General features: G+C 70.7%; 98 protein-coding genes, 2 tRNA genes and 2 pseudogenes (1 of these 102 running past the window's edge). 57 read left to right on the forward strand and 45 right to left on the reverse strand.

All coding sequences use genetic code 11. The features are described 5' to 3' along the window. Positions 1–498, forward strand: a 498-nt coding sequence (locus AB0B50_RS13735) for an Lrp/AsnC family transcriptional regulator (RefSeq protein ID WP_362329863.1), incomplete at its 5' end; no start/stop codon positions are given. Here AB0B50_RS13735 and AB0B50_RS13740 read toward each other — a convergent pair. Continuing rightward, positions 443–1534, reverse strand: a complete 1092-nt coding sequence (locus tag AB0B50_RS13740) for a methyltransferase (RefSeq protein ID WP_362330420.1) — start codon at positions 1532–1534, stop codon at positions 443–445. The two genes, AB0B50_RS13735 and AB0B50_RS13740, sit on opposite strands and share 56 nt — an antisense overlap. Before the next feature lie 207 nt (positions 1535–1741). On the opposite strand from AB0B50_RS13740, the gene AB0B50_RS13745 reads away from it, so the two are divergent. From AB0B50_RS13745 to AB0B50_RS13765, 5 genes are all read left to right on the forward strand, one after another. Next, the gene (locus AB0B50_RS13745; protein ID WP_362329866.1) at positions 1742–2338 is read left to right on the forward strand and encodes a chemotaxis protein CheB; all 597 of its coding nucleotides are present in this window, start codon (positions 1742–1744) and stop codon (positions 2336–2338) included. Continuing rightward, positions 2335–4197 carry a CheR family methyltransferase gene (locus tag AB0B50_RS13750; protein ID WP_362329869.1) on the forward strand — a complete coding sequence of 621 codons (1863 nt, stop codon included), beginning with the start codon at positions 2335–2337 and terminating at the stop codon, positions 4195–4197. Before AB0B50_RS13745 ends, AB0B50_RS13750 begins: the two co-directional genes overlap by 4 nt. 28 nt (positions 4198–4225) lie before the next feature. Then, positions 4226–5074, forward strand: a complete 849-nt coding sequence (locus tag AB0B50_RS13755) for a GAF domain-containing protein (RefSeq protein WP_362329872.1) — start codon at positions 4226–4228, stop codon at positions 5072–5074. 37 nt (positions 5075–5111) lie between these two features. Continuing rightward, a complete protein-coding gene (locus tag AB0B50_RS13760) occupies positions 5112–5864 on the forward strand; it encodes an ANTAR domain-containing protein (protein ID WP_362329874.1) in 753 nt (250 codons plus the stop codon). Positions 5865–5946: 82 nt separating this feature from the next. Next, positions 5947–8208, forward strand: a complete 2262-nt coding sequence (locus AB0B50_RS13765; RefSeq protein WP_362329876.1) for a hypothetical protein — start codon at positions 5947–5949, stop codon at positions 8206–8208. A gap of 19 nt (positions 8209–8227) precedes the next feature. On the opposite strand, the gene AB0B50_RS13770 is transcribed toward AB0B50_RS13765, so the two are convergent. Together AB0B50_RS13770 and AB0B50_RS13775 are read right to left on the reverse strand one after the other, a co-directional pair. Continuing rightward, the gene (locus AB0B50_RS13770) at positions 8228–8764 is read right to left on the reverse strand and encodes a hypothetical protein (protein ID WP_362329878.1); all 537 of its coding nucleotides are present in this window, start codon (positions 8762–8764) and stop codon (positions 8228–8230) included. Positions 8765–8911: 147 nt separating this feature from the next. Next, on the reverse strand, positions 8912–9358 hold the full coding sequence (locus AB0B50_RS13775; protein ID WP_362329881.1) for a DoxX family protein: 447 nt from the start codon (positions 9356–9358) through the stop codon (positions 8912–8914). Positions 9359–9558: 200 nt separating this feature from the next. On the opposite strand from AB0B50_RS13775, the gene AB0B50_RS13780 reads away from it, so the two are divergent. After that, entirely contained in the window at positions 9559–10776 is a 1218-nt protein-coding gene (locus AB0B50_RS13780; RefSeq protein ID WP_362329883.1) for an amidohydrolase family protein, read from the forward strand. Positions 10777–10845: 69 nt separating this feature from the next. Further along, positions 10846–11769: an FkbM family methyltransferase gene (locus tag AB0B50_RS13785; protein ID WP_362329886.1), complete on the forward strand. Its 924-nt coding sequence runs from the start codon at positions 10846–10848 to the stop codon at positions 11767–11769. 7 nt (positions 11770–11776) lie between these two features. Here AB0B50_RS13785 and AB0B50_RS13790 read toward each other — a convergent pair whose 3' ends face one another. Together AB0B50_RS13790 and AB0B50_RS13795 are read right to left on the reverse strand one after the other, a co-directional pair. Next, positions 11777–12541 (reverse strand): glycosyltransferase, encoded by a 765-nt coding sequence (locus AB0B50_RS13790; RefSeq protein ID WP_362329889.1) that lies wholly within the window; start codon positions 12539–12541, stop codon positions 11777–11779. Between the two features lie 351 nt (positions 12542–12892). Then, positions 12893–16975 carry an AAA family ATPase gene (locus AB0B50_RS13795; protein WP_362329892.1) on the reverse strand — a complete coding sequence of 1361 codons (4083 nt, stop codon included), beginning with the start codon at positions 16973–16975 and terminating at the stop codon, positions 12893–12895. A gap of 816 nt (positions 16976–17791) precedes the next feature. Here AB0B50_RS13795 and AB0B50_RS13800 point away from each other — a divergent pair. From AB0B50_RS13800 to AB0B50_RS13810, 3 genes are all read left to right on the forward strand, one after another. Continuing rightward, positions 17792–18400 carry a hypothetical protein gene (locus AB0B50_RS13800; protein ID WP_362329894.1) on the forward strand — a complete coding sequence of 203 codons (609 nt, stop codon included), beginning with the start codon at positions 17792–17794 and terminating at the stop codon, positions 18398–18400. A 335-nt stretch (positions 18401–18735) separates the two neighbouring features. Further along, the gene (locus AB0B50_RS13805; RefSeq protein ID WP_362329897.1) at positions 18736–19785 is read left to right on the forward strand and encodes a ferredoxin reductase; all 1050 of its coding nucleotides are present in this window, start codon (positions 18736–18738) and stop codon (positions 19783–19785) included. Positions 19786–19961: 176 nt separating this feature from the next. Beyond that, positions 19962–21125 carry an acyl-CoA desaturase gene (locus tag AB0B50_RS13810; protein ID WP_362329900.1) on the forward strand — a complete coding sequence of 388 codons (1164 nt, stop codon included), beginning with the start codon at positions 19962–19964 and terminating at the stop codon, positions 21123–21125. Here AB0B50_RS13810 and AB0B50_RS13815 read toward each other — a convergent pair. The 11 genes from AB0B50_RS13815 to AB0B50_RS13865 form a co-directional block, all read right to left on the reverse strand. After that, on the reverse strand, positions 21067–21441 hold the full coding sequence (locus AB0B50_RS13815; protein ID WP_362329903.1) for an STAS domain-containing protein: 375 nt from the start codon (positions 21439–21441) through the stop codon (positions 21067–21069). The two genes, AB0B50_RS13810 and AB0B50_RS13815, sit on opposite strands and share 59 nt — an antisense overlap. Next, complete coding sequence (locus tag AB0B50_RS13820) at positions 21438–21965, reverse strand: DUF5994 family protein (RefSeq protein ID WP_362329906.1); 528 nt, start codon at positions 21963–21965, stop codon at positions 21438–21440. The genes AB0B50_RS13815 and AB0B50_RS13820 overlap by 4 nt, the downstream gene beginning before the upstream one ends. A 44-nt stretch (positions 21966–22009) precedes the next feature. After that, positions 22010–22987: an acyl-CoA desaturase gene (locus AB0B50_RS13825; protein ID WP_362330423.1), complete on the reverse strand. Its 978-nt coding sequence runs from the start codon at positions 22985–22987 to the stop codon at positions 22010–22012. Between the two features lie 204 nt (positions 22988–23191). Further along, a complete protein-coding gene (locus tag AB0B50_RS13830) occupies positions 23192–23473 on the reverse strand; it encodes a DUF5994 family protein (protein WP_362329909.1) in 282 nt (93 codons plus the stop codon). Between the two features lie 326 nt (positions 23474–23799). Further along, on the reverse strand, positions 23800–24585 hold the full coding sequence (locus tag AB0B50_RS13835; protein ID WP_362329912.1) for an ANTAR domain-containing protein: 786 nt from the start codon (positions 24583–24585) through the stop codon (positions 23800–23802). A 76-nt stretch (positions 24586–24661) separates the two neighbouring features. Further along, positions 24662–25405 (reverse strand): GAF and ANTAR domain-containing protein, encoded by a 744-nt coding sequence (locus AB0B50_RS13840; RefSeq protein ID WP_362329915.1) that lies wholly within the window; start codon positions 25403–25405, stop codon positions 24662–24664. 212 nt (positions 25406–25617) lie between these two features. Beyond that, positions 25618–26259 (reverse strand): hypothetical protein, encoded by a 642-nt coding sequence (locus AB0B50_RS13845; RefSeq protein ID WP_362329918.1) that lies wholly within the window; start codon positions 26257–26259, stop codon positions 25618–25620. Continuing rightward, the gene (locus AB0B50_RS13850; protein ID WP_362329920.1) at positions 26256–26435 is read right to left on the reverse strand and encodes a hypothetical protein; all 180 of its coding nucleotides are present in this window, start codon (positions 26433–26435) and stop codon (positions 26256–26258) included. The genes AB0B50_RS13845 and AB0B50_RS13850 overlap by 4 nt, the downstream gene beginning before the upstream one ends. 29 nt (positions 26436–26464) lie before the next feature. After that, positions 26465–26776 (reverse strand): hypothetical protein, encoded by a 312-nt coding sequence (locus tag AB0B50_RS13855; protein ID WP_362329923.1) that lies wholly within the window; start codon positions 26774–26776, stop codon positions 26465–26467. Then, entirely contained in the window at positions 26773–27051 is a 279-nt protein-coding gene (locus tag AB0B50_RS13860) for a hypothetical protein (protein WP_362329926.1), read from the reverse strand. The genes AB0B50_RS13855 and AB0B50_RS13860 overlap by 4 nt, the downstream gene beginning before the upstream one ends. A gap of 6 nt (positions 27052–27057) precedes the next feature. After that, positions 27058–27636 carry a DUF5994 family protein gene (locus AB0B50_RS13865; RefSeq protein ID WP_362329929.1) on the reverse strand — a complete coding sequence of 193 codons (579 nt, stop codon included), beginning with the start codon at positions 27634–27636 and terminating at the stop codon, positions 27058–27060. A gap of 1008 nt (positions 27637–28644) precedes the next feature. Here AB0B50_RS13865 and AB0B50_RS13870 point away from each other — a divergent pair. After that, the gene (locus AB0B50_RS13870; protein ID WP_362329932.1) at positions 28645–31236 is read left to right on the forward strand and encodes an ATP/GTP-binding protein; all 2592 of its coding nucleotides are present in this window, start codon (positions 28645–28647) and stop codon (positions 31234–31236) included. A 632-nt stretch (positions 31237–31868) separates the two neighbouring features. Here the strand turns inward: AB0B50_RS13870 and AB0B50_RS13875 are convergent. Beyond that, complete coding sequence (locus tag AB0B50_RS13875) at positions 31869–32861, reverse strand: hypothetical protein (RefSeq protein WP_362329935.1); 993 nt, start codon at positions 32859–32861, stop codon at positions 31869–31871. Positions 32862–33205: 344 nt separating this feature from the next. Further along, the gene (locus AB0B50_RS13880) at positions 33206–33598 is read right to left on the reverse strand and encodes a hypothetical protein (RefSeq protein ID WP_362329939.1); all 393 of its coding nucleotides are present in this window, start codon (positions 33596–33598) and stop codon (positions 33206–33208) included. 111 nt (positions 33599–33709) lie between these two features. Here AB0B50_RS13880 and AB0B50_RS13885 point away from each other — a divergent pair. Further along, a pseudogene (locus AB0B50_RS13885) lies at positions 33710–33952 on the forward strand (LacI family transcriptional regulator); the annotation flags it as partial. Positions 33953–34050: 98 nt separating this feature from the next. Then, positions 34051–35184, forward strand: coding sequence for a hypothetical protein (locus AB0B50_RS13890; RefSeq protein ID WP_362329941.1), 1134 nt, complete (start codon positions 34051–34053; stop codon positions 35182–35184). An 83-nt stretch (positions 35185–35267) separates the two neighbouring features. On the opposite strand, the gene AB0B50_RS13895 is transcribed toward AB0B50_RS13890, so the two are convergent. From AB0B50_RS13895 to AB0B50_RS13910, 4 genes are all read right to left on the reverse strand, one after another. Further along, positions 35268–38450, reverse strand: a complete 3183-nt coding sequence (locus tag AB0B50_RS13895) for a type ISP restriction/modification enzyme (RefSeq protein ID WP_362329944.1) — start codon at positions 38448–38450, stop codon at positions 35268–35270. Positions 38451–39098: 648 nt separating this feature from the next. Beyond that, positions 39099–39172, reverse strand: a tRNA-Pro gene (locus AB0B50_RS13900). Positions 39173–39221: 49 nt separating this feature from the next. Next, the gene (locus tag AB0B50_RS13905) at positions 39222–39956 is read right to left on the reverse strand and encodes a Pr6Pr family membrane protein (RefSeq protein ID WP_362329947.1); all 735 of its coding nucleotides are present in this window, start codon (positions 39954–39956) and stop codon (positions 39222–39224) included. 93 nt (positions 39957–40049) lie between these two features. Continuing rightward, complete coding sequence (locus AB0B50_RS13910; RefSeq protein ID WP_362329950.1) at positions 40050–40976, reverse strand: metallophosphoesterase; 927 nt, start codon at positions 40974–40976, stop codon at positions 40050–40052. Positions 40977–41092: 116 nt separating this feature from the next. Here AB0B50_RS13910 and AB0B50_RS13915 point away from each other — a divergent pair, with 116 nt between their 5' ends. Beyond that, positions 41093–41557, forward strand: coding sequence for a GatB/YqeY domain-containing protein (locus AB0B50_RS13915; protein WP_362329953.1), 465 nt, complete (start codon positions 41093–41095; stop codon positions 41555–41557). Positions 41558–41720: 163 nt separating this feature from the next. On the opposite strand, the gene AB0B50_RS13920 is transcribed toward AB0B50_RS13915, so the two are convergent. Further along, on the reverse strand, positions 41721–44012 hold the full coding sequence (locus AB0B50_RS13920) for a transglycosylase domain-containing protein (protein ID WP_362329956.1): 2292 nt from the start codon (positions 44010–44012) through the stop codon (positions 41721–41723). Positions 44013–44396: 384 nt separating this feature from the next. Here AB0B50_RS13920 and AB0B50_RS13925 point away from each other — a divergent pair, with 384 nt between their 5' ends. Then, the gene (locus AB0B50_RS13925) at positions 44397–44741 is read left to right on the forward strand and encodes a WhiB family transcriptional regulator (RefSeq protein ID WP_030782081.1); all 345 of its coding nucleotides are present in this window, start codon (positions 44397–44399) and stop codon (positions 44739–44741) included. Between the two features lie 36 nt (positions 44742–44777). Here AB0B50_RS13925 and AB0B50_RS13930 read toward each other — a convergent pair whose 3' ends face one another. Beyond that, complete coding sequence (locus AB0B50_RS13930) at positions 44778–46118, reverse strand: ArsA family ATPase (RefSeq protein ID WP_362329959.1); 1341 nt, start codon at positions 46116–46118, stop codon at positions 44778–44780. Further along, the gene (locus AB0B50_RS13935; RefSeq protein WP_362329962.1) at positions 46115–47095 is read right to left on the reverse strand and encodes an ArsA-related P-loop ATPase; all 981 of its coding nucleotides are present in this window, start codon (positions 47093–47095) and stop codon (positions 46115–46117) included. The genes AB0B50_RS13930 and AB0B50_RS13935 overlap by 4 nt, the downstream gene beginning before the upstream one ends. A 105-nt stretch (positions 47096–47200) precedes the next feature. On the opposite strand from AB0B50_RS13935, the gene AB0B50_RS13940 reads away from it, so the two are divergent. From AB0B50_RS13940 to AB0B50_RS13960, 5 genes are all read left to right on the forward strand, one after another. After that, positions 47201–47362, forward strand: coding sequence for a DUF4177 domain-containing protein (locus tag AB0B50_RS13940; protein WP_003975360.1), 162 nt, complete (start codon positions 47201–47203; stop codon positions 47360–47362). After that, the gene (locus AB0B50_RS13945; protein ID WP_362329965.1) at positions 47359–47826 is read left to right on the forward strand and encodes a RidA family protein; all 468 of its coding nucleotides are present in this window, start codon (positions 47359–47361) and stop codon (positions 47824–47826) included. The genes AB0B50_RS13940 and AB0B50_RS13945 overlap by 4 nt, the downstream gene beginning before the upstream one ends. An 84-nt stretch (positions 47827–47910) precedes the next feature. Further along, entirely contained in the window at positions 47911–48786 is an 876-nt protein-coding gene (locus AB0B50_RS13950; protein WP_362329968.1) for an NUDIX hydrolase, read from the forward strand. Continuing rightward, positions 48783–49043 carry a hypothetical protein gene (locus tag AB0B50_RS13955; RefSeq protein WP_362329971.1) on the forward strand — a complete coding sequence of 87 codons (261 nt, stop codon included), beginning with the start codon at positions 48783–48785 and terminating at the stop codon, positions 49041–49043. Before AB0B50_RS13950 ends, AB0B50_RS13955 begins: the two co-directional genes overlap by 4 nt. Beyond that, complete coding sequence (locus AB0B50_RS13960) at positions 49040–49870, forward strand: MBL fold metallo-hydrolase (RefSeq protein ID WP_362329974.1); 831 nt, start codon at positions 49040–49042, stop codon at positions 49868–49870. Before AB0B50_RS13955 ends, AB0B50_RS13960 begins: the two co-directional genes overlap by 4 nt. Here AB0B50_RS13960 and AB0B50_RS13965 read toward each other — a convergent pair. Both AB0B50_RS13965 and AB0B50_RS13970 read right to left on the reverse strand, forming a co-directional pair. Continuing rightward, on the reverse strand, positions 49827–50699 hold the full coding sequence (locus AB0B50_RS13965; RefSeq protein WP_362329977.1) for a nucleotidyltransferase domain-containing protein: 873 nt from the start codon (positions 50697–50699) through the stop codon (positions 49827–49829). The genes AB0B50_RS13960 and AB0B50_RS13965 overlap by 44 nt on opposite strands. 119 nt (positions 50700–50818) lie before the next feature. Beyond that, positions 50819–51493 (reverse strand): Crp/Fnr family transcriptional regulator, encoded by a 675-nt coding sequence (locus AB0B50_RS13970; protein ID WP_016642758.1) that lies wholly within the window; start codon positions 51491–51493, stop codon positions 50819–50821. 405 nt (positions 51494–51898) lie between these two features. On the opposite strand from AB0B50_RS13970, the gene nth reads away from it, so the two are divergent. From nth to AB0B50_RS13985, 3 genes are all read left to right on the forward strand, one after another. Continuing rightward, entirely contained in the window at positions 51899–52888 is a 990-nt protein-coding gene (nth, locus tag AB0B50_RS13975) for an endonuclease III (RefSeq protein WP_362329980.1), read from the forward strand. A gap of 289 nt (positions 52889–53177) precedes the next feature. Continuing rightward, positions 53178–53834 carry a CoA pyrophosphatase gene (locus AB0B50_RS13980; RefSeq protein ID WP_362330426.1) on the forward strand — a complete coding sequence of 219 codons (657 nt, stop codon included), beginning with the start codon at positions 53178–53180 and terminating at the stop codon, positions 53832–53834. A gap of 49 nt (positions 53835–53883) precedes the next feature. Next, entirely contained in the window at positions 53884–55089 is a 1206-nt protein-coding gene (locus AB0B50_RS13985) for a MarP family serine protease (RefSeq protein WP_362329982.1), read from the forward strand. Between the two features lie 30 nt (positions 55090–55119). Here the strand turns inward: AB0B50_RS13985 and AB0B50_RS13990 are convergent, their stop codons facing one another. The 6 genes from AB0B50_RS13990 to AB0B50_RS14015 all read right to left on the reverse strand — a co-directional run bounded on the left by AB0B50_RS13990 (position 55120) and on the right by AB0B50_RS14015 (position 62985). Beyond that, entirely contained in the window at positions 55120–55308 is a 189-nt protein-coding gene (locus AB0B50_RS13990) for a hypothetical protein (protein WP_362329985.1), read from the reverse strand. Positions 55309–55459: 151 nt separating this feature from the next. Next, positions 55460–56419: an alpha/beta hydrolase gene (locus AB0B50_RS13995; RefSeq protein ID WP_362329989.1), complete on the reverse strand. Its 960-nt coding sequence runs from the start codon at positions 56417–56419 to the stop codon at positions 55460–55462. Next, complete coding sequence (locus AB0B50_RS14000; protein WP_362329992.1) at positions 56416–56913, reverse strand: phage holin family protein; 498 nt, start codon at positions 56911–56913, stop codon at positions 56416–56418. The genes AB0B50_RS13995 and AB0B50_RS14000 overlap by 4 nt, the downstream gene beginning before the upstream one ends. A gap of 52 nt (positions 56914–56965) precedes the next feature. Beyond that, positions 56966–58366: a Na+/H+ antiporter NhaA gene (gene nhaA / locus AB0B50_RS14005; RefSeq protein ID WP_362329995.1), complete on the reverse strand. Its 1401-nt coding sequence runs from the start codon at positions 58364–58366 to the stop codon at positions 56966–56968. Between the two features lie 219 nt (positions 58367–58585). After that, positions 58586–60586, reverse strand: coding sequence for an acetate--CoA ligase (acs, locus tag AB0B50_RS14010; protein WP_362329997.1), 2001 nt, complete (start codon positions 60584–60586; stop codon positions 58586–58588). Positions 60587–60660: 74 nt separating this feature from the next. After that, positions 60661–62985, reverse strand: a complete 2325-nt coding sequence (locus AB0B50_RS14015; protein WP_362330000.1) for a SulP family inorganic anion transporter — start codon at positions 62983–62985, stop codon at positions 60661–60663. A gap of 298 nt (positions 62986–63283) precedes the next feature. Here AB0B50_RS14015 and AB0B50_RS14020 point away from each other — a divergent pair, with 298 nt between their 5' ends. Then, complete coding sequence (locus tag AB0B50_RS14020; protein ID WP_362330003.1) at positions 63284–64555, forward strand: hypothetical protein; 1272 nt, start codon at positions 63284–63286, stop codon at positions 64553–64555. A gap of 67 nt (positions 64556–64622) precedes the next feature. Here the strand turns inward: AB0B50_RS14020 and AB0B50_RS14025 are convergent, their stop codons facing one another. Continuing rightward, the gene (locus tag AB0B50_RS14025) at positions 64623–65603 is read right to left on the reverse strand and encodes an ATP-binding protein (RefSeq protein WP_362330005.1); all 981 of its coding nucleotides are present in this window, start codon (positions 65601–65603) and stop codon (positions 64623–64625) included. Positions 65604–65704: 101 nt separating this feature from the next. On the opposite strand from AB0B50_RS14025, the gene AB0B50_RS14030 reads away from it, so the two are divergent. Then, entirely contained in the window at positions 65705–66520 is an 816-nt protein-coding gene (locus tag AB0B50_RS14030; protein WP_362330008.1) for an oxidoreductase, read from the forward strand. Between the two features lie 425 nt (positions 66521–66945). Here AB0B50_RS14030 and AB0B50_RS14035 read toward each other — a convergent pair whose 3' ends face one another. Next, the gene (locus AB0B50_RS14035) at positions 66946–67779 is read right to left on the reverse strand and encodes an HAD-IB family hydrolase (protein WP_362330011.1); all 834 of its coding nucleotides are present in this window, start codon (positions 67777–67779) and stop codon (positions 66946–66948) included. Positions 67780–68310: 531 nt separating this feature from the next. Here AB0B50_RS14035 and ssd point away from each other — a divergent pair. The 8 genes from ssd to AB0B50_RS14075 all read left to right on the forward strand — a co-directional run bounded on the left by ssd (position 68311) and on the right by AB0B50_RS14075 (position 73455). Beyond that, complete coding sequence (ssd, locus tag AB0B50_RS14040; protein ID WP_362330014.1) at positions 68311–69432, forward strand: septum site-determining protein Ssd; 1122 nt, start codon at positions 68311–68313, stop codon at positions 69430–69432. After that, positions 69429–70601, forward strand: a complete 1173-nt coding sequence (locus AB0B50_RS14045) for a TadA family conjugal transfer-associated ATPase (protein ID WP_362330017.1) — start codon at positions 69429–69431, stop codon at positions 70599–70601. Before ssd ends, AB0B50_RS14045 begins: the two co-directional genes overlap by 4 nt. Further along, on the forward strand, positions 70598–71455 hold the full coding sequence (locus tag AB0B50_RS14050) for a type II secretion system F family protein (protein ID WP_362330019.1): 858 nt from the start codon (positions 70598–70600) through the stop codon (positions 71453–71455). The genes AB0B50_RS14045 and AB0B50_RS14050 overlap by 4 nt, the downstream gene beginning before the upstream one ends. Continuing rightward, positions 71452–72252 carry a type II secretion system F family protein gene (locus tag AB0B50_RS14055; protein ID WP_362330022.1) on the forward strand — a complete coding sequence of 267 codons (801 nt, stop codon included), beginning with the start codon at positions 71452–71454 and terminating at the stop codon, positions 72250–72252. Before AB0B50_RS14050 ends, AB0B50_RS14055 begins: the two co-directional genes overlap by 4 nt. 70 nt (positions 72253–72322) lie before the next feature. After that, positions 72323–72493 carry a DUF4244 domain-containing protein gene (locus AB0B50_RS14060; RefSeq protein ID WP_362330025.1) on the forward strand — a complete coding sequence of 57 codons (171 nt, stop codon included), beginning with the start codon at positions 72323–72325 and terminating at the stop codon, positions 72491–72493. Continuing rightward, positions 72480–72890, forward strand: coding sequence for a TadE family type IV pilus minor pilin (locus AB0B50_RS14065; protein WP_362330027.1), 411 nt, complete (start codon positions 72480–72482; stop codon positions 72888–72890). The genes AB0B50_RS14060 and AB0B50_RS14065 overlap by 14 nt, the downstream gene beginning before the upstream one ends. Then, the gene (locus AB0B50_RS14070; protein WP_362330030.1) at positions 72887–73255 is read left to right on the forward strand and encodes an Rv3654c family TadE-like protein; all 369 of its coding nucleotides are present in this window, start codon (positions 72887–72889) and stop codon (positions 73253–73255) included. The genes AB0B50_RS14065 and AB0B50_RS14070 overlap by 4 nt, the downstream gene beginning before the upstream one ends. 38 nt (positions 73256–73293) lie before the next feature. Continuing rightward, positions 73294–73455 carry a hypothetical protein gene (locus AB0B50_RS14075; protein ID WP_362330033.1) on the forward strand — a complete coding sequence of 54 codons (162 nt, stop codon included), beginning with the start codon at positions 73294–73296 and terminating at the stop codon, positions 73453–73455. Here the strand turns inward: AB0B50_RS14075 and AB0B50_RS14080 are convergent. Continuing rightward, a complete protein-coding gene (locus AB0B50_RS14080) occupies positions 73452–75902 on the reverse strand; it encodes a DEAD/DEAH box helicase (RefSeq protein ID WP_362330036.1) in 2451 nt (816 codons plus the stop codon). The genes AB0B50_RS14075 and AB0B50_RS14080 overlap by 4 nt on opposite strands. An 80-nt stretch (positions 75903–75982) precedes the next feature. On the opposite strand from AB0B50_RS14080, the gene bldG reads away from it, so the two are divergent. The 11 genes from bldG (at position 75983) to AB0B50_RS14135 (ending at position 92444) form a co-directional block, all read left to right on the forward strand. Next, on the forward strand, positions 75983–76324 hold the full coding sequence (gene bldG, locus AB0B50_RS14085; protein ID WP_003975386.1) for an anti-sigma factor antagonist BldG: 342 nt from the start codon (positions 75983–75985) through the stop codon (positions 76322–76324). A 130-nt stretch (positions 76325–76454) separates the two neighbouring features. Continuing rightward, positions 76455–76895 (forward strand): ATP-binding protein, encoded by a 441-nt coding sequence (locus tag AB0B50_RS14090; protein WP_362330039.1) that lies wholly within the window; start codon positions 76455–76457, stop codon positions 76893–76895. Positions 76896–77165: 270 nt separating this feature from the next. Beyond that, a complete protein-coding gene (locus AB0B50_RS14095) occupies positions 77166–79568 on the forward strand; it encodes a sodium-translocating pyrophosphatase (RefSeq protein WP_362330042.1) in 2403 nt (800 codons plus the stop codon). A gap of 248 nt (positions 79569–79816) precedes the next feature. Beyond that, a complete protein-coding gene (locus tag AB0B50_RS14100) occupies positions 79817–80401 on the forward strand; it encodes a small secreted protein (RefSeq protein ID WP_362330044.1) in 585 nt (194 codons plus the stop codon). A 210-nt stretch (positions 80402–80611) separates the two neighbouring features. After that, complete coding sequence (locus tag AB0B50_RS14105) at positions 80612–82129, forward strand: class I SAM-dependent methyltransferase (protein ID WP_362330046.1); 1518 nt, start codon at positions 80612–80614, stop codon at positions 82127–82129. 227 nt (positions 82130–82356) lie between these two features. Continuing rightward, positions 82357–82554: a hypothetical protein gene (locus AB0B50_RS14110; protein ID WP_362330049.1), complete on the forward strand. Its 198-nt coding sequence runs from the start codon at positions 82357–82359 to the stop codon at positions 82552–82554. Between the two features lie 401 nt (positions 82555–82955). After that, positions 82956–85799 carry a type I DNA topoisomerase gene (gene topA, locus AB0B50_RS14115; protein ID WP_362330052.1) on the forward strand — a complete coding sequence of 948 codons (2844 nt, stop codon included), beginning with the start codon at positions 82956–82958 and terminating at the stop codon, positions 85797–85799. A gap of 181 nt (positions 85800–85980) precedes the next feature. After that, positions 85981–89166, forward strand: a complete 3186-nt coding sequence (gene tmk / locus AB0B50_RS14120; protein WP_362330055.1) for a dTMP kinase — start codon at positions 85981–85983, stop codon at positions 89164–89166. A gap of 197 nt (positions 89167–89363) precedes the next feature. Next, positions 89364–90569: a DNA polymerase III subunit delta' gene (locus AB0B50_RS14125; protein WP_362330058.1), complete on the forward strand. Its 1206-nt coding sequence runs from the start codon at positions 89364–89366 to the stop codon at positions 90567–90569. Positions 90570–90680: 111 nt separating this feature from the next. Next, positions 90681–92252 (forward strand): alpha/beta hydrolase, encoded by a 1572-nt coding sequence (locus tag AB0B50_RS14130; protein ID WP_362330061.1) that lies wholly within the window; start codon positions 90681–90683, stop codon positions 92250–92252. A gap of 118 nt (positions 92253–92370) precedes the next feature. Further along, positions 92371–92444, forward strand: a tRNA-Thr gene (locus AB0B50_RS14135). Positions 92445–93008: 564 nt separating this feature from the next. Here the strand turns inward: AB0B50_RS14135 and AB0B50_RS14140 are convergent. After that, positions 93009–93476, reverse strand: a complete 468-nt coding sequence (locus tag AB0B50_RS14140; protein WP_362330063.1) for a hypothetical protein — start codon at positions 93474–93476, stop codon at positions 93009–93011. A 46-nt stretch (positions 93477–93522) separates the two neighbouring features. Here AB0B50_RS14140 and AB0B50_RS14145 point away from each other — a divergent pair, with 46 nt between their 5' ends. Next, entirely contained in the window at positions 93523–93819 is a 297-nt protein-coding gene (locus tag AB0B50_RS14145) for a hypothetical protein (protein ID WP_362330066.1), read from the forward strand. A gap of 21 nt (positions 93820–93840) precedes the next feature. On the opposite strand, the gene AB0B50_RS14150 is transcribed toward AB0B50_RS14145, so the two are convergent. Together AB0B50_RS14150 and AB0B50_RS14155 are read right to left on the reverse strand one after the other, a co-directional pair. After that, a complete protein-coding gene (locus tag AB0B50_RS14150) occupies positions 93841–95727 on the reverse strand; it encodes a protein kinase (protein WP_362330068.1) in 1887 nt (628 codons plus the stop codon). 219 nt (positions 95728–95946) lie between these two features. Next, positions 95947–96507, reverse strand: a complete 561-nt coding sequence (locus AB0B50_RS14155; RefSeq protein WP_362330071.1) for a hypothetical protein — start codon at positions 96505–96507, stop codon at positions 95947–95949. 89 nt (positions 96508–96596) lie between these two features. Between AB0B50_RS14155 and AB0B50_RS14160 the strand changes: the two genes are divergently transcribed. The 3 genes from AB0B50_RS14160 (at position 96597) to AB0B50_RS14170 (ending at position 99085) form a co-directional block, all read left to right on the forward strand. Next, positions 96597–97190: a TetR/AcrR family transcriptional regulator gene (locus tag AB0B50_RS14160; RefSeq protein WP_362330074.1), complete on the forward strand. Its 594-nt coding sequence runs from the start codon at positions 96597–96599 to the stop codon at positions 97188–97190. 30 nt (positions 97191–97220) lie between these two features. Beyond that, positions 97221–98216: a response regulator transcription factor gene (locus tag AB0B50_RS14165; protein ID WP_362330077.1), complete on the forward strand. Its 996-nt coding sequence runs from the start codon at positions 97221–97223 to the stop codon at positions 98214–98216. Between the two features lie 110 nt (positions 98217–98326). Continuing rightward, on the forward strand, positions 98327–99085 hold the full coding sequence (locus tag AB0B50_RS14170) for a sigma-70 family RNA polymerase sigma factor (RefSeq protein WP_362330080.1): 759 nt from the start codon (positions 98327–98329) through the stop codon (positions 99083–99085). A gap of 145 nt (positions 99086–99230) precedes the next feature. Here AB0B50_RS14170 and AB0B50_RS14175 read toward each other — a convergent pair whose 3' ends face one another. Beyond that, the gene (locus AB0B50_RS14175) at positions 99231–100535 is read right to left on the reverse strand and encodes a peptidoglycan-binding protein (RefSeq protein ID WP_362330429.1); all 1305 of its coding nucleotides are present in this window, start codon (positions 100533–100535) and stop codon (positions 99231–99233) included. Between the two features lie 168 nt (positions 100536–100703). Here AB0B50_RS14175 and AB0B50_RS14180 point away from each other — a divergent pair, with 168 nt between their 5' ends. Beyond that, on the forward strand, positions 100704–101303 hold the full coding sequence (locus AB0B50_RS14180; protein ID WP_362330083.1) for a cupin domain-containing protein: 600 nt from the start codon (positions 100704–100706) through the stop codon (positions 101301–101303). Beyond that, positions 101296–102072 (forward strand): glucose 1-dehydrogenase, encoded by a 777-nt coding sequence (locus AB0B50_RS14185; protein ID WP_362330086.1) that lies wholly within the window; start codon positions 101296–101298, stop codon positions 102070–102072. Before AB0B50_RS14180 ends, AB0B50_RS14185 begins: the two co-directional genes overlap by 8 nt. Positions 102073–102103: 31 nt before the next feature. Here the strand turns inward: AB0B50_RS14185 and AB0B50_RS14190 are convergent, their stop codons facing one another. The 3 genes from AB0B50_RS14190 to AB0B50_RS14200 form a co-directional block, all read right to left on the reverse strand. Continuing rightward, positions 102104–102748 carry a response regulator transcription factor gene (locus AB0B50_RS14190; RefSeq protein ID WP_362330089.1) on the reverse strand — a complete coding sequence of 215 codons (645 nt, stop codon included), beginning with the start codon at positions 102746–102748 and terminating at the stop codon, positions 102104–102106. Then, positions 102712–104043: a histidine kinase gene (locus tag AB0B50_RS14195; protein ID WP_362330092.1), complete on the reverse strand. Its 1332-nt coding sequence runs from the start codon at positions 104041–104043 to the stop codon at positions 102712–102714. The genes AB0B50_RS14190 and AB0B50_RS14195 overlap by 37 nt, the downstream gene beginning before the upstream one ends. Positions 104044–104196: 153 nt before the next feature. Continuing rightward, positions 104197–104985 carry an alpha/beta fold hydrolase gene (locus AB0B50_RS14200; protein ID WP_362330095.1) on the reverse strand — a complete coding sequence of 263 codons (789 nt, stop codon included), beginning with the start codon at positions 104983–104985 and terminating at the stop codon, positions 104197–104199. 118 nt (positions 104986–105103) lie between these two features. Here AB0B50_RS14200 and AB0B50_RS14205 point away from each other — a divergent pair, with 118 nt between their 5' ends. Beyond that, on the forward strand, positions 105104–106465 hold the full coding sequence (locus AB0B50_RS14205; protein ID WP_362330098.1) for a PLP-dependent aminotransferase family protein: 1362 nt from the start codon (positions 105104–105106) through the stop codon (positions 106463–106465). 59 nt (positions 106466–106524) lie between these two features. On the opposite strand, the gene AB0B50_RS14210 is transcribed toward AB0B50_RS14205, so the two are convergent. Both AB0B50_RS14210 and AB0B50_RS14215 read right to left on the reverse strand, forming a co-directional pair. Then, positions 106525–107235: a response regulator transcription factor gene (locus AB0B50_RS14210; RefSeq protein WP_362330101.1), complete on the reverse strand. Its 711-nt coding sequence runs from the start codon at positions 107233–107235 to the stop codon at positions 106525–106527. 26 nt (positions 107236–107261) lie between these two features. Next, entirely contained in the window at positions 107262–108953 is a 1692-nt protein-coding gene (locus AB0B50_RS14215; protein ID WP_362330103.1) for a histidine kinase, read from the reverse strand. A 142-nt stretch (positions 108954–109095) separates the two neighbouring features. Here AB0B50_RS14215 and AB0B50_RS14220 point away from each other — a divergent pair, with 142 nt between their 5' ends. From AB0B50_RS14220 to AB0B50_RS14240, 5 genes and pseudogenes are all read left to right on the forward strand, one after another. Further along, positions 109096–109605, forward strand: coding sequence for a hypothetical protein (locus AB0B50_RS14220; protein WP_362330105.1), 510 nt, complete (start codon positions 109096–109098; stop codon positions 109603–109605). A gap of 111 nt (positions 109606–109716) precedes the next feature. Continuing rightward, positions 109717–110430: pseudogene (locus AB0B50_RS14225) on the forward strand (response regulator transcription factor); the annotation flags it as partial. 262 nt (positions 110431–110692) lie between these two features. Next, entirely contained in the window at positions 110693–112588 is a 1896-nt protein-coding gene (locus AB0B50_RS14230; RefSeq protein ID WP_362330431.1) for an ATP-binding protein, read from the forward strand. A gap of 192 nt (positions 112589–112780) precedes the next feature. Then, positions 112781–113725, forward strand: a complete 945-nt coding sequence (locus tag AB0B50_RS14235) for an alpha/beta fold hydrolase (RefSeq protein ID WP_362330108.1) — start codon at positions 112781–112783, stop codon at positions 113723–113725. Positions 113726–114048: 323 nt separating this feature from the next. Beyond that, on the forward strand, positions 114049–115343 hold the start of the coding sequence (locus tag AB0B50_RS14240; RefSeq protein WP_362330111.1) for a BTAD domain-containing putative transcriptional regulator. Its footprint extends 2005 nt past the window's final position; only the first 1295 of its 3300 coding nucleotides appear in the window; its start codon is at positions 114049–114051; its stop codon lies beyond the right edge, outside the window.

Genomic DNA, 115343 nt, shown 5'->3' on the forward strand with positions numbered 1-115343 from the left:
GGCCCGCTCTCCCCCGACGCCCCGCTCGCCCTGGACGCCACCGACCGCACCCTCTTCGCCGAACTGGCCCGCGACGGCCGCGCGACCCTGCCCGAACTCGCCGCGGCCGCCGACCGTTCACCCTCCAGCGTCCAGCGCCACCTGGACCGCCTGCGCGGCGAAGGCGCCCTGAGCCTCGCGGTCGACTTCGACCCCCAGCTCCTCGGCTACCACATGGCCACCCGGATCTGGCTGAACGTGACCCCGGCTCATCTGCGTACCGTCGGAGAGACCCTCGCCACCCACCCGCAGATCGCCTTCGCCGCCGCCGTCACCGGCGACGCGAACCTCGTCGCCAGCGGCATCTTCCGCGACGCCGCCGACCTGTACGACTACATCGACGGGCGCATCGGCAGGCTCCCCGGCATCCAGAGCATCCAGACCTCGCCCACCCTGCGCGAGGTCAAGCGCGTGGCTCCCGCGCTCCCTCCCGCCGTGCCTGCCCCCGCGCCTCGATGAGGGAGAAGGGCGCGGCGTCCGCCAGCGGCGTCACCGAGGTGACGGTCAGGCCCGCGCGGCGGCACACGTCCTCGAAGTCCCCGCGGGTGCGCTCCCTGCCGCCCACGTTCACCAGCATGTTGAGGTCGCTCAGGTAGGTGATCCCGCCGTCGGTGACGGCGGAGTCGGCGCCGGTGTCGACGACTTCGGGCAGCACCGGCTCCACGATCAGGACCGCACCGTCCGGCGGCAGCACCTCACGGCAGCGCGTCAGGACCGTCACCACCTGGTCGTCCGTCCAGTCGTGCAGGACGCTCTTCACGAGGTAGAGGTCGGAGCCGCCGGGGACCGAGTGGAAGAAGTCCCCGGGGTTCAGGGAACAGCGCTCCGCGAGCCCGTGCCGCGCCAGCGTGATCGGCGTTTCGGCCAGCCCTTCCGCCGTGTCGAAGACCACGCCCGTCAGGTGAGGATGCGCGTCGAGCACCGCGGCCAGGAGCGTCCCGTCGCCCCCGCCGACATCCGTGACCCGGGTGAACCGCCCGAAGTCGAAGGCGTGCGGCAGCGCGGCGGCGGTCTCCGCGGTGGCCTGGCTCATCGCCGCGTTGAACTCGGCCGACAGCTGCGGGTGTTGGGCGAGGTGGCTGAAGAAGTCCGTGCCGAAGACGGCGTCGAACGCGATCTCGCCGGTGCGGACACTGCCGTCCAGCTGCTCCCAGGCGCGCACCACCACCGGCTCGGTGAACAGCCGCACGAACGACGCGAGCGAGTCGGGACGCCCCGGGTCGAGGAGCGCGCCCGCGGGCGTCACCGAGAAGGAGCCGGGGGCGTCCTCGCGCACCAGGCCGAGGGCGGTCAGGGCGCGCAGCAGCCGGAGCATGGGCTGGGGTGCGGCCCCGGCGTCGGCGGCCACGTCGGCGGCCGGGCGCGGCGCGTCGCCGAGCAGCTCCACCACCCCCAACCGCACGGCGGCGCGCAGCGTCTGCGCGGCCATGCCTCCGAACGCGAGCCGTGCGATCAGCTCACGGCCGTCGCCCTCCGCCGAGGCGGGTGTGTCCATCGAGGCGGGTGCGTCGGCGGACGTCGAGGTGTTGGCTGACGTAGATGTCTTCGTCACGGGCGTTTCCTTCGTTCCGGCGTCGTACGGGCCGCACGGGAACCCCACTGCGTGCCCCGCGCGCCCCCACCGTCGCCGCCCCGGGACCCCCTGTCTTGAACGAATGTTCCGCGGGCCCGCCCCGCGAGCCTCCTCGGATACGCTCCCCTCGTGACGGCAGACACGCCCTCGGCCGACCGCTATGCCATCGTGGCGCTCGCGTCCTCCGCCGGCGGCATCAGAGCGCTGGTGGAGATCATCAGCGGCTTCGACGCCCTCCTGGTGCCGGTAGTGATGGTCCAGCACCTCGACCCGCGCCACCGGACCGTGATCGCCGAGATCCTCGACCGCCGCACCGCCCTGCGCGTCAAGCTCGCCGAGAACGACGAGGTCGCGGTGCCCGGCACCGTCTACATCGCGCCGCCCGACCGGCACCTGCTGGTCGGCCCCGGTGGCGTACTGACCCTCACCAGCACCGAACTCGTCCATTTCCTGCGCCCCTCCGCGGACCTCCTGTTCGAGTCGGTCGCGGGAGCATACGGTCCGCAGGCCATCGCGTGCGTGCTGACCGGCACCGGGAGCGACGGAGCCATGGGAGTGGAGGCGGTGAAGTCACGCGGCGGCACGGTGATCGCCCAGGATCCGGAGACGGCAGAATTCAATGGCATGCCTACCGCGGCGGTGGGTACGGGAGCAGTGGACTACGTTCTTCCTCTCGACGAGATCGCCGCAGTGATCCGTGGACTGGTCGAGACCAAGAGGCGATGATGAACGAAGCCCCGGACGCCGAACCGGACGAGGAGCTGGAAGAACTGCTCGGTTTCCTGCGGGATGCGCGCGGCTTCGACTTCACCGGTTACAAGCGCTCCTCGCTGGGGCGGCGCATCCACAAGCGGATGGCCGACATCGATGCCCTGTCGTACGCGGACTACCGCGACCGCCTGGAGACGAACTCGGACGAGTTCAGCTTCCTGTTCAACACCATCCTGATCAATGTCACCTCCATGTTCAGGGACGCCGACGCGTGGACCTTCATGGAGCGCGAGGTGGTGCCCGAGGTGCTTGCCCAGTCGGGCCCCGACGAGGAGATCCGGGTCTGGAGCGCCGGCTGCTCCAGCGGCGAGGAGGCGTACTCCCTCGCCATCATGTTCGCCGAGGCGCTCGGTGCGGACGAGGCGCTCAACCGCGTCAAGATCTACGGCACGGACGTCGACGAGGAGGCCCTGCGCGCCGCCCGCTCCGGGCTGTATCCGGCCAAGGTCCTCGAACGCCTCGCGCCGGAGCTGCGGGACCGCTACTTCGAGCAGAACGGGGCCCAGTACAGCTTCCGCCCCGACCTGCGCCGCCGGGTGATCTTCGGGCGGCACGACATCACCCGGGACGCCCCGATCTCCCGCCTGGACCTGCTGCTGTGCCGCAACACGCTGATGTACTTCAACGTGGAGGCGCAGACCCAGATCATCGACCGCTTCCACTTCGCGCTCCGCGAGGGCGGGTTCCTCTTCCTCGGCAAGGCCGAGATGCTGCTCAACGACGGCGACCGGTTCGACGTCCTCAGCATGCGCCAGCGCATCTTCCGCAGACGCCCCGGCGAGGCCGGGCCGCCCTACCAGCCGGCGCCGCTGAAGGCCCGGCCCCTCGGTCCTGAGATCGGCACGGCGGCCCGGCACCGCCAGCTGCGCGACCTGATCGCCGACAGCATTCCGGCGCCGACCGTGTCCGTGGACGCGGACGGCCAGGTCCTGCTGGTCAACAGCAGCGCGCGTACGCAGTTCGGGATCAGTCCGACCGATGTCGGACGCCCCTTCCAGGACCTGGAGATCTCCTACCGTCCCGTGGAGCTTCGGTCGCTCATCGAGCAGGCCACGCACGAGCGCCGCACCCTGCGGGTCAACGGCGTGCAGCGGCGGATCGGTGCGGACATGCAGTTCTTCGACATCCTCATCCACCCCCTCACGGGGGCCAACGGCCTGCCGGTCGCCACGAACATCACCTTCACCGACGTGACCGTGGCCACGCAGCTCAAGGCCGAGAACAAAAGGGTGCGTGAGGACCTGGAGACGGCGTACGAGGAGCTCCAGTCCACCAACGAGGAGCTGGAGACCACCAACGAAGAACTCCAGTCCAGCATCGAGGAGTTGGAGACCACCAACGAGGAGCTCCAGTCCACCAACGAGGAGTTGGAGACCACCAACGAAGAACTCCAGTCGGGCAACGAGGAACTGGAGACGATGAACGAGGAGATGCGGGTCCGCTCCGAGGAGCTGGACGAGGCCCGCGCCTTCCTGGAAGGTGTGGTCGGCAGCATCGCGGCCGGCGTCGTGGTCCTCGACGTGAGCAAAGAGGTCAAGTGCTGGAACCGGGGCGCGGTCGACCTGTGGGGGCTCCGCTCGGACGAGACCGTCGGCGAGGCCTTCTTCGACCTCGACTTCGGGCTGCCCGTGGACGCCCTGCACCCCGTCATCCAGGAGTGCCTGGACACCGGCAAACGCGCGGGTCCCGTCAGCATCCGGGCCACCAACCGCCTTGGCAGGTCCATCACTTGCGCCGTCGTGTGTACGCCTTTCGACGGCCACAAGGGCGGGGTCGTGCTGCTGATGGAAGAACAGCCGGTACTGGACGGCTGACATCCGATGACCGGCGTACGCTGATGTCATGAACCGGGGCGAGAACCCTGTGGGCGTCGCGGCCGTCGCATGGCGACGTGCCGCCGGTGCCCGCGAGCGGGCGCGTCGCGCCGAAGAAGCCGCCGAGAACCAGGAGTTGATCGCCGCCCGGTCCGGCCGCGAGATCCATCTGGCCATGGCCGACTCCCACCGTCGGGTCGCGGCCCGGCACCTCTCCTCGGCGCGGCTCCAGGAGGCGTATGCCCGCCGCCTGACGGAGTGGTCGCGGCGGCAGGATCCGCGCCCGCTCTTCATGGCCGGGGTCGCCGAGGCGTGCCGCGCGCGCAGCGCGGCGCTCACCCTGGTGGGCCAGGACCGGTCCCAGCTGGCCGTCGCGGCGTCCGACGACATGTCGCGTGCCGCCCAGGAACTGGAGTTCATCCTGGAGGAGGGCCCGGTCAGGGACGCCACGGACCGCCGCGGTCCTGTCCGCGCCGTCGGCCCTTCGGCGATCGAGGAACGGTGGCCGGGGTACGGCCCGGAGCTGGTCGGGCTCGGGCTCACGTGTGTGCTCGCGGTGCCGCTGGAGGCCATGAGCCTGTGCCTCGGCGCCCTCACGCTGTACGAACCCCGGCAATCGATGGGGTACGCACTCTGCGCCGAGGTCGCCGAGGCGCTGACCCACACGGTCCTCCTCGGCCCCGACCCTGATCCGGAGCTGTACGGGGACACGGACCACCGGGACGTCGTGCACCAGGCCGCGGGCGCCCACTCCGTACGCACGGGCGTCTCCGTCCAGGACGCCCTGTCCCTCATCAAGGCCAGAGCCTTCGCCGAAGGGCTGTCCACGGACGTCATCGCCCGGCGGGTCCTCGCGGGCTCCGGCGAACTCATCTGAAGCATCCGACGAAGAATCCGACGGAGAAGGGCCAGGCATGACGCCATCGGCAAAGCAACTCGCGGACGTCTTCGTGGACCTGGCAGGAGCGTCCCTGCCGGCTTCCCCGGCGGGGGAAGCCGGTCTACTGGACCTGCTCGTGCACCACAGCGTCGACCTGCTCGACGGCTGCACGGCGGCCGCCGTGCGTGTGCACACCCGGGACGGCGTCGAGGTGGCGGGCTCGGGGCGGGCCATGCACCGGCTCGAGCTGGACGCGGCCGACTGGGAGGAAGGCCCGGGGCACGACAGTGAGGGCACCAACGCCTCTGTGGAAGACGCCCAGTTCTCCGACCCCGTGATCTGTCTCCGCTGGCCGCGGTATGTGGCCCGTGCCGGAGCCCTGGGGCTCCACCGGGTCACCGCGCTTCCGCTGCGGACCGAGGAGCGGCTCCCCGGCCTCGGCTCCCTGACCCTCCTCGGCCGGTCACGGCTCACCGCCGCGGTCCTTGGCGTCGGACAGTCCCTGGCGGACATGGCGGCCATCACCCTGGAGCGGAACCGCCAGATCTCCGAGAGCCGCGTCCGGGGCGACCAGCTGGAACACGCCCTCACCAGCAGAGTCCTCATCGAGCAGGCCAAGGGCGTGCTCTCCGGCAGGTTGTCGATCCCTCCCGACAGCGCCTTCACCCTGCTCCGCGACCACGCACGCGCGAACCGCCGTCTGCTGAACGACGTCGCCCGGGACGTGATCAGCGGCCGCCTCACCCTGCACCAGGAGTCCTCCCCGGTGCGTGAGAGGCGCCTCTGACGCACCCCGAGAGCCGCCTCCGGCGCACCCCGAGAGCCGCCCCTGACGTGCCGAGCCGCCCGGACCGGCGGATGATCGGTGCGTGAGCGACGACGGCGCCAGTACCCGAGGCCGGGTGCCGCCCGGCGCGTGGCGGCCCTGGACGCGGTACCTCGCCTGCGCCGTCCTGGCCCTGTCGGTGCTCGTTCTGGTTCTCGCGGGGACCGCGCGCAGCACGGTGCTCAACCGCGCGTACTACCAGAGCGTCCTGGACGAACAGGACGCCTACGAACGGCTCTACGACGAGGTGCTCGTCGACCCTGCCACCACCCGCGTCACCCGCGACCTGCTCGGCAGGATCCCGGTCCCGCAGGCCCAGGTGACGGCCAACCTCAAGAACGTGCTGCCGCCCGCCACCCTGCGCACCCTGGTGGACGAGCAGATCGGCCACGCCGTGGGGTATCTGCGCGGCGACGAGGATCGGCTGCGGATCACGGTCGACCTGAAGCCCGTGCTGACCAACATCGGCGGCCTGGCCCAGATCTACCTCGGTGACCTGGTCGCTTCCGTGCAGGGCCGAAAGACGGCCGACTTCCCCGCGTTCACGCGCGAGCTGACCGGGGCGCTCGACGACATCGCGGCGGGACGGCGCCCCGACTCCCTGCCCGAGCTGCACCTGGACGCCGAGGGAGCCCGGAAGGCGACGGACTGGCTGCTGGGCCCGGTGCCCGAGAAGGAGCGGGCCGCCCTGCGCCCCGAGGTGCAGGCGGCCCTCGCGACCGGCGACGTGGCGACGGCGCTCGCCGCCGTGGGCCCGTACGCACTCGGCGACCGGCAGCGCGACGCCACGGAGGACCTGTCCGCCCTCACCGACGACGGCCGCTGGAACGTGGTGCCCGACCTGGAGGCGGCGGGCGCCGACCTCGGCGCGGTCAAGCAGGCGCGGGCCTTCACACGGCTGACGCTCGGCGTCGTGCAGGGGGCGGCCGTCGCGCTGGGGCTCGCGGCCGTGGCGCTGCTCGCCCTCACCGGGCCGCCGTCGTGGCCCTCGCGGCTGCGCAGGGTGGGGACGGGCCTCGCCGTGGGCGGGGCCCTTGCGACGCTCGCCCTCCTCCTGGTGCGCGGGCAGGTGGACGGCCTGATGGCGGAGCCGCCCGCCTCCTGGCCGCCGTCGCTGGGCCGCCTCCTCGACGACGTGCAGCGCGGAGGCGCCGACGCCCTGATCGCCGTGGGGCTGGTCACGGCAGCCCTGCCGCTGCTGGCCGGGCTCGCGCTGATCGGTGGGGCTTTCGCGTACGAGAAGTGGTACCCGAGGTGGCGCGTGCGGGTCCGTGAGTGGCTGGCCGGGACGAGGCTGAGCCGCCGCGCCGCGGACTGGTCGCCCCGGCGACGCACCGCCGTGGCGGGCACGGCGGTGGGCGTCGTGGTGGCCGCCGCGCTGGTGGGCGCTGTCCTGGTCCCGGTGGCGGCCGGCCGGGACGCCCGTGAGCTGTGCATGGGCTCGGCTGCCCTGTGCGACAAGCGCTACGACGAGGTCGCCTTCCTCGCCACCCACAACTCGATGTCCACGACGGCGGACAAGTTCATCGGCCCGCTCCAGGACCCGGACATCATCGACCAGTTGGACGCGGGCGCCCGCGGCCTGCTGATCGACACCTACACCTGGGAGAAGCCCGACGAGGTGTCCCAGCGGCTGCAACTCTCCGAGTTCCCGCCCGCGTTGAAGGAACAGATCACCGGCCTGATCGCGGCAGCCAACCCCGCGCGCCCCGGCCTGTGGCTGTGCCACGGCGTGTGCCGCGCGGGCGCGATCCCTCTGGTCGACACCCTGAAGCGGATCGGGTCCTGGCTCGACGACCACCCCGGGGACGTCGTGACCCTGGTCGTCCAGGACGCCATCACCGGCGAGCAGACCGAGCAGGCGTTCCGCCAAGCGGGCCTGCAGCGGCTGCTTTTCACCCCGGACGCCGACCCCGACCGCCCCTGGCCCACCCTCGGGGACATGGTGCGCTCGGACCGCCGCCTCGTGGTCTTCGCCGAGCAGGCCGACGGCCCCGCGTCCTGGTACCGGAACTTCTATGCGTACGCGATGGAGACCCCGTTCGCGTTCCGCGCCCCCGAGGAGATGTCCTGCGTGCCGCACCGCGGCGGCACGGGCAAGCGGCTGTTCCTGCTCAACCACTTCATCACCGACGCGGGCGGCAGCCGCCTGGACGCGGCCGTGGTGAACGCCCGCAAGTACCTCATCGACCGCGCACACCGGTGCGAGCGCGAGCGCGGCCGCCCGGTGAACTTCGTCGCGGTCGACTTCGCCACGATCGGCGACGCGCGCGGGGCGGTGGACGCCCTCAACAAGGAACGCTGACCGCCCGGCCTGGCCTGTGTCAGAGGTGCATCATCGACATCAGTTCAGGGCTCCGCATGCCGGTCGACACCTCGGCGACGTCCTGCCCCGGCCGCATCCATCCCGCCCGTTCGGCGGCGGCGACGGCAGCCGCCTCGGCCGCGTCCGCTCGGGCGTTCAACTCGGCGTCCTCACCGAGGTGTTCGCGGCCCGCGGCGTCCGAAGCGGCCTGCGATGCCTTGAGGGCGGCGTCGCAGGCGGCGACGGCGAGCTCGGCGGAGTCGTCGTGGAGCTTCCCCATCTGCGCGGCCTGGGCTGCGGACGCGGCGGCGTTCCGCGCGCAGCGGGAGTCGGCCGCGGGGTGGGGGGCGCTCTCGGCGAGGACGGCCACGGCCTGGGCGGAGACGCGGGCGGCGTGGGCCGCCTTCCAGGCGGTGTTCTGCCCCTCCGCGCCACTGTCCTCCGACTGCCCTTCGGAACGCTCGATGTAATGGCTGACCGCGGCGGCGCGGGCCGCGGCGCTCTTGGCGCGCGCGGCGTGACTGGCCCTGAGTTCGTCGTGGTTGCGTTCGCTCATCGCACTCTCCTCGTCAGGTGAGCGGCAGGGTGACACGTCGGACGCGAACAGAACAGAGACGGACGGAACCGAGACGGACGGAACAGAGAGGACGGAACCGAGAGGACGGAACCGAGAGGACGGAACTGAGATGGACAGCAGAGACGGTCAGAAGAGTCCCAACGCCGCGTCCAGCGACCAGCTCTGCCAGCTCATCGTGACCAGCGCGATCAGCGAGATCAGCGCCATCATCAGGTTCTGCCCCTGCTCGCCCCAGTCGTGGATCATCAGCACGAAGTAGATGAGGTTGAGCACGAGCCCGCCGACCAGGGCGATCGGCGTCAGGAAACCGACGATCAGGCCGAGTCCGAGCGCCAGCTCCGCGTAGGCGACGACGTAGGCCATGACCAGCGGGCGCGGCCTGACCACGACGTCGAAGCCGCTGCGCACGGCGGACCACCGGTGCTTCTCGGCGATGCTCGCGGCCCAGCCGATCCCGCCGCCGCCGAACCACTCCTTCTTGTCCTTGTGGCGCCAGCTCTCCAGCCACCACAGGCCGAGCCCGATCCGGAGCACGGCGACCCACTCGGCGCCGCTCAGCCACATCGTCTGCATGGGGAGCCCTCCCTCAACCCGACCCTCAACTCGATCTGACGAGCCGTCAGTTCACCGGATCGGCCCCGATAGCGCAAGGGGGGCGAGTTCCGGATGGGCGCTTGCCGTCGTTCCGGTCTGCCCATAACCTCGATCCGATGGAATCTGATGGATCGTCAGATGCGAGTGGCGAAAACCGGCAGGCAGTAGGGGGCACAGCAGTGGTCAGCAGCGAGGACGGCACCAAGGAACTCCCCCGGGTCATCAGCGTGGACGACCACGTGATCGAGCCCGCGCACCTCTTCGAGAAGTGGCTTCCGAGCAAGTACCGCGACCGCGGGCCCAAGCCCTTCACCGCGGGCATCGGCGAGCTGGCGTACATCGGCGGCAAGTACAAGTTCACGACGGACCCGGAAGGCCAGATCACCGACTGGTGGGAGTACGAGGGCGACCTCTTCCCGTACAAGCGCATCATCGCGGCCGTCGGCTTCTCGCGCGACGAGATGACCCTCGACGGCATCACGCGAGAGCAGATGCGGCGCGGCTGCTGGGACCCCAAGGCCCGCCTTGCGGACATGGACATCAACCACGTCGAGGCCTCGCTCTGCTTCCCCACCTTCCCGCGCTTCTGCGGCCAGACGTTCGCCGAGGCCAAGGACAAGGAGGTCGGCCTCGCCTGCGTCCGGGCGTACAACGACTGGATGGTCGAGGAGTGGTGCGGCGACAGCGGCGGCCGGCTGATCCCGCTCTGTCTGATCCCGCTGTGGGACATCGACCTCGCTGTCGCCGAGATCAGGCGGAACGCCGCCCGGGGCGTGCGCGCGGTGACCTTCTCGGAGATCCCGACGTACCTGGGGCTTCCGTCGATCCACTCCGGCTACTGGGACCCGTTCTTCGCGGCCTGCGAGGAGACGGGCACGGTCGTGAACATGCACATCGGGTCCTCGTCGCAGATGCCCGCGGCGTCGCCCGACGCGCCTCCGGCCGTTCAGGCCGCGCTGAGCTTCAACAACGCGATGGCCTCGATGATGGACTTCCTCTTCTCCGGAGTGCTCGTGAAGTTCCCGCGCCTCAAACTCGCCTACAGCGAGGGGCAGATGGGCTGGATCCCGTACGCCCTGGAGCGCGCCGACGACGTGTGGGAGGAGCACCGCGCGTGGGGCGGCGTGAAGGACCTGATCCCCGAGCCCCCGTCGACGTACTACTACCGCCAGATCTTCTGCTGCTTCTTCCGCGACAAGCACGGCGTCGACTCCATCGAGACCGTGGGTGTGGACAACGCGACCTTCGAGACGGACTATCCGCACGTCGACTCGACCTGGCCGCACACGAAGCAGGTCGCGCAGGAGCACGTGGGCCATCTGCCCGACGACGTCGCGTACAAGCTGCTTCGGGGCAATGCGATCCGCATGCTCGATCTGCCCTTCGACCGGAACTGACCGCCGACCTGCACCCCGGAGTTATCGTTCGCCTGTTCCCTGCGAAGAGGCGATCGGATGCGCAACCCCATGTCGAGCAACCCCACGACGGAGGCCCTGGTCACGCTGGGCCGGTCCTATGTGCGACGGGCCCCGGGCGTGCTGTTCAAGAGCGCGCTCGCGGCCCGCTTCCTCAACCCCCGGCTGCGGGACCACCCGCGGCGGCGGGTCGTCGACGTGGAGTTCGGCGCCCGCTTCGCCGTCGACACCCAGGACCTGATCCAGCGCTATCTGTACCTCTTCGGGGGCTGGGAGCCGCACATGACGCGGTGGCTGAGGAGCCGGTTGCGTCCCGGTGATGTCTTCGTCGATGTCGGCGCCAACATAGGAGTGTTCGCCGTCCTCGGTTCCCAACTGGTCGGCAGCACAGGCCGGGTGGTCGCGGTCGAGGCCTCCCCGGACTTCCACCGACGGCTGTTACGCCATGCCGAACTCAACGGCTGCGACAACATCCGCGCGGTCGACACCGCCGTGTCGGACGGCCGGAAGAAGCTGACGTTCGTCCTCGCCAGCTCCCGCAACATGGGCGCGAACTCGATCGTTCCGTACGACGGTCCCGCCGAGTCCACGTTCGAGCGGGAGGCGGTTCCGCTGGCCGAGCTGCTCGACGCGGACGAGATCTCCCGGGCCCGAGTCATCAAGATCGACGTGGAGGGCGCGGAGGGCGGCGTCGTCCGCGGGCTGCGGCCCGCCCTCGGCCGGCTCCGCCCGGACGCGGAGATCGCCGTGGAGGTCACACCCGACCGCATGGCGCGACTCGGCGACTCCGTCGACGAACTCCTGGACACCATGCGGGAGCACGGCTTCCACACCTACCGCCTCAGCAACGACTACGCCGCGGGGGGTTACCCGTACGCCATGCGGAACCCCGCACCGCCGGTGAGGTGGCGGGGTCCTGTCGTGGGGGAGACGGAGCTGGTGTTCTCGCGGGTCGACGCGGAGACCCTCGTATGAATCCCGCTCAGGTTCCGGTACCCCCGGCGTACCCCCACCGCAAGCCGCCCAACGCCCGCGCCCGTGCCGCGACCACCGCCGTCCGCGCGTCCCGCTCCGCGCTGTCCGTGTGCGGGGCCTGGCCGGTGACCTGGCCCTCCCACTTGCGGTAGAGGAGGCCCACCTCGGACGAGAACCAGCCGCGGGCAACGGAGTTCAGCGCGAGCAGCAGCCCCGTGTCCTCGGATGCCGGCAGCGCCATCCACCCGCCGAGCGCCAGGAGCAGCTCGCGCCGGACGAAGAGCGTCGCCGGGTGGACCTGCGCGCGGTGGTCGTTCGCCTCCCAGTGCTCGAGCACCGTATGGCGTTCGATCGGCCCGTGCCCGGGGTCGCCGGGGAACCCGACGGTCGATCCGTCGGGCAGCAGGTCGAGCGCCCGGGACGTGGCCCAGCCGAGGCCCGGGTCGCCTTCGAGCGCCGCGAGGTCGCGGGCCAGCGCGCCGGGGGTGAGCCGGTCGTCGGCGTCCAGGACCTTCACGTACGCGCCGTCCGCGTGGGCGAGCGCCATGGTGCGGGCGACGCCGGGACCGCCGGGCCGCCCCTGCCGGAAGGTGACCCGCTCGTCGTCGGGTACGTACGGGGCGACGTCGTCGCTCGTGCCGTCCTCCTGAATCAGCCACCGCCACTCCCAGTCACCCGGCAACTCCTGGGCGCGAAGGGACGCGTACGCGTCGGGCAGGAAGCGCGCGGACGGCGCGTGGACGGCGGTGACGACGATGATGCGCCGGGTCACGGCTCACCACCTTTCCAGGGTTCTGACCGGCTTACTCCAGCGGCAATGAGGCAATATTCAAGGTCCATCGACGCGGTGCATGGCCCCACCACCGACGTGTCACGAAAATAGTCGGCCGACCGGGGCGCAAGGGAAGCGGAAGTTGTCCACCTGGCAAATTCAGGCCACTTGCTCCGCCGTATCGAAAAAGCGCCGCCACGTGACGAGATCACGAAAATGCCCGACCGCTGGCGACGGGGGATGCACCAGCGATCGGGCTGTGCCCAACAGTAACAAGGCTGCTCGGGCAAAGGGAATCAACTACCGGGCTGAAATCAGGAGTTGTGATCGGGATCACGTAGCGGGGTCGTCTTACTCGTCGCACGGCGGCTCGTAGTCGAGACGTGGCAGATACTCGTGCCATTTTTCGGATGTCAGAACACCCCGTGTGGCCGAGCAAACACGGTGAATTGCCGCGTCGGTGTCGAGGTTCCAGAGGCGGACGGTATCGGTGCCGCTCGACACCCCGAGCATGTGGCTTTGCGGGCTGAACGACAGGAAACCGCCGGTCTTGGCGTTGGGGCTCATCGACTGGCCGATGGGTGCGGCCCGCGCGGGGTCCTGGACGTCCCACAGCCGCACCGCGTTGTCGTTCCCGCTGCTCGCCAGGGCGTCGCCGTCCCTGCTGAACGTCAGCGATATGACCGCGTCGGTGTGGCCCGTGAGCGTGGGGCCGATCCGCTTCGCCTCGCGCGGCACCGCGATGTCCCAGAGCCGGACCGTGCCGTCGTCGCTGCCGCTCGCCAAGGTGTGGCTGTCCGGGCTGTAGGCGAGCGTGTTGACGGGACCCAGGTGCCCCGTGAGAGGTGAGCCGAGCCGAGCGGCGTGCCGCGGGTCGGTGACGTTCCAGAGCCGGACGGTGCCGTCCGCGCTGCCGCTCGCGAGGGTCCGCCCGTCCGCCGCGAAGACAAGGGAGTTGACGTACCCCTTGTGACCGGTGAGCGCCGAGCCGAGGGGGCGCAGGCGCGCCGGGGAGCCGACGTCCCACAGTTGGATGGTGCGATCGGTCAGGGCGGTCGCGAGCGTGCGCCCGTCCGGGCTGAAGGCCAGCGCGTTCGGGCCCGCGAACCGGGTCCGCAGCGTGACGGCCGGACCGTGGGAGACGGGGTGCGCCGGATCGCCGACGTCCCACAGCTGCACCGTGTGGCTGCCGGTGAGCGCCGCGAGCGTACGGCCGTCGGGGGAGAAGACCAGCGACCGCACGTCCCCGTCACCGGGTTCGAACGGTTTGCCTTGCAACGCGGGCCGGTCGGTGCGCCGCACGTTCCACAGCCGGATCCTGTTGTCCCGCGCGGCCGTCGCGAGCACCTTCCCGTCCGGGCGGAACGCGCCGATGCGGCCGATCATGTCCGACGTCGGCAGCGACCACAGCCGGACCTTGTTGTCGCCGCTGCCGGTGGCGAGCGTGCGCCCGTCGGGGCTGAAGCCGAGGGCGTACATCTCTCCGCTGCTGCCCGCGAGCGGCTCGCCGACCTGCGAGGGATGCGCGGGATCGCCGACGTTCCACAGGCTCGCCGTGCTGTCCGCGCTGGCCGCAGCGAGCTTCGTGCCCTCGGAGTTGAAGGCCACCGACCAGATGGGGCCCGTGTGACCGGTGAGCGGCGCGCCGAGCTGCGCGGCGCGATCCGGCTCCGCCACGTCCCACAGCCGGATGGTCTCGTCCGAGCCGCCGCTGGCGAGCGTGCGGCCGTCACGGTTGAAGGCCACGGAGTGCACCGTGCCCTTGTGCCCGGTCAGCACCTTCTCGAACGGTTTCGGGCGCCGCGGATCGGCTGTGTCCCACAGCCTGATCGTGCCGTTGTCGCCGCCTGCGGCCAGCGTCTTCCCGTCGGGGCTGAACGCCACGGAGCGCACGGCGGCCGTGTGCCCGGTCAGCTTGTCGATCGCCTTGGCCTCGCCCGGCTCCGCCACGTCCCACAGGCGTACGGTGCGGTCCTCGCCGACGGAGGCCAGCGTGCGCCCGTCCGGGCTGAACGCCACCAGGTAGATCGCGCCGCCGTGTCCGGCCAACGGCTTGCCCAGCGGGCGCGGACGGCGGGGATCGCGTACGTCCCACAGCCTGATCGTGCCGTCGTCCGACGCGCTGGCGAGCGTCTTCCCGTCCGGGCTGAAGACCGCGCTGCTCACCCAACTCGTGTGTCCGGTCAGGGGTTTGCCCAGCCGCTTGGTGTTCGACGGGTCCGCCACGTCCCACAGCCGGACGGTCCTGTCGTAGCTCGCGGTGGCCAGGAGCTTTCCGTCCGGGCTGAACGAGGTGAGGTAGACGGCGCCGGTGTGCCCGAGCAGCGGGGTGGCGAGCGGCGCGTTCACGATCGATATCAGCCGGTTCCGGGTGGCCTGGTCCTCCGGCCGCAAGCGGTGTGCCACCAGGTCGAGTTGGGCGGACAGCGAAGGGTCCGTGTGCTGGGCGCGATCGGCCTCGGCGACCACCCGCTGGAACACCGCGTCGTCCCGCTGCTGCCACGCGACCACCGCCGACACGACGGCCACCATCGCCAGGACGACCAGGGCCGCGACCGCGCCCCGGCTGATCAGGACCGTGCGCCTGCGCAGCTTGGCCGACGCCGCGAGGAAGTCCACGGCGCCCCGCGTCAGGAAGGTGTCGCCGTCGGACCTGGCCCAGGCGCGGGCCTGCTCCAGACGGGACCCCCGGTAGAGCAGCGCCGTGTCGCGGTCGGACTCCTCCCAGGCCCTGCCGTCCTCCTCCAGGCGCTGGCGCAGCAGGTGGTCGTTCCTGTCGTCGTCGATCCAGTCGCGCAGCCGGGGCCAGGCGTGCAGCAGCGCCTCGTGCGTGATCTCCACGGTCTCCGCGTCGAGCGTCACCAGGCGGGCCTGTACGAGCGCCTCCAGCGACTCCTCCGTCTTGTCCGGGTCGGCCGACTCCTCCGCCAACTGGCGCCGTGTGCCCCGCCTGCGGGTGGCCTGGGTGTCCTCGCCGAGCCTGACCAGCCTGAGCAGGAGCAGCCGCGCGGCCGTGCGCGCCGCCGGGTCAAGGCCGGACCAGGCGCGCTCGGCGGTCGCCGCCACCGCGCCCTGGATCCCGCCGGCCGCGCGGTACCCGGCCAGCGTCAGGCGGCCCGTCTTCCGTCGCTGCCAGGTGGCGAGCAGCGCGTGGGAGAGGAGCGGCAGCACGCCCGCGTCGTGCGCGCCGCGTGGCCCGTCGGTGCTGACCTCGCGGACGATCAGCTCGGCGAGGCCCGGTTCGAGTTCGAGACCCACGGCCTTGGCGGGCCCGGTCACCGCGTCGCGCAGCTCCGTGGTGGTCAGCGGCCCGAGCACCATGTGGCGGTGCTGCAGGGCGTCGGCGAGTTCGGGGTGCGCGAGGGAGTGCTCGTAGAAATCGGCGCGGATGCCGAGGACGACGAGGGCGGGGGCGGAGTCACCGGAGTCACTGGAGCCGTCGGAGCCGTCGGAGCCGTCGGAGCCGTCGGAGCCACCGGGGCCGGGGCCGGGGCCGGTCGAGCAGGCGGCGTGCAGGATCTGGACGAACGCCCGCCGGTCCGCTTCGTCGGCGCAGAGTGTGAACGCCTCCTCGAACTGGTCCACGATGACGACCGGCCGAGCGTCGGAGGACCCCCCGCCCCGCGCCCACGCCGTGACGGCCTCCCGCACCGCGTGCGCGAACCGGGGGGCGCGGGACCCCTCCGACGCCGGGTCCCTGACGTCGGCGACGGCGGGCGCGAGCTCGGGTATGTGCCGGGTCAGCTCCGCGAGGGGGTCGGCACCCGGCACCAGCTGCAGTACCCGGCCGGCCGTTTCGTTCTCGCCGCTGAGCGCGCCGCCCTGCAGTGCGGGCACCAATCCGGCGTTCAGGAGGGAGGACTTCCCCGCCCCCGAAGCGCCGACGAGCATGACGAGACCGCCCGTCTTCTCCGTCGCGCGGAGCTGGGCGACGAGCGCCTCGGTGCTCCGCTCGCGTCCGAAGAACCACCGGGCGTCCTGCTCGCGGTACGAGGCGAGCCCTCGGTAGGGGCACACGCCGGGGATGGCGGGGGCCTCGGTCCGCGGCCGTGCCTCGTTCTCGGCGGAGGAGGAGGCGGCGGTGCGGTCGCCGGCCGGGTTGGCCACCGCGCGCTCCCACAGGAGCTGCCACTGGGCCAGGTCGTACAGCCCCGCGGACACCGGAGTGGGCCGCTCGCGCCGCGCCTCGGGGATCAGGACGTGCAGCACCGCGGCGAGCGCGCAGAACTGCGCGGGCACGTTCTTGGCCCGCCGCCAGTCGCTGATGCGCTGCGCGGACACCCGCACGGGGCGCCCGCGTTCGTCGACCCGCTGGAGTCGGACGACCGACTCGGCCACCCGCTGGAGAGGCGGATTGCCGGCCTCCTTGTACAGCAGCGCGAGACGTTCCGCGAAGGCCGTACGTGCCCCCGAGTCGGAACCCAAGGCCTCCACCCCTCACTTCCGCCGCACCTGGACATCCGGACCGGAAAACTCACTTTATACGGCTGACCTGCGGATAAGTGGTCCGGATGAGACCGGAACCTCCTCGGCGGAAGCCGCAGCTGGCAGGATCGCGGCGCAGTGGTGAACCGATCGCGCAGCGTCATGGCAGGCCAGCGGCCCGGCTAGGCGTTCCGGGGGACGACCCATGGTGCCGCGCGTTCTTGGTCGGCTTTCGCCGGAGTGACGAAGTGTGGGTGACGATGCCGTCACCCGAACCTCGAAGAAACGTTCGAAGGACTGCTCGAAGAAGCACTCGAAGAAGCACTCGAAGAAGCACTCTCGGAAGCGCTCGAAGAACTCGAAGAACTTGTCGACCCGGTCAAGTCCGGACCGCTCTCGCACCGACTGCAGATCCGGACTTTTCCTGATCCGAGCCGATACTCCGATATTGGCGCGGATCGACACCGACCGTCGTTCGGCACCGGTCCCCACGAGGGGAGGGACCGGTGCCGATACGACGCGGTATGCGAGCCGGTATGCGTACTGGCATGCGAACCGCTCTGGGTACCGGCATGCGAACCGCTCTGCGTACCGGCATGCGAGCCGCTCTGCGAGCCGCTCTGCGAACCCGAGGATCAGCGCGCACAGCAGGACCGTCGGTTCCTGGCCGATGGCTTGACGCGGCCCGGCGGGGGCCGCCCCGGCCGGGAGTACCGTGGAGAGCACCGAGGGTTCCTCGGCATCGGCTCCGGCGCCCGTGCCGTTCTCGGCGATCGACGACGCCGGGCCCGCTCCTCGGACGGAGCCCGGGGCAGGGTTCGCCTCATGACAGAGCACGCGCTGCGGTCGCCCCGCGAGCAGATCCGTCCACTCGCGCGGCGGCAGACGCTTCCCTTCGCGCCGCGGCAGACCCCTCCACCGGCACGGCAGCAGAGCCCTTCGCCCGTGGAGGCGGAGCAGCTGCGCCCGTTGACCCGGTGCCAGATCACGGACCGCTTCCAGGACCTGGGCGAGCTGTACGCGGCCAACTCCGGGACGGAGCCCTGGCAGTGGGACGAGCTGGGCCACGCCTTCCTGCGCCGCCTCCGGTACGACATGCGGCGCCCCGGGTTCGCCCTGCTGGTCGCGGAGGACCCGCTGATGACGGCGTGTGCCTACGGTTTTCCCGTCCGGGCACGGCTCTTCGCGATACGGGAGATCGTCGTGCCGCCCGGCGTGCGGCGGCAGCACTTCAGCCGTGAGTGGAACCTGGCCCGGCGGCTGCAGCGGCGCCTCCTCTGCGATCACGGGAACGCCACGGGCATCACCGTGGTCGCCCGGTCCGACAGGCCGACCCTGGACGCACTGCGGTCCTGGGGGTGGCGGGACGTCGCGGTCGCCCCCCGCGGGGTCCAGCCGTGCGACCCGTACCGGGTTCTGGTCCTCGACCCGTGAACGGTTCCGGTTCTGGTCCTCGACCTGTGAATGGTTCCGGCCTCGACCCGTGACCGCCCGGCCGTGCCGCGGCCCGATGGCGACGTCGCCATCGGGCCATCCCTCGCCCGCGTCCCCCGTGCCGCGTCCTGGGCACCGGCACGTCCCCGCTGGCAGCGGCGGTGCGACGCATGGCGCAAAGCCTCCCGGCGGCGGTGTGGTCCGCCACGCGGTGTGCTTCGCTCGGCCTTGGCGGCCCGGCGACGACGGCGGGCGCCGCGTCACGGTGCCGACCGGAGACCGGCCCCCGACGGGGAGCCGACCGGAGACCAACCCCGCAGGGGAGGTGCGCCCGCGTGTCCGTGAATCCCTTCTCCTGGCTGACCAGCCCGCTCTCCCCGGACGACTACCTCGGCCTGCTCGATCCGCTGTGGTCGGCACGGCACCCCGCGGGCCGGGTCACCGCAGTGCTCCCGGAAGGCCCCGCGGCCGCCACGCTGGTGATCAGACCGGGCCGGGGCTGGGGCGGGCACCGGGCCGGGCAGTATCTGCCGGTCGGTGTCGAGATCGACGGCGTACGACATTGGCGTACGTACTCGATCACCTCACCGGCAGCCGCCGCGGTCACCATCACGGTGAAGGCGCACAGGGGCGGTCGCGTATCCCCGCACCTGGCCCACCGGACCGGGCCGGGCACGGTGCTCCGACTCGGCCCCGCACAGGGCGAGTTCGTGCTGCCCCGGCCCCTGCCCGACCGGCTGCTGTTCGTGACGGCGGGGAGCGGCATCACCCCCGTCATGGGCATGTTGCGCACGCTCGCCCGACGCCGTGGCCCCGCGCCGGACACCGTGCTCCTGCACAGCGCCCCGCGGCCCGAGGAGTGCCTCTTCCGGACCGAACTCGCCTCCATGACGACCCGGTCGCCCTGGCTGACCACCCACCTGGTCCACACGCGTACGGACGGCCGCCTCACCCCGGACCGGATCGCCGCGCTCTGCCCGGACTGGCGCCGCAGGGACGCCTGGGTCTGTGGCCCGGCCGGACTGCTCGACGCGGCCGAGCGCGGCTGGGCGGCAGCAGGCGTACGGGAACGGCTGCGGATGGAGAGCTTCCGGCTCGCGCCCCTGCCGCCCGGGGGCGACGGCACGGTCGGCGGCCCGGTGCGGTTCGGACGCAGCGGCGTGGAGACGGAGGCGGGGGCCTCCGTTCCCCTGCTCGCGGTCGGCGAAGCGGCGGGTGTGGCGATGCCGTACGGGTGCCGTCGCGGCCTCTGCCTCGGCTGCCTCGCCCGGCTCGTCGACGGGCGGGTGCGCGATCTGCGTACCGGTGAAGTGAGCGGAGAACCGGGCGAGTTGATCCAGACCTGCGTCAACGCGGCCGCGGGCCCCCTCGTCCTCGACCTCTGAGACATCCGACCGCATGGCATCCGACTGCACAGCATCCGACCGCATGGCATCCGGCCGCGAGACGCCAGACCACGAGACGTCAGACCACGAGACGTCAGACCACGAGACGTCAGACCGTGAGACGTCAGACCGTGAGACGCCAGATCGCGAGACGTCCGAGCTCCCGAGGAGACCCCATGATGGAGACCGCCGCCGCCCCCATTGAACCGCCGCCCGTGCCGCCGGACGCCGACCGCATCGAAGAACTGGGCCGCGAACTCGACCGGCTCCGCGCCGAGATCGTCGCGGCGCGCGGGGCGGACGATGCCCATTACATCCGTACGGTGATCGCCGTCCAGCGCGGCTGCGAGGCAGGCGGCAGGGCCGCGCTCGCCGTGTCCCTCTTCCCACCCGCCTGGATCGCGGGCACCACCCTGCTCGCGGTCGCGAAGACGCTGGAGAACATGGAGCTGGGCCACAACATCCTGCACGGCCAGTGGGACTGGCTGGGTGACCCGGCGATCCACTCCACCACCTGGGAGTGGGACTTCGCCGCCCCCGCCGACGCCTGGAAACGCACCCACAACCATCTGCACCACACGTACACCAATGTCGTCGGCCGCGACCGGGACCTCGGCTACACGATCCTGCGCATGAGCCCGGACCAGCCCTGGCGCCCCGCCCATCTGCTCCAGCCGCTGTACACCGCCCTGCTCGCACCCGTCTTCGAGTGGGGCATCGCCCTGTACGACCTGGAGGCCGACGCCGTGGCGCAGGGCCGCAAGAGCGTAGGCGCCTTCCTCCGCGACGCATCAGGCGTGGCACGCAAGGCGGTTCACCAAGCGGCCAAGGACTACGTCCTGTTTCCGCTCCTCGCGGGCCCGTCCGCGCTGCCCTGCCTCCTGGGCACCCTCACGGCCAACGGCGCCCGCAACGTCTGGGCGCACACGGTCATCTTCTGCGGCCACTTCCCCGGTGACGTACAGACCTTCACCGAGGACCAGTTGGACGGCGAGACGCGCGGCGAGTGGTACCTGCGGCAGATACAGGGCTCCGCCAACATCGAGGGCAGCCCCCTTCTGCACGTCCTCACCGGCAACCTCAGTCACCAGATCGAGCACCACCTCTTCCCCGACCTGCCCAGCAACCGGTACGCCCAACTCGCCCCGCGCGTACGGGAGATATGCGCACGCCACGGACTGCCGTACGTCACCGGCCCGCTGTGGCGCCAGTACGCGTCGATGTGGGGCCGCGTGCTGCGCCACGCCGCGCCGCCCGCCGCCGGCCGGTACGCGGCGCGCGTCACGTCGGCCCTTGCCAGGCGTCCTGGGCGCTCGCGTAGCCAGGGAAGCGGTCGATGAGGCCGCCGGCCCGGAAGAGCAGACGGGTCGCCGGACTCGTGTAGACGACGCGGACCCAGCCGCGCCGCGCCCGGCAGTCGGTCCACGCCTCGCTCAGCGGCCCCAGGATGCTTCCGTCCGCGAAGGTCACCTCGCTCAGGTCCACGATGAGGCAGAGCCGTCCGGTCCCGGCACGGGCTCGGCGCAGGGCACGCGCCAGGGGTTCCACGGTGGTCAGGTCCAGTTCGCCGTCCGCGCGGACCACACGGCAGTGCTCGAACAGGGCGGGCGGAAGGGGCTGTTCGGTCGGTTCCGGCGGGCCGGGGTGAGGGCTCACCGTTCTGCGGAGAGAGGGACGGAGGCGGAGAGGGCGGCGGCAGCGGAGAGGGCCGCTGTGGCTGTGGCTGTGGCTGTGGGAGTGGGAGTGGGAGTGGGAATGGCTGTGCCGGAGGGAGCGGCCGTGGCGGAGGGAGCGGCCGTGGCGGAGGCCAACAGCCGCAGTGCCTCCGCCTCTTCGGTCTGGTGCGGCACGACCAACAGGTCCCACCGCCCGGCGCCGGGCGCGAGCAGGCAGGCCGTGGCGGGGGCGTGCAGGGCGTTGCTGCCGTGCAGGTGGAGCACATGGCCCGCGCAGAGCATCCGGCCGGGGAAGGCGGACCACATGGCGGTGCTCACGGTGACGTGGACGATCCGCGCCCAGGTGTGCGGCAGCGCGTGCAGCATGAGGGGCAGCTCGGTGACCAGGTCGTCGGTGTGTGGCCACCAGACGCCGTCGATGCTGCGGGGCCCGCCGTCGGCAGGGGCCAGGTTCAGCCGGGCGAGGTGATGCGGGCGGGGATGTGGGGGCAGGGTGGCGGTCATGGTGATCTCCCTTGCGGGGAAGGTGGCGTGCGGTTACTGCGAGGTCATGCGCGGCGTGCGGCCACGCGGGCCGACGTCGGCCAGCGCACGTCGTGGACCCAGCCGAGGCGTTCGAAGAGGCGGATGACGGCGGCAGAGGGGTCGATCTGGCCGCGTTCGACGCCGTGGCGGGCGCTGGTGGGATCGGCGTGGTGGAGGTTGTGCCAGCTCTCGCCGAAGGAGAGCAGGGCCAGCGGCCACAGGTTGGTGGCCCGGTCATGGCGCCGGGTCCGGAAAGGGCGTGCCCCGACCAGATGGCACAGGGAGTTGACGCTCCAGGTCACGTGGTGGAGCAGGGCGATGCGGACAAACCCCGCCCAGAGAAGGGCGGTTGTGGCGTGCACCCACGTGCCGCCGATCGCCCACCCGAGGCCGAACGGCAGCGCGAGGGTGAGCACGCACAGCGCGGGGAACGCCCGTGACACCGCGCGGATGTCACGGTCGGCGAGCAGGTCGGGGGCGTAACGCTCCGGCGGGCTCGGGTCGTTGCGGAACAGCCAGCCGACGTGGGCGTGGGCCAGACCTCGCAGCTGTCCGCGCAGGTGGGTGCCGTAACGGTACGGGGAGTGCGGGTCGCCGGGGCGGTCGGTGAACGCGTGGTGCCGGCGGTGCGTGGCGACCCAGCCGATGACGTCTCCCTGGAAGCTCATCGACCCGGCCACCGTGAGCGCGATGCGCACCGGCCGTGCCGCGGTGTAACCGCCGTGGGTGAGACCGCGGTGGAACCCGACCGTGACGCCCAGGCCCGTGACCGTGTAGAGGACGAGAGCGAGGATGACGTCGGTGGTGTGGACGAGGCTTCCCCACAGGAGCCATCCGCAGAGGCCGAGCGCGAGGAACGGAAGGACGACGATCGCCGCGGTGACGGCGACGTACAGCCGCTCGCCGCCGCCGCGCTCCGCCGGTGGCCCTGCGTCGGCGGGAAAGGGGGACGCCCCGTCGTACGGAGCGGATTCGGCTCCCCGAGAGGGCGCTTGAGACAGTGCTCGTGACGGATCTCGCGACGGATCTCGTGACGGACCCTGTGACGGATCTTGTTTTGGGTCCCGTGACGGATCCCGTGACGGATCCTGGGAGAGCGTAGAACTGGTGGACACGTGGGGCTCCTTGACCTCGGTCCGGAACGCGGCCGGGGTCAGGGGCCGGGTGTGTTGTTGTGGTGGTGGTTCAGGTGCGGTCGTTCCGCGTCATGCCGTCCGGCTCTTCCAGGGCAGTGTGGCCCTGCGCCGCGGCGCGGTCGCGTCGGCGTCGGTCCCGGGTGGTACGACCACCAGGTCCCATCGCCCCACTCGGCAGGAGAGCAGCCGCAGTTGGCGGGTGTCCTGCTTTTCGGGGTCCCAACCCACCTCGACCGTATGGCCGTTGAAGCGAACCTTGTCGGGAGGCTTGAGCGGGAACCGGGCCGGTGCGGGGTCGGAGACGGGAACACCGGATGGAGGATGCGCAAGACGTGCGGTGATCACCGTCATGGCGTCGACCTGTCCCCGGAACCGAAGGTGTCCGGGCCCGGTGCTATCGATCCAGAGAGATACCGGCAGGGAAAGCCGGTCACGAAACGCTCTCGGTGAATACGAGCCTACTCCTGCCTCCCGTCCGGCCACGACGGTTCGGCACCGACTTGTCAGAGGTCAGGGTGGTTTCGCGTCAGCCACGGCGACCCTCTCGAAGGTGGATGTCCATGAGGACCGGTCACCAACGGGTCTGGGTCGGCACTTAAGGATGGCGCGCCGCACTCGTCTCCCGGGGGGTTACGCCGAAGAACTGCGGGCGAATATGCCGTTCTGCTACACGCGCGTCAGGTCGAGCCGTCGCCGTCGCCGTCGCCGTCGTATCCGTCTCCGTCGTATCCGTCTCCGTCGTCTCCGTCTGCGTCGTCTCCGTCTGCGTCCAGGCGCAGCCGGCGGGCCAGTACATCACGCGCGACGTCCAGGAGGGGCCGGTCGTGGCTGAAGGCGTAACCGCGCAGCCTGATCAGGGCGTGGTCGCAGTCGGTGGCCAGCTGGTCCGCGAGCATGCCGGTGGCCTGGTGGACCTCGGCGAAGTGGAGACCGGGCTCGTCGAGCAGCGGAGTGTACGGCTGCTCCGTGTGGGCGGCGGTGGTGATGGCGATCTGGGCGATGGTGTCGGCCAGGCCGAGGGCATCGGTGAGTTGTCCGGTGGACATCGGGCCGGGCCGGGTGCGGTGGCCGGTGAGGGCGCCGAGCGCGATGACCCCGATGCGCAGCGGGAAGGCGAACACCGCGCGTACGCCCAGAGGTTCCATGGCGCCGGGCAGGCCGGGCCAGCGGGCGGTGGCGAACGCGGAGGTGTCGGCCACGTCGGGCAGCAGTATCAGTGCGCCGTTTCGGGCGGCGTCGAGACTCGGGCCCTGGCCCTGGACCTGCTGCAGGTCCTCCAGCGCGAGGGTGCGCTCACCGAAGGACTGCACCAGTTCGCCCCGGCTGTCTCCCGGGGCCAGCAGCAGGCCCAGGCCGTCCAGGCCCAGCATGTCCGCGCAGGCCTCAAGGGGCAGCGGTGCCAGACCGGGGCCTGTGTGGGAGCTGAGGGTGCGCAGGTAGTCGGCCATCACCGGATGAGTCACCGAAGTCGCCCCCGTTCGGGCGCGAAGCGGACCATCCGGCGGTCGGCCCACCAGTCAGCACCGATGGGCCGACGCCTCACCGATCGCGCCGGGTGAGGAGGGACGCGTCGGCCGTGCCCTGCAAGACCTGGCGGGCGATCTCGGTGAGCCGCGTCCGGTGATTGCGTGCGTAGCTGCGCATGAGGGTGAATGCCTCCTCGACGTCGGTGTCGAGGCGGTTCGCCAGGTAGCCCTTGGCCTGCTCGATGATGACGCGGCTGTCCAGGGCGGCCTGCAACTGTGTGGTCACTGTCATCTGTTCGCTCACCGCCCGCTGCTGCAGGACGCCGATGGTGGCGGTGTCGGCCAGCGCCTGCCCCAGCCGCAACTGGGAGGCGCCCAGCGGTCCGGGCCGGTCCCGGAACAGGTTCAGGGCGCCGATCACCTGGTCGTGCAACCGAAGCGGTGCCGCCACGACCGAGGTGAAACCGACCTCGACGGCGTGCGGCGCGAACCGGGGCCAGCGCATCTCGGCCGCCCGCGTCGCCAGCGGTACGTCGGGAACCGGCTTCCTGGTCCGGAAGCAGTCACGGCAGGGGCCCTCGTCCCACTCGATGCTGGCCAGTTCCAGCCGGCGGGTGCGCTCGTCCGATGCGGCGGCGTCCACCAGCTGGCCACCGGGAGTGGCGAGCAGGACTCCGGCTGCCGCGACATCCAGCAGGGCCACGCAGTGCTCGGCGAGCGTGTGCAGGAATCCGATGACGTCGAAGTCCCGCACCAAGGTGTCGGCGAGGTCGACGAACGCGGCCGCCAACTGCTCCTCACGCGGCAGCTCAGGCATACCCCACCCACCTCCAAGAGTGATCAGGGGCCACCCTCCCACAGGCTGCGGACTCCTGCTGCCACCAAGTCTCGTCCCCATCGCGGGCTTTTACCAGGGCGCCTGTCAGGTACCGCACCGGCACAGCCGGACACCGGCCCGTGCGTCCGTACGTGCCCTTGAACCGGACCCGGTCGGTGTCGACGATCGTCACCGTGGCCATCGGGGCGCGCCTACTCGGGCCGTTGTGTACGGGCGTTGTGCGCGAGTCCGTCCGGACGGTCCGCCGCGCCTTCTCCCAGGGGAAGCACCAGAGCGCGCAGCGCCGCGGGACCGGAGGGCCTGCGGACCTGTCCGATGTCCTGCCATCCCCACGCCTGGAAAGCGGCATGGGCCGCGTGGTCGGCCTGGTCCACCAGGGTGGCGCCGAGCGAGGCGTGGCCGTCGGCGAGCAGTTGTGTCTGCAGCAGCCACGCGAGACCGGAGGTGTGTTCGTGCGGGTGGACCACGATCTCCGTGACGGCGAAGGCGTGTCCCGAGGTGGTCAGTTGCTCGACCGACCCGGGCAGGGCGCCCTCGAAGCCGAGCCACCAGGACCCGTCGCGCGCCATGGGGAAGCCGAAGGCACAGCCGGCCGGCGTGGTCACCTCGGCGACCAGCATGGAGAAACCCGGGCGCCGTACGGAGTCCGCGAGGCGCCGCAGGAAGTCTTCCCTGCGGCGGTATGGCTCGCCCCTCGCGCTGTCCGAGGACTCGACGCAGAGGTCCGCCAGGTCCTCCCGGAGCGTCTCGGCCTGCCGGCGGTCCAGGCGGCGCAGGCGCACCGCGTCCAGGGCGGAGCGCTCATGGCCCGGTCCGGAGTCGGCGGCCGTCATCGCGTACCCGTCGGCAGGGAGGCGTTCAGGCCGCTGGTGCCGCAGAAGGCGATGGTGCCGCAGAAGGTGATGGTGCCGCAGAAGGTGACGGTGGTCAGGCCGACATCGATCGAGCGCGTGATCCGCGCCCGGCTCCGCTTGTCGTGCCGGTGGACGTTCAGTTGGGGCAGGGACATGGCGCCTCCGATTCCGGACGGCCCGGCGGTCAGTCCGTTTCGCCGGCGTGGGTCCGCCGTGCCTGTGAGCGGCTTTCGTCGAGCCAGGAGCCGGGCGCCGGGTCGGGCACTCGGGCGAGCAGGGTGTCCACTGTCAGGTGGAGCCGGGTGCCGCCTCCTTCGCTGCCTGTGGGGTAGCTGCGGGGCTCGTCGCAGACGAAGAACCGGCTGAGGAGCAGGGCGACCTGCCGTGCCGCCGCGGGGTCGACGGCGACGAGGCGGACTTCGACGTGCCCGTCGGCCGACTGTTCCTGGCGGCGCGGCCCGACCGGGCCGGGCCGCTCCGCCGTATGCCCGGTCATGCCCTTCGGCCCTCCGCCGCTCGGTTGGTCCTGCGCCGCGGGCGGAGGCGTCCGCGGCCTCCGTCCCTGTGGTCGCGGCGGGGGCGGACGGCGGGTGGCGGGGTGCCGTCGGGTTGTGGCCGTGTGGGGCTGTGGGCGCCGAGGCGTCCGGGAAGACGACGGCTGTACTGGTGCAGTGCGATCCGTTCGGAGTGCTGGGCGTTGAGGAGGTGGATCACGAATGCCCCCAGAGCGATCATCGCGAGCATGGCGGCGACGGTGATGCCGGTGTCCATGGCCCGTCACCTCCCGCCGCCGGCGGTGCCGACGGGTGGTGCGGCCATGGCGCCGCCCTCCGCCTCCCACGCCTCCGCCTGCGTGCGGCCCGGTGGGTCTGCCCCGGCCGGAGCCGCGATGGGACGATCCAGCTCGTCGGCGATGAGAGCGCTGCCGGTACGTACGATCCGAGGGTCGCAGGCGGCGGCCATGAGCCGTGCGGCGGCCTCCGCGTCGGTCTCCGGGGGGATGATCAGCAGGTCCCAGCGTCCTACGTGGTAGGAGAGCAGCAGGAGTTGGTGCGGGTCCTGCTCGGCGCGGAACCAACCCACCTTGACCACATGGCCGTTGACGGGAACCTTGCGCGGTACGACGGGCCAGTACGTCGGGTTGACCGTGACGCGCGTGATGCGGCCCCACAGAGGGTCCAACAGGTCGGTCAGGGCGGGAAGTTCACGAGTGAGGTCCCGGGAGTGCGGCCACCAGGCGCCGTCGAGCAGACCGGAGGGCGGTCCCGGAGGCTTGACGGACAGCCGCAACGGCGGACGGTCGGAGGGCTTGGCGGTGGGTGCGGTCGGCGGGGGTCGTGCGGTGAGCACCGTCATGGTGTCGACCTGTCCCCGGGCTGTCGTGCCGGCCCGGTGCAATGGAACCGAGCGAGAAACCGACACGGAAGCCGGTCAGGAAATTCTCTCGGTACGGCCGAGCCTACTCCTGCGGCAGCCCCGACCACGACTGTCCGGCCATCGCCCGTTGAGCGGCCCGCACCTGCCCGGACGGACAGCGGCGGGGAGTGGGCCCGAAGCGCCGATGAAGAAGACACCCGCCGACGGCCATGTGCCGAAGGCGGGTTGGCCGATGGCCGCGCGGGATCACCGGCGACTGCCGCCGTGACGCGACCTTCGACGGCGCCCGGTGGCCGCGCTCCAGGAACCTCGATGTACCGGAGGACGTCTCTCCGAGGCACCCCGGGAGCCGACCACCGAAGTCGGCTCCCAGACGACCGCCACATGGCTCCCAGAATGGCCCCCAACGCACATCAGGGCCGGTACTGATCTCTCAGTACCGGCCCTGACCTGGTGTTTCAGCTGTCGGGGTGGCGGGATTTGAACCCACGACCTCTTCGTTCCGAATGAGGTTCGGGCAAGATCGACACCTGCGGATCTTGTAAAACGTGCAGGTCGGGGGATTAGGCTGAGGTGGTGCGGCAGGGTCTCGGCTGGTCTCCGACGGAAGATCATCTCCCAGGATTCTCCCAGCGAGGGGTGCTGTGCTCGAGGTTCGTCCCGAAGTCTCAGCTGCGAGCTGCATTGCGCAAGCAAGTTTGCCTGGCTGCCCGTTGGGGCGACGCAGGTCGAAGGTCTAACCCGGATCTGCCCCCTGCCGGTGGCGCTGCCCATTTATGTCTGGCGGCAGTGCGCACTGGTGGGGCACAGCCGTGTTCGGAGATGCTTCCCCCACAGAACCGGGGTGGGCATAAGTTGGCAGCCAGGTGATCTTCGACGGGGGCTGGCGTGGCAGGGCGGGATCTACGAGCGCTGTTCAGTACGAACGACCGCACGCTTGGGACTGCGGAGGCGTTCACGAACCGCCAAGCGCAGTGGGAGTTCGCGGTGGCCGCGCTCACCGAGCACCTGCGGCATGTCAACAACCCTGCCTTTGATCCTGAGGACTTGGAGGCTGCCCGGGACAACGTGGTGGTCTTCCATGGGATCGGTGGCATCGGGAAGTCCACGCTGTCGCGCAAGTTCGAGGCGTCCCTCGCCGACCCAGACCAGCGCCCCGCCCAGTGGGGTGCCCCCGCATGGGGTCAAGGGAGGATCCTGCCCGTACGGATCGATCTCGCGCGCTCCGCGAGTCCCGACTTCGAGAAGGTCGTGCTCTCTGTCCGCCTCGCGCTGGCCGCCATCGGCCGACCGCTGCCCGCCTTCGATCTGGCGTTACGCCGTTACTGGGAGCATCAGCACCCGGGAGACCTGCTGGAGGACTTCCTCAACCGCGGCGGTCTGGCCGCCCGGTTTGGCAAGGCGCTGCCGCAGCAGATGCAGTCCGCGCTCGCCGACGTCGCCCAGGCCCTGCTGCTGCCCGGCACGGTCGGCTCGGCGATCGGGCAGGTGACCGGAGCGCTCGTAGGAGCGCTGCGCGAGCGTCGGCAGACCGTGCGCGCGCTCGCCGGCTGCGTACGCCTGGCCGATCTCCTGGAGGGCGAACCGGATCTGGACTCCCTGTCCTACTACCCGCACCTGCTCGCTTGGGAGCTTGCCCGGCTACCCACCGCGGAGAAGGTCACTCCGGTGATCTTGCTGGATGCCTTCGAGGAGATCGGGGACCGCACTCACCGAGACTTCGAACGCCTCATACAGCGCCTGGTGTGGCTGATGCCAAATGCATTCTTCGTCATCACCGGCCGCTCCCGCCTGCAGTGGGCTGACGAAGCCCTCCAGGGCCAGCTCGACTTCACCGGGCCCACGGCCTGGCCCGGTCTGGTCGCCCGCGACATCCCCCAGGCCCGTACGGAATTCCCTGCCCCTGGCCGCAATCGGCAGATGCTGATCGGCGACTTCTCCTTCGAGGACTGCGACGACTACCTCGCCCGCCGCCTCTCCGTAGACGGCCGCCCCCTCATCAGCGAGCCCATCCGCACGGTGATCGGACAGCGCTCGCACGGCCTGCCGCTCTACCTGGACCTCTCCGTGATGAGATTCCTGGAGCTCCGCCGCAGCGGGCACACCCCACAGCCGACCGACTTCGACCACGACTTCCCCGCACTGATCGCCCGCACCCTTTCCGACCTCACCGCCCCCGAGCGCCACGTGCTGCGCTCCGTCAGCCTCTTCTCCTCCTTCGACATCGCCCTGGCCACCCGGGCCGCCGGCCTGCCCCAACAAGCGCCCGCACTGCGGCTCATTGAGCGTCCCTTCGTACGGGAGACTCTGTTCGGACGGTGGCCCTACCACCTCCATGCCCTCATCCGCGCGACGATCCGGGGCGCCGACGACCAGACCGACGACCGGTGGTCACCCGCAGACTGGCAGCAGGCCGCCAGTCGGGCTTTCGCCGCCCTCGGAGAACAGTGGAGGGAAGGCTCGGACCGCGACCGGCTGCTTCTTGTGGGCTGCTTGCGCCAGGGACTGGCCATCGCCCGCGACTACCGTCTTGACCTTGGCTGGCTCACCGAGGCCGCCTGGACTTACGTCGGCGACTCTGTGTGGGAGCCGCTCGACTTGGCCGCCGGCCCTGAGGGGGAGGGTGTCGCCGCCACGGCTGCTGACGCACTGGTGGAGTTGCTCAGCGCGCTCGCCCGCCGACAGCACGAGAACCGGGCCCGCACCGTGGAGCGCCTGGCGGCGGTCACTGATACTGGGTTGCTGCCTGCGGAGCTGTCCGAAATGGCCGTCTACTACCGGGCCAAGGCACAGCGCGACCTCGGGCACACGGAGGAGTCCCGGCAGGGAATGCAGATGGCCGCCGACGGCGGCGGGCGCCTGGCAGCAAACGCCCGCCGCGGGCTTGCCCACCTCTCCCGGCTTGCCGGTGACTTTCCGACGGCTCTTGAGGCCGCTGAACGCCTGGGCTGGGAGGGGCGGCACCGTCGCGTCGTCGGCGACGTGCAGTGGGTTCAAGGCGACATGCCCCTGGCCGCGCAGGCATTCGAAGCGGCGCGAGCGGAGGGCGAAGAGCACGGCAAGAGCGGGGAGGCAGCCATGTCACAGGCCATGCGTGCCTTCACCCTCGCCTTCACGACCGACCCCACCATCGATGACGAGATCGACCTCGGGGAACACCTCCTGGCTCAGGTCGATCTGCGTGCCGCGACCCTGGATGTACGGATCGCAGCGCTTCTGCGCGACGCCGGCACCGACACGGGCATCGAGGACCGGGCGCAGGTGCTGGCGGCGGAGATCAGCACGTCGGGGCTGCTCTTCGTCCAGGCCAAGCTGGAGTTGGCACGCGCCTTCCACCACGCCATCCGCGACGACCAGGCGGGCGTCGCCTCCAGAATCAGCCGCCTGCGTGAGCTGACCCGTGAGGGCTACTACGCCTACTACGTCGACATCACCCACTTCATGGCCGACCTTGCGCTCGAGACCCCCTCCCGTGCACGGTGGCTCGACGAGCAGCAGATGGTGCGCCAACGGTGGCGCAGCATGGTCATTAACCGACGCGGTCTGCTCACGTCCGCGTTGGCCACCGGGACGCTCTAGCCAGCATGACGGTATGCCCAGAAGTCGTCGCGTTCGGGCACGGCGGCAATGGAGTCGTCCTGAGCAGGCTCCAGTCTGTGAAGTTCGAACCAAGGCGACTTCACGTGGCCGCACCGGTCAGCAAAAGAGCCCTGGGGGATTGAAAGCCTCGACCTGTAGATTGAAAGTCCTGGAGGGGGCTGTCCGGACGGTCCCTTTCCGCCCGTGGGCAGCTGGTCAGGAGTGGTGCGGGCTGTTGCGTGATCCATCGGAGGGTGGGGTGTGGGGCGCCGTCCGCTCACGCATCGCTCACGCACTTACTGGCCTACGACGTGCAGGTTCCTACCCCGGCCAAACAAGTGATGCGGCGGCTCGCAGGAACGGTCGCTGCCGGCCGGAGCACTTACGCGGGCGTCCCCAGCGGGGCTGGCCGTAGACCCTGCCAGAAGGCGGATTTGAACCCGCGACCTCTTCGTCCCACATGAGGTTCGGCGAAGCACGCCAGGCTTGCGATGTATCCGACGTCACCAGTGCGCGTGCTCGACGCGCACCTCCAGGGGCGGCTGTTGGCGTCTAGGACAAGGGCGACGCGCTTGTAGCGCCCAGACGGGCCGGTGCACGCCGCCAGATGCATGCTCCCGGCCATCCCGTACTCAGAGGAAGGTTGGGTTCGGCGCTAGGACCGCTGACGTGACTATGGCGGCTGATGTGCCACCGGATCGTACGAGGTCAGCGGCTGCGCTTTGCGTCTCAAGCAGGCCGGGCTGGGCTAGTGCCGCAAGGGCTTCGACAACGTCAAGTACAGGGAAGTCGCGACGATCAGCGAGGTACCGCGCGACTGTACGTGCAGCTGGCCTGGGGAGGGCCGCCTCCTTAGGCAGCTGCGCGTCAGCAGCAAGAAAGGCGACGACGACTTCCCATGCCATGTAGAAGGTCTCGACGAAACTTCCGTCATACGGGAGCGGACAGACTACAAGGTTGCGATGCTCGTCGACGTATACCCTGTCCGACTTGCCTTGCCCTGCGGGCACGATCCCAATACGGAGACCTTTGTCGCCCCGGAGGCCCGAAGGATTGATCTTCACGGTCGTGCCCACCCAATAGTCACTGGTGGAGCAGCCCAAGAAGAGATCGGCACGCCACAGGCCACTGATACTCTGCGGCAAGTCTGTACCAGCCCCCCTCTTCCTGAATGCCGCAGCGGCGGCATTCAGGTGGCGCTTCAGCTTCACTGGCCGCCCTCGCGAACCTGAGAGCAAAGCCGAGTCGATGGTTAGAAGCTCACCAGCAGTGTCGATGAGCTGTTGGGAGCCGGCCTTCTCCACTCCGAAGAGGATGGATCTCACCTCGCCGCCAGGAACCTTGCATTGCTTGAGTGCATCGAATACGCGCTCAAGGACGCGGTCCTCTCCGCGACTCACCGCGTCATGAGCTGCGTACTCGAAGCAGATGCCGGTATCGCCGTCCCCTGGACGGCGCAGTCGCGGCAACATCATCAACTTGACGTGGCTTCGGTCGCCTAGTTCTGCTACGACTTCGGACTTCAGGGAGTACAGGATGCCCAGAAGAATGGGGCGTACGACGGCGGTGATCGCCGAGACCTCGTCAGCTACCGGATTCAGTTGCTGCTCGCTTCGGATCTCCATGATGGGACTCTAGTCGGCAAGTGCTTCGAGGCGTCTGGGACCGGCTAGTTGACTGTGGCATCTAGCCGTAAGGAAGAGGATCAGCGCCATCTCCGAGGCGGGGCTACCTCGCTGGGCGATGCCTCTGACTGAGCACAAGCAAGGGCGCGGCCCGCAGGTCGTTTGAGAGCGAGACTTCGAGGTCGGCTCCCAAACGGCTCCCAAGACGACCCTGGAAACCACTCAGTGGCTTGATCCATTAAGTGGATCAAGCCACTGCCCTGGTGTTTCATCTGTCGGGGTAGCGGGATTTGAACTCACGACCTCTTCGCTGGGTCCCAGCTCTGCCAACAGTTGGCGGACCTTCAGCCATGCAGCGCGGCCACTGCGGCCGTGAGCGCCTGCACGATGGTGGTAACGGACGCCACCGCGCCAACGGCCAGGCCGAGGTCTTCCAGGTTCTCCGCAATGCGCCGCCGGTCAGGGCTCGGGCTTCCCAGTTCCTCGCCGATGCGGGAGGCGGTGCGGCGGGCAAGGTCCGGGTTGTCCAGCTCGGCCGTATGTTCCTCCAGAGCGGCGTTCAGCTCGGCAAGCTTCGCTTGCGCGGTCAGCAGGAGGGAGGCGTCCTGAGTGTTGCCGCTGAGGTGGATCTGCCGCTGATCCCCGCCGACCCGGCCCGTGTTGACCTGGTTGCCGCTACCGGTGATGTGCATGCCGCCGCTCTCGTCGCGTCGTCCTCGCCAGGTGCCCATCGTCATCCCTTCGCTGAAGCGTTGTCGCTCGGATTGGTCTGCGTCTGGTTGCCCTGCACGGTGCCGGTGTTCACCTGGTTTTGGTCGCCGCTGATGAAGACTTGGGTAACGAACTGCGGCCTCCGCCACACCCACCGCACGATGATGGAGGACCTCGGCGCCGAGAAGGTCCTCATGGACGAACGCATGGGCCACATCGACGGTTCTGTCTCGGCGCGCTACGCGCACGTCACGCCCGGTATGCGCCGACGCCTCATGGCTGGTCTGACCGAGCAGTGGGAGGCGGCGCTCGACGTCCGCCGCGCGATGCGTCCCACGTCCCCCGTGCGCGTGCTCAACGACCTTCTGCGCGTACGCTGAGCCACTCAGCGGTGCCCCGCAGCGCTGCTGCGGGGCACCGCGGGCGTTTAAACGGATTCTTCCCCGTCACCTGGCATATCGCTGCCAGGATCGGGGGCGTGACATACGTAGTGACAGTGGACGCTCTCATACCCAAGAACGCTCCGGAGATGGACCCGCTTCAACGCGCTGGCGCCGTGGCGCTCATCGAGGATGGTTTTGGTTCCGTCGAGGCGATCGAGGGACCCGACGGCATGGAAGTCGATCTCCTCGACACCATCGTGGCCGTCTACCCGGGCGGAGCACTTCTGAAAGTGTTTGTGGATGCGGCGGCTCTGGAGTTCGCAGAGGAGGCCGTCCGGTCGGTCGTGGGTGAACTGCTGGAACGGTCCGAGCTGTTGGCTGACTGGCAGATCGAGCGGTGTGAGGTCGAACTACACTCGGAGCTCGCCCAGGAGAGTCTCGCCGCCGCCGACGGTCCCGATGCCCCGCCCGATGATCTGGCAGACCGTAAGGCTCGGCATGCCGAGCGCCCCACGGCCGAGGACGACAGTGAGGGCTATGACGCCGAGGCGAAAGCTGAGGCGGTACGCGGTCAGATGCTGGCATTGGCAGATGAGCTGCGCTCCTTCCCGCCCGTGATGTTCGGCGTCCTGGACGACGAGGAGGAAGACGGTGACATCGAGTTCGCCGTCTCGCCGGAGGATGCCAAACTCGCTGCTGGTGCCTTGGTGTACGCGACGGACATCTTGGTGGACGAACTGTTCCAAGACGTGCAGACCCTGACGGAGGAGGAGACCACCGCTGCTGAATGCGACGGTCCCCTGTGGCACCTCGAGGACCTTCCCGAGCGATACGCCCTCCAGTACGACGCCCGTTTCGCCCGCCGCTTCCTGGTGACGGTGATCGCCATGACCACCCGCTTCACAGACGGCAGCTTCCAGCAGCTGAGCTGCGTCGCTGAGGAACTCGCGCTGAAGCTACTGCTGACTGAGACGAACGTGACCCTAGAGACTTTCGGGCTGCTCGACGACGGCGTCTCGGCCGCACTCGACTCGTTCGCTGACAACGTCTACGAGGACATGGATCACGAGTGGCTCTACGACGACTCCATGGACGGTATCGACGAGAGCGCCGTCGGAACGGCGCTCGGCGTGGCACCGATGGCGTTCAAGGCGTGGTTCACTCCGTTTAACGAGGGCAGGTACGTCCACCCCTCTGCGGCTGATGAGCCGGAGGGAGCAGCGCAGTGAGCTGTCCCGCTGTCTGAGGCCCCTTACGCGGCTAGGTTCTGCCGGAGCCACGGCATGACAGGGGAGACGAGCGGCTGCTGCGCTCACAGGTCGAATAGCGCGTCGCCCGCGTCCGACGTCGCCTTCAGTGCCTTGGCCGCCTCCGTGGGCACAGGAAGGATGCCCGCTGTGGTCAGGTCCGTCACCGTGATCAGTGGGCCCGCGCACACCTCATTGAAGAGGTCGGCCTGTGCCGGCTCTTCGCTCACGAGCAGGCCGAGGACGTTCAACAGCTCCAGCAGTTCCGTGGTCCATGAGGGAAGCCAGCGCCGAGCGAACTCATGGTCCAGTTCGAGGCGTCGCTTGCCGGCGGGATTCCTTCGGCGGTAGCCAAACCACTTGTCGAGAACGTTCATCCCGGACACTTCGTACTCCCGGACCGCGCGAGGCACCGGACTGATCCGTCCACTGCCGACCCACAGGTCCTGTGTCACGGGGTCGTACGCCAGCTTCTCCGGCATGGATTCCGCATCGTCCGGAATCTCCGCGACGCAGCGGGGGCGGTCGCGCGGCAGCAGCACCCTGCCGTATGGCCTCTCAGCCGTCTCGTCGGCGTACCGCTCACCGTAGGCGTGCAGCCACAGGACACGCTGGCCGATTGCAACCGCCCGCTCCCACAGACAAAGGTCAGCGGTGAGAGGTATTCGCGCACCAGGGACTTCGAGGTCCTCCTGGAATCGAGCCGTGTACTCCGGGTGGGACGCGATCGCGGCGATGTAGGCCAGCAGGTCTTCGGCGACGACGCGTACGCCGAGCCGCCCGGAGAGCAGGGGGAGCAGACCGGGTGTGACATTGGGCAGCGTACCGGCGGCGTTGCGGTAGAGAGGACGGGCGCAACCGCTGCGGTTGTTGAAATAGTCCATGTCGGGAATGAAGGCGCTGAAGACTAGCGCTGGCCCGTTGACCACCGGGTGGGCGTTCTGCTCGATGGTGTAGATCTGGCGGTCGCTGCGGACTCGCCAAAGGTCTGCCCTGCCTCGCTCCATCAATCGGCTGTCCGGCAGTACATATTGCCGGTCGAATGACCGGAATCCGATGCGTACCGTTTGAGGGCTTGTCCTGTGTTCGACCGCGAGTGGTATCCGTTCGTGAGATGTGACCCCTGGCAAGGGCGGAACATTGTCCGCAGGCGTTCGCTCACCAGAGTGTCCGAGCATCTCGGCGCGTCGCTCGGTGTCCGCAGCGAGCAAGCGCTGCCACCGCGTGTGAAGCGTCCCCTCATCCGGTGCATAGACCCACATCCGCCCAGGCGTGACGCCACGCGACGACCACGGCATGAGATCTCTCAGCTGCGGGCAGGACTCCCACAGGTCGCTCCCGGGCGGCAGGAAAGCATCAGTCTTGCCCGTGGCGCACTCGCGCCATTCGGAGTCGTCGAGCCTGAGGGCCATCAGGCGTTCGATCTTCTCGTCGCGGCGCCCGGCGACTTTGAGGTGCCTTACCTTTGCGGTCTGATGCTCTGTCCGCGGCCTGGGGCTGTTCCGCCATCGTACGAAGATCGCGATGCACAATTCCTGCGCGACCTCGGGGAAGATGCGGGTCGCGACATCAGCTCGGTGGCCCTCCGGTGACAGGTCGATGATCCAGCCCTCGTCCGCGGTTTCACGCAGATAGCGCCGCATTCCGGCGAACGCCCGCCCTTTGAGCCATGCCTTAGGAGTGATCAGCGCGACCACGCCGAAGGGTGCGTCGTCGTGAGCGTCGAAGACTTTCCAGGTGGCCCAGCGCCAGAAGTAGACGTAGAGGTTGGCGATCTTCGACTCGTACCTGCCGTTACCTGGTTGCCGGAAGGCCCCCAGCGGGGCAGGGATGTCCGCCTCGGGTTCTCCTCGTTCCACCCACTTGCCCGCACCCCGTTTCACGGCGTCGTGGGGAGGGTTACCCATGACGACCATGACACGCTCGTCTCTCTTTACCTGGTTGGCCTGGCGGCGGGATTCTGCGAGCGCCCGGTAGGTGTGGGGGATCCAGTTGAACTCGGCTGTCGGGCTGTCCAGGGCATCGGCCACCAACAGCCTGAGTCCCTGGGTGGGGGCCGCGGACCCATACTGCTTGAGCATGGCGTGCATGCGCAGTTCTGCGACGGCGAACGGGCCGACCTGCATCTCGAAACCGACCAGCCGACGCCCCACCATCTCTCGCAGGCGCGGGCCCACCGCGCCTGGGCCCTCTTCTTCAGCGATGGTCTCGGCAGCGAGCTCCAGTGCCGACAGCAAGAACGTGCCGGTGCCCATCGCCGGATCGACAAGGACCACATCAGGGGAGGCGAAGCCGGAAGGGATACGGAAGCCCTCCCGCCTCAGGACGTCCTCGACCAGCCGGGCCATGGCCGAGACAACGCCACGTGGTGTGTAGTACGAGCCTGTACGTATCCGCAGCTCAGGGTCGTAAATATGAAGGAAGTGCTCGTAGAGCAGGAAGTAGGCGTCGCCTGTTCCGTCGTCCAGCACGTCCCATCTGACCGCGCCTATGACACGGAGCAGCGTGTTGAGCGTGGTGGAGAGTCCAGCGACCGAGTCGCCGGCGAGGACATCCAGCGCCTGGCCCATGAGTGAGTGCTTCTTGCCCAGCTTCGTGGCGATACTGTGCATGGTCTCGCCCTCGAAGGTGATCTCCTCCACCCGAGCGAGCAGAAGCGCGAACACGACGGCTTGGCCGTACTGTTCGATAAATTCGGCGTCGGTCGCCTCCGGGAACAGCAAATGTCGCCAGTCCTTGGCCAGCTTTGTAAAGGCCGGTAGACGGCGTTGGCTCTTTTCCTGCGCGATCGCCTCACCGACCTCTTCCGATAGCAGTTGGCACAGTCCTGCGACTGCTCGGATGAGCTGGCTCGTGGTGCGGGGCGTCTGCGGCTCCCAGGTCAGGAAGTCCCATAGCACCCGGGCAAGCGCCCCGTCGGCGGGAGCAAGCCGGGCGCCGGAGGTTAGGACCGAGCCGTGCAGGTGGGCCACTTCGCCGACCTGCTGGCCCTGCTGGTGGACAGAGAACTCGTTCCCGTCGCAGAGCAGTACGTTGTTGAGCAGCCGCAGTTTCGCCCACTGCCCGGCGTTGCGGCCTGTGTAGACGGACGGGTCGGCCTGGGTGCCCGGCTTCTTGAGCTCGATGTAACCGACGAGAGCGCCGCCGACCTCAACCGCATAGTCAGGGCGGGCTCCCACGTCGACGAGCGGAACCTCGCCTATGAGGGTGACGTCCAAACCGAGGCCACGGCATACGGACCGGATCATGTTCTCCAGCGGCCCCCGGAGCTGGTCCTCCTGCCACCCGCTGCCCCTCAGCTTCGGCCTGACCTCCGCTCCAAACGCGGACACAGCGGCCTGGACTGCCTGTTCGAAGCTGTCATGGATCCTGCGTCGGGCACTCATACCGCCCCCATCCCCCAAGGCGGGCAGATCCGGCCGACGTCAGGTCGGTGCGGCTATCTGCCGCACCTTGCTCCCGTCGGGGTCGGACTTCATTCCGGCCCTCGCTGTTCCATGACCGTAGGAGGGGAGCGCGGGGCGCAAGGAGGGTGCATGCGAGGGCGCATGGAGGCGCGCATGTGCGCAATATGCGCCGATGCAGGACCGGAGCTGAGGCGTTGGATGCGCCCGGTCAAGACCGTCGCGAGTCGGCGGGCGTTGTGCAGGGGGGTCGTCTGGTCAGCCGGATTGCCGAGACGAATCAGCAGCACGACTCCCGAGCGCATGGCGCCCAGTTCACGAACGCGCACATGAGAGGGGTGCGGGGATGTGGTGGTCAGATGGGTGCGGCTGCTGCTCGCTGGGAGACTCCGAACAAGATCTTCTCCCAGATTTCTCCCAAACGATCACCGGAGATGCAGGAAGGGCCTGATCCGGAATCCGGATCAGGCCCTTGACCTGGTGTTTCAGCTGTCGGGGTGGCGGGATTTGAACCCACGACCTCTTCGTCCCGAACGAAGCGCGCTGCCAAGCTGCGCTACACCCCGATGTCGTTGATCCGCTGGCCCGCAGTGCTGCAGGTCGCGGCGACATCGATTACTTTAGCGGACCGGCGCCCGGAGACGAAATCCGGTTTTCGCGGCCCCTCGGATCGGGGCGGATCCGGTCCAGCCCGACGACCAGCAGGGCGAGGGCGTAGAAGGCCAGACCGAAGACGACGCCGTTGCCCAGGACCCCCGCGTAGCCGTGGTCGTCGACGTCCAGGAACGGATACGGGTAGCGGGCCGTCGAGCCCGGCGACATCAGGGCGCCGCGGGCCAGCGCGAAGGCCAGGTACGCGAGCGGATAGAGCAGCCAGAGGCCGGCATGGCGCAGGCGCAGCCCGCCCGGCCTGGTGAGCAGCAGCCAGTCCAGGGCCACGCCGATCGGCGTCACGGTGTGCAGGAGCTGGTTGGAGACGGAGTGCCAGCCGGACTGGGCCGCGATGTCACCGGTCATCGAGAAGCCGCTGGAATCGTTGGCCAGGACCAGGTGGTAGACGAGCCCGGTGATCGAGATGAACAGGAGCGTGCCGCCGGTCATCCAGGGCGGCAGCGGAGGACGGCCCCGCCAGGCCCGCCACGCGGACATCCCGAACACCACGGCCACGACCACATTGCTCTGGATCGTGAAGTAGCTGAGGACCTGCGGGGGACTGCCGATGGCCAGGTCGATGACGATCCCGGTCACCGCGGCGAGTGCGATCAGGGTGCGGAAGGCCGCCGCGACGGGGCGGCGCACGGGTGGTACGACCGCCTCCGCGGGGACACCGGTGGGAATCGGCGCGATCATGCCCCCCACCGTAAACACGGTTCCTGTCAGCCGCGCGCCGTCAGTCGCGCCGTCAGTCGCGTCATCAGCCCCGCCGTCGGCTCAGTCATCGGCTCAGTCGCGCGCCGTCAGCGTCAGCAGCGTCGCCTCCGGAGGGCACGCGAACCGCATCGGCGTGTAGCGGTTCGCCCCGCACCCTGCCGACACGTGCAGATACGACCGCTGCCCCTCGGCCTCGTGCGTCGACAGGCCCTTCACCCGGTCCGTGTCCAGGTCGCAGTTGGTGACCAGAGCGCCGTAGAAGGGGATGCAGACCTGACCGCCGTGGGTGTGCCCGGCGAGGATCAGCGGGTACCCGTCGGCGGCGAAGGCGTCGAGCGAGCGCAGGTACGGAGCGTGCACGATGCCCATCGAGAAGTCGGCCGCGGCGTCAGGACCGCCCGCCACGCGCGCGTACCGGTCGCGCTTGATGTGCGGGTCGTCCACGCCGGTGAGGCCGATCTCGTAGCCCTCGATCTTCAGCGAGCCGCGGGTGTTCGTCAGGTTCACCCAGCCCGCCTCGTCGAACCCGTCGCGCAGGTCCTCCCACGGGTTGTGGACGACGCCGACGGCGGGCGGGTTGCCGTTCAGGCCGTGCCTGCCCTGGACCTTCTCGAGGAGATAGCGGGCGGGGTTGCGCGGCTTCGGGCCGTAGTAGTCGTTCGAGCCGAAGACGTACGCCCCGGGGAACTGCATCAGCGGCCCGAGCGCGTCCAGCGTCTCCGGCACGCCCTCGGGGTCGGAGAGGTTGTCGCCCGTGTTGATCACGAAGTCGGGACGCAGACCCGCGAGCGAGCGCAGCCACCGCTGCTTCTTGTGCTGCCCGGACACCATGTGGATGTCGGAGACCTGGAGGACCCGCAGGGGACGCATCCCCGACGGCAGCACGGGCACCGTGACCCGCCTCAGCCGGAAGGAACGGGCTTCGAAGCCCACCGAGTAGGCGAGACCGGCCGCGGCCGTCGCCGTGATGCCCAGGGGTACTGCGTATCGCGCGCGCATCCCCCCATCGTGTCAGACCTGCCGCACCCCGAATTCCGGAGGGCGGCACGGCAACGGGCGCGCACCTCACGGAAATCGGCGGGCAGGAACCCGCCCGCACCTGCCACAATCGACGCATGACCACGCTCAAGTCGAAGCTGCAGGACCACCTCAACGCCGCGATCAAGGGGCGTGACGAGCTGCGCTCATCGACGCTCCGGATGACCCTCGCCGCGATCACGAAGGAGGAGGTCGCGGGCAAGGAGAAGCGCGAGCTCTCCGACGACGAGGTGCAGAAGGTGATCACCCGCGAGGCCAAGAAGCGCCGCGAGGCCGCCGACGCGTTCGCCCAGGGCAACCGCCCCGAGCAGGCCGCGCGCGAGAAGGCGGAGGGCGAGGTCCTCGCCGAGTACCTCCCCAAGCAGCTCTCGGACGACGAGCTGGAGGCGATCGTCGCCCAGGCCGTCGAGGAGGCGAAGGCCGCGGGCGCCGAGGGCCCGCGCGCCATGGGCCAGGTCATGAAGATCGTGAACCCGAAGGTCGCGGGCCAGGCCGAGGGCGGCCGCGTCGCCGCCACGGTCAAGAAGCTGCTGGCAGGCTGAGCCAGCCCATTCCCTGCGTACGCGAATGAGGGCGCCCCCTGTCTCCAGGGGGCGCCCTCATTCCGTGCTGAGCATCCGGCCCCGTAAGGGGCGCGGGGAACTGCGCGACCAGCCACATCCGACCCGCAGCCACAAGACGAGAGCTGCGGGCCGAAGCGAAGCGCTACCGAGGCCAGCCCCCGCCGATCCCGCCACCGTTCCCGTTCCCACCGTTCCCGTTCCCACCGTTCCCGAGACCCCCGAGCGCGTCCGGCGGAATCGAGATGTCCGGCCACGGACTACCGCCGCCGTCACCGCCCCCACCGTTGCCGCCGCCCCCGGTGGCATGACCGCCACCGCCCGGCTTGCCGTCATCGTGGTCCCGGTCGCGATCCCGATCGCGCCCCTTGCCCTTGTCCCCGCCGGGGATGTGGACGGTGTTGAAGCTCGGCGCCGGCTTGCCCGCGAGCGCCCCGCTCATCGCGTCGCGCCAGATCGGACCCGGCACCTCGCCACCGAAGACCTTGCCGTACGGGACGCCGCCGATGGTGATGTTGACCATCGGCCGCTTGTGCTGCGGGTCGCCGACCCAGACGGCGCCCGACATGTTCGGGGTGTAGCCCACGAACCAGGCGGCGTAGCGGTAGTCGGTCGTACCGGTCTTGCCCGCGCTCGGGCGCGAGCCGAGTCCGGCCTGCTTGCCCGTGCCGTCCTCGACCACGCCCTTCAGAAGGGTGTTGATGGTGTCCGCGGTCTTCTGCGACATGGCCCGTGAGCACGTCGACTTCGGCACCGGCAGCGACTTGCCGCCGAGCGTGGAGATCGACTCGATGGCGATCGGCGTGCAGTACGTGCCGCGCGAGGCGAAGGCCGCGTACGCGCCCGCCATCGTCAGCGGCGACATCTCCTGGGTGCCGAGCGCGATCGACGGCGCCTGGACCATCTCCTTGCCGTCGGCGCGCTCGACGCCCATCTTCTCGGCGAGCTTCGTCACCGGGCAGATGCCGATGTCGCCGATGAGCTGCACGTAGTAGGTGTTGACCGACTTCGCGGTCGCTTCCCGCATGCCGTAGGGACCGACCTCGGACTCGTTCTCGTTGGTGAGCTTGTCACCGCCCGAGTTCACCCAGTCCTTGCCGTCACAGGCGGACACCCGCGAGGGATACGGCATCTCGTACGGGGACGAGTAGCTCTGCCCGGCCGACTTGCCGCCCTCCAGGGCCGCCGCCGCGACGATCGGCTTGAACGTCGAACCGGGCTGGTAGCCCGCGCCGCCTCCCATGGAGTCGTCCACGGAGAGGTTGATCGTAGTCTCGTCCTTCTTGAAGCCGTAGGGACGGGACTGGCCCATGCCGAGGATCTTGCCCGTGCCCGGCTCGACGATGGTGGCGGCGGTCGCCACGTCGTCGGTCTTGTTCACGTGATCCTTTATCGACGCCTGCACCGATTCCTGCGTCTGCGGGTCGAGCGTCGTGCGGACCTTCAGGCCGCCGCGGTTCCAGATCTTGGCCCGCTCTTCCTTCGTCTTGCCGAAGACCGGGTCGTTGAGGAACACCTCGCGTACGTAGTCACAGAAGAAGCCGGCGCCGTTGACCGAGGTGATGCAGCCGTTCTTGGGGCGGCTCACGTTCAGACCGAGGTCGGTCTTCTTGGCCTTGTCGGCGTCCGCCTGCGAGATGTCGTGCGTGTCGGCCATGCGCTGCAGCACGACGTTGCGCCGCTTGGTCGCCTCGGCCGCGTCGTTCACCGGGTCGTACCGGCTCGGGGACTGCACGATGCCGGCGAGGAGCGCGGCCTCCTGCAGCTTCAGGTCCTTGGCGGGCTTGGAGAAGTAGCGCTGGGACGCGGCCTCGACGCCGTACGCCTGCTGACCGAAGTAGGTGATGTTCAGGTAGTTCTTGAGGATGCGCTTCTTGCCCAGCTTGTCCTCGACCTGAATCGCGTACTTCAGCTCGCGGATCTTGCGGCCGAGCGTCTGCTGCGTGGCCTCGGCGACCTTGGTCGGGTCGTCGCCCGCCTCCTCGACGAAGACGTTCTTCACGTACTGCTGCGTGAGCGTCGACGCGCCCTGCGAGACGCCGCCGCTCTGCGCGTTCTGGTTGAGGGCGCGCAGGATGCCCTTGAGGTCGACCGCGCCGTGCTCGTAGAAGCGGGCGTCCTCGATCGCGACGATCGCCTTCTGCATGTACGGGGAGATGTCCTTGAGCGGGACGACCGTGCGGTCACGCGAGTAGACCGTGGCGATCGATCCGCCCTCGGCGTCCAGGATCGTGGTGCGCTGACTGAGCGGCGGCTGCTTCAGGTTGGCGGGGATCTCGTCGAACCCCTCGACCGAGCCCTTGGCCGCCAGACCCAGCGCACCGGCCGCGGGCAGGGCGATCCCGGCGAGCACCGCACCCGCCAGAACGCTGACTCCTAGGAACTTCGCGGCCTGCTGAGTTGGTGACAGACCACCGCCCGAGCGCTTCTTTCCCATGAGGGCAGCCTACGTTCTGATTCGCCGGACAGGCCTCAATGCCTTGGCCTAAGCTGCTCCCAACTGTCACAGCAGTGCGGTCCAGCAACAAGCCCCCTGTCGCTCCCCGATCTGACGGATTTATGTCCGAATTCGCCTCAAGTGGCGCTCGGTGTCCGTTGTGACTCAACTGAACTGTCCGGATATGCCGGGTTGATCACGCATGTCCTGGGCTCACTCCGTCGGGTGATCTGCCGCTTACGCATAGTCCGTTCGGGCCATCCAAGATTGGGCCCGAAGGGGGTGTTGCGCTGTGCCCACCTTCCGTAACGTCCTCAACTGGCGGCGGTGAATATGCCGCTGCCGCCGTGGGGGAGCCTCGATTCGGGAGAGGACGGCGCCGGTATGGGCTGGGTAACCGACTGGAGTGCGCAGGCGGCCTGCCGCACTACCGATCCGGATGAACTGTTCGTTCAAGGAGCAGCGCAGAACAGGGCCAAGGCGGTGTGCACCGGATGTCCGGTGCGGACCGAGTGCCTGGCCGACGCGCTGGACAATCGCGTCGAGTTCGGCGTGTGGGGTGGCATGACGGAGCGAGAGCGCCGCGCACTGCTGCGCAGGCGTCCCACCGTCACCTCATGGCGCAGGCTCCTGGAGACAGCGCGCTCCGAGTACGAGCGTGGCGCGGGCCTGCTGCCCGTGGACTTGGAGGACGAAGAGACGTACGAGAGCTACGCGGCAGTGGGTTAGCCGGCCAGGTGCGCGACCGTGCGCAACCCGAGCCAGTCAGCCCGCCAGCCGGTCCCCGATGGCCCGGAGGCCCGCGAGGTCGTGCACATCGCCCGGCAGCGCGGCCACCTCGGCCACCGCCACCTCAGGGTGGAGCGCGATGAAGCGATCACGCGTGCGCTGTTCACGCGCGAGCAGCTGCATGCGCTCCGCATGCAGACGCAATAGCCCCGCGGTCAGCTGCTCGACGGACGTGTCGACTGACGTGTCGATGGACGCGTCGTCGGACACATCGACAGGCGCGTTGTCGGACACCTCGACAGACGTGTCGTCGGCCGGTTCGTGGGGTTCGGAAGTCTCGGGAAGCTCGGGATTCTCGGAAGTCGCGGGATTCTCGGGGGAGTTACGAACTCCAATCTTCCCGCCCTCCTGATCCACAATGCGGCTCTCCTCAAGATTTTCCGCGGCGGCAAGTGCCCGCTCGGCCGACAGCTGAGCGGCACCGCTGCCGTGCACGCGGTTGAGTACGAGACCCGCGAGCGGCATGTCGTCCGCGGCGAGCCGCTCCACGAAGTACGCGGCCTCCCGCAGCGCGTCCCGCTCCGGCGACGCCACCACGAGGAACGCCGTACCGGGCGCCTGCAGCAGTCGGTACGTCGCGTCGGCCCGCGTACGGAAACCGCCGAACATGCTGTCCATCGCGGCCACGAACGTCTGCACGTCACGCAGCAGCTGCCCGCCGAGCAGCTTGCCGAGCGCCCCCGTCATCATCGACATGCCGACGTTCAGGAACTTCATCCCCGCGCGGCCGCCCACCTTCGCCGGCGCCATGAGCAGCCGGATCAACTTCCCGTCCAGGAACGACCCGAGGCGCTTGGGCGCGTCCAGGAAGTCGAGGGCGGACCGCGAGGGAGGCGTGTCGACGACGATCAGGTCCCACTCGTCCCTGGACCGCAGCTGCCCCAGTTTCTCCATCGCCATGTACTCCTGCGTGCCCGCGAAGCCCGCCGAAAGCGACTGGTAGAAGGGGTTGTTGAGGATGGCCTTCGCTCGCTCCTCGTCCGCGTGCGCCTCGACGATCTCGTCGAAGGTCCGCTTCATGTCGAGCATCATGGCGTGCAGTTCGCCGTCGCCGTCGATGTCCTTGACCCGCCGCGGCACGTTGTCGAGCGAGTCGATGCCCATGGACTGCGCGAGCCTGCGCGCCGGGTCGATGGTGAGTACGACCACCTTGCGGCCCCGCTCGGCCGCGCGCAGCCCGATGGCGGCCGCCGTGGTGGTCTTGCCGACGCCTCCGGAGCCGCAGCACACCACGATGCGGGTCTTCGGGTCGTCGATCAGGGAGTCGACATCCAGCGCGCGGGCGGGGTCCAGGGTCCGTGCCGGTTCCGGGGTCATGCGATCCCTTGCTTCCGCAGTGCCGTGGCGAGCTCGTAGAGGCCCGCGAGGTCCATCCCGCCCGTGAGCAGCGGGAGTTCGTGCAGGGGCTGGCCGAACTCCGTGAGCTGGGCGCGCTGGTCGCGCTCCAGGGCGTACCGCTCGGCGTACTCCGCGGCCTGCTCCAGGAGCGGATCGACGAGGCGCTCGGCGACGCCGCCGCGCCGCGCCCCACCGAGCCCCGCGGCGGACAGGGACTTGGCGATGGCGGTACGCGGCGTCTGCTCAAGGCCCAGCTCCAGCGCGGCCTCGTCGAGCACCACGGGGCGCACCATGTTGACGATCACCCGTCCCACGGGCAGCTGGGCCTCCCGCAGTTCGGCGATCCCGTCCGCGGTCTCCTGGACGGGCATCTCCTCCAGGAGGGTCACCAAGTGCACAGCGGTCTCCGGCGACTTGAGCACCCGCATCACGGCCTGCGCCTGGTTGTGTATGGGCCCGATCTTCGCGAGCCCGGCGACCTCGTCGTTCACGTTCAGGAAGCGTGTGATGCGGCCGGTGGGCGGCGCGTCCATCACCACGCAGTCGTACGCGTACCGCCCGCGCTTGTCCTTGCGGCGCACGGCCTCGCACGCCTTGCCGGTCAGCAGGACGTCCCTCAGCCCCGGCGCGATGGTGGTGGCGAAGTCGATGGCCCCGAGTTTCTTGAGCGCCCGGCCCGCGCCCCCCAGTTTGTAGAACATCTGGAGGTAGTCGAGCAGCGCGAGCTCGGGGTCGATCGCGAGGGCATGCACCTCCCCGCCCCCGGGAGCGACGGCGATCTTCCGCTCCTCATAGGGCAGCGCTTCGGTCTCGAAGAGCTGCGCGATGCCCTGCCTGCCCTCGACCTCGACGAGGAGGGTGCGTTTGCCCTCCGTCGCCAGGGCGAGCGCGAGGGCCGCGGCCACCGTGGTCTTGCCGGTACCGCCCTTGCCACTGACGACCTGGAGCCTGCTCACGTCTTCGAGCCTAACCAGTCGCCGCCCGGCCCACGCAGGAGCCCACCCTGAGCGGCCCCCCACATCGACCCGGAGCAGTCCCTGACACCGACTACAGTCGGCCATATGACCAAGTGGGAATACGCAACCGTGCCTCTGCTCGTCCACGCCACGAAGCAGATTCTGGACACCTGGGGCGAGGACGGCTGGGAGCTGGTCCAGGTCGTGCCCGGACCGAACAACCCCGAGCAGCTGGTGGCCTACCTGAAGCGGGAGAAGCAGGCATGAGCGCCGTCGAGGACAAGCTCGCGTCGCTCGGCCTGACGCTGCCCGAGGTCGTGCCGCCGCTCGCCTCCTACCAGCCGGCCGTCCAGTCCGGTGTGTACGTCTACACCGCGGGCCAGCTCCCGATGGTGGACGGCAAGCTCGGCGTGACCGGCAAGGTCGGCGCCGAGGTCACCGCGGAGGAGGCCAAGGACCTCGCCCGCATCTGCGCCCTGAACGCCCTGGCCGCCGTGAAGTCGGTCGCCGGTGACCTGGACCGCATCGCGCGCGTCGTGAAGGTCGTCGGCTTCGTCGCGTCGGCCCCGGACTTCACGGGCCAGCCCGGCGTGATCAACGGCGCCAGTGAGCTCCTCGGCGAGGTGCTCGGTGACAAGGGTGTGCACGCGCGCAGCGCCGTCGGCGTCGCCGTGCTCCCGCTGGACGCTCCGGTCGAGGTCGAGTTCCAGGTGGAACTGACGGAGGCCTGAGGGCTGTTCAGCCGCTTTTCGGCCTCTTGGGGGCACCGATTGTTGCCTCTCGAACATCAGCCCACTAGGGGATAGCCTCCGCCCATGGCAAATGGGCAGTGGTACCCCCCGGAGTGGCCCGACCGCATCCGCGCCCTCGCGCGGGGCGAGCTGACACCCGCGACGCCGCGTCGCGCCGCGACCGTCATGCTCCTCAGGGACGGTGCGGAGAACGGCGCACCTGAAGTACACATGCTGCGCAGACGCGCCTCCATGGCCTTCGCCGGAGGCGCGTACGCGTATCCGGGCGGCGGCGTCGACCCGCGCGACGACGACCACCTGGTGCGCTGGGCGGGCCCCACGCGCGCGTCCTGGGCGGCGCGCCTCGGCGTCGACGGCGAGGCCGAGGCCCAGGCGATCGTCTGCGCGGCGGTCCGCGAGACGTACGAGGAAGCGGGTGTCCTGCTCGCGGGGCCCACCCCGGACACCGTCATCGGCGACACCACGGGCGAGGACTGGGAGGCGGACCGTGAGGCCCTGGTGGCCCGCGACCTCTCCTTCGCGGACTTCCTGGACCGCCGCGGCCTGTTCCTGCGCAGCGACCTCCTGGCCGCGTGGGCCCGCTGGATCACGCCCGAGTTCGAGCCCAAGCGGTACGACACGTTCTTCTTCGTGGCCGCGCTCCCCGAGGGCCAGCGCACCCGCAACGCCTCCACGGAGGCCGACCGCACGGTCTGGATCCGCCCCGCGGAGGCCGCGGCCCGCTACGACAAGGGCGAGCTCCTGATGATGCCGCCCACCATCGCGACCCTCCGCGCCCTGAGCCCCCACGGTTCGCCCCGAGAGGCCCTGTCCGCGGCCCCGTCCCAGGACATGACCCCGGTCCTGGCCCAGGCACGCCTGGAGGGCGACACCCTGACTCTCTCCTGGCCGGGCCACGCGGAGTTCACGAAGCACATCACACGGGGCGGCGCCAGTTGACCACGCCCGCCGATCCCGCGCCGGGCCGACGCCGCGCCGAGTGCCTGAAGGCTGATCCCGCGCCGGGCCGACGCCGCGCCGAGTGCCCGAAGGCCGATCCCGTGCCGGGCCAACTCCTCGCCGAGTGCCCGAAGGCCGATCCCGTGCCGGGCCAACTCCTCGCCGAGCACCCGAGGTCCCGCCTCGCAGCCACCCGCCCCCGCCCCACGTCCGCCCCCGCCCCGACACTCGCCCCGACAGGAGTCACCCCCGCATGACCGATGCCGCAGCCCTCCCCGGCCAGCCGCGCGGCGGAGTCCTCAGCGGCCCCGCCACCGCCCGCGCGGTGAACGTCCTCGCGCCCAATCCCTCCGCGATGACGCTGGACGGCACGAACACCTGGATCGTCTCGGAGCCGGACTCCCCGCTCGCGGTGGTCATCGACCCGGGCCCGCTGGACGACGCCCATCTGAGCCACGTCATCGAGACCGCCGAGAAGGCCGGCAAGCGCGTGGCCCTGACCCTGCTCACCCACGGCCACCCCGACCACGCCGAGGGCGCCGCCCGCTTCGCCGAGCTGACCCGCACTCACGTACGCGCCCTCGACCCCGCCCTGCGCCTCGGCGACGAGGGCCTCGCGGCCGGCGACGTCATCACCACCGGCGGCCTGGAGATGCGTGTCGTCCCCACCCCCGGCCACACCGCGGACTCCCTCTGCTTCCATCTGCCCGCCGACCGCGCGGTCCTGACGGGCGACACGATCCTCGGCCGCGGCACGACGGTCGTGGCGCACCCCGACGGCCGCCTGGGCGACTATCTCGACTCCCTGCGCCGCCTGCGCTCCCTGACGGTCGACGACGGCGTCCACACGGTCCTGCCGGGCCACGGCCCGGTCCTGGAGGACGCCCAGGGAGCCGTCGAGTTCTACCTCGCGCACCGCGCCAACCGCCTGGCCCAGGTCGAGACGGCCGTGGAGAACGGCCACGTGGAGGCCACCGACGTCGTCGCACACGTGTACGCCGACGTGGACCGCTCCCTGTGGCCCGCGGCGGAGCTCTCCGTCAGGGCGCAGCTGGACTACCTGCGGGAGCACGGCCTGATCTGACGACGGGTTCGCGCGGCGCCTTCACGCCGTGCGCCGCCGCGTACTCGGCGGCCAGCCACGGCCCGACCTCCTCGGTGTACGAGGTGAGGAGGTCCCGGTCGGCGACGGGTTCGTACGCGACGGCGGCGGCGCCACGGATCGGCTCGCCCCACTGCGGGTAGTACCGCGCGAACACCTCGGCCATCTCGCCGAGGTCGCTGGTCCAGCCGCCCCACCGCGGCATGACGAGCGTGAAGGCGGTCCGCACGAGGTGCCGCGAGACGAGGCGGCACACCCGCCGCAGCCCGTCGTCGTCCGGGGCCGCGGCGACCCGCTCGCGCCACCGCGGCAGGAACAGCGCGAGGTCCCCGTTGGTCTCCCGGGCGAGCAGGCCGTCGGGCCGGTAGCGCGGCAGGAACTCGGCGAGGTCGTCGCCGAGCAGCGGCGTGCAGAGGCAGGCGACGAACCACCCCAGGTCGTACGTCTCCAGGGAGCTCAGCACCCGCTCCCGCCCGAGCAGCAGCGCCCCGACCCCGTCGATCTGCTCGAACTCCGCGTCGAGCGCGCTCTCCAGGGCGTCGACGGCGGTCCGGTCGGCCGCGCCGGGCTCATCGCGCAGGACGATCAGCAGATCGAGGTCGGACCGCCCGATCCGCGCCGTTCCCCGGGGAACGGATCCATAGAGGTACGCACTGTCCAGCCGGGCCCCGAACAGCGCGAGCACGCGGTCGCGCGCCGCGGCGACGACGGGACGGAACGCGTCCGGCACGCGCGCGAGGGACCCTTCACGCGCGATGTACCCGTCCTCGTCGAGCCCGGTCCCGGCACTGGTGACGGCACTCCTGTTCATGGGGCAACTGTGCAGCGAGGAACCGCTGAGGTCACGCGCTTTTGGCGGGGCAACCGGGGGAGGACGAAACCGGGCCCCGCCTCCGAAGAGACAGGGCCCGGCGACGTACGAACGGATCGTCAGCGCGACCGCTTGGCGAGCCGCTCCACGTCCAGCAGGATCACGGCGCGGGCCTCGAGCCGCAGCCACCCGCGTCCCGCGAAGTCCGCGAGCGCCTTGTTGACCGTCTCGCGGGAGGCGCCGACCAGCTGGGCGAGCTCTTCCTGCGTGAGGTCGTGCACGACGTGGATGCCCTCCTCGGACTGCACGCCGAAGCGGCGCGACAGGTCGAGCAGCGCGCGGGCCACACGGCCAGGCACGTCGGAGAAGACCAGGTCGGACATCTGGTCGTTGGTCTTGCGCAGGCGCCGGGCGACGGCGCGCAGCAGCGCGGCGGCCACCTCGGGGCGGGCGTTCAGCCACGGCTGGAGGTCGCCGTGGCCCAGGCCGAGCAGCTTGACCTCGGTGAGGGCGGAGGCCGTCGCGGTCCGCGGGCCCGGGTCGAAGAGCGACAGCTCACCGATGAGCTCACCGGGGCCGAGCACCGCGAGCATGTTCTCGCGGCCGTCGGGCGAGGTGCGGTGCAGCTTCACCTTGCCCTCGGTGACCACGTACAGGCGGTCTCCGGGGTCGCCCTCATGGAAAAGCGCATCCCCGCGCGCGAGCGTCACCTCACTCATGGAGGCGCGGAGCTCCGCGGCCTGCTCGTCATCGAGCGCCGCGAAGAGTGGGGCGCGCCGCAGAACGTCGTCCACGAGTTCTCTCCTTGTCGACCTGCTCAGGGGATCTTGATTCCCCCGCATATCAGGGGACCGTGTTCCCCATTTTGCCGGACGGTCCAAACAGTGTGATCAGTCACAAGTCTGCCGCACTGGCGTCGCATGCTGTGCGGGAGGGGGCCAATTGGGGGCCGATCCATGGGGTCAAGGACGGATGTCAGTGCCGGGCCCTAGGCTGGCCGGGTGTCCAAAAAGCCGGTGAGAGCGCAGGCCGTGGGGGCTGAGAAGGTGGCCGCACCCCGCGATTCCGCTGTGGGCGAACAAGCGTCCGGCACTCGCAATAAAGCGACAAAACGGACAACGTCGACGCATCCGCCAACGCCACCCCAGCGGACGACCACGCCCCCCGCACAACAGCAGCCCCCGGCGAAGAAGGCACCGATGACAAAGAAGGCGACGCCCGGGAAGAACCCGGCATCGGCGACGACGACCCCCGCGAAGAAGGCAGCGACAGCCAAGAAGGCGGCACCTGCCGCCAAGAGGTCCACCGCCACGGCGAAGACCACCACTGCCGCCTCCGCCAAGAAGACGGCTGCCCCGGCCAAGAAGTCACCGGCAGCCAAGAAGGCCGCCCCCGCCAAGGCCGCTCCCGCCAAGATTGCCCCCCAGGAGTCCCACACCGCCCTCGTCCGTCGGGCCCGGCGGATCAACCGGGAGCTTGCCGAGGTGTATTCGTACGCCCACCCCGAGCTGGACTTCGAGAACCCCTTCGAGCTCCTGGTCGCCACGGTGCTCTCCGCGCAGACCACCGACCTGCGCGTGAACCAGACGACCCCCCGCCTCTTCGCCGCGTACCCGACCCCGGAGGACCTCGCCGCGGCCGTCCCCGAGGAGGTCGAGGAGCTGATCAGACCGACCGGCTTCTTCCGGGCCAAGACGAAGTCGATCATGGGTCTGGCCAAGGCACTGCGCGACGACTTCGGAGGCGAGGTCCCGGGCCGCCTCGAAGACCTGGTCAAGCTGCCCGGAGTGGGCCGCAAGACCGCCTTCGTCGTCCTGGGCAACGCCTTCGGCGTCCCCGGAATCACCGTCGACACCCACTTCGGCCGCCTCGTACGCCGCTGGAAGTGGACCGAGGAGACGGACCCGGAGAAGGTCGAGACGGCCGTCGCGGCGCTCTTCCCGAAGAGCGAGTGGACGATGCTCTCGCACCGCGTGATCTTCCACGGCCGCCGCATCTGCCACTCCCGCAAGCCCGCCTGCGGTGCCTGCCCGATCGCCCCGCTCTGCCCGTCGTACGGAGAGGGCGAGACCGACCCGGAGAAGGCGAAGAAGCTCCTGAAGTACGAGATGGGCGGACTCCCGGGCCAGCGCCTGAAGCCGCCGTCGGACTACCCGGGCAAGCCGGCGCCCCCGCTCACGGCGGGGTGACATCGGAGCCGGGAGGAACGAACCGAGGGGCCAAGAGCGTTCTCCAACACGGACGGGGGTGCCGATGACGCACGCGAGCGAGACGACGAACGCCACGAACAGCGATACGAACCACTTGGGCAGCGGTTTCGAAGAGACCGACGGAAAGCACGACGGAAAGCACGACGGAAAGCACGGCGGAAAGCACGACGGAAAGCACGGCGGAAGGCACGGCGGAAGGCACGACAGGACGAGCGACGGAAGGCGCGGCCACGCTGCAGAAGCCGCAGAACAGGACGTTCGCGCCCTCGTGAGCGCCGCGGGCCTGCCCCCGTGGCTGGACCCCGTCGTCCACGCCGCCGAGACCATCCAGCCGCTCCAGCTGAGCCGCTTCCTGCCTCCGGAGAGCGGCGCCGGACGCCAGTCCGCCGTACTCGTCCTCTTCGGAGAGGGCGAGCAGGGCCCCGAGCTGCTCCTGATGGAGCGCGCGGGCTCCCTCCGCTCGCACGCGGGACAGCCCTCCTTCCCCGGCGGCGCCCTCGACCCCGAGGACGGCGACCCGCAGGCCGAGGGCCCGCTCCGCGCCGCCCTGCGCGAGGCCGAGGAGGAGACGGGCCTCGACCCCCGCGGCGTCCAGCTCTTCGGCGTGCTGCCCCGCCTCTTCATCCCCGTGAGCGACTTCGTCGTGACGCCCGTGCTCGGCTGGTGGCGCACCCCGACCCCCGTGGGCGTCGTCGACCCGAACGAGACGGCCCGGGTCTTCACGGTCCCCGTGTCCGATCTCACGGACCCCGCGAATCGGGCCACGGCGGTCCACCCCAGCGGTCACCACGGCCCCGCCTTCCTCGTCGAGTCCGCTCTGGTCTGGGGTTTTACGGCCGGAGTGATCGATAGACTCCTGCACTTCGCAGGCTGGGAGCGCCCGTGGGACCGCGACAGGCAGGTCCCGCTCGACTGGCGCGCATGACAAGGTTGCGGGGACGTGGCGACCGCGATGCGAGGCGAGGATTGAATCGGTGAACGTGCTGGACGTCCTGTTGCTGCTTGCCGCGGTCTGGTTCGCGATCGTCGGCTACCGCCAGGGCTTCGTGGTCGGCATCCTCTCGGTGATCGGATTCCTGGGCGGCGGTCTCGTCGCCGTCTATCTGCTGCCGATCGTCTGGGAGGCGCTCACGGACGACGACGCGGCCGCGGTGAGCACGACGGCGGCCGTGGTCGCCGTCGTCATCGTGATCGTCTGCGCCTCGATCGGTCAGGCCTTCACCACCCACCTCGGTAACAAGCTGCGCAGATACATCACGTGGCAGCCCGCCCGCGCCCTGGACGCGACGGGCGGCGCCCTGGTCAACGTGGTGGCGATGCTCCTCGTCGCCTGGCTCATCGGCTCGCTCCTCGCGGGCGCGACGCTGCCGACGCTCGGCAAGGAGCTGCGCAGCTCAAAGGTGCTGCTCGGCGTCGACCGCGCCCTGCCGGGCCAGGCCGACACCTGGTTCACGGACTTCCGCTCGACCCTCGCGCGCAACGGCTTCCCGCAGGTCTTCAGCCCGTTCTCGAACGAGCCGATCACGGAGGTCAGCCCTCCGGACCCCAAGCTCGCCAAGAGCCAGGTCGCCACGACCGCCAAGCGCTCCATCGTGAAGGTCCGCGGCGAGGCCCGCAGCTGCGGCAAGGTCCTCGAAGGCACCGGCTTCGTCTTCGCCGACCGCCGCGTGATGACGAACGCGCACGTGGTCGGCGGCGTGGACGAGCCGACGGTCCAGATAGGCGGCGAGAGCCAGACGTACGACGCGAAGGTCGTCCTCTACGACTGGGAGCGGGACATCGCCGTACTGGACGTGCCCTCGCTCAAGGCACCGGCCCTGGAGTTCACGTCGAAGGACGCGTCCAGCGGCGCCGGCGCCATCGTCGCGGGCTTCCCCGAGGACGGCCCGTACGACGTCCGACCCGCGCGCGTGCGGGGCCGCATCACGGCCGACGGCCCGGACATCTACCACCGAGGCACCGTGCGCCGCGATGTCTACTCGCTCTACGCGACCGTCCGCCAGGGCAACTCAGGCGGCCCGCTGCTCACGCCCGACGGCAAGGTCTACGGCGTGGTCTTCGCGAAGTCCCTCGACGACCCGGACACCGGCTATGCGCTGACCGTGGACGAGGTGCGCGAGGACATCAAGCGGGGCCGCACCGCCAACCAGGAGGTCGACAGTCAGGGCTGCGCGCTCTAGAGCGGCGGTCGGAGGGCCCGCAGGACGGGGTCAGTCGCGCGTGTGCTTGAGCCGCGCGGAGACCCAGCGGGCCCTCCGGCGGAGAATGCGGGGAATCCCCATCTCTTGAGGGGGGCCGTGATGGCCCGGATCCTGTGGCCCGCCCCTCTCGTGGCTGTTCAGCGCTGTGGCCGAGCGGCGATTGCGTGCTGCGTCACTGTAGTCGTGCGTCCAGCCCATACCCCGACGTGTGCCCGTGCCTCATGGTCGGTAATCGCGCACAGGGGCCCCAATTGGCCTATGCGCCAGGCAATTGGCGTTCGTAGGACAGACGTTCCCATGCACCCCGAACGACCCCCACTCACCGATCCGGATCTCACCGATCCGGACCTCACCGATCCGGCTCAGGATCCTTCAGCCAGTTCACCAGCTCCGTGGAGAACGCCACCGGGTCCTCCTCATGGGGGAAGTGCCCGAGACCGTCGAACAGCCGCCAGCGATACGGCGCTTCGACGTACTCGCCGGAGCCCGCCGCGCTCCTCGTACGCATCACGGGGTCGAGCGATCCGTGCAGATGCAGCGTGGGCACCCGTACCGGCCGCTTCATGCGCCGGTTGAACTGGATGCCGTCCGGTCGCGCCATCGACCGCACCATCCAGCGGTACGGCTCGATCGAGCAGTGCGCCGTCGAGGGGATGCACATGGCCCGCTGGTACGTCTGAACCGTCTCGTCGTCCGGCAGGCGCGGCCCGGACCAGTCGCGGACCAGACGGCCCACCAGGGCCCCGTCGTCGGTGACCAGTTGACGCTCCGGCAGCCACGGCCGCTGGAAGCCCCACACGTACGATCCCGCGGCGGTCTGCTTCCGGTCGGACAGCATCGCCGAACGCCAGCGCCGCGGATGCGGCATCGAGGAGACCGCGAGGCGGCGCACCAGCTTGGGCCGCATCACGGCCGCCGTCCACGCGAGGTACCCGCCCAGGTCGTGCCCGACGAGCGCGGCGTCCGGCTCGCCGAGCGACCGCACGACGCCCGTGATGTCGAGCGCGAGGTTCGCCGGGTCGTAACCGCGCGGCGTGCGGTCGCTGCCGCCCACGCCCCGCAGGTCCATCGCGACGGCCCGGAAGCCCGCGTCGGCGAGCGCCACCAGTTGGTGCCGCCACGACCACCAGAACTGCGGAAAGCCGTGCAGGAGCAGGACCAGCGGCCCGTCACCCATCTCGGCGATGTGGAAGCGCGCACCATTGGCGGCCACGTCCCGGTGGGTCCAGGGCCCCTCGATGCGTACGACCGAGGCGGGTTGCGCCGAATGGGCGGCGGGCGTGGGGTCCTGGGGGGCGGGGTCCGTCATGAGGACGAGCGTGCCACAGCCTCCGCCGTCTCACCGACTCGATGACTGACGGCACCCGCAGGGCTCACCGCGCGGGGATGCGGTTTGACGTTCCCCAGTACGGCAGCCGTCTCCTTGGCCGACGCGGCGACCTTCTGCGGGCCCTTGCCCTTCTTGGCCTTCTTGGCGAAGACGACGCCGATCAGCGCGAGCAGCCCGGCCACCAGCACATTGGCGGCGAAGGACAGCACGAAGCAGATCGCGAGGTTCCAGTCGCTCCAGGTGCGGATGCCGTACGCGAGCGCGAAGCTCAGCATCGGCAGCGAGAAGATGAGGACCGCGCCTGCCGCGGCGAACGCGGCACCGCCGAGCGCACCGCGCTTGACGTCCTGTCGCAGCTGGGCCTTGGCCAGCGCGATCTCGTCGTGCACCAGCGCGGACATCTCGCTGGTCGCCGTGGCGACCAGCTGGCCGAGGCTGCGCTCGGCGCCGACGGGCCCGTCGGGTGAGCTCATCGCGTTCTCCCCTTTTTCTCTTCTGATCTCTTCTGAGATATGTCTGCTCAGATCATGCCGGACCGGCACCGTCCTCGCGTTCCCCACCCGAGACTTCGGCACGCCTGCGGTGCTCGGCGGCCTTCTTCTCATAGATGGCGGCCATCCGAAGGTGGTAGTCCGGGTTGTCCATCTCGTAGACGTCGGGGATGCCGTCGAGGTCGTCGTCGCGCTCCTCGTCCTCGTACAGCTTGCGGTACTTGGCGTTCCGTATCTTCAGCAGCACCCCGGCGAACACCGCCGAGATGAGCGAGCCGATGAGGACGGCCGCCTTGATCTCGTCGGTCAGCAGCGGGTCCTCGGAGAAGGCGAGTTCACCGATCAGCAGCGACACGGTGAAGCCGATGCCCGCCAGCGAGGCGACCGCGAACACGTCGGGCCAGGCCAGGTCCTCGTTCAGCTCGGCCTTGGTGAAGCGCGCCGCGAGCCAGGTGCCGCCGAAGATGCCGACCGCCTTGCCGACCACGAGACCGAGCACCACACCGAGCGTCTCGGGCTGGGTGAATACGTCGCCAAGAGCGCCGCCCGAGACGATGACACCGGCGCTGAACAGGGCGAACAGCGGCACGGCCAGGCCCGCGGAGAGGGGGCGTACGAGATGCTCGATGTGCTCGCCGGGGGAGTGCTGCTCGCCGTCCTCCTTGTGGCAGCGCAGCATCAGACCCATGGCGACACCGGCGATGGTGGCGTGGACGCCGCTGTTGTACATCAGGCCCCAGATGGCCAGCGCCAGCGGAACGTAGATGTACCAGCCGCGCACCCGCTTCCTGAGCAGCAGCCAGAAGACGGCGAGGCCGAGGACGGCGCCGCCGAGGGCCGCGAAGTTGAGGTCGCTGGTGAAGAAGACCGCGATGATCAGGATCGCGAAGAGGTCGTCGACGACGGCGAGCGTGAGCAGGAAGGCGCGCAGCGCGGACGGCAGAGAGGTGCCGATGACCGCGAGAACCGCGAGTGCGAAGGCGATGTCGGTCGCGGTCGGCACGGCCCAGCCGTCCATCGAGCCGCCGCCGAAGGCGTTGGTCAGGAAGTAGACGAGCGCGGGCACCGCCATGCCGCAGAGGGCGGCGACGACGGGCAGGGCCGCGGCCTTGGGGTCGCGCAGGTCGCCCGCGACGAGCTCACGCTTGAGCTCGATGCCGGCCACGAAGAAGAAGACGGCGAGCAGCCCGTCGGCCGCCCAGTGCTGTATGGAGAGGTCGAGCCCGAGCGATCCGGGGCCCAGGTGGAAGGTGCGTACGGATTCGTACGAGCCGCCGGCGGTGTTCGCCCAGATCAGCGCGGTGACGGCTGCGACGAGCAGCAGGACACCGCCGACCGTCTCCGTGCGCAGGGCGTTGGCGACGAAGTTCCGCTCGGGGAGCGAGAGGCGTCCGAGCACCTTGCGGTTGTTGTTGCTGGGGGCGGGCGCGGCCACGAGAGTCGACCTCCGGTCGGGTAGGCAGGACTGAGCACATGCCGACCAGACTTCCCGGCGCACCTAGGTACTTCTCGTCGCGTCGTCTTGTCGCGATGTTGACGCGATCCTTAGCTTACCTAACGTACGCATGGGCGAATCCAGTGATCTTCACCTTAAGCACAAAAGGGGCACCCGGCGCGCTTGGCGCCGGGTGCCCTCGCGTCATCCGAAGGAGATCTAGTCCTCGCTGGGCGCGGCCGGCAGCTTGGTCTGGATCAGGTCCATCACGGACGAGTCGGTGAGCGTGGTGACGTCACCGAGCTCGCGGTTCTCCGCGACGTCCCGAAGGAGTCGCCGCATGATCTTCCCGGACCGGGTCTTCGGCAGCTCGGCCACCGGAAGGACCCGCTTCGGCTTGGCGATCGGGCCGAGCGTGGCACCCACGTGGTTGCGCAGGTCCGCGACGAGCCCCTCGTCCTCGGCGTTCGCCGAGCCGCGCAGGATCACGAAGGCGACGATGGCCTGGCCCGTCGTCTCGTCCGCCGCGCCCACGACCGCCGCCTCGGCGACCGCCGGGTGCGAGACGAGTGCCGACTCGACCTCGGTGGTGGAGATGTTGTGCCCGGACACGAGCATCACGTCGTCCACGCGGCCGAGCAGCCAGATGTCGCCGTCCTCGTCCTTCTTGGCGCCGTCACCGGCGAAGTACGTGCCCTCGAAGCGCGACCAGTACGTGTCGATGAACCGCTGGTCGTCGCCCCAGATGGTGCGCAGCATCGACGGCCACGGCTCGGTGAGGACCAGGTAGCCACCGCCGCCGTTCGGCACCTCGTTCGCCTCGTCGTCGACGACGGTCGCGGAGATGCCGGGCAGCGGACGCTGCGCGGAACCGGGCTTGGTCTCGGTCACGCCCGGCAGCGGCGAGATCATCATTGCGCCGGTCTCGGTCTGCCACCAGGTGTCCACGATGGGGCACTTGTCGCCGCCGATGTGCTTGCGGTACCAGATCCACGCCTCGGGGTTGATCGGCTCACCGACCGACCCGAGGACCCGGAGGCTGCTGAGGTCGAACTTCGCGGGGATGTCGTCGCCCCACTTCATGAACGTACGGATCGCCGTCGGCGCCGTGTAGAGGATCGTGACCCCGTACTTCTGGACGATCTCCCAGAAGCGGCCCTGGTGGGGGGTGTCGGGGGTGCCCTCGTACATCACCTGGGTCGCGCCGTTCGCCAGCGGGCCGTACGTGATGTACGAGTGACCGGTGACCCAGCCGATGTCCGCCGTGCACCAGTAGACGTCGGTCTCCGGCTTGAGGTCGAAGACGGCGTGGTGGGTGTACGACGCCTGCGTGAGGTATCCGCCGGAGGTGTGCAGGATGCCCTTCGGCTTACCCGTGGTGCCCGAGGTGTAGAGGATGAAGAGCGGGTGCTCCGCGTCGAAGGCCTCGGGGGTGTGCTCGGCGGACTGCTTCCGCGTGATCTCGTGCCACCACACGTCGCGGCCCTCGGTCCACGCCACGTCCTGCTGGGTGCGCTGGACGACGAGGACCTTCTCGACCCCGTCGACCCGGCTCACGGCCTCGTCCACGGCGGGCTTGAGCGCGGAGGGCTTGCCCCGGCGGTAGCCGCCGTCGGCGGTGATGACGACCTTGGCGTCGGCGTCCTTGATGCGGGCCGCGATGGCGTCGGCGGAGAAGCCGCCGAAGACCACCGAGTGGGCGGCGCCGATGCGGGCACAGGCCAGCATCGCGACGACCGCCTCGGGGATCATCGGCAGATAGACGGCGACGCGGTCGCCCTTCTGGACGCCCAGCTCGGTCAGGGCGTTGGCGGCCCTGCTGACCTCGTCCTTGAGCTCGGCGTAGGTGATGGCCCGGCTGTCGCCGGGCTCACCCTCGAAGTGGATCGCGACGCGCTCGCCGTTGCCCGCCTCGACGTGGCGGTCGACGCAGTTGTACGCGACATTGAGCTTCCCGTCGGCGAACCACTTGGCGAACGGCGGGTTCGACCAGTCGAGCGTCTCGGTCGGCTCCGTGGCCCAGGTCAGCCGGCGGGCCTGCTCGGCCCAGAAGCCGAGCCGGTCAGCCTTGGCCTGTTCGTACGCCTCCGCCGTGACGTTCGCGGCGGCTGCCAGCTCCGCCGGCGGCGCGAAGCGACGCTCCTCCTTCAAGAGGTTGGCCAGGCTTTCGTTGCTCACGACATCTCCCTTTCCCAGGGTGTCCGTTGTGTCCGAAGCCACAGCTCATCAGACACAACCCGTGGTGACAAGGGTCTGCCGAAAATTGGTTTAGACCTTTACCCGGATGGTGCTCGCTAGACCTTGACCCGTGCTGTGGGCGCCACCTGATCGAAGACCTCGTCGGGGAGTTGCTCGGCGTCCGTGCCCTCCGTGAGCAGATAGGCCTGCGCCTCTCCGACGTGGAAGTACATACCGTGCAGCTCGAGATCACCCTCGGCAAGGCGGCGCGCGACCGATTCATGCGCTCTCAAGTGCTCCAACTGCTGGACCACATTGGTGAGACAGAGCTGCTCGACCGCGTCCGCGGGCGCCCGCCCGGCGAGCCGCGCCCAGGCCCTGTCCTGCGCGCCCATCCGCTCCAGGCTCGGCAGGCCGTGCCGCAGCCATCGCTTCAGCGGCGTCTGGGCGCCCCCGGGCGGGGTGTTGAGCAGCGCCTGCATCGCGCCGCACCCGGAGTGCCCGCACACGGTGATGGACCGCACCTTGAGCACATCGACCGCGTACTCGATCGCGGCGCCCACCGAGTCGTCCCCGCTCTCGGCACCCGGCAGCGGCACCAGATTGCCCACATTGCGTACGACGAAGAGGTCACCGGGACCGCTTGACGTGATCATCGAGGTGACGACCCGGGAGTCCGCGCAGGTCAGGAAGAGCTGCGCGGGCTGCTGCCCCTCACGCGCGAGCCGGGCGAGCTCGCCGCGCACATGGGGCGCCGTGTTCCGCTGGAACGCGCTGATCCCGCTGGCCAGTTGGTGGTTGCTGGGCCGCCCCATCTGCTCCTCCTCCTGCGGCCGGTCGCAGTGGTGGTTGCGCCACGGCGTCCAGGGGCGGCAGCAGGAGTGCGAGGCGCTGGCGGGCTCGGCGATGCGGGTCCCGGCGCGCCCGGTGACCTCGACGGTGCCGCCCTGCGAACTGTGCTCGTCCTGCCAGCACTGCAGCGACTCGTACGCGGCATGGTCCATGAAGGAGCCGTCCAACTCCACGACGGCATCGGCCCCTTGGGGGACGAGGTGGAGTGCCCTGCTGAGCCGGGGCACCGCGAGGAAGGTCAACTGCCCGCGTACGCGGATGTGGTGGACGCCGTCCTCCTCGCAGTGGGTGATCCGGGTGCGGGCGAGGCGGTGCAGCGAGACACCTACGGCGACGGCGACGCCGAGCGCCACCCCTTCGAGCACGCCGAGAAGCACCACGCCGAGGGTGGTGACGGCGTAGACGAGGATCTCGCGGTGGCGGGTGATCGTACGGATGTGGTTCAGGCTGACCATCTGGATGCCGACGACCATGACGAGCGCGGCGAGTGCGGCGAGGGGGATCAGCTCCAGGACGGGGACCAGGAGCAACGCGGCCACCACTACCCAAACGCCGTGCAGGATCGTGGAGTTCCTGCTGACGGCGCCCGCTCGCACATTGGCGACACTGCGCACGGCGACCCCGGCGACGGGCAGTCCGCCGAGCACCCCGGAGACGATGTTGGCGCCGCCCTGGCCGAGCAGTTCGCGGTTGAGGTCGGAGCGGCGCACGCCCGCGTGCAGATCGGGCTGCCTGGCGACGAGCTTGTCGATGGCGACGGCGCCGAGCAGCGACTGCACGCTGCACACCAGCGTGATGGTGAGGACGGCGGCGACGAGCCCGAGGGCGGGCCCCTCGGGCAGCCCGGCCAGTGCGTGACTGCGCCACGAGGGCAGGTCGACCTCGTCGACCCGGAGCCCGGCGAGCTGTGTGACGGCCGTCGCGGCGGCCACGGAGATGAGCGCGGCGGGCATGAGCCGGGCGATGCGCCCCGCCCGCCCGGGGATCCGCGGCCAGAGCAGCAGGATCGCCAGCGTGAGGATGCTGATCGTCAGGGCGGCCGGATGCAGGTCTGCCAACTGGGCGGGCAGCGCGCGGAGGTTGTCGAGCACGGAGCTCTGGGGCGTGCCGCCGAGCACGATGTGCAGCTGGGCGACGGCGATGGTGACACCGATGCCGGTCAGCATGCCGTGCACGACGGCGGGGCTGACGGCGAGCGCGGTGCGGGCCACGCGCAGGAAGCCGAGGACGAGTTGGGCGATTCCGGCGAGGACGGTGATGGCGCAAGTGGTCCGCCAGCCGTACCGGTTGATGAGGTCGGCGGTGACGACGGTGAGGCCGGCGGCGGGGCCGCTGACCTGGAGCGGGGACCCGCCGAGCGCTCCGGCGAGGATGCCGCCCACGGCGGCGGCGACGAGGCCCGCCTGGAGCGGCGCTCCGGTGGCGAGGGCGATGCCGAGGGACAGCGGCAGGGCGATCAGGAAGACGGCGACCGACGCGGAGAGGTCGGCGCCCGCGATGCGGAACCTCTTGCCGGGCGGCGGGGCGTGGGGCTTGTTGGCGCGTGGCGTGTGGGCCGAGTCGGTGGTGCGAGTGACGCAGGCAGACATGTTTCCCGTCTCCTCCGGGGCAGCGCGGTCGCGGGACAAGGGGGCCTCCGGAGGCCTCCGGAGGTCGGGTCGCGGCCGTGGGTCACGGCGTTGCAGCGGCGGGATATCTCAACTCTCGGTAAATGAACCGTAATGCAGAGTAAAGGTCGTGGACGGATTATCGGGGCAAATGGGGCAATCGATCACCCTGATGAGTGAATAAGGAATGTGGTCGGCTTGTCGGAACGTGACATTTCCTGCTCCATGCGAGATTTCTGCAGATCTGTCCCGACTTGCACGGAAAGAAGGTGGGCGGAACATGGCCGCCACCCGGAGGATCGCCGCGAGCCTCACCGCCCTCGTGGCGTGCGTAGCGGCACTGGCCGGCTGTGCCGGCGGCGACACCGGCACCAAGGAAGGCGCCCCCGGCGCGAAGAAGGCAGCCGGGGCCCCGGCCCCCAAGAGCGCCGTCCGCATGATCGGTGACGGCTCCACGGCCTTCACCGGCACGCAGCCGCATCTGCCCAGACCGGCCCGCATGAAGCCGGGCCAGAGGCCACCCCAGTTCGTGGTCTTCTCCTGGGACGGCGCGGGTGAGGACGGCCAGAAGCTGTTCTCGCACTTCCGCAAGGTGGCCAAGCGCAACAACGCCACGATGACCTACTTCCTCAGCGGCGTGTACATGCTCCCCGAGGAGAAGCGCAGGCTCTACAAGCCGCCGCAGCACCTGGCGGGCAGCTCGGACATCGGCTTCAACGACCGCCAGGGGATCAAGGACACCGTGGACCAGCTCCGCGGCGCCTGGCTCGAGGGCAACGAGGTCGGCACGCACTTCAACGGCCACTTCTGTGGCAGCGGCCGCGGGGTCGGCGAGTGGTCCGTCGAGGACTGGAAGAGCGAGATCAACCAGGCCAAGTCCTTTGTGAAGGCATGGAAGACGAATACGGGCATGAAGAAGGCGCAGCCTCTGCCCTTCGACTACGACAAGGAACTGATCGGCGCCCGCACCCCCTGCCTCGAAGGCCGCAAGAACTTCATGCGCGCCGCGCGCGAGCTGGGCTTCCGCTACGACACCAGCGGCGTCAACAACCAGCTCTGGCCCAAGAAGAAGGAGGGGCTGTGGGATCTGTCGATGCAGCTCGTCCCGGTCCCCGGCCGTCAGTTCGAGACGCTCACCATGGACTACAACTTCATGGTCAACCAGTCCGGTTCGACCTCGCACGGCGACCCGTCCAAGCACGAGTACTGGGGCGATCAGATGCGTGACGGCCTGCTCCAGGGCTTCGACCGTGCCTACAAGGGCAACCGCGCGCCGCTGATCATCGGCAACCACTTCGAGTCCTGGAACGGCGGCACGTACATGCGTGCCATCGAGGAGACCGTCGAGCGGGTCTGCACCAAGCCCGAGGTGCGCTGCGTCTCCTTCCGCCAACTCGCGGACTGGCTCGACGCGCAGGACCCGAAGACGCTGGCCAAGCTGACCGGACTGCCGGTCGGCAAGGCACCGAAGGAAGGCTGGGCGGCGTTCCTCTCCGCCCAGCCCGCACCGGCCCCGAAGGGCGTCCCGGGCGCTCCGGCGGTCAAGCCGTAGTACCTGCTCGGGTGGTCAAGCCGTAGTGCCTGCTCGGGTGGTCAAGCGGTGGCACCCGACGGCCTGTTCAGGCCGTGGCGACCATCCGCTCGCGCAGCACGAAGTCGGGGTCGACCTGGGCAGCCAGGTCGGCACCCGTCCGCTCGTTCCCCCAACTCTGCGCGTTCTTCAGGTGGAAGTGGATCATCTGGCGGGTGTACCGCTCCCAGTCGCGCTGGTCGTACGCGGCGTCGACGGCGGCCTGAAGCGTGCGCAGGGAACGGCGGTTGTCCTCCTCCAGGAGCTCGAACCGGGGCGGGCGGCCCTTCTCCATGGCGCGCACCCAGTCCGACTGCCCGACGGTCACCAGGAGGTCGTCGCCGACCTGCTCGCGCAGGAAGTCGACGTCGTCCTGGCCTTGGACCTTGTTGCCGACGACCTTGAGGGCGACGCCGAAGTCGCGTGCGTACTCCTTGTACTGGCGGTAGACGGAGACCCCCTTCTTCGTCGGCTCGGCCACCAGGAACGTCATGTCGAAACGCGTGAACATGCCGGAGGCGAAGGAGTCCGAACCTGCGGTCATGTCCACGACCGCATACTCGTCACGGCCGTCGACCAGGTGGTTCAGGCACAGCTCCACCGCTCCCGTCTTGGAGTGGTAGCAGGCGACACCGAGGTCGGCTTCGGTGAACGGCCCGGTGACCATCAAACGCACGCGGGCGTCGTCGAGTTCCACCGGCCGCGCGCACGCGTCGTAGACGGGATTGTCCTCGCGCACCCGCAGGAGCCGTGAGCCCTCGCCCGGGGGCGTCGTCTTGATCATCGTGTCGGCGGAGGCGATCCGCGGGTTGGAGCCCCGCAGGTACTCCTTGATCAGGGGCAGGCGTGCGCCCAGGGCGGGCAGCTCGGCGGCCTCCGCCTCGTCGAGGCCGAGTGCGGGGCCCAGGTGCTGGTTGATGTCGGCGTCCACCGCGATGACGGGCGCGCCGGTGGCGGCGAGGTGGCGGATGAAGAGCGAGGACAGCGTGGTCTTGCCGCTGCCGCCCTTCCCCACGAAAGCGATTTTCATGACCACGAAGGGTAGCCGCTCGGTCACGGCTGGTGCTCGGCTCGCGTGAAGAAGACCACTCCTTCGTGGAGCGGCGCCCCGGAGTACGTAGGCTCGTACTCATGAGTACGACAGCCGACCCGCTCGCCGCCCTCGGGGCACTCCCCGGTGTGGCCGACTCCGTGGACTCCGTGCGCAAGGCCGTGGACCGGGTCTACGGACACCGGATGATGCGCCGCCGCAGCAACGAGATCACCTCCGAGGCGGCACTGCGCGGAGCTCGCGGCTCCGCGGCGCTGTCCGGCGCCGAGTGGGCGCTCGAAGAGGTGCGCAGGCGCAGCGACTTCAGCGGCGACGACGAGGCGCGCACGGTCGGCGCGGCTCTGCGGTTGACCGCCGAGGCCGGTCAACTCCTGTCGATCTGGCGGCAGTCGCCGCTACGGGTGCTCGCGCGCCTGCACCTGGTCGCCGCCGCCGACTCCACCGAGGGTGCGGGGCGTCCCCGCCTGGCGGGTGAGCCCGTCGACGAGCCGCTCGTCGAGCTCCCGCTGCCGGACGCGGAGGAGGTGGCGGGCCGACTGGAGGGCCTGTCGCGGCTGATCATCGCGGGCAGTTCGGCGCCGGCTCTGGTGATGGCGGCCGTGGTCCACGGCGAGCTGACCAGCCTGCGGCCCTTCGGCTCGCACAACGGCCTGGTCGCGCGCGCCGCCGAGCGCATCGTCCTGGTGGGCAGCGGCCTCGACCCGAAGTCGATCTGCCCCGCCGAGGCGGGGTACGGAGAGCTGGGCCGTGCGGCCTATGTGGCGGCCCTCGACGGCTACGCCTCCGGCACTCCGGAGGGTATGGCGGCCTGGATCGCCCACTGCGGCAAGGCCGTTGAGCTCGGAGTGAGGGAGTCGACCGCGGTCTGCGAGGCGCTGCAGCGCGGCGCGGCCTGAGGGGTCGAAGGGGGCCTGCAAAGGGTTGCGGCGGTACGGAGTCCGTACCGCCGCTGGCATGTTCACCGGGTTACCAAGCGTCCTCGAAGTGTTGCCCATCAGGTCGGGAACATTGCCCGTCACCTGGTGCGGCTGGCCCGTAATCGACGGGTCGACGTCGCGTGGGTGCTCGATGTCCATGCTTCGGTCCGTGGGGCCTTGGTTGCGTTTAAAGGTGATCCTCTCGGATGTCCTTGGTCTCGCGGGCCGTTGAATCCTTTGTACTCCTGTCCTGGAGGAAGCGGAAGCCCTGGATGCACTTCTTTACTTTTAGGTTCAAATAGGTGCGAATCGGGCGCAAGGTTTAGGCCTGGGCGACAGGTCGGTCTCCGGGCCTGCCGCGGGCGGGCCCGTGGCAGGCCCGGCAGGCCTGGCCGGCTCCTTGGTCAGCTCGCTGTCGCGCGGCGTCGGCTGGCGAGCCAGACGAGGCCCGCCGTGGCCGCCGCGGCGCCGACCGCGGCCGCCGCGACGAGGGCGGGCCGGGGCGGCACGGAGAGCGCGGGCAGGCGCTGCTTGAGCCGCACCGGGCGGTGGAAGTCGAGGATCGGCCACGCGCGCGTGATGGCCTCGCGGCGCAGCGCGCGGTCCGGGTTGACCGCGAAGGGGTGCCCGACGGACTGGAGCATCGGCAGATCGGTCGCCGAGTCGCTGTAGGCGAAGCAGCGGTCGAGGTCGTACCCCTCCGACTGCGCGAGTTCCTTGATCGCCTCCGCTTTGGTGGGGCCGTAGGCGTAGTACTCCACCTCGCCCGTGAAGCAGCCGTCGTCGCCGACCACCATGCGGGTCGCCACCACTCGGTCGGCGCCCAGGAGTTCACCGATCGGCTCGACCACCTCGGCACCCGAGGTGGAGACGATGACGACGTCCCGTCCGGCGGCGTGGTGCTCCTCGATGAGGGACGCGGCCTCGTCGTAGATGATCGGGTCGATCAGCTCGTGCAGGGTCTCCGCGACGATCTCCTTGACCTGCTGCACGTTCCACCCGCGGCACAGTGCGGAGAGGTACTCGCGCATCCGCTCCATCTGGTCGTGGTCGGCGCCGCCCGCCAGGAAGACGAACTGCGCGTACGCGGTGCGCAGTACCGCTCTGCGGTTGATCAGGCCACCTTGGTAGAACGACTTGCTGAAGGTGAGCGTGCTCGACTTCGCAATGACCGTCTTGTCCAGGTCAAAGAACGCGGCAGTGCGAGGCAAGGAGTGGTTTTCCACGAGCCCGAGCATAGGCGCCCACCATTCGGCGTAAGCTGAGGCGCGTGGGTTTGCCTGAGAAGGCTCTCGGGTACACCATGGAAGTCACGGATCGTTCGCGACCGTGCTAACCCGGTCTGGCTCCTCCCCCCCCGAGTCGGACCGTGGGGACGACCCCCGCTCTCCCCCCCGGCGGGGGTCGTCGCATGTCCGGATGGGTTTTTGAACCCTCCGCTGATCCTCTTCCGGCCCTCGGGCCCTTCTCTTTGCTCTCACGGGCGTCTCGCGCCCTACCCAAGATCCGTCACTGTGTGTAGCCGTTGGGCTGCTCTGCGGAAGTCGGCCTGAAGTCGACGCGATGTCACCGGTATGGGTGACGGGGATATTCACAGCCACCGCCTTGTCCACAGTAATTGACCAAGATCCACACGATTTACCGGATCGCCGCACGCTGATTCCACCCGTTCCGCTCGTGAAGTTCATGGCCGGATTGCTTTGTCCGGTTCTTCGCAGATGCGGGGCGCGGCATTCACAGGGGCTTGTGGTGAGAGGGGGATGGAGATCGTGGGTGGAGTCATTTCGCACGACAGGGCTGCGCCGTCCGACGGGCGGCAGGGCGGACCGCTGATCGTCACGGAGGACGTGGAGCTGCTGGATGACCTGCTGCGGCTGTGCGCCGCGGCGGGTGCGCTGCCCGAGGTGCATCACGGCGGACCCGGGCGCGGAGAGGGCTGGGACGCGGCGCCGCTCGTCCTGGTCGGGGACGACGCGGCGGGCCGGCTGCGCGGTGCCGCTCGGCGGCGCGGGGTCGTGCTGGTTGGGCGGGATCAGGACGATTCCGGGGTCTGGCGGCGCGCGGTGGAGATCGGCGCCGACCATGTGCTGCTCCTGCCGGACGGCGAGCAGTGGCTCGTCGACCGTATCGCCGACGTGGCCGAGGGTGTGGGGCGCCCGGCGCTCACCGTCGGAGTCATCGGCGGTCGCGGCGGCGCCGGGGCCTCCACCCTGGCGTGCGCCCTCGCGGTGACGGCGGCGCGGGCCGGTCGGCGCACGATGCTCGTCGACGCGGACCCGCTGGGCGGCGGCCTGGACGTCCTCCTGGGCGGCGAAGGCGCCGACGGACTCCGGTGGCCGGCCTTCGCCGCGTCGCGGGGCAGGGTCGGCGGCGGGGCGCTGGAGGAGTCGCTGCCGGAGCTGCACGCGCTGCGGGTCCTGAGCTGGGACCGGGGTGATGCGGTCACGGTCGCTCCGGAGGCCGTGCGGGCGGTCGTCGCCGCGGCCCGAAGGCGCGGCGGTGTGGTGGTCGTGGACCTGCCGCGCCGGGTGGACGAGGGCGTCGCCGAGGCGCTGGCGCAGGTGGACCTGGGGCTCCTGGTGGTGCCCCCGGAGCTGCGCGCGGTGGCGGGGGCGCGGCGCGTGGCGTCGGCCGCGGGCATGGTGCTCCGGGATCTGCGGGTGGTGGTCGCGGGGAGCGCCGGACTGGGTGGCCCCGGCGGACTCGACCCGGAGGAGGTCGCCCGGCTGCTCGGACTGCCACTGGTCGGCGAAGTCCCCTGGGAAGCGGGGCTGTTGGCGGGGCAGGCCGCGGGGACACCGCCCGGGGGAGCCGCGCGCGGGCCGCTGGCCCGGTTCTGCGCCGCCTTCTGGGACCGGCTGCCGGTCGACGCGGTGGGAGGGGGCGTATGAGCGCCGTGGTCGGGGCCCGGATGCTGGACGGGGTGCGCCAGTGGCTCGCGGAGAACGGCACGGAGCCGACCCCGGCCCGGGTCGCCGAGGCCCTGCGCGCGCAGGGTCGGGTCCTCGGGGATGCCGAAGTCCTTGGCGCAGCGCAGGAGTTGCGCTCCGAACTCGTCGGGGCAGGGCCTCTGGAACCTCTGCTTGCGGACGGCTCGGTGACCGATGTGCTGGTCGCCGCGCCGGACCGGGTGTGGGTGGACAGGGGCGGGGGCTTGGAGCTCACGGACGTCACGTTCCGGGACGCGGCCGCCGTGCGACGGCTCGCGCAGCGCCTCGCGTCCGTGGCGGGGCGGCGCCTCGACGACGCGCGCCCCTGGGTGGACGCGCGCCTGCCGGACGGCACCCGGCTGCATGCGGTGCTGCCACCGGTGGCCGTGGGCTCGACGTGCCTCTCCCTGCGGGTCGTGCGGCCCCGGGCCTTCACACTCGCGGAGTTGACCGCCGCGGGGACGATCCCACCGGGCGGCGACCGGGTGCTGCGAGCTCTGCTCGACGCCCGTCTGTCCTTCCTGATCAGCGGGGGCACGGGCAGCGGCAAGACGACTCTGCTGAGCGCGCTGCTCGGCCTGGTGGGTCCCAAGGAACGGATCGTCCTGGCCGAGGACTCCGCGGAGTTGAGACCCGAGCATCCCCATGTGGTGCGGCTGGAGTCCCGGCCCGCCAATCAGGAAGGGGCGGGCATGGTCGGCTTGGACGATCTCGTCCGCCAGGCCCTGCGCATGCGGCCCGACCGGCTGGTGGTCGGCGAGGTGCGGGGCGCGGAGGTGGTGCATCTGCTGGCCGCGCTGAACACCGGACACGAGGGCGGCGGCACGGTGCACGCCAACTCCGCAGCGGAGGTACCCGCCCGGCTGGAGGCCCTGGGGACGGCCGCCGGGCTCGATCGGGCCGCGCTGCACAGCCAGTTGGCGGCTGCGCTGTCGGTGGTGATCCATCTCGTGCGCGACCGGGCGGGCCGCCGCCGGATCGCCGAGGTGCATGTGCTGGAGCGGGCGGCATCGGGCCTGGTGGTGACGGTGCCCGCGCTGCGCTGGGGCGAGAGGGCCTTCACCAGGGAGCCGGGCTGGGAGCGTCTGAACTCACTGCTCGGAAACGGCTCTTGGGGCGATGGCTCATGAGTACGTCGATGTGGGCGGCGGCAGCGTGTGCGGGGAGCGCGGCCTGGCTGACGGTAGGACGGGGCCGCGAGGCCCGGCGGGCATGGTCGCTGTTCGCGGGCGGTGCGCCGGAGCAGAGACATGGCCGGTACCGGCAGTGGGCGGTCGCGGCAGCACGCGGGCATCAGGAGTGGTGGTGCCTGGCGGCCGGTCTCCTGGTCGCGCTGCTGGGGGAGTCCGTGGTGCCGCTGGTCGTCGGCGCGGCCGGAGTTCCGCTGGTCGCGCGGGTGCGGCGGGCAGGGGACGCGCGGCGGCAGAGGGAACGGCGCGGCGACGCGGTGATCGGGCTGTGCGGCACGCTCGCCGGCGAAGTGCGGGCGGGACGACAGCCCGGGGAGGCGCTGCGGCTGGCCCTCTACGAAGCGGCCGACGCGGATGACGGTGGGACCGGTGCGACCCGGAGTGCGGTACTGGCAGCGGCGCGGTTCGGCGGAGATGTGCCGGGGGCGCTGAGGGAGGCCGCGCGGCAGCCCGGGGCCGAGGGTCTGCTGGGGCTCGCGGCGTGCTGGCGGGTCGCGGTGGACCGGGGCGCGGGCCTCGCGGCGGGGCTCGACCGCCTGGAGGCTGCTCTGCGCTCGGAGCGGGATCAACGCAACGATCTGCGGGCCCAGTTGGCGGGAGCGAGATCGACGGCCGTGATGCTCGCGGGCCTGCCGGTGCTGGGCCTGCTGATGGGCAGCGCGCTGGGGGCGGAGCCGCTGCGGGTGCTGCTGCACACGGGCGCGGGGCTCGGCTGTCTCGCGGTGGGCGGAGTGCTGGAGGGCGTCGGGGTGTGGTGGGCGCTGCGGATCGTGCGAGGGGCGGAGGGGCGATGAGCGTTGTCCACAGGCTGGGGGTGGTCGCGTGGGGAGCGGCGGCCATGCTCTGGCTGGCGCTGACGGCGCTCGCGGCGCGGCGCGAAAGAGCGCTGTGGCGGCGAGCGGGCAAGGCGTTGAACGTGAAGCGACCACCCACAAGAAGTCGGAGCCGGCATCCGAACCGCCTCGCAGGAGCGCGCGAATGGCTGCTGGCGGCGGGTGCGGCGAGTGCGGCCTATGCCCTGGTGGGCGGAGTACTGGGCCTCACGGCGGGGGCGGCGGCGGGCTACGCCGCATGGCGATACGGACAACGCACGAACGCAGCCGTGAACCAGCCGGAAGAGAAGCCGGAAGAGAAGAGGGCAGCGGAAAGAGCGACACATGAACTGCCCTTGGCGGCTGACCTCTTGGCGGCGTGTGTGGCTGCGGGGGCGAGTCCCGTGGTGGCCGCCCATGCGGTCGGAGAGTCCCTCAAGGGGGCGATCGGTGAGCGACTGGCGAGAGGAGCGGCGGAAGTGCGGCTGGGGAGCGAACCAGCCGATGCATGGAGCCAGTTGGCCGCGATACCTGGAGCCGCGCCGCTGGCCCGGCTCCTGGAGCGGGCGGGTGAGTCCGGAGCACCCGCGGCGGAACCGGTGGCACGCCTCGCCGCGGACGTCCGGGCGGAGCGGGGCCGGGCGGCGACGGCCCGGGCACGCAGGGCCGCGGTCCTGATGGCCGCGCCGGTGGGCCTGTGCTTCTTGCCGGCGTTCGTGACGGTCGGGGTGCTGCCGGTGGTGATCGGCCTTGCGGAAGGGCTGTTGGGCGCGCTCTGAGCCCGACGTCCACACATCGGTTCACACAACAGTCCACACAACAACTGGCACAACACACACGGGGGTTGGCATGCGACGACAGCACATGAAGAAGGACGCCGGAATGGTGACGTCCGAGTACGCGATGGGGCTGATCGCGGCGGTGGGTTTCGCCGGGCTGCTCTACAAGGTGGTGACGAGCGGGCAGGTCAGGGCGGCGCTGCAGGCGGTCGTGGAGAAGGCGCTCGATGTCCCGTTCTGAGGTGGAGCGGGGGTGGTGCACGAGGCGCCGATTCCGGGGGCGTGACGGTGGGTTCGTGACGGCGGAGGCGGCCGTGGTGCTGCCGACGCTGGCGCTGTTCACCATGGCGCTGCTCTGGACCCTGCTGGCCGCGTCCGCGCAGATCCAGTGCGTGGACGCGGCCAGGGCGGGGGCCCGCGCGGCGGCTCGGCAGGACCCGGAAGCCGTGGCTGTGGCGGCGGCGCGGCAGGCGGCGCCGCGCGGGGCGCGTGTCTCCGTGCGGCGCGAGGGCGACCTGGTGCGGGTGGAGGTCGCGGCGGACCCGCCGGGCACGACGGCGTTGGGCCTCGGCCTGCGGCTGCGGCTGCGGTCGGAGGCGGTGGCCTTGGCGGAGGAAACGGTGGGGGTGAGCCCATGAGGGGCGGGAAGTGGCGCGAGGCCGGCAGGGACCGAGGGGCGGCCACCGTGTGGGTGGTGGTCGTCATGGCCGTGCTGTGCGTGGTCTGCGGCGCGGTGCTGGCGATGGCGCAGGTCGTCGTGGCCCGGCATCGGGCGGGCGGCGCGGCGGACCTCGCGGCGCTTGCGGCGGCGGACCGGTGGATGAGCGGCTCCGCGGCGGCGTGCGAGGGAGCTGGGCGGGTGGTGGAGGCGCAGAGGGCGCGGCTTGTGCGGTGTGTGGTGCGGGGGCAGGTCTCCGAGATCACGGCCGCGGCATCCGCGGGCCCTTTCTCGACCACGGTCAGATCCCGCGCGGGCCCGGCGACGCCTTTGCCTGAGCCGTAGTTGGGCGCGGTTGATCGGGTGCCCGGGAGCTTCGGGCTGTGCCCGCCCTTCCCCGAGCTCTCGGCTTCGTCCGAGCAGGGGAGATCCCGCTCGCCCTGCGGAACGCCTGCCCACAGCTGGAGCAGCAGGAACAGCAGGAGCCGTTGGAGCGGCTGGAGCGGCTGGGAGCGGCGATGCCCGCAGCCGAACAGCCGCGCTAGACCGCCGCGTCCCGTAGCAGCACGGAAAGGAGGCGGACCGCGCCCCGCTTGTGCAGGGGGTCGTTGCCGTTGCCGCACTTGGGGGACTGGATGCAGGAAGGGCAGCCCGCCTCGCACTCGCAGGAGGCGATCGCCTGGCGCGTGGCCGTCAGCCACTCCCGTGCCGTGTGGAAGGCCCTCTCGGCGAAGCCCGCCCCGCCGGGATGGCCGTCGTACACGAACACGGTCGGCAGGAGCGTGTCCGGGTGCAGCGGGACGGAGACGCCGCCGATGTCCCACCGGTCGCACGTCGCGAACAGCGGGAGCATGCCGATCGACGCGTGTTCCGCGGCGTGCAGGGCGCCGCCGAGGATCTCGGGATTGACGCGGGCGACGTCCAGTTGGTCCTCGGTGACCGTCCACCAGACCGCGCGCGTACGGAGCGTACGAGGAGGGAGTTCGAGCTTCGTCTCGCCGAGCACCTCGCCCGTGATGAGTTTTCTGCGGAGGAAGGAGACGACCTGGTTGGTGACTTCGACGGAGCCGTAGCAGAGCCGGCCCTCGCCCCAGGGGACCTCGACGTCCGTCTCCAGGATGGAGATCGCCGTGGTGTCGCGCGCGGTCGTGGAGTAGGGAGGTGAGGCCTCCTCGACCAAGGCCACCGACTCCTCCAGGTCGAGGTGGCGCACGAGATACGTGCGGCCCTGGTGGAGGTGGACCGCGCCCTCGTGCACGGTGGTGTGCGCGGCGGACGCGTCGACGGTGCCGAGCAGCCGTCCCGTGCCCTCCTCGACGATCTGGATCGGTTTGCCGCCCTCGCCGCGGATGTCGGTGAGGTCGGCGGCCCGTTCGCGGCGGGTCCAGTGCCAGGCCTTCGTGCGGCGGCGCAGCAGCTTCGCGGCCTCCAGCTGCGGGAGCAGCTCCTCGGCGGCGGGGCCGAAGAGGGCGAAGTCGTCCTCGACCAGCGGCAGTTCGGAGGCCGCCGCGCACAGATGGGGGGCGAGGACGTACGGGTTGTCGGGGTCGAGGACTGTGGACTCCACGGGCTGCTGGAAGAGCGCCTCCGGGTGGTGGACGAGATAGGTGTCCAGCGGGTCGTCGCGGGCGACGAGGACGGCGAGGGCGCCCTGTCCGGAGCGGCCTGCCCGCCCCGCCTGCTGCCAGAGGGAGGCCCGGGTGCCCGGGTAGCCGGCGATGACGACGGCGTCCAACCCCGAGACGTCGACGCCCAGTTCGAGGGCGGTGGTGGCGGCGAGGCCGAGGAGTTCGCCGGAGTGCAGGGCGCGCTCCAGGGCGCGGCGTTCCTCGGGGAGGTAGCCGCCGCGGTAGGCGGCGACGCGGCGGGCCAGGGAGCGGTCGACCTCGGCGAGGCGTTCCTGGGCGATCACCGAGATCAGCTCGGCGCCGCGCCGGGAGCGTACGAAGGCGACCGAGCGGACGCCCTGGACGGTCAGGTCGGTGAGGAGATCGGCCGTCTCGGCGGTCGCGGTGCGACGGACGGGGGCGCCCTTCTCGCCGTGGAGTTCGGTGAGAGGAGGCTCCCACAGGGCGAAGACGAGGTCGCCGCGGGGCGAGGCGTCGTCGGCGACCTCCTTCACCGGCAGCCCCGTGAGGCGCTCCGCGGACACGGCGGGGTCGGCGGAGGTGGCGGAGGCGAGGAGGAACACGGGCTCGGAGCCGTAGCGCGCGCAGAGACGGCGCAGGCGGCGCAGGACTTGGGCGACGTGGGAGCCGAAGACGCCGCGGTAGGTGTGGCACTCGTCGATGACGACGTAGCGCAGGGCGCGCAGGAAGGAGGACCAGCGCGGGTGGGAGGGGAGTATCCCGCGGTGCAGCATGTCGGGGTTGGTCAGGACGTAATTGGCGTACTGACGCACCCACTCGCGTTCCTCGAAGGGGGTGTCGCCGTCGTACACGGCGGGGCGCACCGCGTTCCCGAGAGGGGCCGCCAGCTCGCGGACGGCGCGGCGCTGGTCGGCGGCGAGGGCCTTCGTCGGGGCGAGGTACAGCGCGGTGGTGCCACGGCCGTTGGGGGCCTCGGAGCCGTCGAGCAGGGCGGAGAGGACGGGTGTGAGATAGGCCAGGGACTTGCCGGACGCGGTCCCGGTGGCGACGACCACGGACTCCCCGTCCAGGGCGTGCTCGGCGGCCAGTGCCTGGTGGGCCCAGGGATGCTCGATGCCCGCGGCCCGGACGGCGGATATGACCTCGGGCCGGATGCGGTCCGGCCAGACTGCATACCGAGCCTCACGTGGGGGCAAGTGCTCCGTATGAGTGACGCGCGATGCACGGCTCGGCCCCGCGGTGAGCCGGTCAAGGACCGTCCGCGGGGACGTCTGTGCCGGGGGGCCCGCAGTGGGTCCTCCGGGAGGGGAAATTTTGGCCATCGGCATCGAGTGTGTCACTGGCGGGATGGACAATGGTCCCAAGGCGTCGTGCGCGCCTGCCGGTAAGTGATTGAATGCCATCGCGGCTGGCGATCCGTCCTGGGGGCTCTGCCGAGGTGTCCCGAGGGATGACCGCTCGATAGCAAGGTGCTGGAGGATCCGTGGACCTGTCCCTGTCGACCCGTACCGTCGGCGATCGTACGGTCGTCGAGGTCGGTGGCGAAATCGATGTATATACCGCGCCCAAGCTGCGCGAGCAGTTGGTCGAGTTGGTGAACGACGGCAGTTTTCATCTGGTCGTCGACATGGAGGGCGTGGACTTCCTCGACTCCACCGGGCTCGGCGTGCTGGTCGGCGGCCTGAAGCGCGTGCGTGCCCACGAGGGCTCGCTGCGCCTGGTCTGCAACCAGGAGCGCATTCTCAAGATCTTCCGTATCACTGGCCTGACCAAGGTGTTCCCCATTCACACCTCGGTCGAGGAAGCTGTCGCGGCCACCGACTGAGTGCCGGACCACTGACTGCCGGCCGACAGGCCGGGTGCCCCGGGCCCTCGGCCCGGGGCGGCAGTACAGCAGGGGACCGGGCCTGCGGCCCGGCCCTCTGACAGCACGCGCGTATGTCCGAGGGGGATGCATGGCCACCGTTGAACTCCGCTTCAGCGCGCTGCCCGAGCACGTCAGGACCGCCCGCCTCGTGGCGGCCGCGGTCGCGCGCAGGGCCGGAGTGGACGAGGCCGTTCTCGACGAGGTCAGGCTCGCCGTCGGCGAGGCCTGCACGCGTGCCGTCGGGCTGCATCAGAGCAGCGGGGTCACGGCCCCGGTGCGCGTCGCGCTGATCGAGGACGAGAAGCAGTTCTCCATCGAGGTCGGCGACGAAGCCCCCCGCTCGGCCCCCGGTGACCGGGTGCCCGGCGCGCGGGCCGGTGAGGGCGACGACTCGGAGGCCGAGGGCGAGGACGAGATGGGTCTAGCCGTCATCAGCGGACTCGTGGACGACGTGGAGGTCACCGCGGGCGAGTCCGGCGGCCTCATCCGCATGAGCTGGCCGACCACACCGGCGACGCTGCTGCCCTGACCCCGGCGTCGTACCGCAGGCCCTGTCACCACCTCGGTGAACAGGGCCTTTTATTTTTCCGATCATTAATTCTCGTAGATCGACGATCTCGCGTCGAGGTTCCGTCAACGGTTTTGAGGCATTACCGCTTTCGGGGTCAATCAGGGCCGACGATCATTTGCTGAGAAGCAATCTCAGGTCAATTCCGTTTGTGGCGCTCTGTTTTGATCAGGTTCCGCTCCCTACAATCCGTCCACATCTTGAGCTCAGCCCAAGCGTCAAGGAGGACGAATGGCGGGGCTTTCTACCCCTCATCAGTTTGACCACCCCTCAACCTTCGCAGCCGCAGTCCTGACCGACGACAACCGTCTCATCGTGATGGTCATCGCGGCCGTCGCGCTCGCGGCGCTCGTCGTCGCCGGCGTACTCGTACGCCAGGTGCTCGCGGCGGGCGAGGGCACCGACAGCATGAAGAAGATCGCGACGGCGATCCAGGAAGGCGCGAATGCCTATCTGGGACGGCAGTTGCGCACTCTCGGCGTATTCGCCGTCGTGGTGTTCTTCCTGCTCATGCTGCTGCCCGCGGACGACTGGAATCAGCGCGCCGGACGATCGATCTTCTTCTTGATCGGTGCGGCGTTCTCGGCGACCACCGGCTATATCGGTATGTGGCTCGCCGTGCGCAGCAATGTGCGTGTGGCGGCCGCCGCCCGAGAGGCCACTCCGGCGGAAGGTGAACCCGAAAAGGATCTCACCGCCGTCTCGCACAAGGCCATGAAGATCGCTTTCCGCACGGGCGGCGTCGTCGGCATGTTCACGGTGGGACTCGGTCTTCTGGGCGCCTCCTGTGTGGTGCTCGTCTACGCGGCCGACGCACCGAAGGTGCTGGAAGGCTTCGGCCTCGGCGCCGCGCTGATCGCGATGTTCATGCGTGTCGGCGGCGGCATCTTCACCAAGGCCGCCGACGTCGGCGCCGACCTGGTCGGCAAGGTCGAGCAGGGCATTCCGGAGGACGATCCGCGCAATGCCGCGACCATCGCCGACAACGTGGGCGACAACGTCGGCGACTGCGCCGGTATGGCCGCCGACTTGTTCGAGTCGTACGCAGTTACGCTCGTCGCCGCGCTGATCCTCGGCAAGGTGGCGTTCGGCGACTCCGGGCTCGCCTTCCCGCTGATCGTCCCCGCGATCGGTGTCATCACCGCGATGATCGGCATCTTCGCGGTGGCGCCCCGGCGCTCCGACCGCAGCGGCATGAGCGCCATCAACCGCGGCTTCTTCATCTCCGCGGTCATCTCGCTGGTGCTCGTGGCAGTGGCCGTCTTCGTCTATCTCCCGTCCACGTACGCGGACTTGGACGGCGTCACGGACGCGGCGATCAAGGGCCACGACGGCGATCCGCGGATCCTCGCGGTCGTCGCCGTCGCCATCGGCATCGTCCTGGCCGCGCTGATCCAGCAGCTCACCGGCTACTTCACCGAGACGACCCGGCGTCCCGTCAAGGACATCGGCAAGACCTCGCTCACCGGCCCGGCCACCGTCGTCCTGGCCGGCATCTCCATCGGCCTCGAATCGGCCGTCTACACCGCGCTGTTGATCGGGCTCGGCGTGTACGGGGCGTTCCTGCTCGGCGGTACGTCGATCATGCTCGCGCTCTTCGCGGTGGCCCTCGCCGGTACGGGGCTGCTGACCACCGTCGGCGTCATCGTCGCCATGGACACCTTCGGTCCCGTCTCCGACAACGCGCAGGGCATCGCCGAGATGTCCGGCGACGTCGAGGGCGCGGGCGCGCAGGTGCTCACCGACCTGGACGCCGTCGGCAACACCACCAAGGCCATCACCAAGGGGATCGCCATCGCCACCGCGGTCCTCGCGGCGGCGGCGCTCTTCGGGTCGTACCGCGACGCCATCGCGGAAGCGGCCAAGGACGTGGGAGAGAAGCTCGGCGACGGGGCTCCGATGAACCTCGTCATGGACATCTCGCAGCCCAACAACCTGGTGGGCCTGATCCTCGGGGCCGCGGTCGTCTTCCTCTTCTCGGGGCTCGCGATCAACGCGGTGTCGCGGTCGGCCGGCGCCGTGGTCTACGAGGTGCGGCGGCAGTTCCGCGAGCACCCCGGGATCATGGACTACACCGAGAAGCCGGAGTACGGACGCGTCGTCGACATCTGCACCAAGGACGCGCTGCGCGAGCTGGCCACCCCAGGTCTGCTCGCCGTGCTCACGCCGATCGCGGTCGGCTTCTCGCTCGGCGTCGGCGCGCTCGGCTCGTTCCTCGCGGGCGCGATCGGCACGGGCACGCTCATGGCGGTCTTCCTCGCCAACTCCGGTGGCGCCTGGGACAACGCGAAGAAGCTCGTCGAGGACGGCCACCACGGCGGCAAGGGCAGCGAGGCCCACGCCGCGACCGTCATCGGCGACACGGTCGGCGACCCGTTCAAGGACACCGCGGGCCCGGCCATCAACCCCCTGCTGAAGGTGATGAACCTGGTGGCGCTGCTCATCGCGCCCGCGGTCATCAAGTTCAGCTACGGGGACGACGCCAGCGTCGGGGTGCGGGTGCTGATCGCGGCGTTCTCCATCGCGGTCATCGTCGGCGCGGTCTACATCTCCAAGCGGCGGGGCATCGCCGTCGAGGACGACGGCAACGCCGAGCGCGTGGCCAAGCCGGTCGATCCGGCCGTGGTCTCGTGACCCCGTAACTCCGGGTCGGGCTCTGCCCTGTACGCGGCCGACACGCGGTCGGGACGCTGCCAACACACGGGCGGACGGCGCTTTTTGAGGCGCCGTCCGCCCGTTCGCGTGTGCGGGATATCCGTGAGCCTTCTCTCGCGCTTCCTGCTCTTCTGTCCCTTGGTGCAAATGGCTGCAATAGCGCTGGTATCGGACCTCCGGCATGCGGATGTAGCCCAGTTGGCGTGTAAGTTCCGGGGCCGAGAGCCATGGAAGGGACCAATCCGGTGAACAAGAAGCTTGCAGCCGCACTGTCCGGCGGTGCGGTACTGGTACTCGCGTTGTCAGGGTGCAGCGACGACGGCAACAAGAAGCTGGACGACTGGGCCAAGAAGGTCTGCGACTCCGTGCAGCCGCAGTCGAAGAAGATCGCGGACGCCAACGCGGCGATCCAGAAGGAGACCTCCGACAACAGCTCGCCGGCCGACGTCCAGAAGACCGACTCCAAGGCGTTCCAGGACATGTCCGACGCCTACAAGGCGATGGGCACCTCGGTGAAGAGCGCGGGGGCTCCGCCGGTCGACGACGGGCAGAAGAAGACGGACGACGCCGTCAAGGAGCTCAACGCCATCTCCAAGTCGTACGAGGACCTGAAGAAGCAGGTCGACGGCTTGGACACGAAGAACCAGGCGGACTTCGCGGATGGGCTCAAGGACGTCGCGGGTGAGCTGGACAAGCTGAGCAAGAGCGGGAACGAGGCGCTGGAGAAGTTGCAGGAGGGGGAGGTCGGCAAGGCGATGAACAAGCAGGACAGCTGCAAGAGCGCTGCCGCTACGCCTTCCGGTAAGAGCTAGGTCCCTTCTTGCGCACGTTGCCCCGGAGCGCGGGTACTCCCGTCCGCACCGGGGCAACGTCGCGTTGATCGGTGCCCGGCGGCTTCGGGCTGTGCCCACCCGTTCCGCCGTGCGGAACGCCTGCCCGCAGTGGGGCGGCCCGTCTGTGCGGCTGTGCGGAACGCCTGCCCGCAGCAGGAGCGGCCGGGCTCGGCGGGTCACAATGGGGGCGTGAGTGACACCAGCCCGCTTCCCCTGCCCTCGTCCGACCGCGTCGATGTCGCTGCCTCCCTGCGGAGTGCTCTGCTCGCCGTCGACTTCACTGCCGATGGGCTGCTCGAGTTGCTCGGGGCGCCCGCCTATGCCGCGCTCGCGCGCAGTGAGACCGTCCCCGCGCTGCGGGCCACGCGAGGAGACGGGGCCCTCGCCGCGCTCGTACGCCTCTTTCTGCTGCAGGAATCCGTGCCCCACGCGCGCGTGGCGGACGTTCTGCCCGTCGACGCCCTCCTGGAGAGCGGATGGCTGGTCGAGCGGGACGGTGAGCTGCGGGCGACCGTGGACGTGCGGCCGTACGGCGGGCCGAGCGGTGAGGACTGGTTCATCGTCTCCGACCTGGGCTGTGCGGTCGGCGGGGCCGGCGGCATCGGCAGCCATGAGGAAGGCGTCGTCCTCGGGGTCGGCGGCGCCTCCACGACGCTCGCCGGGGTCACGGTGCGCACGCCCGTCGCGAGCGCCCTCGACCTCGGCACCGGCTCCGGCATCCAGGCGCTGCACGCCGCGCAGCACGCCACGCGCGTGACCGCGACCGACCTCAACCCCCGGGCCCTGCAGTTCACCCGGCTCACCCTGGCCTTGTCCGGGGCCCCGGAGGCGGACCTGCGGGAGGGCTCGCTCTTCGAGCCGGTGGCGGACGACACGTACGACCTGATCGTGTCGAACCCGCCCTTCGTGATCTCGCCGGGCGCCCGGCTCACCTACCGGGACGGCGGGATGGGCGGGGACGATCTGTGCCGCTCGCTCGTTCAGGAGGCGGGGGAGCGACTGAACGAAGGGGGGTACGCGCACTTCCTGACCAACTGGCAGCACGTGGAAGGCGAGGAGTGGCAGGACCGCCTGCGCTCCTGGGTGCCCCGCGGCTGCGACGCCTGGATCGTGCAGCGCGAGGTGCAGGACATCACGCAGTACGCCGAGCTGTGGCTGCGGGACGCGGGCGACCACCGCACGGACCCGGCCGAGTACGCGGCGCGGTACGAGGCATGGCTGGACGAGTTCGAGGCGCGGGGCACGCGCGCCGTCGGGTTCGGCTGGATCACGCTGAGGAAGACCGGGGCCGCCGAGCCGTCCATCACGGTCGAGGAGTGGCCGCACCCCGTCGAGCAGCCGCTCGGCGAGACGGTGCGGGAGTTCTTCGAGCGGCAGGAGTATCTGCGGACGCACGACGACGCGGCGCTGCTGACCGGGCACTTCAAGCTCGCCGACGAGGTCGTGCAGGAACAGGTCGGGCTGCCGGGCGCCGAGGACCCGGAGCACGTCGTGCTGCGCCAGAACCGAGGGATGCGGCGGGCCACCGAGGTGGACACGGTGGGTGCCGGGTTCGCCGGGGTGTGCGACGGCTCACTGAGCGCCGGGCGGATCCTGGACGCCATCGCCCAACTGGTCGGCGAGGACCCGGTGTTGCTGCGGGACCGGACGCCCGCGCAGATCAGGCTCCTCGTGCAGCAGGGCTTCCTGCTGCCGGTCGAGGCGTAGGGGCTCGTACGGTCGAGGCGTAGGTCTCGTACGTGCGCCTCGACGTCGTAGGAAGAGACGTGAAGCGAGAAGCAGGTAGGGACGGCGGGGCAGGAAACCGGCCAACATCGCGGCCGGTTCGGACGCGGCACAGGCAGGCCCCCCGTCGTTCACCCCGATTTCGCGCTCCCGATTCCCGTGCGTGTCAGCCTCCCCCGCAGGGGAACTCGGCACGGGGAGGCAAGGCCATGGAGAGCGGACCGGCGATCTTCGCGGGGACGGTGTTCGCGCTGTTCGGTGCGGGGCTGCTGCTGTGGACCGGCGCGCGGGTCGCGCACCGCTCGCCCGTGGCCCAGGGTGTGAACCCCGTCGCATCGGCGACCCTCGCCACGCTCGTGGGCTCGGGCGCGCTGCTCCTCGGCATGTGGTGCTTCACGCGGCTGTGAGCCGGCTTTGAGGCGGCCGTGAGTCGGCCATGGGGCGGCCACGCGGCGGCCGTGATCCGACTGCGGTCGGCCGCCGTGGACCCGCTCCTTCCGGCTCGTGGGGCCGTGTCCTTCCGGTGAGGCGGACGATCGACTTCCGGGGATCGCGCCGGTGCCGTCGGCCCGTGGGCCCCATGGGGCGCCGAAACAGCAGGTCGCCACTCCGGGCGGCAGAGATGGCGGTAGTCGGGTTACCGTTCGAGTGGCCGTTGCGGGCTTTTCCCGTTTGACACGGGGGCGGGATGTACCGTCACACTCCGCAGCGACAGCGCAACGCAAGCCATGCGGGCACTGCCACCGCACTGCCACGAGCATTGCCACCGCGCATTGCCACCGAGCGTCGACCGGAGAGAAGAGCGAAGTTGTCCCCGACCAGCGAGACCGCACAGGGCGGCCGCCGACTCGTCATCGTCGAGTCGCCTGCCAAGGCGAAGACGATCAAGAGCTACCTCGGCCCCGGCTACGTAGTCGAGGCCAGCGTCGGGCACATCCGTGACCTCCCCAACGGCGCCGCGGAGGTGCCCGAGAAGTACACCGGCGAGGTGCGCCGCCTCGGCGTGGACGTCGAACACGACTTCCAGCCGATCTACGTCGTCAACGCCGACAAGAAGGCGCAGGTCAAGAAGCTCAAGGACCTCCTCAAGGAGTCCGACGAACTCTTCCTCGCCACCGATGAGGACCGCGAGGGCGAAGCCATCGCGTGGCACCTCCTCGAGGTCCTGAAGCCCAAGGTCCCCGTCCACCGGATGGTCTTCCACGAGATCACCAAGGACGCGATCCGCAGCGCCGTCGCCAACCCGCGCGAGCTCAACAAGCGCATGGTCGACGCCCAGGAGACCCGCCGCATCCTCGACCGCCTGTACGGCTACGAGGTCTCGCCGGTCCTGTGGAAGAAGGTCATGCCGCGCCTGTCGGCCGGCCGCGTCCAGTCCGTGGCCACCCGTCTCGTCGTCGAACGGGAGCGCGAGCGCATCGCCTTCCGCTCCGCCGAGTACTGGGACCTGACCGGCACCTTCGGCACGGGCCGCGCCGGTGACGCCTCCGACCCGTCGCAGCTGGTCGCCCGCCTCACCACGGTCGACGGCAAGCGCATCGCGCAGGGCCGCGACTTCAGCTCGCTCGGACAGCTGAAGGCCAACAGCGCGGGCACCCTCCACCTGGACGAGGCGAACGCCCGCGCGCTGGCCGCCGCCCTCCAGGACACGCACTTCTCCGTACGCTCCGTCGAGTCGAAGCCGTACCGCCGCTCGCCGTACGCGCCCTTCCGTACGACGACGATGCAGCAGGAGGCGAGCCGCAAGCTCGGCTTCGGCGCGAAGGCCACCATGCAGGTGGCCCAGAAGCTGTACGAGAACGGCTTCATCACCTACATGCGTACGGACTCCACGACCCTGTCGGACACGGCGGTCGCGGCCGCCCGTGCCCAGGTCACGCAGCTCTACGGCAGCGACTACCTGCCGGACAAGCCGCGCACGTACGCAGGGAAGGTCAAGAACGCGCAGGAGGCGCACGAGGCCATCCGTCCCTCGGGTGATCGTTTCCGCACGCCCGCGGAGACCGGCCTGACCGGCGACCAGTTCCGGCTCTACGAGCTGATCTGGAAGCGGACCGTCGCCTCCCAGATGAAGGACGCGACCGGGAACAGCGTGACGGTCAAGATCGGCGGCCGCGCCTCCGACGGCCGCGACGCCGAGTTCAGCGCGTCCGGCAAGACCATCACCTTCCACGGCTTCCTCAAGGCGTACGTCGAGGGCGCCGACGACCCGAACGCCGAGCTGGACGACCGCGAGCGCAGGCTTCCGCAGGTCAGCGAGGGCGACGCGCTCTCCGCCGACGAGATCTCCGTCGACGGCCACGCGACCAAGCCCCCGGCCCGCTACACCGAGGCCTCGCTGGTCAAGGAGCTGGAAGAGCGCGAGATCGGTCGCCCGTCGACGTACGCGTCGATCATCGGCACGATCCTCGACCGCGGTTACGTCTTCAAGAAGGGGACCGCGCTGGTCCCGTCGTTCCTGAGCTTCGCCGTGGTGAACCTGCTGGAGAAGCACTTCGGCCGGCTCGTCGACTACAGCTTCACCGCCAAGATGGAGGACGACCTCGACCGCATCGCGCGCGGCGAGGCGCAGGCCGTGCCGTGGCTGAAGCGCTTCTACTTCGGCGAGGGTGAGGGCGAGGGCTCCGGAGGCGCCGCCGACGCGGGCAACGGCGACGGCGACCACCTCGGAGGCCTCAAGGAGCTCGTCACCGACCTGGGCGCCATCGACGCCCGCGAGGTGTCGTCCTTCCCCGTCGGCAACGACATCGTGCTGCGCGTCGGGCGCTACGGCCCCTACGTCGAGCGCGGCGAGCGCGACTCCGAGGGCCACCAGCGCGCGGACGTCCCCGACGACCTGGCGCCGGACGAGCTGACCGTCGAGTACGCGGAGGAGCTGCTCGCCAAGCCGAGCGGTGACTTCGAGCTCGGCGCCGACCCGGAGACCGGCCGCCAGATCATCGCCAAGGACGGTCGCTACGGCCCCTACGTCACCGAGGTGCTCCCCGAGGGCACCCCGAAGACCGGCAAGAACGCGGTCAAGCCGCGCACTGCCTCGCTCTTCAAGTCGATGTCCCTCGACACGGTGACGCTCGCGGACGCGCTGAAGCTGATGTCCCTGCCGCGCGTGGTCGGGGCGGACGCGGAAGGCGTCGAGATCACCGCGCAGAACGGGCGGTACGGGCCGTACCTGAAGAAGGGCACGGACTCCCGGTCGATCGACACCGAGGACCAGCTCTTCACCATCACGCTGGAAGAGGCCCTGGAGATCTACTCCAAGCCGAAGCAGCGGGGGCGTGCGGCCGCGAAGCCGCCGCTGAAGGAGCTGGGCGAGGACCCGGTCAGCGGGAAGCCGGTCGTCGTCAAGGACGGGCGCTTCGGGGCGTACGTGACCGACGGCGAGACCAACGCGACGCTGCGGGCGGCGGACTCCGTGGAGGAGATCACTCCGGAGCGGGGCTATGAGCTGCTCGCGGAGAAGCGGGCGAAGGGGCCCGCCAAGAAGACGGCGAAGAAGGCCGCGAAGAAGGCGCCGACGAAGAAGGCTGCCGCCAAGAAGACGGCGGCCAAGAAGACCACTGCCGCGAAGAAGACGACTGCCAAGAAGACCACCGCCAAGAAGACCACTGCCAAGAAGGCGGCGGCTTCGTCCAAGGCGGCTTCTGAGGACTGACGTTTCCTGTGCCGGGCGCCTCGTTTCATGGTGCCCGGCAGCGGGGGCGTTGTGCCCACCTGTTCCGCCCCGCGGAACGCCTGCCCACAACGCGGGCGGTTTCTGCCCAACGGGGATGACCGGACGGTCGTTTGTTCGGGTGGTTCCACGAGGACGCTGTCCGTCCAGATAGGCTGGACGGATGACGCGTGCCGAGCAGCCAACGGCCGGGAATCCGGCCCCCGACGACGCCCTGGTCGCAGATTCCCGAGAGCGTGCCGTTCGCGCCTTGCTGCGCGTGCCGCAGCTGAAGAGGCTGTGGAGTGCCCAGCTCGTCGGCAGTGTCGGCGACGCGCTCGCACTGCTCGTCCTGGTGATCCTCGCGCTCCAGTCGGCCATCGTCGAAGGGGCCTTCGGAGGCGGCTATCGGGGCGTCGCCTTCGCCGTGACCGCCGTCTTCGGAGCACGCGTTCTGGCGACGCTGCTCTTCGGAGCGGTGCTTCTCGGCCCGCTCACCTCCCTCACCTCTCCGGACGGTCCGCTCGACCGCCGCTGGACCATGGTCGGGGCGGACGGCGTGCGTGCCGCGCTGCTTGTCGTCGCGCCGCTGTGGATCGACTGGACCCCGGACAACGCCCTCGCGGTGATCCTGGTGACGTCCTTCGTCGTCGGCGTCGCCGAGCGGTTCTGGACGGTCGCCCGGGAGAGCGCGGCGCCCGCGCTGCTGCCCGCGCCGCCCCTGGAGGGCGCGACGGTGCGGCCGCTGCCGGACCACATGGACGCGCTGCGGCGCCTGTCCCTGCGTACGGGATTCCTGGCGCTGCCCATCGCGGCCGCCGCGCTCGTCGGCATCACGCTCATCGGCAACCTTCTCGGCGCCGGGCTCGACTGGTTCGCGCTGCACCAGGCGGGGCTCGCCTCGTTCGTCGCAGCCGGGCTCTTCGCCGCGTCGCTGTCGATCGTCTACTTCCTCGAACTTCCCGCAGCCCAGACGCCACGCGCGCGTAGCCCCCTCGAAGGGCTGCGCAGGCCGCGCACCGGAACCGGCACCGACAAGGGCCGCACCGGCGCGATCCCGCTCCTCGTCGCGGCCTGCGCCGCCGTCGCAGGGGCCATCGCCGCCGCGGTCGCCGTCGCCGTGCTGCACGCCAAGGACCTCGGCGGCGGTCCCGTCACGTACGGCCTGATCGTCCTCGCACTGACCGGCGGCACCGCCGTCGGCATCCGTACCGCGCCGTCCCTGCTGCCCTCGCTGTCGCGCCGTCGGCTGCTCGCGCTCGCCATCGCCGTCACCGGAGTGGCGCTGCTCGCCGCGGGCCTCGTGCCCGACGTGACGACCGTGCTGCTGCTCCTGGTCCTCGCCGGGGTCTGCGCGGGCGTCGCCGCGAACACCGGGCACGCGCTGCTCGACCAGGAGGTCGAGGACTACCGCAGGACCCGCACGACCGAGCACCTGCAGGCCGTCGTACGCCTGTGTGTCGCGCTCGCCGCGCTGGTGGCCCCGGTGGTCGCCGCCGCGATCGGACCGCACCGCATGGTCAACGGCAAGTTCGTCTTCGACCACGGAGGCGCCGCCTTCACGCTGATGCTGGTCGGCGCGCTGCTCCTGCCGGTGGCCGCGCTGGTCCTCGCCAAGGCCGACGACCGGCAGGGCGTACCGCTGCGGCACGACCTGCTCGACGCGCTGCGCGGCGGCGACGACCCGGTGCAGGCGCCCTGCGCCACCGGCTTCTTCATCGCCCTGGAGGGCGGCGACGGCGCCGGCAAGTCGACGCAGGCCGAGGCGCTCGCCGAGTGGATCCGCGCCAAGGGGCACGAGGTCGTCGTCACGCGCGAGCCGGGGGCCACGCCCGTCGGCAAGCGGCTGCGGTCGATCCTTCTCGACGTGTCGTCGGCCGGTCTTTCGCACCGGGCCGAGGCGTTGCTGTACGCCGCCGACCGGGCCGAGCACGTCGACACGGTCGTACGGCCTGCCCTGGAGCGCGGCGCCGTCGTCATCTCCGACCGCTACATCGACTCGTCCGTCGCCTATCAGGGCGCCGGCCGCGACCTGTCGCCGACCGAGGTCGCCCGCATCAACCGCTGGGCGACCGGAGGCCTCGTACCGAATCTGACGTGTCTGCTCGACGTGTCGCCCGAGGCCGCGCGCGAGCGGTTCACGGAGGCGCCCGACCGTCTTGAGTCGGAGCCCGCCGAGTTCCACGCGCGCGTGCGCTCCGGTTTCCTCACGCTCGCCGCCGCCGACCCGGGGCGCTACCTGATCGTGGACGCCTCGCAGGAGCCGGAGGCGGTCACGACCGTGATCCGGCACCGGCTGGATGTCGTGCTTCCGCTGTCCGAGGCCGAGATCAAGGCTCAGGAGGAGGCCCGCAAGGCCGCCGAGGAGGAGGCGCGGCGCAAGGCCGAGGAAGAGGCCGCGCGCAAGGCCGAGGAGGAGCGTCTGGAGCGCGAGCGCCAGGAGCAGCTCGCCAAGCTCCGTGCCGAGGAGGAGGAGCGCAAGCGGCGCGAGCTTGAGGAGGCCCAGCGCCGCGAGGCCGAGCGGCAGGCCGAGGAGGCCAGGCAGCGCGCCGAGGAGGCGAAGCGCCGTGCCGAGGAGGAGCAGGCGAGGCTCCTCGCCGAGGAGAAGGTCCGCAAGGCCGAGGAGGAGCGGCGCCGCCGGGAGGCCGAGGAAGAGGCGCGGCTGCGGGCCGAGGCGGAGGAGCGGCGGCTCGAGAAGCAGCGCAAGGCGGAGGAGGCCCTGCTGCGGGCGGAGGAGGCGCGGCGTCTTGCGGCGGCTTCCGCGGCGGCGGCCGCCGCCGCTTCGAAGCCGGCGGCTCCGACGCGGGCTCCTGCGGCTCCGACCCAGGCTCCGTCGGCTTCGGCTCCGTCGGCTTCGGCTCCGGCCGCTTCGGAGCAGGCTCCGGCTTCCGATGTGCCGGGTGCGTCGGACACGTCGGATGTGCAGGATGTGCCGGACAACGAGACCACCGTGCCCACGCCGGTGGTGAAGCCGTCGTCCGGCCCCGCCGACGAGACGGCCGTGCTGCCGCAGGTCCCGGCCGACGGTCCCGCGGCGGATGACACGGCGGTCCTGCCGAAGCCGCCCGCGCCCGCGGGGGCCGCGGACGAGACGGCCGTGCTGCCGCCCGTTCGGGAGGACAAGGTTCCGCCGGGGTACTTCCGGGACGAGCGTCCTGCGGCCGCGCCTTCGCCCGACGGCGCCAATGAGCGGACCCGGGAGCTGCCGCAGGTCGACGAGCAGGGCGTGCCGCGGCGGCCCCGTTCCGACTGGGCCGAGGAGACGCCGCTGGACGACCTGCCGTCGCTCGCGGACGAATTGCTCGGCTCGCACGAGGACGACGACGATGACCAGGGCGGGCGGGGACGCCGGGGCCGGAAGGGCCGCTGAGCCTCGCGGCCGGACGGGATTGTCAGAGGCGTCCGCCACAATTGGCAGTCCGGTGTCGGACCCGATGTCCGACGTCCGATGCCCGATGTCTGATGCCCGATGCCTGATGTCTGATGTCTGGCGTCTGATGCCTGGCGTCTGATGTCTGGTGTCGGTGTGTCGGGCAGGAGCAGAGCGCAGAGTAAGGCGGTGACCCCATGAGCGTGTGGGACGACCTGGTGGGGCAGGAGCGGGTCGGCGAGCAGTTGGGAGCTGCCGCCCGGGACGCCGACGCCCTGGTGACGGCGGCCGCCGCGGACACCCCGCCGCCGGAGTCGTCGAAGATGACGCACGCCTGGCTGTTCACGGGCCCGCCCGGCTCCGGACGGGACACCGCCGCGCGTGCCTTCGCCGCCGCCCTGCAGTGCACGAGCCCGGACCGCGCGCTCGGCGGCGCCCCCGGCTGCGGCTTCTGCGACGGCTGCCACACCAGCCTGATCGGCACGCACGCCGACGTGGAAGTGGTGCGCACGGACCTGCTCTCCATCGGTGTGAAGGAGACCCGCGACCTCGTGCGGCGGGCCCAGCTCTCGCCCGCCGGCGGCCGGTGGCAGGTCATCGTCCTCGAGGACGCCGACCGCCTCACCGAAGGCGCGGGGAACGTCCTGCTGAAGGCCGTGGAGGAGCCCGCCCCGCGCACCGTGTGGCTGCTCTGCGCGCCCTCCCTGGAGGACGTGCTGCCGACGATCCGCTCCCGCTGCCGGCACCTGACGTTGCGTACGCCTCCTGTGGACGCCGTCGCCGACGTACTCGTACGGAGAGACGGCATCGAGCCGGATGTCGCGGCGGCCGCGGCGCGTGCCACGCAGGGACACATCGACCGTGCCCGGCGCCTCGCGACCGACCCACGCGCGCGTGAGCGCAGGGCCGCCGTCCTGAAGCTGCCGCTGCGGGTGGAGGAGATCGGCGGCTGCCTCAAGGCGGCGCAGGAGCTGATCGACACGGCGTCGGAGGACGCGAAGCAGGTCGCCGAGGAGGTCGACACCAAGGAGACCGAGGAGCTGAAGGCGGCGCTCGGTGCGGCGCAGGGCGGCCGGATGCCGCGCGGCACGGCGGGCGTGATGAAGGAGCTCGAGGACAAGCAGAAGCGCCGCAGGACCCGTACGCAGCGCGACAGCCTCGACCTGGCGCTCACCGATCTGACCGGGCTCTACAGGGACGTCCTTGCCCTGCAGCTGGGTTCGCAGGTGGCCATCGCCAACACCGAGGTGCAGGACATGCTGCAGCGCCTGGCCCATGGTTCCTCTCCGGAGTCGACGCTGCGCCGCATCGAGGCGATCGGTGCCTGCCGCACCGCCCTGGACCGGAACGTGGCGCCGCTGCTCGCGGTGGAGGCGATGACGGTGGCGCTGCGGTCGGGGTGAATGGCCGCGACCTGCCGGTGTCTTCGCCGCATCCGCTCGGCTTCGCTTGACGGCGTCACCCGTACGGGTACCACGAGTGATCGATCCATCTCGGAGAGTTAGTCTCGCGTGATGGACATCAGCCGTCGCGCCCGCCGCAGCCGTCTCCTTTCCTTCCGCACATGCGGCACGCTGTTCGTGACCGCAGGGCTGCTCATCTCCGGCTGCTCTTCGGGGAGTTCGACGGCGGACGCCTCCATGGCCGCGCTGCCCCGCTCGACGCCCGCGGAACTCGCTCCGTACTACGGGCAGAAGCTGAGCTGGCACGAGTGCGGTGTCCCCGGCTTCGAGTGCGCCTCGATGAAGGTCCCGCTCGATTACGCCGAGCCTGACACCGGCGACATCAAGCTGGCGGTGGCCCGCAAGCAGGCCACCAAGAAGGGCGGCCGCATCGGCTCGCTCCTGGTGAACCCCGGCGGCCCCGGCGGCTCGGCGATCGGCTACCTCCAGTCGTACGCGGCTCTCGGCTACCCCGAAGAGGTCCGCGCCAGTTACGACATGGTCGCCGTCGACCCGCGCGGCGTGGCCCGCAGCGAGCCCGTCACCTGCCTCGACGGCAAGCGGATGGACGCGTACACGCAGACCGACGTCACCCCCGACGACCGGGGCGAGGCCGAGAAGCTGAGCACCGCGTTCGAGGGGTTCGCGGACGGCTGCGAATCGCGGTCGGCGACGGTCCTGCCGCATGTCTCGACGGTCGAGGCGGCCCGTGACATGGACGTCCTGCGGGCGGTGCTCGGCGACGAGAAGCTGTCGTACGTCGGGGCTTCGTACGGCACCTTCCTCGGCGCGACGTACGCCGGGCTCTACCCGGAGCGCGTGGGGCGCCTGGTCCTGGACGGCGCGATGGACCCGTCCCTGCCCGCGCGCCGCATGAACCGCGACCAGACCGCCGGCTTCGAGACGGCGTTCCGGTCCTTCGCGAAGGACTGCGTGGCGCGCGGCGCGGAGTGCCCGCTGGGCTCCGGGAGCCCCGAGGGCGCGGGCAAGCGGCTGAAGTCCTTCTTCCGTGACCTGGACGGAGCGCCTCTGTCCGCCTCCGACACCTCAGGCCGCAAGCTCGGCGAGGCGCTCGCCACGACGGGCGTGATCGCCGCGATGTACGACGAGGGGGCGTGGCCGCAGCTGCGCGACGCGCTCACCTCGGCGATCAAGGACAAGGACGGCGCGGGCCTGCTCTCCCTCTCCGACAGCTACTACGAGCGGGACGGCGACGGCTCGTACGCGAACCTCATGTTCGCCAACGCGGCCGTGAACTGCCTGGACCTGCCGCCCGCCTTCACCTCCCCGGACGAGGTCGAGAAGGCGCTGCCCGAGTTCGAGAAGGCATCCCCGGTCTTCGGCGAGGGCCTGGCCTGGTCGTCGCTGAACTGCGCGTACTGGCCGGTGGAGGCCACGGGCGGCCCCCACCGCATCGAAGCGGAGGGGGCCGCCCCGATCGTGGTCGTCGGCACGACCCGCGACCCCGCCACCCCCTACCGCTGGGCGAAGGCCCTGGCCTCCCAGCTCTCCTCGGGCCGCCTCCTCACCTACGAGGGTGACGGCCACACGGCGTACGGCCGCGGCAGCGAGTGCGTCGACTCGACGATCAACGCCTACCTCCTGAAGGGCACCGCTCCGGAGGACGGAAAGCGCTGCTCGTAGGGGGTGCGGGCGGAATTTCGGACCGGCCGGGGGCCGGTCCGATGGGGGTGTACGGAGCACCCCCGATAACTGTGTAGACTTGGGGACGTTGCTGATCGCACCATGGTGCGGACGGCGCGCCGCCTTAGCTCAGATGGCCAGAGCAACGCACTCGTAATGCGTAGGTCTCGGGTTCGAATCCCGAAGGCGGCTCAGTTGAAGCCCAGGTCACGTTCTGCGTGACCTGGGCTTTTTGTTGTGCTGGATCGGCTGGGGGACGGCCGGGGGCGGAAGGCGATTTGGGAGGCGATGTGTGGGGTTCGTCGGCCTACGCTCGTCTGGTGCAGCGGGCTGGATCATGTTGCGGCGTCGACTGTGATGACCCTGGATGGGGGAGGGCTGCATGGCCAATCGGCATGCCGTCGTCATCGGTGGTTCCATCGGGGGGCTCGGCGCGGCTCGGGTGCTCTCCGATGTGTTCGACAAGGTGACCGTCGTCGATCGGGATCTGCTTCCCTCCGATCCGCGGCATCGGCGTGGCGTTCCCCAGGCCCGTCACACGCATCTGCTGCTCATCAACGGGCGGCTCGCCATGGAGAAGTTGTATCCCGGGCTCACCGCGGAGTTGATCACTCAGGGGCCGTTGCCTGGGATCCCGGGAGTGATGTTCTCTTCCATCAGTTCGGGGCGTTCCGGCTGCCCTTCGCCACCGGGATGCTCGGGATCAGCATGAGTCGGCCCCTTCTTGAATTCACCCTGCGGCGGCGGGTGTTCGGGTTACCCGATGTTGCGGTGCGGGAGCAGGCGTCCGTTGTCGGGCTCGTTGGTGGGGCCCGGCGTGTGACCGGTGTGGTGCTTGACGGTGGTGAGGTGATCGAGGCCGATCTTGTCGTCGACGCCTCCAGGCGCGGCAATGATCGCGCCACCCACTGGCTGGAGCGCATCGGCTGTCGTGCGCCGCCCGTCGAGAAGGTCAAGGTCGACGTCGGCTACACCACCATGGCGCTGCGTCGTCATCCCGATGAGTTCGTGACCGAGGGCGGGGGGCTCATCTGTCTTCAGGCCCTCAATACTCCCGATGACAAGCGTGCCGGTGCCGTGTTCGCTGTTGAGGGTGACCGGTGGATGGTCACCTTGGGTGGGTGGCATCGTACGTATGCCCCCGTCGATCCCGAAGGGTTCGCCAAGTTCGCCGCCGAGTTGGCCATGCCCTGCATATCCGACCGTCGCCACTCTGGAGGCCATCGAACTCGGGCGTTCCCTGGAGCGGTACGGCTCCGCCTCCTCGGAGATGACCCGCGCGTACTTCCGCGCCGCCGGCAAGCTGCTCGACATGCCCTGGCGGATGTCGACCGCCGGGGACTTCAGCTACCCGGAGACCGTTGGGCCCAAGCCGCCCGGTACCGACCTCATGAACTGGTACGTCCGCCGGCTCACGATGGCCAGCCACACCTCCGTGCCGGTCCACCGCGCGCTCCTCGAGGTCCAGCCGATGCTCGCTCCGCCGTCCGTTCTGATGCGGCCCGGGATGGTTGTGAGGGCGCTGATTGCCGCTCGTCGGTCGCCATCGGTTCGGAACAGGGTGTGAGCAGGTTCGCTGCGTGAGGTTCTACGACCTTGCCCAGCGTTGCGATGCCTTTCCTGACGCGCACGTCGCCGTCGCCACTCCGCCGCCGTAGGCCAGGTCCAGGCAGCCGCCGTTGCTGGTGCTCTTCAGCGTGCCGCCCGAGCCCCAGCGCCAGAGGCGTGCCTCGCCCCGGGTGCAGTCGCCCACGAAGACCGCCTGGCCGAGCATGTTGGCGACCAGGCAGGCGCCGCTCTGCTTGTTGACGACCTTGAAGCTGTTGTTCTCCGCGCTCACCGTCTTCCAGGACGCGCTCGCGTCGCCGCAGCTTCCGTCGTCCGCGGAGCCGTACACCTGGGTCAGGCACGCTTCGTTGTCGGCGTTCTTCAGCCGGTAAGGGCCGGATGAGGGGGAGGAGGGGGAGTCCGGTGAGTTCGGTGCGTCGGGAGTGGTGGGGTTGTCGTCCGACGAGTCTCCCGTGTCCCTGCCGCCGTCGCTTCCTTCGTCCCTTCCTCCCGAGCCGCCTCCGTCCTTGTCGTCCGAACTTCCGCCGTCCGTGACGCCGTTGGGCTTCTCCTTGGACGGTGATGAGTCGTCGTCCTTGCCCTCGTCCTTGCCCTTGTCCTCGCCTTTGCCCTCTCGATCCTTCTTCTTCGGCTTCTCCGACTCCGGGGGCGCCGACTCGTCCGCGCCCGGCGGCTGCGCCGGGTCTGCCGTTGCCGTGGCCGAGGGTGTCGAGCCCGCGGCGCGGTCCTGGCCGGTGATGTACGGGAGGTTCTGCAGGGCCAGCGTCGCGCCCGCGGTGACCACGATCACGGGGACGGCGGCCAGCAGGACGCGGTTGCGGCGCCGTTCGGGACGGGGTGGGGGTGCGGTCTTGACCAGCGGTGTGGAATCCGGGGGCGTCGCGGCCGGTGTCTCTGATGGTGTCCCTGCTGGTATCTCCGCCGGTGTAGCCGCCGGTGTCTCCGCCGGTATCTCCGCCAGGGTCGGCACCCTCGCCGCGAACGCCGATCGCTCGGCCAGCAGCGTCAGCGTCGGGGCCGGCCAGGCCGGTGGGGTCGGTGTGGCGTGCCCTGCGGCAAGTTCCCTCAGTTCCTGGGCCGTTGGGCGGCCCTCGGGGTCCTTGTCCAGGCAGGATTCGAGCACCTCGGCCAGCTCGGCGTCGCGCTCGCGAATCGGTGTCAGGTCCGGGGTGTCGTGCACGATGCGGTAGAGCGGGCTGCCCTCGGCTCCGTCGCTGAACGGCCAGCGGCCGCTCGCCGCGTACGCGACCAGGAGGCCCACCGCGAAGATGTCCGATGCGCTGGTCAACCGCCTTTTGCCCGAGGCCTGTTCGGGCGACATGTAGGCGGGCGTGCCGACGACCAGGCCTGTCTGCGTGAGCTGGCTCTGCTCGGCGGCGCGGGCGATTCCGAAGTCGATGAGGGTGACGCCGTCGAGGGTCAGCATGACGTTCGACGGCTTGAGGTCGCGGTGCACCATGTCGCGGGCGTGGACCGACTCCAGGCCCGCGGCGACCTCCCGCAGGAGCAGCCACAGGGCGGCGGGCGCGAGCGGGCCGCCGTGGTCCTCGACGGCTTCGGCCAGGGTGATCCCGGGGACGTACGCGGTGGCGAACCACGGGGGTTCGGCGGTGCGGTCGCTCGCCAGGAGGGGTGCGGTGGCCTCGGCGGGCAGGCGCGCGAGGTTGTCCATCTCCTGGCCGAAGCGGCGCAGGAAGCCCCGGTCCTCGGCGACCACGGATGCCAGCATCTGCTTGACCGCGGCATACCGCCCGTCGGTGACGCCGAGGTACACCCGGCCCATGCCGCCCGCGCCGAGCCGTCCCACCAGGGGGATCGTCCCGATCTGCCGTGGGTCCTGTGCGCGCAGCGGCTCGGCGCCGCTGCCCGTGAGGTCGAACTCGCTTGCCCCGCCTGCCCCGTTCACGCTCTCCCCGTCCACCGGCCTTCCGCGGGGCGGCCGGACCGTGCCGGTCCGTGCGCTCCCCCCGTCCGCACGGACGGACACAGGCCCGGCACGTGATCAGTTTGGACCATCGGGCCGCCGGATTGGAAGGTTCTTCTAGAAAGTTGTTTCGCTTTCGGGGGGTGAGGTGGCCGCGTAGTGGTCACGGGGCGGGGGCAGGCGGCGGCTCGGGTGCGGGTGTCAGCGGGCGTACGAACCCAGGCCGACCAAGCAGTACACGTACTCGTTGACGGTCGATCCATTGAGTGTGTAGCGGTACGAAAAGGCGTACTGCGTCTGGGAGTTGTTCTTGCATTGGCTCAGGTCCGACGTCAGGGGGATCGTCTGGATCACGCGGTAGTGGGCATCCGACGCGGAGCAGGACACCTCGTCGACACCGCTGACCTCCTGCGCCGTCTCGGAGTCCGGCAGCGTTCCGTTGAGGCAGGTGCCCTGCTCGTACGGACTGGGGGCCGGGCTCGAAGGTGTCGCCATCGGGTCGTCGGTCGCGGTGGCGTACGGATCGCTGGAGTACGGATCGTTGGAGTACGGATCGTTGGGATAGGGGGTGTCGGTCGATGGGGCGTAGGTCCCCATGCTGAAGGTCGGGGCGGGGGACGCGGAGCTGTCGCCGTCGTCCCCTTGGCTCAGCAGGCCGGCGACGATTGCGGCGCCGACGGCGCCGAGCACCGCCAGGAAGCCGCGGACTCTGGGCTTGGGGGCGCGGCCCGGCCGCGGCGCGGGAGGTATGGGTTCGGACACCGGGACAGTGTGGATCGGCGGTGGCTCTTTTGGAGTGGGTTTCTAGAGAATGATTCTAGAAAAAATGGTGCTCTACGCTGGTTCCCACCATGACCCCCAAGCAACAACGCGGTGCTGAGACCGCCGATCGCCTTCTGGACGCGGCGCTTCAGGTGTACGCCGAGTCCGGTGAGCAGGGTGTCACCGTCAGCGCCCTGACCAAGGCCAGCGGTGTCAGCCTCGGCAGTCTCTACCACCACTACGGCAGCGTCGACGGCCTCATGAACGCCCTGCTGCTGCGCTGGCTCGGGCGGCTGCTCGGGGAGCTGGCCGGGGCCGTGGAGCGGGCCCGCAGCGCGAGGACCGCCGTGCGTGCCCTGGTGCGGGTGTATCTGGCCTTCATCCAGGAGCATCCGGACGCGGCCCGGCTTCTGCACTCCTCCTACGCCGACCGGCTCGGGATGGCGCAGGCCAGGCAGTTGCGCGACGCGCAGGAGGCCAGGCTGTCGCCGATGGCCGACTGGATCCGGCGGCACATCGCGGCGGGCGCCATCGAGCCGATGCCCGTGCCCGTGGTCGAGGCGCTGATCATGGGGCCGATCATCGCGACTGCGCGCCGCTGGCTCTCCGGTGTCGACGACGTCGACCTCGACGAGGCCGCGCGCATCCTGCCCGAGCGGATCTGGCGCTCGCTCTGCCCGTGAGGGCGTCGCGCCGGGGGCGGTGCGGACCGTATGCCTGTCGAGTCGTTCGCACGTCTCATTGCGCTGTACACCGACCCCGGAAAGGACTTTACGTCCCGCCCCGGGCCTTTCGGGATGGTCGAAAGTCCTGATGCGGAAACCGGAGTTGATCGGAAGCCCCGTTATCATCAAGCGCATGACAGGCTCGTCGGCAGACTCACATGCGCTTCAATCAAGGCAAAAATGAACGTGGTTCGCGTACTCGTCGTCGATGACCAGCCGGTGATCCGCGCGGGCCTGCGCGCATTGCTCGGCGCGGCCGACGACTTGGTGGTCGTGGGCGAGGCGGGCGACGGCGCGGAGGCGGTCGGCATGGCCCGGGAACTCGCGCCCGACGTGGTGCTTCTCGACCTCCGCATGCCCGGGGTCGGCGGAATTGACGCGACGCTTCAACTGACCAGGTCAACGCCTTCCGCGCGGGTCCTTGTCCTCACCAACCACGACTCGGAAGAAGCGGTGCTCGGCGCATTCCAGGCCGGTGCGGCGGGACTTCTTCTGAAGACGTCGACGCCGCGTGAAATCGTCTCGTCGGTGCGTTCGGTGGCGGCCGGTGCGAGTGTTCTCTCGTACGCCGTCATGCGGCGGCTCATATCCCGTCCCGCACCGCGGGCACGGATTCCTCGGGTGGCGGAACTTGCGGGGAAAGTCGCGTCGTTCGGGGAGGGCGAAGTGAAGGTGCTCGCGCTGGTGGGCGCGGGAATGAGCAACAAAGAGATATCCGAGGCGCTGCATCTGTCGCTGGCCAGCGTGAAGACGTATGTGTCGAGGATCCTGCGTCGGCTCGGGCTCGACAACAGGACGCAGGCGGCCATCCTGGCGTATGAGTTGGGGCTCTCGGTGGAGGGGGCGGGGAGGGGCGGGAGGGCTGAGCAGGTCGAGCGGGTCGATCAGGCAGAGCGCGTCGATCCGGCCGAGCGCGTCGATCCGGCCGAGCGGGTCGATCGGGCTGAGGCGCGGCCCGCTCTCGTCGGGCTCGACGAAAGTTGAGCGCACTTGTCTCCCTTTGGTGTCACCTGTCCACTTTGGTGGGACATGACGTCCTTCGGCGCACGGAACGCTGAATCGCAGCGCGTTCCGCACAACCGAAGGGTGACGCCGTGCAGGTCGAGGAGTTCGAGGGCTTCGGGGGCGTTGAGTACGTCGACGACGCGGCGCTCTGCGCGCAGGTGCGCGCGGGTGATCCGCGGGCCTTCCATGTGCTGTGGGAACGCCATGTGCAGATGGCGCGGCAGTGTGCCCTGCACTGCACGCGCGGCAGCACGGCCGACGCCGAGGACGCCGTCTCCGAGGCGATGCTCGGCCTGTTGCAGGCGCTGCGCGGTGGCCGCGGGCCCGTCGGGAACGTGGCGGGCTACCTGAAGTGCTCCGTGCGCCGCGCCGCCGCCCGGATCACCGCGCGGCGCCAGCGGGAGCTGCCCGTCGCCGAACTGCCCGATCGGCCCGGCGAGAACGGCTGCCGGGTCAGCGCGTACTTCGACGCGGTCTGTGCGCGCGAGGCGTTCCTCGGGCTCTCCGAGCAGCGCCGCACCGCCCTGCGCCTCTTCGCCATCGAGGAGCAGGGCGCGGGGCACATCGGCGAACGGCTCGGCATCGCTGCCGGCGCCGCGTCCTCCCTCGTCTACCGCTCCAAGGAGGCCCTGCGCGCCGGTTTCCTGCGGCGTCACGTGCGGCCCGCGAGCGCGGAGTGCGCCGAGGTCATGGACCGCGTCGTGGCCTCGCTGCGCGGACGTTCCGTACGGCGGTACACCGCGGCCGTCTCCTTGCATCTGCACCGCTGTGCGTCCTGCCGCGAGGGGCGGCGGCAACTGCGGGACGTGAATGCGGGGTTGCCTCAGCGGGGGCGTCACGTGCGGTGAGGTCGTCGCCCTCGTCGCCCTCGTCGCCTTCGTCGCCTTCGTCGCGGGGCGCCGGCGCCTGCCGCCCCCGGTGGTGAGGGGCGCCGACGCCCGCCGCCCCCGGGGGCGAGGGGCAGCGGGTGCCGTGCGGTGGTGGGCGGTGGGGTCAGCGGAACAGGCGGCGCCATGTTTCCGGGCCGGGGTAGCCGTCCGCGTCCGCGCCCCGCCAGCCTTGCGCCCGCTGGAAGGACTCCACGTTGCGTCGGTCGGACTCGGACCAGCGCGGCCCCGGGCCCTGTGCGTAGTGCTTGCCGTACCCCTTCTTCACCAGCTGCTTGCCGAGCTTCGTGACGTGGGCGTTGGACTGTCCGGGGCGGAAATGCTGCTTGCCGGGGAACGCGGCGGACGAGCTCCCCGAACTCCCCGAGCCGCCGGAGCCTCCGCCCGAGCCACCGCTCGTACCTCCGCCGATGTCCCGGCCCTTGCCCTCGACCAGGTAGCGCCACGTCGCGGGTCCCGGGATGCCGTCCGCCTCGGAGCCCCGCCAGCCCTGCGCCTCCTGGAACGCCTTCGTCGCCCTGCGGTCGGCGTCCGACCAGCGGGGGCCGGGGCCCACCGAGTAGAAGCGCCCGGCGCCGCGCTCGACCAGCATCTTGCCGAGCCGCGTGACCTGGCTGCCCGAGGCGCCGGGGCCGAAGGCGGACGCGCCGGGGAAGGACGCGGAGCCGCCGCCCGAACCGCCGCCGGTGCCGCCGCCCGAACCGCCGCCGTCCGCCACGTACTTGTAGCGGTAGGGCACGTAGCTGCCGGAGTGGTTCCAGTACGCGTACGGAGTGGTCCGCTTGAGGGTGTGCGGGCGCGTCTGCTCGTACGCCACGTACCGGGTCTTGGACGAGTCCGCCCAGCCGCCGAAGATCGTCACGTGCGAACCCGCGCCGGGGTTGGCCGGGTTGTGGAAGAGCAGCATGTCGCCGGGTTTCAGCTGGCTCTTGGTGATGCGGACGCCGTAGGCGGCGAGGCTGCCCGTCCACTGGTTGCTGCCGAGGCCCCAGGCCATCGAGACGAAGCCCGAGCAGTCCTTGCGGTAGCCCTGGTAGTAACCGCTCATGCTGTACGAGACCCGGGCGTCCACCCAGGTCTGGGCGCGGGCCAGGATCTGGGACCGGGTCAGGCGCATCGGCGTCGAGGCCGATGCCGTGCGGGCGGCCGCGGCCTGGGCGAACAGCGGGCCCGGGGCGCCCTGGCCCGGCGGCAGCGGGTTCTGCGTCGCGAAGGACGGCTGCGCCATGGCGTGGGCGGCACCGGTACCGGCGCCCGTCAGGACGGCGCCGAGCGCCAGGACGGCGGCGGCGCGCGTACCGGCCCGCGAGCCGCCGCTCGCCCGCAGTTCGAGCCGCTCCTGCGCGCAGCCGGGGCAGGGGCAGTCGCGCGCCGCGGATATGTCGTCGAAGGCTGGTGCGTCGAGGGCCAGGGTGTCGAAGGCTGGGGTGTCGACGGTCGGGGTGTCGACGGTCGGGGTGTCGAAGACCGGTGTGCTCACATCGCCCTCCAGGGGTCGAACGGGGAGAAAAGGGGTGCCATGGAGGAGGAGTGTCGAGGTGCGCGGTTATGACGCACTTGGGGCGGGGAGCGATCGACCATGGTCGAAAAGGACGGGATTTCCGGGGACGGGCGAGCGGGGCCGGAGACGGCGGAAGCGGTGGCCGCGCGGCACGGGTTGCGGCCGTTGCCCGTGGAGGGCGGGTTGTTCCGGCGGACCTGGGCGGGGCCGCCGGGCGCGGACGGGCGCCCCGCAGGGACGGCGATCGTCGTGCTCCTGACCACCGAGCCCGGCGGCTTCTCCGCCCTGCACCGGCTTCCGATCGACGAGGTCTGGCACTTCTACGAGGGCGATCCGCTGGAGCTCCTGCTCCTCGCCCCCGACGGCGCGGACCGGCTGGCCGTTCTCGGCACCGCAGGCCTCGGCACCGCAGGCCATGGCACCGCAGGGCAGGTGCAGCTCGTGGTCCCCGCGGGGACGTGGATGGGGGCGCGGGTCGCGGCCGGCGGGCGCCACGGCTGGGCGCTGTTCGGGACGACCATGGCTCCCGGGTTCGTCCCCGAGGACTACGAGGGCGGGGATCCGGAGGTGCTGAGCGCGCGGTATCCGGGGCGGGCGGGGCTCATCCGGGAGCTGTGCCGGGCGGGGGAGCCGCTGCGGATGGACGGGGTGCCCGGAGAGGATGGTTCCCATGCGTGACGAGAGTTTGCCGGGGCTGGGCGGGCGGGTTGTTCTGGTCACCGGGGCCAGTGGTGGTCTCGGTGTCGGTATTGCCTGGCGGTTCGCGCAGGCCGGGGCGGCGGTGGTCGTTCACTATCGGCGGGGCGAGGCGCGGGCCCGTGAGCTGGTCGGGCGGATCACGGCGGCGGGCGGTGAGGCCATCTCCGTATCGGCGGATCTGACGCGCGAGGAGGAGTGCCGCCGCCTCGTCGAAGCGGCGTACGCATGGCGGGGCCGCCTGGACGCGCTGGTCAACAACGCCGGGATCCAGCCGGTGCAGGCACTCGCCGGGATGACCGCCGAGGACTGGCGGCGGCTCTCCGAGGCGAACGTGACCAGCGCGTTCTGCTGCACGCAGGCCGCCGCCGAGCTCATGGCGGAGCAGGACCACGGCGGCACCGTCACGCACATCGCCTCCATCGAGGGCTCCCACCCCGCCCCCGGCCACGCGCACTACAGCGCGTCCAAGGCCGCCCTGATCATGTTCGCCCGCTCGGCCGCCCTGGAGTACGGGCCGCGCGGCATCCGCGTCAACAGCGTCTCGCCGGGGCTGATCGACCGGCCGGGGCTCGCCGACGACTGGCCCGAGGGCGTGGAGCGGTGGGGCCGGGCGGCGCCGCTCGGACGGCTCGGCACGCCCGAGGACATCGGCAGCGCCTGTGTGTTCCTCGCCTCGGACGCGGCGTCGTGGATCACCGGGACGGATCTCGTGGTGGACGGCGGGGTAGGGGCGCGGCCCACCTGGTAGGGCCCTTGGTGTTCTTGATGTCCCCGAGAGCTCAGCGGTCCAGGTACGCCAGTACCGCCAGCACCCGGCGGTTGTCCGTGTCCGAAGGCGGCAGGCCCAGCTTCGGGAAGATGTTGCCGATGTGCTTGGCGACGGCCTTCTCCGAGATGAACAGGGCCTCCGCGATGCCCGCGTTGGAGCGGCCCTGCGCCAGGCACTCCAGGACCTCGCGCTCGCGCGCGGTGAGCGTGGCCATGGCGGTGTCGCGGTCCTTGCGGACCAGGAGTTGGGAGACCACCTCGGGGTCCATCGCGGTGCCGCCCGCCGAGACGCGCTCGATCGTCGCGATGAACTGGGCGCCGTTCGAGACCCGGTCCTTCAGTACGTAGCCGACGCCCTCGGAGCCGCAGGCCAGCAACTCATGGGCGTACAAAGGCTCCACGTACTGCGAGAGGAGCAGGATCGGCAGGCCAGGCACCCGCTCGCGGGCCGTCAGCGCGGCGCGCAGCCCCTCGTCGCTGAAGCCCGGCGGGAGCCGGACGTCGACGATCGCGACGTCCGGCCGCAGGTCCGTGAGCGCGGCGAGGAGCTCGGGGCCGTTGTCGACGGCGGCGACGACCTCGTGCCCGAAGGCGGTGAGGAGCCTGCTGAGACCGTCCCTCAGGAGGAAGTGGTCTTCGGCGAGGACAACGCGCACGGCACCTCCAACGTCACCATGGTCGGTCCGCCGGGCGGGCTGCTCACCGCGAGAACCCCGTCGAAGGTGGCCAGGCGCTGCTCTATGCCGCGCAGGCCGGAACCGCGGGCCGGGTCTGCGCCGCCGTGGCCGTCGTCGGTGACGGTGATGCGGAGGGTGCCCCGGCGGGCCAGGGACTCTCCCGACGGCTCGCTGTCGTGGCGGATGTCGATCCACGCCCGCTCCGCGCCCGAGTGCTTGACGGCGTTGGCCATGATCTCCGAGACGGCGAAGTACGCGGCCGACTCCACCGGCGGCTCGGGACGCGCGGGAAGATCGGATCCGACCTCGGTCCTGAGCGGGCTGATCAGCGCCAACGACCGTACGGCGTCGGTCAGTCCGCGGTCCGCGAGGACCGGAGGATGGATGCCGCGGACCAGGTCGCGCAGCTCCTGGAGGGCCTTGGCGGAGTTCTCGCGGGCCTCGGCGAGCAGGGCGCGGACGGCCTCGGGGTTGGATTCCAGGAGGTGTTCGGCGGCGTCGAGCGTCATGCCCATCGCCACGAGGCGGACCTGCGCGCCGTCGTGCAGGTCGCGTTCGATGCGGCGGATCTCCGCCATCTGCGTGTCGACGGCGGCGGATCGTGTGGTGGTGAGATGGTCGATGCGGTGCGCCATCTCGGCCATTTCCGCGCGCAGTTCGCCTTCGCTCGGCGCGAGCAGCGAGCGCAGGACGTGTTCGTGCAGCCGGATGGCGCGGGGTGCGGCCCAGCGCACGGCGAGCGGGAACTGGAGGGCGCCGAGCACGCCCGCGAGAGCGGCGGTGGGCCAGTTCTGGACCGGCACGAAGAGGTACCAGATGTTGCCCCACTCCTCGGAGAGCCGTACTCCGAACACCGCCGTGACCAGGCCCCACACCCCGCTGAGGACCAGGGCGAGCGGTCCGAAGGCGATCAGCCCGCCGACGCACGGATCGAGACCGATCCAGCGCCGGTCGCGCCACACCTGGCCCTGCCTGCCCGCCAACTGGGCGCGCAGAGCCAGGCCTTGGCCCGTCGTGGGCAGTTCGGGGTAGGGCGCGGGGAAGTCCCTGCCCGACCACTCCTCGGCCAGCTCGCGCTGCCGGTCGGCGAGCCTTCGTACGCTCCTCGTCGCGGCCGGGAGCAGCCGGGCTGCGGGGCCGCCGCCGAGGAGTTGGACGTGGGCCACCCAGAGGGAGATCCAGAAGGACTTCAGGGAGAGGGCCCAGAGGAGGAGGGAGCGTTTGAAGGCGCTGCCGTCCGGGCTGTCTTCCGCGGGCTTGTGCGGTGTGGTCATGAGCTTCCCCCTGGCGCCGTGAACTGCGGTTTCCTGCGATTTCCTGCGGTGCGCGGTTCATTATGGGGCGGGGTGCGGGCGGAAGTCGGTGGTGAAAACTCCCCTCTTCGGGTTCCTCTTCAGGGATCCTCTTCGGCTCGGCTCGGCTCGGCTTCAGCGGATGCGGGACAGCCAGGTGCGGACCGCCGCGTTGAACTCGTCGGGGCGTTCCAGGTTCGGCATGTGGGCCGCCGACTCCACGACGTGCAGCGCGGAGTCGGGCAGTGCGGCGTGCATGGCCTCGGCGCCGGAGACCGGGGTGTACGTGTCGTCGCGGCCCACGACGACGAGGGACGGGACGTCGACGCGGGTCAACAGGTCGCGGTAGTCCGGGCGTTCGGCACGGCCGCGCAGGGCGGCGGCCGCTCCCTCGGGCGGGGCGGCCAGCATCATGCGGTGGACGTACGCGGACGCCTCCGTGTTGTACGGGGCGACCATCTTGTCCCGCACCTCGTCCGCGTACCCCTTCATGCCCTGGGCCAGGAGGCGGTCGGCGAGGGCGTTGCGGAAGGCCTTGCCCTCGGGGGTCTCGGCCTCGGGGAAGGTGTCCGCGAGGAGGAGGCCCGTGACGCGCTCCGGGAACAGGCGGTAACACTCCATCGCGATCTGGCCGCCCATGGAGAGACCGCCGAGCGCGAACTCCCCGACGCCCAGGTGGTCCAGGAGGGCCGCGACGTCCTCGGCGAACGTCGCGAAGGTGGTGGTGCCGGGGACGACGGTGCTCTCGCCGTAGCCGCGGAGGTCCGGGGTGATGACGCGGTGGGTCGCTGCGAGGGCCTCGCGCTGCGGGGTCCACATGGAGCGGTCGAAGGGGTGACCGTGGAGGAGGACGAGGGCCGAAGCCTTGGGCCCGCCCTCGTCGTCATAGCCGATCGTGACGCCGTTGAGCTGCGCGGTTGCCATGGAAAGAGGCTAGGCGGGGGCAATTGGGCGGTGCAATAGGATCTTTGCTCTCGGTGCAATGGGGCAGGGCAGGGCAGGGCAGGGCAGGGCAGGGTGTGGGCGGGGGTGGAGGTGAGCGATGGTCCGGCGTGATGACTTCCGCCTCGTCGCGGATGAAGTGGCTCGGGAGATCGAGAGCGGCGCGCTGCGCAGCGGTGAGCAGTTGCCGCCGCAGCGTGTCTTCGCCCGGCGGCGGCGGATCGCCAACTCCACTGCCATTCGCGTGTACGGAGAGCTCGTACGGCGTGGTCTCGTCGTCGGCGAAGTGGGGCGCGGCACCTTCGTGCGGGCCGGCGCCCCGCATCCTGGCGGCGCCGCGTTGACCGAGGGGCCGTCAGGGGTGCCCGCGTCGCCTTCCGTGCCCGTCAATCTGGAGCTCAACTACCCTGCGGTCGAAGGGCAGTCCGAGCTGATGAGCAGGGCCATCGCGCCCCTGCTGCGCCCCGACGTCCTGCTGGAGGCGACCCGTACCGCCGCCCCCGACGGCACGGCCCAGGCGCGGGAAGCCGCCGCCTCCGTCCTCGCCCGGAGTGGCTGGCGGCCCGCGCCGGAGCAGGTGCTGTTCGCGGGGAACAGTCGGCAGGCCATCGCCGCCGCCCTCTCCTCGCTCGCCCGCCCCGGCGGCCGCATCGGCGTCGAGGAAGTCACGTATCCCCTGGTGAAAGCCATCGCGGGACAGCTCGGCAGCCGCCTCGTGCCCATCGCCATGGACGAACAGGGCATGCTGCCCGGCGCGCTCGCCGACGCCCACAGGGGCGCGTCCCTCCGCGGTGTCTACGTGCAGCCGACCCTGCAGAACCCGTTGTCCGTGACGGCGGGGGAGGAGCGCAGGGATCAACTCGCCGAAGTGATCGCAGAGTTGGGGCTGTATGCCGTCGAGGACGGCACCTGGGGGTTCCTCGCCGACGATGCCCCGGCTCCGCTGGCCGCCCGCCTTCCCGAGCGCGTCGTCCTCGTCGACAGCCTCTCCAAGCGGCTCGCCCCCGGGCTCACCGTCGGCATGCTCGTCGCTCCGCCCGCCCATCTGGACGCTCTCGCCGCGGGGCTGCGGTCCGGGGCGTGGACGGCGGCGGCGTTCAACCTGGAGGCGGCCGTGCGGTGGGTCGCCGACGGAACCGTGGAGACACTCGTCGAGGCCAAGCGCGCCGACGCGGCCGCGCGGCACGAGATCGTGCGGGAGCGGCTGATCGACGCGGGCGTGAAGGGGCGGTTCCGTACCGATCCCCGTGCGTATTACTGCTGGTGGGAGCTGCCCTCGCCGTGGCGTGCCGAGACCTTCGTCGCGGCGGCGGCCGAGCGCGGCATCGCCGTCACTCCTGGCTCGGCCTTCGCCGCGGGCGCGCACTCGGCGCCGGACGCGGTGCGGATCGGGCTCGCGTCGCCGCCGGTGGGGGTGCTGGGCGAGGCGTTGGGGGCGCTCGCCGGGATCGTTCTCCCTTAACGGCATCGGCTGTTCCCCCCGTAACGGCATAGGCTGTTTCCCCGTAACAGCAGCGGCTGTCAGGAAGCCAGCCCCGCCTGGTGCGCAAGGAGCGCCGCCTGCACCCGGCTGTCGCTGCCCGTCTTGTCGAGGACCGCGGCCACGTGCGTCTTGACCGTGCCCACGCCGATGCCGAGCCGCAGTCCGATCTCCAGGTTCGGCAGGCCCGCGCCGAGCATGGCGAGCACCTCGCGCTCCCGGTCGGTGAGGGAGGCGAGGGAGGCCAGACGGCTCTCGGGCCCCTCGGCGGACCCGGCGCCCGGGGCGCCCGAGGGGGCGGGGGCGGTGCCGCCCTGGAGCATCCGCTTGATGACCGTCCCCGTCACGCCGGGCGAGAGCACCGCGTCGCCGGCCGCCGCCGCCCGCACCGCGCGGATCAGCTCGTCCGGGCCCTCGTCCTTGAGCAGGAAGCCGCCCGCGCCCGCCCGCAGCGCGCGTGTCACGTTCTCCTCGTCGCCGAAGGTGGTGAGCATGACCACCTGCGGCCGGGGGTCGAGGGCGGTCAGCGGGCCGATCGCCGCGAGGCCGTCGAGGACGGGCATGCGGATGTCGACGAGCGCGACGTCGGGGTTCAGCTCGGCGGCGAGCGTGACCGCCTCCGCGCCGTTCACGGCCTCGCCGACCACCTCGATGCCGTCGGCGTGCTGGAGGATCATGCGGACGCCGTGCCGGATCATCTCCTCGTCGTCGGCGAGCAGGACGCGGATCGTAGGTGTCGGTGGCGTCGTCATAGGTGCTCCTCGTTCCTACGGTGTCCCTACGGTCTGGCCAGCGGCACCGTGAAGTGGTCGATGGACGTCAGGACATCATTGCTGAAACAGTATCGAGTCACTGCAAAACGGGCGCCTTCCGAGTCCTCGTCCGTCGAGCCGCCGCCCACGTACGGGTACAGGCAGCTCGTCGTCCCCGCCGGGCGCGCCGGTTCGCGTCCGGCGGCCGCCGCCCGCACCGCGTCGCTGTCCGACGGCACCGAGCGCTCCACCTCCTCCTTCGACATCCCGACGTGCACCTCCTGGCGCTCGGCGACGTCCGGACCCGGCTGCGCCTCCGTCACCAGACCGAGGCCGAGGCCGAGCATCAGGGCGACGCCGCCCATCCCGAGGAGCGTCGTGAGTACGCCCGCGATCCGGCTCTGGAGGCCGCCGACCGCACCCTCCTCCGCCGATGTGTCCGGCAGCGGCGGGCCCACGGGTTCGAGGGCGCTCCGGTCCGCCGCGTCGGCGCCCGCGGGGTCCGTCGGGATCGCCGCCGTCACGCCGAAGCCGCCGCCGGGCACCGCGCCCGCCTCGAACGTGCCGCCGAGCAGCGCCACCCGCTCCCGCAGCCCGACCAGACCCCGTCCGGTGCCGAGGCCGGTCGTCGCCGACGGAGGCGTGGGCGGTGCTTCATTGCGTACGGAGATCTCCACCCGGTCGTCGGTGTGCGTGACCGTCACCGCGACCGGTGCCCCCGTCGCGTACCGGTGCACGTTCGTCAGCGATTCGCGGACCACCCGGTGGACCGCCCTGCGCACCGAGGGGCCGTCCTCCGGGCCCAGGTCGGGGCCGTGCCAGGCGAGCGTCACCGGGATGCCGCCGCCGCGTGACTCCTCGACCAGGGCCTCGATGTCGGGGCGGGTGCCGGTCGCGTCGGTCAGGGCGTTCGTGCCGGTGTCGCGCCCCAACGGGCCGAGCACGCCGAGGACTTCACGGAGTTCGTTCATCGCGTCGCGCGTCGCCTTGCGCAGTAGCGTGGCCTCGTCGCGCAGGTCGGGGGCCTGCTTGGAGAGGGCCAGTTCGAGTCCGCCCGCGTGCAGGGAGATCAGGCTGAGGCGGTGGCCCACCAGGTCGTGCATCTCGGCGGCGATCCGGGAGCGCTCGTGGATGCGGGACTCGCTGTCGGCGAGGCGGCGCGCCTGCTCGGCCGCGGCGGTGCGTTCCCGCAGCGCCCGCACCAGACGGTCCTGCTGCCCGGCCGCCGTGCCGACCAGGCCCGGCACGATCACGGTCACCGCCGCGAGCATCGCCCCGAGCGCGAGCCCGTACTGCCAGCTGCCCACGGCCATCGGCCGCGCGGTCGCCGTCGCCACCAGCATCGTCAGGGCGGCCGCGACGAGCAGCGCGGCGACCCTGCGGTGCGGCTCCGCCAGTTGCCGGGCCGCCGGGTAGGCGGCCACCGCGACGAGCAGCCCGGTCGGCGGCATCAGGCCCGCGAGCGCGGCCAGCGCGAGCAGGCTCCCCACGGGGAAGCGTCGCCGGACCACGAGCGCGAGCAGCACCAGGACGCCGTACGCGATCTTCGCCGGGCGGGGGAGCTGGGTGACGGCGCTGCTGGTGCCCGTGTACGTGAGGACGAGCAGGGCGCCGCCCGCGAGCGCCTCCAGGGCGGCGCGGGCCAGGTGCCAGGTGGTGTGGGGGCCGGGGGCGAGCGGTGAGCGGCGCGGGGTGGGGGGACGGGGCGGTTGGGGCATACCGTCAAGTATTGGACAGGGGGTGCCGTCCTCTTCGTACATCTTGAGGGGGATACGGAGTGCGACCTCTGTCTTTCGGCAGAGGCGGAGGTTCGTCCTGCGGCCGTACGGAATCGTGTGTGCGGCACCGAAGACTGGTGCCATGCCCCTGAAGCGCCTCAACATGAAGAAGTCCGGTGTCGTCGTCCTCACCGTCGCCGGATGCCTGGTCGCCGCGGGTGCGGTCGCCGTCGCGGCGCCCGCGCTCAAGGACAGCTCGCTGATGCCGGACGCCGTCAGCGAGCACGTCTTCAAGGAGAAGACGAAGGCCTTCGCGACGGCGGCGGACGCGCCCACCAAGGGAGACCTGGCGTTCGTGCTGCCCTCGTGGATCCCGAAGGACGCCAAGAACGTCAAGGTGAAGGTGAAGACGACCGGCGACGCGAAGCTGATCCGGTTCACGCCGGCCGACGGCGAGCGACTGGACCGGGGCAAGGCCTGTGGTGGGGGTGCGCCGCGCGTCGGGGAGCCCGAGCTCGACGCGCCCTGGTGGCCCGACCGCACGCCGTCCACGTCCCGCGCGGAGTGCGGCGACTTCCACCAGTACCGCGTCGCGGTCCAGGGGGACACCGTGTACGCCTGGACCAACGGCGACGTGTCCCCGGGACACTAGGAGGCGGCGGGGCGTCGGCCGCGGGTGTTGCCCGCGGGACACTTATCAGGATCCTGTCAGGCCGCCGTCCGGATCCGGTTTGCCTGCCGAGCCGCGCCTATCCTCAACGCCATGTGCGCTTTTGTCCTGGTCGCGGAGGACGACGAGAAACAGGCCGAGCTGGTCCGCCGCTACCTGGAGCGCGAGGGTCACACGGTCGCCGTCGTCCACGACGGGTCCACCGCCCTCGCCGAGGTCCGGCGCAGGCCGCCGGACCTGCTGATCCTCGACGTGATGATGCCGGGCACCGACGGCCTTGAGGTCACGCGTCTGCTGCGGGACGCGAGCGGGCCGCCGGAGCTGACGCGCCTGCCTGTCCTGATGCTGACCGCGCGCTCCACCGAGGACGACCTCCTGGCGGGGCTCGATCTGGGCGCCGACGACTACCTCACCAAGCCGTACAGCCCGCGCGAGCTGATGGCCCGGGTGCGGACGCTGCTGCGCCGCGCGGGCGGCATCCACGCGCCGCTGCCGGACGCCGACCGGCGGGTCCTGCGCGTCGGCGGCCTCGTCGTCGATCCGCTGCGGCACGAGGTGACGGTCGACGGGCGCCAGGTCGACTGCACGCCGGGCGAGTTCGACCTGCTGACCGCGCTCGCGGAGGAGCCGGGTCGGGTCTTCACCCGGCCGCAGCTCCTCGACCGGATCCACGGCTCGTCCGGCTACATATCCGCGCGCACGGTCGACGTGCACGTCCTCAACCTGCGCAAGAAGATCGAGTCCGACCCTCGCCGCCCTGATCGGCTCGTGACGGTGTTCGGGGTGGGGTACAAGATGACGGTGCCGGGGGGCGGGGCGGGTGTGGGTGCCGGTGCCGATGCCGGTGCCGGGGTCGGAGTGTGGGCGGGGGCCGGGGCCGGGGTGGGTGCCGGTGCGGGCTCGGGCGTGGGCGCCGGGGCGGGGGCGGGCGCTGATACGGGCCCGGACGTAGGTGCCGGTGTGGGTGCCCAGGGTGGGGCGGCGGCGCGGCGTGGGGCGTGACATTCCGCTCCGCAAGAGCCCCCTGGCGCGTGACATTCCGCTCCGTAAGAGACTCCTGGCCCGTGACATCCCGCTCCGCAAGAGCCTCCTCGCCCGCCTTCTCGCCGTCTCCGTCCTGGTCTCCGTGGGCTCGATCGCCGCGACCGCCTGGCTCGCCGCGCAGACCACGTCCGGCGCGCTGAAGCAGGAGCAAGGACAGGTCCTCGCCGACGACGCCCGCATCTACGACAAGCTCCTCGGCGTCGGCGCGAGCGCCCCGCAGTGGCGCGACGCCGACGAGGCCGTCCGCGAACTGTCCCGCAGCACAGGCCGCCGCATCGCCCTCACCACCCAGGACCGCAAGGTCATCGCGGACTCGGCGTCCCGCCGCACCTCCCTGCCCCCGACCGCGTCCGCCGTGCTCGACCCGCTCTCCGTGGACACGACGCTGGCCCCGGGCCGCGCGGACGAGGGCACGGCCGCCGACCGCATCGACCCGCGCGCGGTCGGCCCCTACCGCCTCACCAAGCAGGAGCGCAGGGTCCTGAAGGAGGCCGCGGACCGGAGCGCGGCCTGTCTGACGGAGCTCGGCATGAGCCCCGAGGTCGTCCTCGGGACCGGCGGCCGCCCCTTCGTCCAACTCGACTACCACTCGGGCGAGTTCATGGACTCGCGATGCCGCATGAACCTGCTCGACGTGCCCACCGCGAGCGAGCAGAAGGCGCTCGACAAGCTCAACTCCCTTGCCGACGCCTGCATGAAGCGGCGCGGGCTCGCCCCCGTCCGGGTCAGCCTCGACCTGACCGCGCGGTCCGGGCCGAAGCCGATCGGCGCCGCCCCGACGTCGGTGCCCGTGGCGCCCCGCGAGCCGCCGCCGGGCGACGCTGCGACCGTCCCCAGCCCCACCCCCTCGTACCCCGAGCCGGCCGCGGGCGAGCCGACCGACGCCGCCGTCACGTCCTGCGTGGACACCGCGCGCCGCGAACAGCTCGGCCCCTACGTCTCCTCGCCCGCGCTCCTCTTCATCACCAGCTCCGACGGCACGCGCAGCACGCCCGGCTTCAGCCTCTCCCGCGACAACACGGTCCGCCTGGCCGGGCTCGCCGCGGCCGTCCTCGCCGTCACGGTCGCCGTCACCGCGCTCGCCGCGACCCGCCTGACCCGGCCGCTGCGCGCGCTGACCACCGCCACGCGGCGCATGAAGGCAGGGGAGGCGGGCGATCCCGTACCCGCCAGCGCGACCCGCTCGGCCGGGGAGATCAGCCAACTGGCCGCCGCCTTCAACGACATGGCGGCCCACCGCAAGGCCCTGGAGGAACAGCGCAAGGCCATGGTGAGCGATGTCGCCCACGAGCTGCGCACCCCGCTGTCCAACATCCGCGGCTGGCTGGAGGCGGCGGAGGACGGCGTCGTCGACACCGACCCCGAGCTGGTCACCTCGCTCCTCGAAGAGGCTCTGCTGCTCCAGCACATCGTCGACGACCTGCAGGACCTCGCCGCGGCCGACGCCGGCACGCTCCGCCTGCGCCGCGAGCCGGTGCGCGCCGCCGACATCGCCGAGCAGGTGGCGGCGGCGCACCAGGCGCGCGCGGACGTCGCGGGCGTGAAGCTCAGGGCCACGGCGTTCGGCGACCCCTGGGTGACGGCCGACCCGCTGCGGCTGCGCCAGGCGATCGGCAACCTCGTCTCCAACGCGATCCGTCACACGCCGGAGGGCGGCAACGTACGGATCAGCTGCCGCGCCGTGGACGACGCCGTGCTGATCGAGGTCGCCGACACCGGCACGGGCATCGCGCCCGAGGACCTTCCGCACGTCTTCGACCGCTTCTGGCGCGCCGACAAGTCACGGACGCGCGCGACGGGCGGCAGTGGCCTCGGCCTGTCGATCGTGCGGAAGCTGGTGGAGGCGCATGACGGGACGGTGGCGGCCGAGAGCGTGGTGGGGAAGGGGTCGATGTTCACGGTGCGGTTGCCGGTGGGGTGAGGCGGTCGGTCCGCGCGTGTCGGCTTCTCGGTCTGTACTCCCGGCACTTCCGGTACTCCCGGCACTTCCGGTACTCCTGGTGCTTCCGGTGCTCCTGGTACTCCCCGTACTCCCCGTACTCCCGGTCCGTACGTTGATCCGTACGGCCGCACAGGCATGCGAGGTGGGTGTGTGGGCCGGACCCTGAGGTTCATGTACGTACGCCCCGTCGTCGCCGGCCTCCTCGCGGCCCTGCTCTGCGCCGCGTCACCGGCGGCCGCGGCCCCCGCGCCGTGTCCCGACGACCCCGCTGCCGCTGCGGCTGCCGCTGCCGCGGTCGCCGCCGCGAAGAAGCTGGCCACGCCCGGAGTGCCGGGCGCCAACGACTGGGTGTGCCGCCCCGGCCGCGCCCACCCGCGCCCCCTCGTCCTGGTTCACGGGACCTTCGCCACCGGCAAGGCGTGGGGGATGGCCGTGCCGGTCTTCAGGTCGGCGGGGTACTGCGTCTTCGTCCTGGACTACGGGAAGACCGGCGCCGAGGACATGTACGGCATGGCGCCGGTCGCCGATTCGGCCAAGGAGCTCGGGGTGTTCGTGGAGGGGGTGCTCGCCGCCACCGGTGCCGGTCAGGTGGACGTCGTCGGGCACTCGCAGGGCGGGATGATGCCCCGCCAGTACATGAAGTTCGAGGGCGGAGCGAAGAAGGTGCGCACGCTCGTCGGGATCTCCCCGTCCAACCGCGGCACGACCCTCGACATGCGCGAGGCCCTCGCCAGGGAGCAGCCGAAGCTCGCGGCCACCCTCGCCGTCGTGGAGGACGCGCCCTGCTGGGCCTGCCTGGACCAGCTGGCGGGTTCGGATTTCCTGAAGCGGCTCAACGAGGGCGGACTGACGCTGCCCGGAGTCTCGTACGCCGTGGCCGCGACGAAGTACGACTACGTGGTGACGCCCTACAAGTCCCAGTACCTGTACGACGGCCCCGACGACCGCAACGGGCTCCTCCAGGACCGCTGCGCCTACGACTTCACGCTGCACAGCGGCACGGCCACGGATCCGGTCGCGCTGCGGTTCGCGCTCAACGCGCTGGATCCGGGGCGGGCGGTGGAGGCGGACTGCGGAATCCTCGCGAAGGGGGTCTCCGGCAAAGGCCTCAGGTGAGGGTTTTGGGCAGGAGTGTTGAACGGATCGCGGGACAGGCTGCGGGGCAGATCGCGGGACAGGCTGCGGTGCGGGTTGCGGGACAGACTGCGGGACAGGACGAAAGCCCCGGTCGTTCACCTCCGCCGACCGGGGCTCTCTCTCTGCCCCCGGACCCGGCCGCGGCGGCGACACTCCCCCGAGCTACGCGCTGTGCGCGAGTACCGGCGGGCCAGGTCCGATGCAGTGATCCCATCAGGGCCCGCCAACAGATCGCTAACATGTGGCCAACGGTCAGGGCGAAGGGTCAGGACAGGCAGCGCGGGACAGTACGGGGAGACGGCGTGAGCGAGCGATGCGGGCTGCGGTTCGGTCTGCTCGGAGCGCCTGCCGTGTACGACGCCGAGGGCGAGCCGCGCCCCGTGCGCAGCGCCAAGGGGCGCGCCCTGTTGGCCGCGCTTCTCCTGGAGCCGGACCGGGTCGTCTCGCTCGGCGCGCTCAAGGAGGCGCTGTGGGGCGACCGCCCGCCGGCTTCGGCGCAGGCGTCCCTCCAGAACCATGTGACGCGGCTGCGGCGTCTCCTCGACGATCCGGGGCGGCTGCAGGCGGTGCCGCCGGGGTACCGACTGCAGGTCGGCGAGGGCGAGTTGGACGTACGGGTCTTCGAGGGCCTGGTGGTGCGGGCGCGGACGGCGTACGCGGAGCGGGACTGGGTACGGGTCTCCGGGCTCACCTCCGGTGCGCTCACGCTGTGGCGGGGCACGCCGTTGAGCGGTCTCCCGGACGCGCTGGCCGACCATCCCCTCGTACCGCGCCTGGAAGAGGCACGGCTCCTCGCGCTTCAGTGGCGGTACGACGCGGAGTTGGAGCGCGGCACCGACCTGGCCGCGCTCGCCCCCGAACTGGCGGCGCTGGTCGCGGAGCACCCGCTCCGCGAGGCCTTCCACCGCCAGCTGATGCTGACCTTCCACCGCACGGGCCGCCAGGCGGAGGCCCTCGCCGTCCACCGGGAACTGCGCCGCCGCCTGATCGACGAACTGGGCGTGGAACCGGGCACGGCGGTACGGGACGCGCACCGGGAGGTGCTGCGGGGGCCGGCGGAGCCAGCTGCCGGGACGGCTTCGGTGACGGCTTCGGTGATGCCTTCCGTGACTGTTTCCGACGCGGGGGAGACGCCCGGGGAGTCTGTCGGCGCGCGAAGGGCCGATCGTGCGCAAGGGGTCGAGGGGACGAGTGGGGCCGAGGGTACGAGTAGGGCTGGGGGGACGAGTGGAGCCGAGGGTACGAGTAGGGCTGGGGGGACGAGCGGGGCCAAGGGGGCGAACAGGGTCGATGATGTGCACGGGGTCGAAGATGTGCACGGCGACGAGGACACGAACGGCGCCGATGGCCTCGGCGTCACCGGCGACGAGGCTGAACCCGAGCCCCGCAGCGCGGCCGCGTCGCCCGGCGTAGGCCCGTTCCAGCCCGCCCAACTCCCTCCTGGCCCCGCCCACTTCACCGGACGCGGCGGCACCGTCCGGGAACTTCGGGAAGCCCTCGGCCGAGAGCCGCGCGTCGCCGTCGTCTCCGGGATGGCCGGGGTCGGCAAGAGCGCGCTCGCCGTGCACGTGGCGCACGGGCTGCGGGACGCGTTCCC

The sequence above is a fragment of the Streptomyces sp. NPDC041068 genome, assembly GCF_040647455.1.
Classification (GTDB): Bacteria; Actinomycetota; Actinomycetes; order Streptomycetales; family Streptomycetaceae; genus Streptomyces.

Excerpts from the sequence above, each read along its gene's own strand:
- AB0B50_RS13740 (WP_362330420.1), bottom strand. The coding sequence starts at position 1,534 with ATGGACACACCCGCCTCGGCGGAGGGCGACGGCCGTGAGCTGATCGCA.
- AB0B50_RS13750 (WP_362329869.1), top strand. The coding sequence starts at position 2,335 with ATGATGAACGAAGCCCCGGACGCCGAACCGGACGAGGAGCTGGAAGAA.
- AB0B50_RS13755 (WP_362329872.1), top strand. The coding sequence starts at position 4,226 with ATGAACCGGGGCGAGAACCCTGTGGGCGTCGCGGCCGTCGCATGGCGA.
- AB0B50_RS13760 (WP_362329874.1), top strand. The coding sequence starts at position 5,112 with ATGACGCCATCGGCAAAGCAACTCGCGGACGTCTTCGTGGACCTGGCA.
- AB0B50_RS13770 (WP_362329878.1), bottom strand. The coding sequence starts at position 8,764 with ATGAGCGAACGCAACCACGACGAACTCAGGGCCAGTCACGCCGCGCGC.
- AB0B50_RS13775 (WP_362329881.1), bottom strand. The coding sequence starts at position 9,358 with ATGCAGACGATGTGGCTGAGCGGCGCCGAGTGGGTCGCCGTGCTCCGG.
- AB0B50_RS13785 (WP_362329886.1), top strand. The coding sequence starts at position 10,846 with ATGTCGAGCAACCCCACGACGGAGGCCCTGGTCACGCTGGGCCGGTCC.
- AB0B50_RS13800 (WP_362329894.1), top strand. The coding sequence starts at position 17,792 with ATGACAGAGCACGCGCTGCGGTCGCCCCGCGAGCAGATCCGTCCACTC.
- AB0B50_RS13810 (WP_362329900.1), top strand. The coding sequence starts at position 19,962 with ATGATGGAGACCGCCGCCGCCCCCATTGAACCGCCGCCCGTGCCGCCG.
- AB0B50_RS13820 (WP_362329906.1), bottom strand. The coding sequence starts at position 21,965 with ATGACCGCCACCCTGCCCCCACATCCCCGCCCGCATCACCTCGCCCGG.
- AB0B50_RS13830 (WP_362329909.1), bottom strand. The coding sequence starts at position 23,473 with ATGACGGTGATCACCGCACGTCTTGCGCATCCTCCATCCGGTGTTCCC.
- AB0B50_RS13840 (WP_362329915.1), bottom strand. The coding sequence starts at position 25,405 with ATGCCTGAGCTGCCGCGTGAGGAGCAGTTGGCGGCCGCGTTCGTCGAC.
- AB0B50_RS13845 (WP_362329918.1), bottom strand. The coding sequence starts at position 26,259 with ATGACGGCCGCCGACTCCGGACCGGGCCATGAGCGCTCCGCCCTGGAC.
- AB0B50_RS13850 (WP_362329920.1), bottom strand. The coding sequence starts at position 26,435 with ATGTCCCTGCCCCAACTGAACGTCCACCGGCACGACAAGCGGAGCCGG.
- AB0B50_RS13855 (WP_362329923.1), bottom strand. The coding sequence starts at position 26,776 with ATGACCGGGCATACGGCGGAGCGGCCCGGCCCGGTCGGGCCGCGCCGC.
- AB0B50_RS13860 (WP_362329926.1), bottom strand. The coding sequence starts at position 27,051 with ATGGACACCGGCATCACCGTCGCCGCCATGCTCGCGATGATCGCTCTG.
- AB0B50_RS13865 (WP_362329929.1), bottom strand. The coding sequence starts at position 27,636 with ATGACGGTGCTCACCGCACGACCCCCGCCGACCGCACCCACCGCCAAG.
- AB0B50_RS13875 (WP_362329935.1), bottom strand. The coding sequence starts at position 32,861 with ATGGAGATCCGAAGCGAGCAGCAACTGAATCCGGTAGCTGACGAGGTC.
- AB0B50_RS13880 (WP_362329939.1), bottom strand. The coding sequence starts at position 33,598 with ATGACGATGGGCACCTGGCGAGGACGACGCGACGAGAGCGGCGGCATG.
- AB0B50_RS13895 (WP_362329944.1), bottom strand. The coding sequence starts at position 38,450 with ATGATCCGGTCCGTATGCCGTGGCCTCGGTTTGGACGTCACCCTCATA.
- AB0B50_RS13905 (WP_362329947.1), bottom strand. The coding sequence starts at position 39,956 with ATGATCGCGCCGATTCCCACCGGTGTCCCCGCGGAGGCGGTCGTACCA.
- AB0B50_RS13910 (WP_362329950.1), bottom strand. The coding sequence starts at position 40,976 with ATGCGCGCGCGATACGCAGTACCCCTGGGCATCACGGCGACGGCCGCG.
- AB0B50_RS13915 (WP_362329953.1), top strand. The coding sequence starts at position 41,093 with ATGACCACGCTCAAGTCGAAGCTGCAGGACCACCTCAACGCCGCGATC.
- AB0B50_RS13920 (WP_362329956.1), bottom strand. The coding sequence starts at position 44,012 with ATGGGAAAGAAGCGCTCGGGCGGTGGTCTGTCACCAACTCAGCAGGCC.
- AB0B50_RS13925 (WP_030782081.1), top strand. The coding sequence starts at position 44,397 with ATGGGCTGGGTAACCGACTGGAGTGCGCAGGCGGCCTGCCGCACTACC.
- AB0B50_RS13930 (WP_362329959.1), bottom strand. The coding sequence starts at position 46,118 with ATGACCCCGGAACCGGCACGGACCCTGGACCCCGCCCGCGCGCTGGAT.
- AB0B50_RS13940 (WP_003975360.1), top strand. The coding sequence starts at position 47,201 with ATGACCAAGTGGGAATACGCAACCGTGCCTCTGCTCGTCCACGCCACG.
- AB0B50_RS13945 (WP_362329965.1), top strand. The coding sequence starts at position 47,359 with ATGAGCGCCGTCGAGGACAAGCTCGCGTCGCTCGGCCTGACGCTGCCC.
- AB0B50_RS13950 (WP_362329968.1), top strand. The coding sequence starts at position 47,911 with ATGGCAAATGGGCAGTGGTACCCCCCGGAGTGGCCCGACCGCATCCGC.
- AB0B50_RS13960 (WP_362329974.1), top strand. The coding sequence starts at position 49,040 with ATGACCGATGCCGCAGCCCTCCCCGGCCAGCCGCGCGGCGGAGTCCTC.
- AB0B50_RS13965 (WP_362329977.1), bottom strand. The coding sequence starts at position 50,699 with ATGAACAGGAGTGCCGTCACCAGTGCCGGGACCGGGCTCGACGAGGAC.
- nth (WP_362329980.1), top strand. The coding sequence starts at position 51,899 with ATGACAAAGAAGGCGACGCCCGGGAAGAACCCGGCATCGGCGACGACG.
- AB0B50_RS13990 (WP_362329985.1), bottom strand. The coding sequence starts at position 55,308 with ATGGGCTGGACGCACGACTACAGTGACGCAGCACGCAATCGCCGCTCG.
- AB0B50_RS13995 (WP_362329989.1), bottom strand. The coding sequence starts at position 56,419 with ATGACGGACCCCGCCCCCCAGGACCCCACGCCCGCCGCCCATTCGGCG.
- AB0B50_RS14000 (WP_362329992.1), bottom strand. The coding sequence starts at position 56,913 with ATGAGCTCACCCGACGGGCCCGTCGGCGCCGAGCGCAGCCTCGGCCAG.
- AB0B50_RS14015 (WP_362330000.1), bottom strand. The coding sequence starts at position 62,985 with ATGTCTGCCTGCGTCACTCGCACCACCGACTCGGCCCACACGCCACGC.
- AB0B50_RS14020 (WP_362330003.1), top strand. The coding sequence starts at position 63,284 with ATGGCCGCCACCCGGAGGATCGCCGCGAGCCTCACCGCCCTCGTGGCG.
- AB0B50_RS14025 (WP_362330005.1), bottom strand. The coding sequence starts at position 65,603 with ATGAAAATCGCTTTCGTGGGGAAGGGCGGCAGCGGCAAGACCACGCTG.
- AB0B50_RS14030 (WP_362330008.1), top strand. The coding sequence starts at position 65,705 with ATGAGTACGACAGCCGACCCGCTCGCCGCCCTCGGGGCACTCCCCGGT.
- AB0B50_RS14035 (WP_362330011.1), bottom strand. The coding sequence starts at position 67,779 with ATGCTCGGGCTCGTGGAAAACCACTCCTTGCCTCGCACTGCCGCGTTC.
- AB0B50_RS14045 (WP_362330017.1), top strand. The coding sequence starts at position 69,429 with ATGAGCGCCGTGGTCGGGGCCCGGATGCTGGACGGGGTGCGCCAGTGG.
- AB0B50_RS14050 (WP_362330019.1), top strand. The coding sequence starts at position 70,598 with ATGAGTACGTCGATGTGGGCGGCGGCAGCGTGTGCGGGGAGCGCGGCC.
- AB0B50_RS14055 (WP_362330022.1), top strand. The coding sequence starts at position 71,452 with ATGAGCGTTGTCCACAGGCTGGGGGTGGTCGCGTGGGGAGCGGCGGCC.
- AB0B50_RS14060 (WP_362330025.1), top strand. The coding sequence starts at position 72,323 with ATGCGACGACAGCACATGAAGAAGGACGCCGGAATGGTGACGTCCGAG.
- AB0B50_RS14065 (WP_362330027.1), top strand. The coding sequence starts at position 72,480 with ATGTCCCGTTCTGAGGTGGAGCGGGGGTGGTGCACGAGGCGCCGATTC.
- AB0B50_RS14070 (WP_362330030.1), top strand. The coding sequence starts at position 72,887 with ATGAGGGGCGGGAAGTGGCGCGAGGCCGGCAGGGACCGAGGGGCGGCC.
- AB0B50_RS14080 (WP_362330036.1), bottom strand. The coding sequence starts at position 75,902 with ATGGCATTCAATCACTTACCGGCAGGCGCGCACGACGCCTTGGGACCA.
- AB0B50_RS14090 (WP_362330039.1), top strand. The coding sequence starts at position 76,455 with ATGGCCACCGTTGAACTCCGCTTCAGCGCGCTGCCCGAGCACGTCAGG.
- AB0B50_RS14095 (WP_362330042.1), top strand. The coding sequence starts at position 77,166 with ATGGCGGGGCTTTCTACCCCTCATCAGTTTGACCACCCCTCAACCTTC.
- AB0B50_RS14100 (WP_362330044.1), top strand. The coding sequence starts at position 79,817 with ATGGAAGGGACCAATCCGGTGAACAAGAAGCTTGCAGCCGCACTGTCC.
- AB0B50_RS14110 (WP_362330049.1), top strand. The coding sequence starts at position 82,357 with ATGGAGAGCGGACCGGCGATCTTCGCGGGGACGGTGTTCGCGCTGTTC.
- tmk (WP_362330055.1), top strand. The coding sequence starts at position 85,981 with ATGACGCGTGCCGAGCAGCCAACGGCCGGGAATCCGGCCCCCGACGAC.
- AB0B50_RS14125 (WP_362330058.1), top strand. The coding sequence starts at position 89,364 with ATGAGCGTGTGGGACGACCTGGTGGGGCAGGAGCGGGTCGGCGAGCAG.
- AB0B50_RS14130 (WP_362330061.1), top strand. The coding sequence starts at position 90,681 with ATGGACATCAGCCGTCGCGCCCGCCGCAGCCGTCTCCTTTCCTTCCGC.
- AB0B50_RS14140 (WP_362330063.1), bottom strand. The coding sequence starts at position 93,476 with ATGGCCTCCAGAGTGGCGACGGTCGGATATGCAGGGCATGGCCAACTC.
- AB0B50_RS14145 (WP_362330066.1), top strand. The coding sequence starts at position 93,523 with ATGACCCGCGCGTACTTCCGCGCCGCCGGCAAGCTGCTCGACATGCCC.
- AB0B50_RS14160 (WP_362330074.1), top strand. The coding sequence starts at position 96,597 with ATGACCCCCAAGCAACAACGCGGTGCTGAGACCGCCGATCGCCTTCTG.
- AB0B50_RS14165 (WP_362330077.1), top strand. The coding sequence starts at position 97,221 with ATGCCTGTCGAGTCGTTCGCACGTCTCATTGCGCTGTACACCGACCCC.
- AB0B50_RS14180 (WP_362330083.1), top strand. The coding sequence starts at position 100,704 with ATGGTCGAAAAGGACGGGATTTCCGGGGACGGGCGAGCGGGGCCGGAG.
- AB0B50_RS14185 (WP_362330086.1), top strand. The coding sequence starts at position 101,296 with ATGCGTGACGAGAGTTTGCCGGGGCTGGGCGGGCGGGTTGTTCTGGTC.
- AB0B50_RS14195 (WP_362330092.1), bottom strand. The coding sequence starts at position 104,043 with ATGACCACACCGCACAAGCCCGCGGAAGACAGCCCGGACGGCAGCGCC.
- AB0B50_RS14200 (WP_362330095.1), bottom strand. The coding sequence starts at position 104,985 with ATGGCAACCGCGCAGCTCAACGGCGTCACGATCGGCTATGACGACGAG.
- AB0B50_RS14205 (WP_362330098.1), top strand. The coding sequence starts at position 105,104 with ATGGTCCGGCGTGATGACTTCCGCCTCGTCGCGGATGAAGTGGCTCGG.
- AB0B50_RS14210 (WP_362330101.1), bottom strand. The coding sequence starts at position 107,235 with ATGACGACGCCACCGACACCTACGATCCGCGTCCTGCTCGCCGACGAC.
- AB0B50_RS14215 (WP_362330103.1), bottom strand. The coding sequence starts at position 108,953 with ATGCCCCAACCGCCCCGTCCCCCCACCCCGCGCCGCTCACCGCTCGCC.
- AB0B50_RS14220 (WP_362330105.1), top strand. The coding sequence starts at position 109,096 with ATGCCCCTGAAGCGCCTCAACATGAAGAAGTCCGGTGTCGTCGTCCTC.
- AB0B50_RS14235 (WP_362330108.1), top strand. The coding sequence starts at position 112,781 with ATGTACGTACGCCCCGTCGTCGCCGGCCTCCTCGCGGCCCTGCTCTGC.